The sequence below is a fragment of the Streptomyces sp. LaBMicrA B280 genome (assembly GCF_049222185.1).
Classification (GTDB): domain Bacteria; phylum Actinomycetota; class Actinomycetes; order Streptomycetales; family Streptomycetaceae; genus Streptomyces; species Streptomyces murinus.
In genome coordinates this window covers 1-114,499 of the sequence record NZ_JBMJCT010000018.1, presented here as the reverse complement: position 1 = coordinate 114,499, position 114,499 = coordinate 1, and the positions used below count along the sequence as shown (strand labels likewise).

Sequence of the window (114,499 nt, the reverse complement as noted above, 5' to 3'; positions counted from 1 at the left end):
TACTCACCCTCTCGGGCTTTCCTCCGGGCTTCCCTTCGGTGTTTCCGACTCTATCAGATCTTTTCTCGATCCGATTTCCTCGGTGCTTTCCAGGTTCTCGCTTTCGCGTTTCCCTTTCCGGCGGTTCCGACTCTATCAGATCCTTTCGGCGTCTGACCCCCAGTCAGCGGGGTTTGTCTTCCCGGCCGTTGGGCCGTTCCGACGTCTCAAACCTTAGCGGATCCCTTCGGCAATTCCCAATCGGGCCGCCGAATCCCTATTCGAATTGAATTCGGGCACGCCGAAATCAACCCGGAGGGAGATCGTGCTGATGGTGTGAGGGTTGCCGCTCGAAGCGGCCAAGGTGTCACCGCGGAGACAGTACGGCTCTGCGGCAACCCGAAGAACTATACGGACGGGGTCGAGGCGTGTCAACCGCGCCCTGTCAAGATCTTTTCTGCGGCTCAGTCGAGGTCGCTGAGCCGGCCACCGGCGTCCGGCTGGGCGTGCTCCACCCGGCGCAGGAGCGTGGTGAGGACCTCGCCGAGGACCGAGCGCTCCGCCGGGGTGAGGTCCTGGAGCAGGTCCTCCTCGAAGACGGTCGCGAGGCGCATCGCCTCCAGCCACTTCTCCCGGCCCTCGGGGGTCAGCTCGATGATGACCCGCACCCGGTTGGCCTCGTCGCGCTCCCGGGTGACCAGGCCCTCGGTGACCATGCGGTCGATCCGGTGGGTCATGGCGGCCGGGGTGAGGCCGAGGCGCTTGGCGAGCTCGCTGGGGCCCAGGCGGTACGGGGCGCCGGAGAGGACCAGCGCCTTGAGCACCTCCCACTCGGCGTTGCTGATGCCGAGGGCGGCGGTCTGGCGGCCGTACGCGACGTTCATCCGGCGGTTGAGCCGGGACAGGGCCGACACGATCTTCTCGACCTGCGGGTCGAGGTCCTGGAACTCGCGCTGGTAGGCGGCGATCTGTTCTTCGAGGGTCGGCTCAGCGACGCCGGCGGTGTCGGCCATGGGCCGAGTATGGCACGCGGCCGCTTTGCCTTGAAGTCCTTCACTGTGTACTCTTTAGCTTCGAACTTTAGCTTTGAAGTCTTCACTCCTAACTAGTGAGAGAGGTGAACGTGACCAGGGCGATGGGCGCAGCGATGCGCCGGATCCACGTGGGCAACGCACTCAGCGCATTCGGGCTCGGCTTCACAGTCCCCTACCTGTACGTCTATGTGGCGCAGGTGCGGGGTCTGGGAGCCATGACGGCGGGACTGGTGCTCGCCGTCTTCGCCGTGGCCGCGTTGATCGTGCTGCCGTTCGCCGGCCGGGCGATCGTGCGCCGCGGCCCGCTGCCGGTTCTGCTCGCCGCCCTGGTCACCGCCGCGCTCGGGGCACTGAGCCTGGGGCTCGCGGGCAGCGCGTGGTCCGTCCTGTTCGCCGCCTCGGCGCTCGGTGCCGGCCAGGCGGTGATGCAGCCGGCGCTGGCCACGATGATCGTGGACTGCTCCAGCGCCGACACCCGCTCCCGGGCGTTCGCGATGCAGTTCTTCCTCCAGAACCTGGGGCTCGGCATCGGCGGCCTCATCGGCGGTCACCTGGTCGACACCACGCGCGTCTCCTCGTTCACCCTGCTGTTCGCGATCGAGGCGGCGATGTTTCTGCTGCTGGTCGCGGTGATGGCGACCGTGCGGATGCCGCACTCCCCCCGTCTGGAGGACGCGCCCGCGTCCGCGAAGGGCAGCTGGAAGCGGCTGCTCGGCAACCGGGCGATGGTGCAGCTGTGCGTGCTGGGCTTCGTGCTGTTCTTCGCCTGCTACGGGCAGTTCGAGTCGGGGCTGAGCGCCTACGGCGTGGAGGCCGCCGGGATATCCACCTCCACGCTGGGTACGGCCCTGGCCGCGAACACGCTGATGATCGTGGTCGCCCAGTTCGCCGTGCTCAGGTTCGTGGAGCGCGCCCGGCGCACCCGGGTGATCGCCCTGGTGGGCCTCATCTGGGCGGTGGCCTGGGTGGCCGCGGGCTACGCGGGGCTCGGGCACGGCAGCCAGGAGATGGCGACGGCCGCGTTCGTGTCGACGTACGCGCTGTTCGGTCTCGGTGAGGCGATGCTGTCGCCGACGGTGGCCCCGCTGGTCGCCGATCTGGCGCCAGAGGGTCTCGCCGGTCAGTACAACTCGGCGTTCGCGCTGGTCAAGCAGCTGGCGCTGGCCGTAGGACCGGCGGTGGGCGGTCCCCTCGGGGCATCGCTGCACGCGCCGTACATCGTGACCTTCGTGCTGTTCTCGCTGGGCATCACCTATCTGGCGCTGCGGCTCGGGCGGCAGCTCACGGCGGTGCAGGACCAGCCGTGGTCGGTGCGGGCGAGCCGGGTGGTCAGCCGGGGCGGGGCGACCGCGGAGTCGGTGCCCGCGGAGGCGTGAGCCCTCGCTGTGTCACGACGGCCGTCACCTTCGGGTGGCGGCCGTCGCCGTATGGGCACGGCTCAGCGGATCCCCGTGACCAGCCGCACGGTGAAGGGGAGGACCGCCGTGCCGTCGGGCGCGGTGCGGGGTGCCAGCTCGTCGCGGACCAGCCGGGCGGCGCCCCGGACGGCCTCCTCCCCGCCCGCCGCCCTGAGCAGACCGCCCCACAGAGCCGCCAGATGGCCGTGGACGTACTCCTCCAGCGGCGGAAGCGCGATGTCGGACGTGATCTCGCGGTGGGTGAGGGCGCCGTAGCCCACCGCGCGCAGGGCGGTCGTGAGCTGGTCGGCCGTCCGGACGTAGGCGCGGGTGAAGTAGGGGAGCGCGTCGGGGGCGTACCGCCGTAGCGCGCGCTCATGGGCGAGGAAGTAGGGCTGGCGGTCGAGCGGGGCCCAGACGGTGGCGGCGAAGCGGCCGCCGGGGCGGGTGACCCGGGCCGCCTCGGTGAGGGTGGCCGTCAGATCGGGGAAGAACTGGGCGCCCTGCTGGCAGACGACCGCGTCGAAGGCGGCGTCCGGGTACGGGAGGCGATCGGCGGGGGCGGCGGTGAAGTCGATCTCCGGGCCGCGGGCCCGCGCGACCCGGATCATGCCCGCGTCGATGTCGGCGCCGCGGACCCGGCCGGTGGGGCCGACCAGGGCGGCCGCCGCGCGGGCGGCGAATCCGGTGCCGCAGGCGAGGTCGAGCACGCTCTCACCGGGGCCGGGGCGCACCGCGTCCAGCAGGGCGGCCACGAAGGGCGCCATGATCGGGGCGCTGTGGGTGTCGTACGCCTCGGGGCCCTCGGCGCTGCATGCGTCTGCCATAGGTGTGCTTGTAACACCGGGAGCGGCGTACGGGCCAACCCGTGGTCGCCGCTCAGGGTCTCGGTTTCGGCAGCAGGAACTCGCACCAGACCGCCTTTCCGCCGCCCGGGGTGCGGCGGCAGCCCCAGGTGGAGGCGATGGTGGCGACGATGGCGATGCCCCGGCCCGACTCGTCGGCCGGTTCGGCGCGGCGGCGCCGGGGGAGGTGGTCGTCGCCGTCGGTGACCTCCACGATGAGGCGGCGGTCGGTGCGGCGCAGCCGCAGGCGCATGGGCGGGGTGCCGTGCTGGAGGCTGTTGGCGACGAGTTCGCTGGTGGCGAGGACGCCGAGGTCATGCAGTTCGGTGGGGAAGCGCCAGCTGGTGAGGACGCCGGAGGCGAAGGCGCGGGCGCGCGGTGCGGCCTCGACGCCGCCGAGGAGTTCCAGGGCCGCGCCCCGGAACAGCTCGCCGTCGGGGCCGGTGCGGGCCGGGTGCTGGAGGACGAGGACGGCCACGTCGTCGTCGTGGTCGGCGGTGACGCCGGCCGAGCGGACCAGCCGGTCGCAGACGACCTGGGGGGAGCCGGTGGCCCCGGCCAGGGCGCGTTCCAGGGCGGCGATGCCCTCGTCCAGGTCTTCGTTCCTGCGCTCCACCAGGCCGTCGGTGTAGAGGACCGCGGTGGAGCCGGGGAGCAGCGGGATCGAGCCCGAGGAGTGCAGCCAGCCGCCGGTGCCGAGCGGCGGGCCCGTGGGTTCGTCGGCGCGGGAGACCGTGCCGTGTTCGTCGCGGACCAGGATGGGCAGATGCCCGGCGGAGGCGTACACCAGCCGGCCCTCGTTGGGGTCGTGGACGGCGTAGGCGCAGGTGGCGATCTGGTGGGGGTCGATCTCGGTGGCGAGGCCGTCGAGGAGTTGCAGCACCTCGTGCGGGGGCAGGTCGAGGCGGGCGTAGGCGCGTACGGCGGTGCGCAGCTGGCCCATGACCGCGGCGGCGCGCACGCCCCGGCCCATGACGTCGCCGATGACGAGCGCGGTGCGGCCGCCGCCGAGGGTGATCACGTCGTACCAGTCGCCGCCGACCGCGGCCTCGGTGCCGCCGGGCTGGTAGGTGGCGGCGACGCGCAGGTCGTCGGGTTCCTCCAGGTCCTGCGGGAGCAGGGAGCGCTGGAGGGTGACGGCGGTCTCGCGCTGGCGGCGTTCGCTGGCGCGCAGCCGTTCGGCGGCTTCCGCGTGGTCGGTGACGTCGGTGGCGAAGACGAGGACCGCGCCGTCCCCGTCGCCGCCGTCCGCGGCGACGGGGGTGCAGGTGAACGTGTACGAGCGGCCGTCCACCGCGCGGCGGGACTTCAGGGTGCGCGGGCGGCCGCTGCGCAGCACCTGGTCGAGCAGCGGGAGCAGGCCGAGGCCCGCGAGTTCGGGCAGGGCCTCGTGGGCGGGGGCGCCGGTGGGGCGGGGCCCGAAGGCCGTCGTATAGGCCTCGTTGACGTAGGCGAGGCGGTGCTCGGGGCCGTGCACGAGGGCGACGAGGGCCGGGACGCGGTCGAGGACGGCGCGGGCGGGCAGTTCGTCGACGGCGGGGACCGGGTCGGTCCCGTCGGCGGGGCCCCCGGCGCGGGCCGCGGGCACGGAGCCTTCCCCTCGCCGGTCCGTGGGTACCGCGGTCTCGGTCCGCGCGGCGGCGCGGCGCTGCGTTCCGGGGAGCCGGGCGCTCCAGCGCGTGAAGTTCACTGTGGGCAAGGCCTCGTGGGTGCTAGGGCGGGCGGGGGCCCGTCCGATGTCGTGGGGCAGTCTGGCAGGGAGCCGGCCGCGGCGGGCGACATCCGTCAGACGGTGGGGCGGGCCGTGGAGTTCCTGGATCCGGTCAGGACGACCCCTTCGGGTCGTGAGGATGCTTTCCCCTGGCCGCCAGTTCGAACTCCGCGCGCGGGTGTTCGAGTGAACCGAGCGAGACGATCTCCCGTTTGAAGAGCCCGGAGAGGATCCATTCGGCGAGCACGCGGGCCTTGCGGTTGACGGTGGGCACCCTGCTGAGGTGGTAGACGCGGTGCATGAACCAGGCAGGGTAGCCCTTCAGCCGCCGTCCGTAGACCTGGGCGACGCCCTTGTGCAGGCCGAGGGAGGCGACGGAGCCCGCGTAGGCGTGCCGGTAGGTGTCCAGGGGTTCGCCGCGCAGGGTGTGGACAAGGTTGTCACCGAGGACCCTGGCCTGGCGTACGGCGTGCTGGGCGTTGGGCGCGGTGCGGGCCCCGGGGTCGGCGGCGGTGACGTCCGGTACGGCGGCGGCGTCGCCCGCGCCCCAGGCGTGTTCGGCGCCCTCGACGGTCAGCTGGGCGGTGCACCGCAGCTTGCCGCGGTCGGTGAGCGGCAGATCGGTGGCGACGAGCAGCGGGTGCGGCCGGACTCCGGCGGTCCAGACGACCGTACGGGTCGGGAAGCGCTGGCCGTCGCTGAGCACGGCGACCCGGTCGGCGCAGGATTCCAGGCGGGTGCCGAGGAGCACCTGGATGTTGCGGCGGCGCAGCTGGGTGACGGTGTAGCGGCCCATGTCGGCGCCGACCTCGGGCAGGATGCGGTCGCTCGCCTCGACGAGGATCCATCTCATGTCCTCGGCGCGGACGTTGTGGTAGTAGCGGGCGGCGTAGCGGGCCATGTCCTCCAGTTCGCCGAGGGCTTCGACGCCCGCGTAGCCGCCGCCGACGAAGACGAAGGTGAGGGCGGCGTCGCGGATCGCGGGGTCGCGGGTGGAGGAGGCGATGTCCATCTGTTCGATGACGTGGTTGCGCAGCCCGATGGCCTCCTCGACGGTCTTGAAGCCGATGCCGTACTCGGCGAGGCCGGGGATGGGCAGGGTGCGGGCGACGGAGCCGGGGGCGAGCACCAGTTCGTCGTAGCCGAACAGTTCGGTGCGGCCCGCGTCGGCGGTGGCGAGGGTGGTGACGGTGGCGGTGCGCGCGGCGTGGTCGACGGCGGTCGCCTCGCCGACGACGACATGGCACTGGTCGAGGACGCGGCGCAGCGGCACGACGACATGGCGGGGTGAGATCGAGCCCGCGGCGGCCTCGGGCAGGAAGGGCTGGTACGTCATGTAGGGGTCGGGTGTGACGACGGTGATCTCGATCTCACCGCGCCTGAGCTCGGCCTTCAGCTTCCGCTGGAGGCGCAGGGCCGTGTACATCCCGACGTAGCCACCGCCGACAACCAGAATGCGCGCACGTTCCTTCACCATCCCATGACGCACCCGGCGCTGTTGTTTGTCCACAGGCCCGACAATTTGTGTGACCGGAGGTCCTGTGACGGGTGGTGCGGGCCCGTCGGCCGGGGTGGTGGAAAGGGGGCAGGTCAGCGGGGGCGGACGCGCGGGCGGACGCGCCGGGAATCGGGACGTATATGACTCGTACTCCGATCGAGGGGCGCAGTGTGCGGAACCTGCCCCTTCTGAATTGACTGCCTCTCAACTATGTTCGTGTCGACGGGGTGTAGGGGATGTGGTCGTACGGGCTCCGCGACGGGCCGGCCCGCGGCGATCGGTACCCCTTCGCACACTCCGGCATCAGTGACGGGGAGTGTCTCCGGGGGGAGACGTCATGCACCGGGGGAAACACATGCATATTCAGGACACGCACTGGTCGGCCGCCACCGCGGTGGCGGCCGGAGGATCGGCGATGCCGGCGGTGCCGGCGGTCGCGACGGCGAACGGGCGCGCGGACGGGGCGCGTACGACGCCGCTGCGGGTGGACGCACAGCGCAATCTGGAGCACGTGCTGCGTGCGGCGCGTGAGGTGTTCGGCGAGCTGGGCTACGGCGCGCCGATGGAGGACGTGGCGCGGCGCGCGCGGGTCGGGGTCGGGACCGTCTACCGGCGCTTTCCCAGCAAAGACGTACTGGTCCGGCGGATAGCCGAGGAGGAGACGGCGCGGCTCACCGAGCAGGCGCGGACGGCGCTCGGGCAGGAGGACGAGCCGTGGTCGGCGCTGTCCCGGTTCCTGCGCACGTCGGTGGCGTCGGGGGCGGGCAGGCTGCTGCCGCCGCAGGTGCTGCAGGTCGGTTCCGCGGAGGGTTCCGCGGAGGCGGCCGACGGCGTCCGCTCGGTGATCGAGGAGGTCCGGGTGCCGCAGCAGCGGCTTCAGCCGGGGCCGGGTGAACTGCGTCTCGTGGGGCAGGACTCCGGCTACTCGGAGGATTCCGGGGCCGGTGAACTGCTCGCGGTCGTGGGGCAGTTGGTGGAGCGGGCGCGGGCGGCCGGGGAGCTGCGGACCGATGTGTCCGTCTCCGACGTGCTGCTGGTGATCGCCACGGCGGCGCCTTCGCTGCCGGACGCCGCGCAGCAGGCGGCGGCCTCGGCGCGACTGCTGGACATCCTGTTGGAGGGGTTGCGATCCCGGCCCGCGATCGGCTGATCCCGTCCTCGGCGCCGTCCTCGGCGGGAGTTTCGTCCGGCCACCCGCGTCACCCGAGCGATCTTCACGCCCGGGTGACGCGGGTGGCTTTTTTCGCGCCTTTTTCGCGCCCTTTTCCGTGGCCCGTGCCGGCGGGTCCCCTCGGACGGGTGACAGGAGGCGGAGGGGGTCGTTGAAGAAATGACGATGTGGGACGCTGGGGGCGTGATGTCGGGCTGGGGCGGGGGCGTTCCGCGATGAGTGTTGACGGGGCGCGTGAGGACGAGGGCGCCGGGACCCAGGTGCCCAGCCAGGGGCGCCGGACGGGCAGCAGGAACGTCCCGGCACAGCGGGGCGCACCGACCGGTGACGCCGAGCTGATCGAACGGATGCGGGGCGGCGACGACTCCGCGTACGAGGAGCTGTACCGGCGGCACGCGGCCGCGGTGCGCCGGTACGCGCGCACCTGCTGCCGGGACGCGCACACCGCCGACGACCTGACCGCCGAGGTGTTCGCCCGGATGCTCCAGGCCGTGCGCGGCGGCTCCGGGCCCGAGCACGCCGTACGGGCCTATCTGCTGACCTCCGTGCGGCGCGTCGCCGCGCACTGGATCAACTCGGCCCGGCGCGAGCAGCTCGTCGACGACTTCGCCGCCTTCGCCCAGCAGGCCGCCCGCTCCTCGGCGGTGGCCGACGACGACACCCTTGAACTCGGCGCGGACGTACGGGCGTTGCACGAGGCCGAGCAGTCCATGGCCATGCGGGCGTTCCGTTCGCTGCCGGAGCGCTGGCAGGCCGTGCTGTGGCACACCGAGGTGGAGGACGAGTCCCCGAGCGAGGTCGCCGTCCTGTTCGGCCTGGACGCCAACGGCACCCGGGTGCTCGCCAGCCGCGCCCGGGAGGGCCTGAAGCAGGCGTATCTCCAGGCCCATGTCAGCACCACCCTCACCGACGACGCGGAGTGCGCGCGCTACGCCGACCAGCTGGGGGGCTACGCCCGCCGCAAGCTGCGCGTGCGCGCCGAACGGGGGCTGCGCAAGCATCTGGAGGAGTGCGCCAGGTGCCGGCTCGCGGCGGCGCAGATCGAGGAGGTCGCGGGGGGCATCCCCGCGGTCGTGCCGGTCGCGGTCATCGGCTGGTTCGGGGCCGCCGGGTACGCCAAGGCGCTCGGCCTGGTCGCGGGCGGCGCGGGGGCCGGGGCCGCGGGGGCGGCGGAGATCGGAAGAGCGTCCGCGAGCGGGTCCTCGGGCGGTGCCGGTTCCGCGGGCGGGGCCGCCTCGGAGGCGATCGGGGCGCCGGTCAAGGCGGGCATCGCCGCCGGTGTCGTCGCGGTCGCCGCCGCGGCGGTGGCCTTCGGCCTCGTGTACGACAGCCACCCGGCGAAGGAGGTCGCCAAGCCCTCCTCGCCTGCCCCACCGGTCGTCGTACAGACGCCCGCCCCGCCGAAGCCGACGCCCACCCCGAAGCCGAAGCCCGCGCCGGTGGTGCCCGCCGCGCCCGCGCCGAAGCCGGACCCGACACCCCCGCCGCGGCCGACGCCGACGCCGAAGCCCGCGCCCCCGAAGCCGAGCCCGAAGCCCACACCGACCCCGACCCCGACGCCCACCCCCACCCCCACGCCCACGCCCACCCCGACGCCCACACCGACACCTCCTCCCCCGGCGCCCCCCGCCGTCTACCAGCTCAGCGAGCTGAACTACGACGTGAGCGGCGACGGCACCCGGCCCGAGATCGCGCTCGGCGCGAGCAGCTGGGTGTGGCAGCGGTACGGCCTCGACATCGGCGGCACGCAGTTCGCGCACGGCGCCACCGTCCGCGGCGAGTCCTCCGTGACCATCGACCTCAACCGGCAGTGCACCGCGTACGACGCGATGGCCGGTGTGGACGACATGACCCTCGGCCTCGGCAAGGTGAGCTTCGCCGTCTACGGGGACGGGGTCCCGCTGTGGCACTCGGGAATGGTCAAGGGCCGCGACCGGGCCGTCCCCGTCCATGTGGATCTCACCGGGCGCAGGACCGTCCAGCTCGTCGTGCGCCCGCACCGCGACGCCTTCGACCGGACGGCGCTGGCGGACTGGGCGGAGTCCCGGTTCACCTGCCGGTAGCCCGGCGCAGCTCGCGCAGGACATCGGTCTCGTCGTAGCCCGCGCCCCGGGCCTGTTCGGCCGCGTACCGGTCGGCGGGCAGGGCCGCGCGGGCGTCGGCACGGATCCGGGCGGCCTCGGTGCGCTCGGGTTCGCTGCGCGGGCAGCCGTCGCGCCAGTGGTCGGCGGCCGCGTACAGCCGCACCGCGGCCGGCAGGTCGCCGAGCCGGGCGAACAGACCGGCCGCGGCGTCCACCATGCCGCCGGTGATCGACTCGGCGCAGCGCACGGCGACGGCCTCCGCCAGTGCCCCGGCCAGGATCGGCAGGCCCTGCTCGGGGCCCGACTCCGCGGCGACCAGCAGCGCCTCGACGGTGCGCATCCCGGCCACGAACTGCGGTGGGGACGTCTCGGGCCCCGCCACCTCGCGGATCGCCTCGAAGTGCGCCCGGGCCTCGGCGGACCGGCCGTCGTACAGGGCGATCCAGGCCCGCATCAGCAGCACGAAGGCACGGGACTCCGAGACCGCGTACCGGTCCGCGGCGGTGCCCGCCTCGTCCAGGGCGGCGAGCGCGGCGTCCCGGTCCCCGAAGCGGAAGGCGATGTCGGCGAGTCGGGCCAGCAGGAACGGCGACTCCGCGTACGCGCCCACCTCGTAGGCGAGCCGCAGCGCCTCCGCGTACTCGCCGCGCGCCTCGGTGAACCGGCCGCGCGCCATGTGCGCCTCACCGGCCGCGCTGCACACCTGCGCCCGCATCCAGCGGTCCCCGACCCGGCGGCCGATCACCCGCAGTTCGGCCAGGTCCTCGTCCACCCCGAGCAGATTGCCGGGGGAGTCGACCCGCACATGGGCGCGGAACATCAGCGCAGCGCCCAGCTCCCAGTCCCCGCCGTACACACGGCAGTTGTCGACCACCGGGGAGGTGTCCCGGGCGGCGTCCTCCGGGCCGCCCAGGTAGTAGGCGGTCATCGGCCAGATGACGCCGGGGAGGCGGGCGGCGACCGGGCCACCGGGCTCGTAGGCGGCCCGGACGAGAGTGAGGTAGCGCGGGGCCCGGTCGTCGGTGGCCATGTGGTCCATGCTGCCGCCCGCTGTCAGGAACAGCTCGAACAGCCTGAGGTCCATGCGGAGTTCGCGCAGCGGGTGGGTGGCCTCGGCGTCCGGGGCGGCGAGCAGGGCGGCCACATGGTCGGCCGACTCCGTCCGGGCCGCGAGGGTCGCCGGATCGTCCGCCGCACCGGCGTCGAGGGCGGTGCCGAGCCGGAGGACCTGGCGTACCCGGGTCGCCGCCTCCTGGCGGTAGTTGCGCAGCCACCAGAACCAGCACATGGCCCGCACGAGCGCGCCCGCCGCCTCCTCCTCACCGGTGCGCACCGCGCGGTCGAGGGCGGCGCGGATGTTGTCCAGGTCGCTCTCCAGGCGGGAGATCCAGCGGAGTTGGTCCGCCGAGCGCAGCAGCGGATCGGCCTGTTCGACCAGGGCGCGCGCCCAGGCGCGGTGGCGGCGCTCGGCGGCGGCGCGCTGCCCGGGGGCCTCGGCGGCACGCTCGGCGGCGTACTCGTGGATGGTCTCCAGCATGCGGTAGCGCATGCCGCCGGGGCCGCCGGGAGCCGCGACGACGAGGGACTTGTCGACCAGGGCCCCGATCAGGTCCGCCACCGGCCCGGTGCACACGGCCTCGGCCGCGGCGAGGTCCCAGCCGCCGGCGAAGACGGAGACCTCGCGCAGCACGGTGCGCTCCCGCTCGTCCATCAGGTCCCAGGACCAGTCGACCACCGCGCGCAGGGTCTGCTGGCGGGGCAGCACCGTGCGGCTGCCGGAGGTGAGCAGCCGGAAGCGGTCGTCGAGGCGGTCGGCGATCTGCCGGGGGGTCAGCAACCGCAGCCGGGCCGCGGCCAGTTCGATGGCGAGCGGCAGTCCGTCCAGGCGGCGGCAGATCTCCGCCACGGCGGCGGTGTCGCCGAGCACCGCGTCGGCGTCGGGGCGTACGGCCCTGGCGCGTTCGGCGAAGAGGCGGTGCGCCTGCTCCGGGGCCAGGGGTTCGACCGGTCGCACGGACTCGCCGGGCACGCCCAGGGGCTCGCGGCTGGTGGCGAGGACGGTGAGGTGCGGGCAGTGGGTGAGGAGGGTCTCGGCGAGGGCGGCGGCCGCGTCGATGACGTGCTCGCAGTTGTCGAGCACGACGAGTTCGGCGCGCGGGGCGCAGTACTCGATCAACAGGGCGGTGGGATCGCTCTGTTGGGGGGCCAGCTCGGGGCTCAGGAGCACGGTCTCGCGCAGCCCGAGGGCGCTGACCACGGCGCCCGGCACCGCGTCCGGCTGGTCCAGCGGGGCCAGTTCGACCAGCCAGGCCGGGTCGAGGGCGGCGGCCTCCTCGGCGAGCCGGGTCTTCCCGGAGCCACCGGGTCCGATGAGGGTGACGAGGCGGGAGCGTCTCAAGTCCGCGCGTACGGCTTCGAGTTCGCCCTCTCGGCCGACGAAGGAGGTGAGGCGGGGGCGGAGGTTGCCCCGGCGGGCCGGGGGCGGCGGGGTGGGCCGGTGGTCCCGTGCCAGCAACTCGGCGTGCAGGGCGCGCAGTTCGGGGCCGGGGTCGGTGCCGAGGGTGTCGGCGAGGGTGCGGCGGGCGGACTCGTAGGCCGCGAGGGCGTCGGCGGGGCGTCCGGTGTCGGCGAGGGCGCGGATGAGGAGGGCGTGCAGCGGTTCGTCGTACGGATGGGCCGCGGTCAGCTCCCGCAGCTCCGGTACGACGTCCCGGGCGCGGCCCAGGGCGAGGGCGGCGGCGGCACGGGCGCGGGTCGCCTCCAGGCGCAGCGCCTCGGGGCGGGTGGCGGCGGTGCGGTCGGGGAGGTCGGCGAGGGCGGGGCCGTACCAGAGGGCGAGGGCGGCGGTCAGGGTGCGGTGGGCGGTGGCGGGGTCGCCGTCGGCGAGGGCCTTGGTGCCGGTGCGGGTGAGCCGTTCGAAGACGTACAGGTCGATGTCGTCCTCGGTCGCTTCGAGGCGGTACCCGCCGGGGGTGGAGGTGACGGCGTCCTTGCCGAGGGCCCGGCGCAGGCGGCCGACGAGCGCCTGGAGGGCGGCGGGGGCGTCCTGGGGCGGGGCGTCGGTCCAGATCTCCTGGACGAGGGTGTCGGAGGTGGCGCCGCGGCCGGGGCGCAGGGCGAGGGCGGCGAGAAGGGTGCGGAGGCGGGGGGCGGTGAGGGGGTGGGGGGTGCCGTGGCCGTCCGTCGCCTGGGTGATGCCGAGAATTTTGTACCGCACCGGGTCATTGTCGCCGGTGGCCGGGATTCCGCACGAAGGGTTTGCGGGCGGGGGCCGAAGCGCCCCGGAGGGACGCGGGGAACCGCGCGATCAGCCCACCACCGGGCCGCAGACGTGACGCGACCGGAGTCCCGCTCACAGGCCGGAGGCCAACGCGTCCCGCCGCCGCAGGATCCCCGCGGGTACCGCCCTGGACCGCGCCGGCGTCCCCGTCCAGCACGTCCCCCGGCGGGACAGCAGCCGGTGCAGCCACAGCTCGAGGGAGACCAGGTCGGCCAGGCCCTCCACCGTGGACCCGGTGGCCGCCGAGCGCAGCGCCTCGCGGATCACGCCCCCGTCCACCAGCCCCGCGTCCGCGAGCAGCGGGCGGGAGAAGAGGTCGAGCAGCGGGTCGGCGGACAGCCGCAGGCCCGCCCGCGCGGCGGCGGCCGAGGACGCGTGCGAGGGGGTGCCCCAGCCGGGCGGCAGGTCGGTGATGCCGGTGCTCTTCAGGACCGTGCGCAGGATCTCGGCCCGCGCACCGGGCCGCACCCGCAGCGCCTCCGGCAGCTCACGGCACGCGCGGACCACCTGGTTGTCGAGGAAGGGCGCGTGCAGCCGCTGCGAACGGACCTCCGCGGACTGCTCCAGCACCCGCAGATCCGCGGCGTACCGGGCGAGCGCCGCCCGGGCCCGGTGCTCGCCGGGCCGCTGGACGCCCGTACCCGACCGGTCGCCCTCGACCCCGAGCAGAACCGATACTTCAGCCAGTGCCTCCCCCGTGAGCCACCGGGCGGCCGGACCCGGCGCGGCCCAGGTCAGCGCGGCGAGCGACGCCCCGACCGCGCCCTTCGGCTCCTCGAACCGCCGCCGCATCAGCCGCTCGGCCAGCTCCTCCAGGCCCGCCCGGTACGGCGTACGGGCGAGCCGCCGGGCCGCGCCGTACACCCGCGCCGGGACGAGCACCGAGCCGTCCGCCCGGGCGAGGGCGGCGACCGGCCCGACCAGATGCCGGCGTCTGCGGTCCATCAGCAGGTCGGCGAGCCGGGCCGGATGCGCGTCCAGGACCTGGCGCGCGCCGTGCCCGGTGAAGTGGTCGGCGCTGCCCGCGGCCAGCCGCGCCCGGTGGCGCCCCGCGGTGACCAGCGAGGGTCCGGGCTCGTCGGTGAGGGGGCCGTCGAGGTCGGCGTAGGGCAGGGCCTCCTCGCCGCCGGTCACCACCACGTGGTGCAGCCGCGGATCGGCCGCGAGCGCCCCCGCCCGCTGCACCTCGGCCTCCCGCCCGCCGACGGCGAGGTCGTTGAAGGTGACGGCGAGGAGGCGTTCGCCGGTGCCGTGGCCGAGCAGGGTGCCGGGCCGCCCGGGCAGCCCGGCGGCGAGCAGCGCGAGGGTGGCGGAGGCCGGGCCGCCGGACAGGTCGGCGCCGATCCCGGGCACCGGCATCCCGCGCCGGGCGCGCCGCTCGGCGGGACCCATCCCGGGCACCGGGCCGGGATCGAGGTCGGGTACGTGCCGGGGCGCCGAGAGCCGGGTGCGCACCGCCTCCACCAGGGCGTCGCGTACGGCGTCCACCGCGCGGTCGGGGTCGGCCGGGGGCGCGGACACGGCGAGCGAGGAGACCGGGTCGTACCCGGCGATCTCCCGCGCCCCCGCACGCAGCACCAGCGCGTGCCCCGGCGGAATGCGCCGTACCCCTTCGTAGGGCGTGGTGTCGCGCAGCGCGGCCGGGACGTCCGGGGCGGCGAGCAGGGCGGCCAGATGGCCGAAGTCGAGGTTGGCCTCGATGAGGTCGGCGAGCGGCAGCGCGGCGGTGGCGTACGCCGTGCCGCCCGCCCACGGGGTGTGGAAGACCGGGCGGGCGCCCGCGAGGTCGCCGCAGACGGTGACGCGGCGGCCGACCTGGACGACCGCGGTGTAGCTGCCGGGCCAGTTCGTCAGATGGCGCAGGGCGCCGCCGCGCGCGGTGAACAGGCCGCGCCGCAGCTCCTCGTCGGAGGCGCCGCAGATGCCGAGGACGGCGATGCGGTTCTGCTCGTCGGCCGTGATCACGCGCACCTCGTCCGGGCGCCAGTCGCCGACCGCCCACAGCGGGTCGGGGTCGCCCCACAGGAGCTGGGAGCCGACCGGGTGCAGGGTCTCGCCGTCGGCGCCCAGCGAGCCGGCGGAGCCGAGCCCGGCCGCGCCCGCGGCGGCGCTGCTCCACCCCACCAACCACCGCATCGTGCCTCCACAGCCTGTGGACAACCAGTGCACCGATCGAACCGGTCCCCATGCTGCCACGAAGGACGCCTGGAAGAGGTGTGGTGACACCGCACGAAACGGCGGGAGGAGGAGGGGGGTTCGCGACCGTGCGGCCACCGTGATCCAGGGTTCGGACGGGTGTCACCAGGCACGGCTCGACGCGAATGCGCCCCCGGTACGCTCCCCCAAAACGCCTTTCACGCCCCTAAGTTGCATGGTCGGAGCAGAAATCCCCCCGACGCCTGCGGGACGATTTTCAGCCAAATACCGGATCGGGCCCGGGAGATGAGCACGCTCCGTAGGGGCTCGCGGTGATCGCGGCGCCCCGGACGCACGCACGGTCCGGGAGACGGCATCCGCCTCCCGGACCGGTCCGCCACCCGCGGGGATGAAGGCGGCGGTGTCCCCCAGCCCACTGGATCCAGTACAGCGGGCCGACCCACGCAAGACCAGGAAACCGCCCGCGAGTTGGCCGGAGAAGAGCGCACGGCCGGGCGCACGGCCACACGCGCGGGGGCACGCGAGGACCGGTCCGTGCACGGTGCGTACTGGTCCGCACTCCCGTACGGACCACAATCCCGCCATCCGGAACAATGCCCCTTAACGCTTGGGATGCGGCGAACTACGCTGGGTTTACGAATGCCGCACGGTTATGCCCGCGCGGCGGCCGTCTGTGTCGAGGGGTGGCGCATGTCCAGGGAGCAACGCGGGCCGAACGAAAAACTCGGCGCCGTTCTCGCCCTCGCGGGAATCAGCAACGCAGGACTCGCGCGTCGCGTCAACGACCTTGGCGCCCAACGCGGGTTGACACTTCGCTACGACAAGACGTCCGTGGCGCGCTGGGTGTCGAAGGGCATGGTGCCGCAGGGCGCCGCGCCCCACCTCATCGCGGCCGCCATCGGACAGAAACTCGGCCGCCCGGTGCCGCTCCACGAGATCGGCCTGGCGGACGCGGACCCCGCGCCCGAGGTCGGCCTCGCCTTCCCGAGGGACGTGGCGCAGGCGGTGCGGTCGGCGACCGAGCTGTACCGCCTCGACCTCGCCGGGCGCCGGGCCGGCTCCGGCGGGATCTGGCAGTCGCTGGCCGGATCCTTCGCGGTGAGCGCCTACGCGACGCCCGCCTCGCGCTGGCTGATAACCCCCGCCGACAGCTCGGTCGCGCGGGAGGACGGCTCCGTCGAGGGCGCCGGCGCACCGGTCAGAGTCGGCCACAGCGATGTCCGCAAGCTGCGGGAGGCCGCCGAGGACGCCAGGCGCTGGGACTCCAAGTACGGGGGCGGCGACTGGCGTTCCTCGATGGTGCCGGAGTGCCTGCGCGTCGAGGCGGCGCCGCTGCTGCTCGGCGGGTACTCCGACGAGGTCGGCCGCGCGCTGTTCGGCGCCTCCGCCGAACTGACCCGGCTCGCCGGGTGGATGGCCTTCGACACCGGCCAGCAGGAGGCGGCGCAGCGGTACTACATCCAGGCGCTGCGGCTCGCCCGCGCGGCCGCCGACGTGCCGCTCGGCGGGTACGTCCTCGCCTCCATGTCGCTCCAGGCGACGTACCGGGGCTTCGGGGACGAAGGCGTCGACCTCGCGCAGGCCGCCCTCGAACGCAACCGGGGGCTGGCCACGGCCCGCACCATGAGCTTCTTCCGGCTGGTCGAGGCGCGCGCCCACGCGCGCGCCGGGGACGCGCAGGCGGCGGGCGCGGCGCTGAAGGCGGCGGAGAGCTGGCTGGAGCGCTCCCGCGAGGGGGACCCCGATCCCTCGTGGCTCGGGTTCTACGGCTACGACCGCTTCGCGGCGGACGCGGCCGAGTGCTACCGGGACCTGAAGCTGCCGCGCCAGGTGCGCAGGTTCACCGAGCAGGCGCTGTCGAAGCCGACGGAGGAGTTCGTGCGCTCGCACGGGCTGCGGCTGGTCGTCTCCGCGGTGGCCGAGCTGGAGTCCGGGAACCTCGACGCGGCCTGCGAGCAGGGGGTGCGGGCGGTGGAGGTGGCCGGCCGGATCTCCTCGGCGCGGACCACGGAGTACGTGCGGGACCTGCTGCACCGGCTGGAGGCGTACGGCGACGAGCCGCGGGTGGTCGAGCTGCGGGAGCGGGCCAGGCCCCTGCTGATGACCCCGGCGTAGCACCGCGCCCCGGCACCGGTGCGGTACTGATCACCCCGGCGTTTGAAGGCACTGTCAGTGGCGCAGTGCACTATCGACGTGGGAGGTGGTGCAGGTGCCGGTCGGGGCGTACGACTGTGATGTGCTCGTGGTCGGAGGGGGGATCGTCGGGCTGTCGACGGCGTACGCGGTCGGCAGGGCGGCGCCGGGGACCCGGGTGACCGTGCTGGAGAAGGAGCCGGGCCCCGCGCGCCACCAGACGGGGCGCAACAGCGGGGTGATCCACAGCGGGATCTACTACCGGCCGGGCTCCCTCAAGGCGCGGTACGCGGTGCGGGGCGCGGCCGAGATGGTCAAGTTCTGCGCCGAGTACGGCGTCGAGCACGCCGTCACCGGCAAGCTGATCGTGGCCACCGAGCGCGCCGAGCTGCCCCGGCTGCACGCGCTGGTCCAGCGCGGCCGGGAGAACGGAATCCCGGTGCGCGAGCTGGGCGCCGCCCAGATCGCCGAGTACGAACCCGAGGTGCGCGGACTGGCCGCGATACACGTGGGCAGCACCGGCGTGTGCGACTACACGGGCGTGGCCCGGCAGCTCGCCCTCGCCTCCGGCCCCGACATCCGCTACGGCGCGCGGGTCGTCCAGGTGGACCGGCGCCCGGAGCGGGGCGTGGCCGTGCGCACCGCGGCCGGGGACGTGGTGCGCGGGCGGGTCCTGGTGAACTGCGCCGGGCTGTACTGCGACGAACTGGCCCGGCTGACCGGGGACGAGCCCGGCGTGCGGATCGTGCCGTTCCGCGGGGAGTACTACGAGCTGGCCCGGCCCGAGCTGGTGCGCGGCCTGGTGTACCCGGTGCCGGACCCGGCCTTCCCGTTCCTCGGCGTGCATCTGACCCGGGGCGTCGACGGCGGCGTCCACATCGGCCCGAACGCGGTCCCGGCACTGGCCCGGGAGGGGTACGGCTGGGAGGTCGTACGGCCCCGGGAGCTGGCCGGCACCCTGGCCTGGCCCGGATCGTGGGCGCTGGCCCGGCGGCACTGGCGCTACGGCACCGGTGAGCTGCACCGCTCGCTGTCGAAGGGGGCGTTCCTGGAGGCGGTGCGCAGACTGCTGCCCGCGGCGCGGGCGGCGGACCTGGTGCCGGCGCCGGCCGGGGTGCGGGCGCAGGCGGTGCTGCGGGACGGCTCACTGGTGGACGACTTCCTGATCAAGGAGGGCGCCCGCGCGGTGCATGTGCTGAACGCGCCGTCCCCGGCGGCCACCGCCTCCCTGCCGATCGGCCGGGAGGTCGCGCGCCGGGCGCTGGGGATGCTGGCGGCGGCCGGTGGCGCGGGCATCTCCGCGCCGCGCCCGTAGACTCGTTCGTACTGTGTCTGATGCGCTGAACACCCCCGACGTCCTGTCCGAGCCGGCCCCGGACGCCCCCGGTGCCGCCCCCCGGCCCGCCCGGGCCAAGGGCGAGCCGCGCTTCCCGGACGGCCCGCAGGCCGATCCCGCCGGCTCGCACTTCGAACGGCGGATCCGCAGCTTCCAGCCGCGCCGCAGCCGGGTGACGACCGGGCAGGCCGACGCGCTCCAGCGGCTGTGGCCCGCCTGGGGGCTGGACATCGACGGACAGCGGGTGCTCGACCTGGCCGAGCTGTTCGGCAACGACCGTCCGGTGGTCCTGGAGATCGGCTTCGGCATGGGCGAGGCCACCGCGCAGATGGCCGCCGCCGACCCGGGCACCAGTGTGCTCGCGGTCGATGTGCACACCCCCGGCCAGGGCAATCTGCTGAACCTGGCCGAGCAGAACGCGCTGGACAACATCCGGGTGGGCAACGGGGACGCGATCATCCTGCTGCGCGAGATGCTCCGCCCCGACGCGCTCGCCGGGCTGCGGGTCTACTTCCCGGACCCCTGGCCCAAGAAGCGCCACCACAAGCGGCGGCTGATCCAGCCCGAGTTCCTCGATCTCGCCGCCACCCGGCTGCGGACCGGCGCGCTGGTGCACTGCGCGACCGACTGGGAGCCGTACGCGGAGCAGATGCTGGAGGTGCTCTCCGCCCACCCCGACTTCGAGAACACGCAGGCCGACGGCGGTTTCGCGCCCCGGCCCGGGTTCCGGCCGCTGACCCGTTTCGAGGGACAGGGACTGGACAAGGGCCATGTCGTGCACGACCTTCTCTTCCGCCGCCGGTAGACGCCGCGGTGAACGCCGCGGATAAACCGCTCAGCCCCTCGTCCCGCCACCGTTAGGGTCGATGCCGTGGCCACCAGTTCCGTGTACCCAACGTATCCCCCGCACCCCGGTGCCGAGGCGCTGCGCCACCCGCACTGGTGGCAGCTGCGCTGGGTGCGGTACGGCGCGCTGATCACGCTGCTGGCGATGTCCGCCCTCGTCATCCTGGCGCTGGTGCGCAAGGAGACCGGCACCGAGGGGTTCCTGGTGGGGCTCGGCCTCGCGGTGCTGCCGGTGCCCTGGCTGATCACCGCGTTCCGCTGGCTGGACCGGGTGGCGCCGTTCGCCTGGCGGAACCTGGTGTTCGCGTTCTGCTGGGGCGCGTTCGCGGCGGCGCTCATAGCCATCGTCGCCAACAGCTTCGCGACCAAGTGGATAGCCACCTCCACCGCGGACCCGGCGGGCGCCAACACCCTCGGCGCCACCGTGATAGCCCCGATCGTCGAGGAGTCCGCGAAGGCCGCGGCCGTCCTGCTCGTCTTCCTCTTCCGCAGACGCGAGTTCACCGGGGTCGTGGACGGGATGGTGATAGCCGGGATCACCGCCACCGGGTTCGCGTTCACCGAGAACATCCTCTATCTCGGCACGGCCTTCGGCACCGACCAGGTCACCGGCGGCCACGGCATCGTCTCCGTCACCGCCGCCACCTTCTTCGTGCGCATCGTGATGTCCCCGTTCGCGCACCCCCTGTTCACCACCTGCACCGGCATCGGCTTCGGCCTCGCCGCGGTGTACGGCTCCCGCGGGCGCGCCCGGCGGGTGCTGATCCCGCTCGGCGGACTGCTCCTCGCGATGTGCATGCACGCCCTGTGGAACGGCTCCGCCGGCTTCGGGCAGTACGGCTTCCTCGCGGTCTACGGCGCCTTCATGCTGCCTGTGTTCGGGCTGCTGACCTGGCTCGGGATCTGGACCCGGCAGCGGGAGCTGCGCACGGTGCGCGAGGAGCTGCCGACCTATGTGCTGGCCGGCTGGCTGGGCCCGGCCGAGCCCGGCGCGCTGGGCTCGATGCGGGCCCGCCGGATGGCCCGCGACTACGCCCGCCACCACGCCGGGCGCCCCACGGCGCGCACGACGCTCTTCCGATCTCTACGCCCGCCACCACGCCGGGCGCCCCACGGCGCGGGCGGTCGCGCAGTACGAGACGTACGCCACCGCCCTCGCGCTGCTGCGGGCGCGGGGCCGCCGGGGCCGGGCGGGCGCGGACTTCGCCGCCCGTGAGCGGGAGCTGCTCCAGGAGCTGTGGCAGCGCCGGGAGGCCGCCCGCCCCGCCCTGGAGTACGCGGCCCGCAGGGCGGCTCCCGCCCCCGTCCCGAGGGGCTGGGCACCGGCGCCGTACGGGCACGCGTATGTCCGGGGGCCGGGGCAGGGGCAGGGGTACGGCGGTCCCGGCTACGGGTATCCGCAGGGCCCCGGACACGGATACGCGCGGGGCCCGGGTCCCGGGTACGGCTACCCGGCGGCGCCGTACCCCTCGTACAACCCGTACCAGATGTGACCTACGCCGAGGCGTCCGTCAGCTTCTTCAGTTCGTCGTCCGTCAGCTTCAGGTCGCCGACGACCAGCAGCGGCGGGAGCTGCTCCAGGGTGCGGGCCGAGGCGATGGGCGCGGTGACGGTCGGCTGGGCGGCCAGCCAGGCGAGGGCGACGGTGGCGTGCGGGGCGTCGTGCGCGGCGGCGATCTCGTCGAGGGCGGCGAGCACCTTCTGGCCGCGCTCGCTCTGCGCGTAGTCGGCGACCCGGCCGGCGCGGGCGCTGTCCACCTTCGCGCCGGGCCGGTACTTGCCGGTCAGGAAGCCCGAGGCGAGCGCGAAGTACGGCACCGTGGACAGGCCCTCACGGGCGACGAGGTCCTGGAGCGGGCCCTCGTAGGTGTCCCGGGAGACCAGGTTGTAGTGCGGCTGGAGCGCCACATAGCGGGCCAGGTTCTCGCGGGTGGAGAAGTCCAGGGACTCCTTCAGCCGCTCGGCGCTGATGTTGGACGCGCCGATCTGCCGGACCTTGCCCGCCTTCACCAGCTCGTCCAGCGCGCCGATGATCTCCTCGACCGGCACCTCGGGCTGGTCGAAGTGGGTGTAGTAGAGGTCGATGTGGTCGGTGCCCAGACGGGCCAGGGAGGCGTCGGCGGCGGCCCTGATGTTGGCCGCGGACAGACCCTTGTACTGCGGGTGCTGGCTGACCTTGGTGGCGATGACGACGTCGGAGCGGTTGCCGCGGGCCTTGACCCACTTGCCGATGACGGTCTCGGACTCGCCGCCCTGGTGGCCCTCGATCCAGGCGCTGTAGGAGTCGGCGGTGTCGATGAAGTTGCCGCCCGCGGCCGTGTACGCGTCCAGGACGGCGAAGGAGGTCTGCTCGTCGGCGGTCCAGCCGAAGACATTGCCGCCCAGGCAGAGCGGGAAGACCTCGAGGTCGGAAGAGCCCAGTGTGCGCAGAGAAGTCATGCTTCACATCAACACCGGCGGCGGATGATCGCATTCCGCCGCCGGTGGGGAGATCCGCGCGGGTTCCGCGCGGGTTCCGTCAGGGGTTGAGGCCCTTGTCGCGCAGCCAGGGCGCGGGGTCGACGGCGGTGGCCTGCCCGTTCGGGTGGACCTCCAGGTGCAGATGGGGACCGGTGACATTGCCGGTGGCGCCGACGCGGCCGATGACCTCGCCGGTGCTGACCTTCTGGCCGACCGAGACATTGATCGAGGACTGGTGGCAGAACCACAGCTCGGTGCCGTCGTCCAGGGTGAGGACGGTGCGGTAGCCGTAGGCGCCGGCCCAGCCCGCCTGGGTGACGGTGCCGCCGTGGACGGCCTTGATCAGGGTGCCGGTGGGGGCGGCGAAGTCGAGGCCGGTGTGGTACCCGGAGGACCACATGGCGCCGGGCTGCCCGAAGGTGCCGGTGATCGTGTACGAGACGACGGGCAGCGTGTACTGCTTGGCCAGCTCGGCCAGCCGCTTGGCCTCGGCCGCCTTCTTGGCGTCGGCCTCCGCCTTCTCCTTGGCGGCGGCGGCCTTGTCGGCGGCCTCCTTCTCCGCCTTGGCGGCCGCGGCGTCGCTCTGCCGCTGGGCGGCGGCGACCATCGCGGCGGTGGCCTTGCTGTCGGCCTGGCCCTGCTGCTGCTCGGCCTGGGCCATGATCCGGTTGCGCAGGGCCTCGCCGGCGCCGCTGTCCTTCGCGCCCTCGGTGGTCTGCCCGAGGCCGGTGAGCGCGGTATCCGTCTTCGCCTCGGGCGCGTCGGTGGAGTCGTCGCCGAAGAAGTGCTCGACGGTGGACAGATGCGGCACCGAGACGTTCGGCATGTCCGGCATCGAGATGGAGACCGGCGGCTTGCCGGTGTTGGCGCTGGCGATGCCGCCCGCGCCGACGGCGGCGATCACACCGACGCCGAGGACGGTGGAGCTGCGGGCGAAGCCGCCGCGCTGCTTGACGACGCGGTGCCGGCCGCGGACCGGGGTGACGGTCTCCTCGGTGGGGTTCCACTCCTCCCAGGGTCCGTCGTCGTCGAGGGCGGGGCCGGGGCCGGGGCCGAACGACTCGGGTTCACGCTGGGCGGGCACGAACGGGGCTTCTGGGGCAGGCCGGTTGGACGCCACGGGGGCGTGCTCCTTTCCTTCCTCCGCCTACCGGGTTAGCTGACGGGTTCGGAGCAGGAAGGTCTCCTACGCGCGTAAACCGCTCGTGGACTCGGCCGAGTCCGCGACGGTGTCCGCGTGATTCACCCCAAGGTGGTGGTTCCCCGGTTCCCTTGCGGGATTCGGCGCGTGCGCACGGAGCCGTCGCGGGTGACGGCTGGGACGACCGCGCTGCGTTATCGAACGTTAATAGACCCGGGGGGAACTTTCCAAGCCGTTCGGCTTGATCATTAACGCTTCGAGCCATGGACGTACCCCCCAGCAGGCCGCCAAACCGGGCGAGTTGACCGACGTTCAGGAGCCATCAGGTTTTTGATGGTGACTCAGACGTTATGCGCAGGGCGGTCGAACGGTCACTACGGGTAACCCCCGTATCCGGGGTCCGGAAAACACTCAGGGCCGGAATCCATCAACTGGATTCCGGCCCTGAGATATCAGTAGCGGGGACAGGATTTGAACCTGCGACCTCTGGGTTATGAGCCCAGCGAGCTACCGAGCTGCTCCACCCCGCGGCGATGTCTCTACTGTACGCCATCACCAGGGTGGAAAGCACATCGGTCAGGACGGGGCCCCGGAGCGGCCCGGCAGATGCCGGTTCGGGGCCTTGGCCAGGTCCTCGTACTCGGGCAGTACGAGGACCTCGGCACCCGCGCCGGTCAGCACCCCCGTGCCGTCGGCCGCCACCACGAACGTGTCCGGCTCGCGCCAGGCGGTCACCACCCGGCGCACCCCCGCCCGCAGGATCAGCTCGGCGCAGGGCGCGGGGCGGGAGGCGCGGCGGGCACAGGGCTCCAGGCTGCTGTAGACGGTGGCGCCGGGCAGCCGGGGGTCGGCGGGGTCGGTCTTGGCGAGCGCCGCCTCCTCCGCGTGCGCCACCGGGTCCGTGCCCTCCCGGGAGTGGCCGCGGGCCAGCTCGGTGCCGTCGGCGGCGACCACGACCGCGCCGACGCTGAAGGCCGTCTCCGAAGGCGGGCACAGCGCGGCCAGCTCGCAGGCGGTGCGCAGCCAGTGCCGGTCGGCCGCGGTGGGCAGCGGGCCGGTGCCGGGCGCGGTGGGCTCGTAGCGCGTCAGCACGACGTCCTCGATCCGGCGGGACTCGACGAGCCGCAGCCGGCCCTCCTGGTAGCGGCCGGGGCCGAACAGCCGCGTGGCGGCCGGATCGCCCACGATCAGCGGGGCGAGCGCCAGCTGCAGCTCGTCGGCGAGGCCCTGCTGGAGGAGCTGGGTGTGCACGGCCGCGCCGCCCTCCACCATCAGCCGGCCGACCCCCCGCTCGGTGCGCAGATGGCCGAGCAGCGCCCGCCAGTCCAGCTCCGGGCCGAGCGCGACGACCTCGGCGGCGCCGCCGAGCAGCCGGGCGGCCTGCGCCGCGCCCCGGTCGGTCGTGTAGACGAGCTTGTCACCGCCGGTGTGCCAGAAGCGGGCCCCGGGGTCGAGGTCGCCGCTGCCCGTGACGGTGACCTTCAGCGGGTACTCCGGCCTGCCCCGCGCGAGCCGCGCCGCGCGCCGCTCGGCGGAGTTGACCAGCAGGCGCGGGTTGTCGGCCCGCAGGGTGCCCGCGCCGATCAGCAGGGCGTCGGCCGAGGCCCGTACCGCGTCGACCCGGTCGAAGTCGGCCGGTCCGGACAGCAGCAGCCGCTCCGGACCGGTGTCGTCCAGGCAGCCGTCGAGGGAGACGGCGGCGGACAGCAGCACGTACGGGTACGGCGCGGACTCGGGGTGGGCTCGCTCGGTGCTCATCGGCTCCAGTGTGCGGCCCCGCGTCAGCCGGTCCGCTCCCGGGGACGGCGCGCGTCGCCCGGTTCGTGCCCGGCGCAGGACAGGGCGACGATCAGCACGCCGCCGCAGGTGATCGCCCAGTCGGCGAGGTTCATGACGCCGCCCAGCAGCAGGCCGAGGGCGATCGCCCAGGGGGTGCTGGTCAGCCGCCGCGACACCCGCACGATGACGGCGGCCACGGCGAGCGCGATCAGGGTGAACACGATGGTCGTGGCGCCGCCCATGCCGAAGGCCGCGCCGGGATTGCGCTGCACCCGCAGCTCCAGCCAGGACCCGAGCACCGGCACGTCCCGCTCCCGCGCGACTCGCTCGACGTCACCCTCGTACTCCTCCCCGGTTCCCGCCCACCGTACGGGCCGCCCGGCGGGACGTCACCGCGTTCCCGGGCCCGCGGAAACGGCATTCGTATTTTCGCCAGTTGCTGTCATAGGACCGCCGGACCCCGCTTTCGAGCTACAGAAGCACCCGAATGCCCCACACCCCCATCTCCCGAGAGGCTCGTTAGCTGACCGTGGCACGCACTGAGAGACGCACAGCGCTGAATCTCCACTCGCCGGTCACATTCCGGCTGGAAAGCAGGGAAGGCGAGGTGTTCACCGACGGCTGTTCAGATCTTCTCGACGATTTCTTGAAGAGAATCCGCCAGCTGGAGAGTGAGTACCTGCGGGCGATGGTGAGGCTCTAGGAGTCAGCCCATGGACAGGATTCACGATGAAGACGTTTTGTGTGACTATGAGTTCAGCACGCTCGAGATGCAATGGGACCCGGTCGAAGAGCTGGCCCAGATGCTGTCCGGGGCGTCCGCCGCGAATCCCGACCCGGCCCCGCCGCACGGCAGGTCCAGCCACCGGAGAAACCGTCGGCGCATCCGTACCGAGCCCGGATTGCTGCGCGACAATCAGCGCGGTGCGCCCGTCACGCTGCTGATCGCCACCATCTCGGTGTGCGCGCTGTGCATGCTGGGCTGGTCCTTCTCCTATTCCTACGCACAACTCCGCGCCACCGCTTCCTCCGTACTGCCGATGCGCCTCGCGCAGTGGTGGCCGTTGACGGTGTACGGGCCCTGGCTCGTGGCGGCGCTGTCCATTCTGCGGGCGACGGTTCAAAGCCGAAGTGCCAGGAGATCGTGGGGAGTTCTGCTGGGCGCCTCCACGATGGCGGTCGCCCTGTGCGTCTGCCATGCGGCGCATTCCCCGCTTTCCCTGATCATCTTCGGAATTCCGCCGATCACCGCCCTGGTGTGTTTCTGGGAGATCGTCGGCCAGGTCTCCTCCAAGGTGGCCCGCCCCCGGCATGCCGCGCACAGCCGCCGCACTCCCAAGGCGCAGGGGTCGTACGACGTGAGGTGAGTACGCCGGCCCGCCGGGAACACCGGCGGGCGCGGTCACGTCACAGCAGGACGACGCAGCCCCGCCGCTCCAGCTCCGCCGTCAGGGGAGAGTCCCGGGGGCAGTCGTTCCAGCGCAGGTCCAGCTTCTCCAGGGCTGGCAGGTCCACGATCCAGTCGGGCAGCCGGGTGAGCCGGTTGCCGCGCACGTCCAGCTGCCGCAGCAGGGGCAAGGCGGCGAGACAGGGCGGCAGCTCGGGCAGCGCGTTCTCCCGCAGATCGAGGTGGCGCAGCTCCGTCAGCGCGCCCATGGACGCGGGCAGGCCCGCCAGCTCATTGCCCCGCAGCCAGAGCTCGCGAAGGCCGCCGAGGTCTCCGACGGCAGCGGGCAGCGCGGTCAACCGGTTGTGCTGCGCCCGCAGTTCGACGAGCCCGGACATCCGTCCGATGGTCCCGGGCAGGGCCGTGAGCGCGTTCTCCCCGACGTTCAGGTACCGCAGCCGCGTCAGGTTCCCCAGCTCCTCGGGAAGTTCGCCGAGCGCGTTGTCGTGCAGGTAGAGGAAGCCGTCGAGCCCGGTCAGCTCCCCGATCTCCGGGGGCACCGAGGTGAACCGGTTGTGCCCGAGGTCCAGGGTCCGCAGGGCCCGCAGCCGTCCGACGGCGCCCGGCAGCGCGGTGAGCCCGTTGTCCGCGAGGACGAGCACCTGGAGCCCGGCACGCTCCCAGACCCACTCGGGCACCTCCCCCAGCTGCCGCCGCCACAGATTCAGCACCCGCGCGGAATCCGGCGTCACGCCTCCCCCGCACCGGCCGCCACCAGCAGCCGCAGCGCGTCCCCGACCCGCCGGCGGATCTCCGGGTCGGCGACGACCCCGTCCTCCCCCACATCGCCGTGCCCCACCGGCACCCGCACACAGGCCGCCTCCACCACGGCCGCCCCGGTGTACCCGAGCACCGTCCGCAAGGTGGCCTCCGCGCCCTCTCCCCGGCCCGGCGCCGCCACATTGACCCAGGCGACCGGCTTGCCGCAGATCTCGGTGCCGCCGACCGTCCAGTCCAGCAGGTTCTTGAACGCGCCCGGCAGGGTCCCGGCGTACTCCGGCGTGCAGATCAGCACCGCGTCCGCCGCGTCGAGCGCGGCCCGCATCCCGGCCACGGCCGCCGGCAGCGGTTCCCGGTCGTCATCGGGGTTGAAGTGCGGAAGCCGTCCCAGCCCGTCGTACACGAGGGCCCGCGTCCCCGTCTCCACCGCGACCTCCCGCGCCGTCCGCAGCAGCGCCTCATTGGTGGAACCGGCCCGCAGGCTCCCGGACAGCAGCAGAATCATCACCGAACCCCCTGAAAACGGCTGACGCCCCCAGCTCGAACTACCTCTGAGCTGGGGGCGATTCCGTAGGCCCTGTGGGACTCGAACCCACAACCAATGGATTAAAAGTCCACTGCTCTGCCAATTGAGCTAAGGGCCCAGGCGATGTTGCCTGTCCGAGCATAGCCGGAGGAGGCCGGGTCTCCGATCGGGTAGGGGGACCCGGCCGCGTCGGGGGGTGGGATGGCTAGTTTTTGACGGGGGCGGAGGCGGGGGTGCGGGGGCGGGCGGGGTCGAGGAACCAGTGGCGGGCGGAGACGAGCCACCAGGTGGCGGCGAAGCCCAGGACGACCAGCACGGCGACCGGGGCGTAGTTGAAGGTCTTCCAGGTGACGGGGGAGACCTGGGGGAGCATGAAGAGGATCGTGATCGCCAGCACCCACAGGACCGAGATCACCCCGATCACGCCCGACCAGCGGCCCAGGTGCCAGGGACCCCGCTGGAACTCCGCGCCCTTGCGGACCCGCAGGAAGGTCGGGACGACGTAGGCGAGGTAGAGGCCGATCACCGCGATGGACGTCACCGCCGCGTACGCCGTCGAGTTGATCAGGTAGGGCAGGCCGAGCACCAGCGCCGCGAGCGCGGCCAGCCAGACCGCCGCGACAGGGGTGCGGGTGCGCGGGCTCACCGTGTGCCAGAGCCGGGAGAAGGGCAGCGCGCCGTCGCGCGAGAAGGCGTAGATCATGCGGCTGTTGGCGGTCACGGAGGCCATGCCGCAGAAGAGCTGGGCGCCGATCACCACCAGGAGCAGCAGCTTGCCGGAGGTGGCGCCGAGCGCGTCCAGGAGGATCTGGGCCGGCGGCGCGCCGGTCGGGGAGGCCAGCTCCTCGCCGTACGACTGGATGGCGTAGGTGAAGCCGAGCAGCAGGACGAACCCCGCGATCCAGGACGTCCAGATGGAGCGCACGATGCCCTTCGGGCCCGCCGTGGCCGCGTCATGCGTCTCCTCGGTCATATGGGCGGAGGCGTCGTAGCCGGTGAAGGTGTACTGGGCCATCAGGAGGCCGAGCAGCACGACGTAGACACCGCTGCCCCAGCCCGTCTGGTTGACGAAGTGGGTGAAGACGAAGGACGTCGAGCGGTGGTGGTCGGGTACGACGGCCAGCGCGCCGACGATGACCGCCACCCCGAGCACGTGCCACCACACGCTCACGCTGTTCAGGAAGGCGACGATCCGCACCCCGAAGGTGTTCAGCAGGCCGTGCAGCAGCAGGATCGCGGCGAAGAGCAGGACCGTGCGCACGCGCGTGACCTCGAAGCCGAACTGGAGGTTCAGATACGCGCCGAGGAAGGACGCCGCGCCGAAGTCGATGCCCGCGGTGACCGCGACCTGGCCCAGCACGTTGAACCAGCCCGTGAACCACGCCCACGCGGCCGCCGAGCGGGGCGGCGCCAGCCGGTGGGCCCAGAAGTACAGTCCGGCCGAGGTCGGGTAGGCCGAGCAGATCTCGGCCATCGACAGCCCCACGAGCAGCGTCATCAGGCCGACCGCGACCCAGCCCCAGGTGATCACGGCGGGGCCGCCCGTGGTCATGCCGAAGGAGTAGAGGGTCAGACAGCCCGACAGGACCGAGATGATCGTGAAGGACACCGCGTAGTTGGCGAACGCCGACATACGGCGGGCGAGGACCTGCGTGTAGCCGAGCTGGGCCAGCCGTTCCTCGTCCGACGGCACACCCGCTGTCGCGTCGCCTGTCGCGTCACCTGTCACGTCGTCTGTCGCGTCTTCTGTCATGCCCCCAGCAATTCCCCTGTCACGGGCGTGACATGCGTCACTCGGGGGCGGTACGCGGAAGGGCCCGCACGACGTAGGTCGTGCGGGCCCTTCGCGGTGCTACGGCGATCCGTCAGCCGTTGCGCTTCCAGCGCGGCTTGTCGTCGCGGCGGCCGAAGGAGGAACCGGTGGAGCCGCCGGTGCCGCGGTGGTCGTCACGACGGCCGTAGGGGCGCTCGTGGCCGCCGGAGCGGAAGCCCGGACGGTCGTCACGACGGTCGCGGTTGAACGGGCGGTCGCTGCCCCGGTGGCCACCGCGGTCGTCCCGGCGGAAGCCGCCGCGGTCGCCACCGCGGTCGTCGCGGCGCTCGAAGGAACGGCCACCGCGGTCGTCACGGCGCTCGCCGCGGTCGTCACGGCGGAAACCGCCACGGTCGTCACGACGCTCGAAGGAACGGCCACCACGGTCGTCACGACGGTCGTCGCGGCGGTCGTCACGGCGCTCGAAGGAGCGGCCGCCACGGTCGTCACGGCGGTCACGGTCGAACGGACGACGGTCGTCGCGGCGCTCGAAGGAACGGCCACCACGGTCGTCACGGCGGTCACCGCGGTCGTCACGGCGGAAACCGCCACGGTCGTCACGACGCTCGAAGGAACGGCCACCACGGTCGTCACGGCGCTCGAAGCCGCGGCCACCGCGGTCGTCACGGCGGTCACGGTCGAACGGACGACGGTCGTCGCGGCGCTCGGGCGCCGCCGAAGCCGCCGGACGCTCCTCGCGCTCGGTCTCCCGGGCGACGGGCTCCTCGGCCGCCAGCTCCTCGGCGGCGGAGGCCTGCGCCTCGGCCACCGCGGTCTCCGGGTCCTCACCGCGCTCGCGGGCGACCCGGGCCACCAGGCGGTCGGCCTCCTCGCGCAGCTCCGTGGCGCGGCGCTGGGCACGCTCCAGCTGCTTGGTCAGCTGGCCGACCTCGCGCTCGGCCTGCTGCGCGGCGTTGCCGGCGGACTCGGCCTGCACCTCGGTCATGGACCGGGCGCCGGTGATCTCGGCGACCTCCGGCTCGAAGGCGGCGCCGCCCTGGATGATGTGGCGGCCCGCGTCGACGCCGGCGTCCTCCATCAGACGGAAGATCTGGCGGCGCTGGTGCGGCAGCGACAGGGAGACGACGGTGCCGGTACGGCCCGCACGCGCGGTACGGCCCGCACGGTGCAGGTAGTCCTTGTGGTCGCCGGCCGGGTCCACGTTGAGGACCAGGTCGATGCCGTCGACGTGGATGCCGCGGGCGGCGACGTCGGTGGCGACCAGGACGTTGACGTAGCCGTCCTTGAAGTCCGCCAGGGTGCGGGTGCGCGCGCCCTGGGTCATGCCGCCGTGCAGCGCGTCGGCCTTCACGCCCGCGTCGCGCAGCTGCTCGGCGACGCGGTCGGCGCCCAGCTGGGTGCGGACGAAGATGATCGTGCGGCCCTTGCGGGAGGCGATCGCGGCGGTGACCGGCGCCTTGTCCTTGGGCTTCACGATGAGGATGTGGTGGGACATGGTCGTCACCGCGCCCTGGGCCGCGTCCACCTCGTGGGAGACGGGGTTCTTCAGGTAGCGGTCGACGAGGGTCTGGATCTCGTTCTCCATCGTGGCGGAGAAGAGCATGCGCTGACCGCCGGCCGGGACCTGGTCGAGCAGCTCGGTGACCTCGGGCAGGAAGCCCAGGTCGGACATCTGGTCGGCCTCGTCCAGGACGGTGATCTGGACGTCCTCGAGCGAGCAGGCGCCGCGGTTGATGATGTCGCGCAGCCGGCCCGGGGTGGCGACGAGGATGTCGACGCCGCGCTCCAGGGCGTAGATCTGGTTGCCCATGGACGTACCGCCGCAGACGACCTTCATCTTCAGGCCGACGACGTCGCCGTACGGCTGGAGGGCGTCCGCGACCTGCATGGCCAGCTCACGGGTGGGGGTGAGGATGACCGCGCGGGGGCGCTTCTTCTCGGTGCGGCCGCCGGCCAGCTGGGCCAGCGTCGGCAGACCGAAGGAGAGGGTCTTGCCGGAGCCGGTGCGGCCACGGCCGAGGATGTCCTTGCCCAGCAGGGCGTCCGGGATGGTCGCGGCCTGGATCGGGAAGGGGGACGTCACGCCGTTCTGCGCGAGCTTGCGCACGACGCCCTCGGGGAGGCCGAGGTCGGCAAAGGTGATCTGGGGGGTCTGGGGGGCCTCGGGGGCCTGGGTCTCAGTGGCCTCGGTCGTCTCGTCCACGAGTTCGTTCACGTTCTCGTTTTCGGGCACGACGATCTGGTCAAAACTGGACACGGACATGCGAATGCGAAACCTTCCGGAGTCTCTTCGGCACGCGCCCGTCAACTCCGTGATTCGCACACGACCGCCTCAATGCGGTCCGCCACGGCAAGGGAGAGTACGCGCCACACGGCGCGCTCTGCAGTGGCGCCGGGCAAATGGGATCAAACGATCTACCACCATACGCACCCCCCACCCCTGAAGGCAAACCGATGGGCCGCTTCGGAGGGTGCGTCCGGTCACATCGGGACACCCGCCGCGGGTGCCGGTTCGCGTTGCACCAGCTGGGGGCCGGGGTCCTCGTGCGCCGAGGAGGAGGGTTCGGCCGAAGGGGGCTCGGTGTCGGGCGGCGGCGGGGTGGTCGGCGGGGGCGGGGGCGGCGCGGTGGTCGGCCCGGGGGTCGGCTGCTGCGCGGGCGGGGGCGGGGTCCGGCGCCCGCCGCTCCGCCGCCGCCGTGCCGCCCCGCTGAGTGCGAGGGCGTGGCCCGGCCGGCGGCGTCACCCACGTTCACACAGCCGGTGGCGGCGGAGACGGCCAGTGCCGCGACGACCAGACGTACGGGTACGGGCAAGGGGCGCACGGCGGCCACCTCCGGGGACAGGGAACGGGGTCAACCTGTCCAACTCCCGTCGCCCGCAGGAGGACACGCGCCGCGTACGCATCAAGCCACCCGGCCCGTACGGCTCCTGCGGCCGCGCCCGCGTCCCCCGCGGCCGCCTTGACGCTCCGTCACCCGTAGCCGAGCGCGTGCAGCCGGGCGTCGTCGATGCCGAAGTGATGGGCGATCTCGTGCACCACGGTCACCTCGGTCTCCGCCACGACGTCCTCGCGCGAGTCGCACATGCGCAGCGTCGGCCCCCGGTAGACCGTGATCCGGTCCGGCAGCACACCGGCGTACCACTCGCCCCGCTCGGTCAGCGGGGTGCCCTCGTACAGGCCGAGCAGATCGGGATCGGCGGCGGGCGGTTCGTCCTCCACGAACACCGCCACGTTGTCCATGAGCCGCGTCAGCTCCGGCGGGATCCGGTCGAGCGCCTCGGCCACCAGTTCCTCGAACTCCTCGCGCGTCATCTCCAGCACAGGGCCATTGTCGGGCACGGCAGGGCCGTACGGGAGCGGCCGGCCGGCCCGCGCGGGAGCGGGCGAGCGCCGCATACCCCCGCCCGCGCATGGGCATACGGCACCAATGGTCCGCGCCCCCCTCGCCGCCCTGCACCGCATGCCGAACCTCGCCGCCGCCCTCTTCCGCCGCCCCCGTCCCGGTTCCCGTCCCCGGCCGCTCCCCGAACTGGAGCTCGCCGCCCGCCCCCGGCCGTGGCTCGGCGCGCTGGGCCTCACCGCGGTCGTGCTGGTCGGCGCCTGGCTGGGGCTGCTGGTCGTCGGCAATGTGCGCACACCGGTCGGCCCGATGAACACCACGATGGCGCTGCGCCCCTCGCTGACCGGCGGCACCAAGATCAATGTGTCCCCGCTGGGCGCGCTCACCCTGGACAGCCATGTCGCGCCGGTCCGCCTGGACGTCAACGTCGACCAGCTGGACCCGCTGCGCTCCCAGGAACTGGTGAACCACCCGGACCGGATCTCCGGCCTCCAGGACGAGGTGGTCCACGACGTGGAGCACGGCACCCTCGACCTCGCCGTGCGCTCCGGCGTCGCCGTGCTGGTCGGCGCGGGCGCCCTCGGCTTCGCGGTCTACCGGCGCCCGGGCCGCGCGCTCACGGCCGGCGGACTCGCCCTCGCGCTGCTGGCCGCCTCGGGCGTCTGCGCGTACGCCACCTGGAACCCCAAGTCGGTACTGGAGCCGAGGTTCTCCGGACTGCTGTCCTCCGCGCCCTCGGTGATCGGCAACGCGCGCAGCATCGTCAGCGACTTCGACGTCTACCAGCAGGAGCTGGCCCGCCTGGTGACGAACGTGACCAAGCTGTACGACGTCACGTCCACGCTGCCTGCCTACCAGCCGGACCCCTCCACCATCCGGGTCCTGCACGTCTCGGACATCCATCTGAACCCGGCGAGCTGGAAGATCATCGCCTCGCTGGTGAAGCAGTACAAGGTGAACGTGATCGTGGACTCAGGCGACACGATGGACCACGGCACGGCGGCGGAGAACAGCTTCCTGGACCCGATCGCCGGGCTGGGCGTGCCGTACGTCTGGGTGCGGGGCAACCACGACTCCCGGACCACCCAGCGCTATCTGGAGCACATGAAGAACGTCCGGGTGCTGGACGACGGGCGGGCGCGGACGGTGGGCGGGCTGCGCTTCGCGGGCATCGGCGATCCGCAGTTCACCCCGGACCGGGCGGTGGTGCCGGGCGGTGACGCCGCCGAGCGGCTGGCGGGCGACCGGCTGGACAGCGCGCTGCGCTCCCAGCGGGCGGCGGGGACACCGGTGGACGTGGCGATCGCGCACGAGCCGGTGGCGGCGCGGGAGACGGACGGGGAGGTGCCGCTGGTGCTGTGCGGGCATCTGCATCACGAGGGGGACGAGAAGCTGCCGTACGGGACGCGGCTGCGGATGGAGGGCTCCACCGGGGGCAGTGGGCTGCGCGCGGTGGAGGGGAAGTACCCCGCGCCGATCGAGGCGTCGGTGCTCTATTTCGACCGCGACAGCCATCGGCTCCAGGCGTGGGACGCGATCCAGCTGGGCGGCCTCGGACTGACGACGGCCGAGGTCAGCCGCCATCTGGCGGACGACAACCGGCCCGGCGCGACACCCCCGTCGACCGCTCCCTCACCCGCCGGGAACGGGGGCTCCGCCCGTCGCCCGTAAACCGTTTTGGCGATCCCCCTCGCCATCCCATATGCTTCTCACGTCCCCGACGCGCTGAGAAGCGCCCAGGCGGGCCGATAGCCCTCATCGTCTAGCGGCCTAGGACGCCGCCCTTTCAAGGCGGTAGCACGGGTTCGAATCCCGTTGGGGGCACGCAAGTCCGTGTGCGACACTGTTGCACACAAACAGCTTGGTCCTGTGGAGCAGTTTGGAGTGCTCGCCACCCTGTCAAGGTGGAGGCCGCGGGTTCAAATCCCGTCAGGACCGCTGAGGTTTCACGTGAAACCTCGTGGCTGGGTAGCTCAGTTGGTACGAGCGATCGCCTGAAAAGCGATAGGTCGCCGGTTCGACCCCGGCCCCAGCCACCACCCGAAGGCCCCGTTCGACGAACGGGGCCTTCGTCGTGTGAGGGCATCGCGCTCCAGCCGGGTCGGGGGGACCAATGAGCGGTACCGAGATCGAGCTCGAGAAGGACAAGGCGAAGTTCGGCCTGCTGGCGGTGACGGTCAGCAATGTCGCGATCGTCGCGGTGGCGGTCGTCGGGGTCTGGCGGCTGAAGGGCGACACCTCGGTGATCGTCGGCATCCTCACCGCCGCCTTCACCGCGGTCAGCAGCATGACCACCGCCTATCTGGGCATCAAGGCCGTCTCCAACACCGCGCGGTCCATGACCCTGGCCGGCGGACCGACCCAGCCGCAGCCGCCCGCGCCGGCTCCCGCGGCCCCCGCGGCCCCCTCCGGCACCGACGCGATACCCGCCCCCGCGACGCCCGCGCCGACCTCCTAGGCGCCGACCTCCTAGGCGCCGACTTCCTAGGCACCGGCCTTCTCGGTACCGGCCTTTCAGGCGCCGACCTCCTGGGCCGGGCCCGTCGAGCGGCCGCCCGGGTGGCGGTGGCGCCAGATCAGGAAGATCGCGCAGGCCAGGAGGGACCAGCCCGCCAGCACCAGGAACGGGAAGGCGTGCTGGTCGCCCCGGAAGTAGACCGCGGTGTGCTGGGCGTTCACCGAGGCGCCCGGCGGCAGCCAGCGGCCGACGGTGCCGAGCGCGGACGGCAGCAGGGGCCAGGAGACGGCGCCACCGGACGAGGGGTTGCCGAGCAGCACCATCAGGCCCCAGGTCGGCAGCATGGCCCAGCGCCCGAACATCGTGTTGAACATCGTGAAGACCATGCCGGACGTGAACATCGTCAGGGCGAGGATCAGCCAGGACTCCACGAACGGCAGCCGCAGCGCGCCCAGCCACCAGTCCACCACCGCCGCGATCGTGAACCCGCCGAGCAGGGCGTAGCCGACGGTGAAGGCGATGCGCTCCAGCGGGTTCAGCGCCTTCGCGTGCACGCTGAGCTGGATCGCGCCGATGAACCCGATCACCACGGCGGCGAGGGAGATGTAGAAGATCGCCAGTCCTCGCGGATCGCCCTTCTGGAGCGGCTTGAGATCGTGCAGCGCGACGGAGGTCCCGGTGGCCCGGCCCACGTCGGCCGCGGACTCCCCGAGGACCTGCGCGACGGTCGCCCCGGAGGCCGCGGACACGTCCATCCGGACCGGGCCGCTGCCCGCGGGCGCGCCGACCACCGCGAAGACGCGCTGCTGGTTCACGGCGCGTACGGCCGCGGCCCGGTCCGGGTACGGGTGCAGCTTCAGCGAGGCCGACAGGGCGTGCTCCATGCCCGCGATGAAGGCGCGGGCCGGTGGCCGGTCGTAGGGGCCGGTGACGGCGGCCGGGATGCTGTGCGGGGTCGGATTCGCCATGGCGTACGTGTAGGAGCCCGCGAAGAGACCTGCGGCGGCGGAGATGAGGAGGAGCAGGACGGTGGCGGGGAGGAAGGGGGACCGCTTGAACGTCGTCCAGCGCGAATCGGACATACGCGAATCGGACATAGGGGAACTTTGGCATCTCGCCGTGGGGGGTGCCTGTCGATCGCCGGGCGCGGCCCGGCACCGGCGGCAAATCAGTCGACCGGGTTTCGGCCGAGGTGAGATCCTGGATCGCGTATGTCTACGCATCCAGCCCCCGCCCTCGGCTCCCTCGCCGCCCGTCTGACCGAGTTGTCGCTGCGTGACGCGCACCGGCTCGGACGGCGGCTCGAGGGCGCGCGCAAGATCCGTAAGCCCGAAGCCCGTGACGCCGTGTTCGCCGAGATCGAGGGCGAGCTCGACAAGGCGGCGGGCCGGATGGCCGAGCGGCGCGCCCGCGTGCCGGCCGTCACCTATCCCGAACAGCTGCCCGTCAGCCAGAAGAAGGACGAGATCGCGGCGGCCATCCGCGATCACCAGGTCGTCATCGTCGCCGGTGAGACCGGTTCCGGTAAGACGACGCAGATCCCCAAGATCTGTCTCGAACTGGGCCGCGGTGTGCGCGGCATGATCGGGCACACCCAGCCCCGCCGGATCGCCGCCCGTACCGTCGCCGAGCGCGTCGCCGATGAGCTGCGCACCCCGCTCGGCGAGGCCGTCGGCTGGAAGGTGCGTTTCACCGACCAGGTGAACCCGGACGCCACCTTCGTGAAGCTGATGACGGACGGCATCCTGCTCGCCGAGATCCAGACCGACCGCGAGCTGCGCGCCTACGACACGATCATCATCGACGAGGCCCACGAGCGGTCCCTCAACATCGACTTCCTGCTCGGCTACCTCGCCCAGCTGCTGCCCAAGCGGCCGGACCTCAAGGTCGTCATCACCTCGGCGACCATCGACCCCGAGCGCTTCTCCCGGCACTTCGGGGACGCCCCGATCGTCGAGGTCAGCGGGCGGACGTACCCCGTGGAGGTGCGCTACCGGCCGCTCCTGGAAGCGGAGTCCGAGGACGCCGACCGCGACCAGATCACCGCGATCTGCGACGCGGTCGAGGAGCTCCAGGCCGAGGGCGAGGGCGACATCCTCGTCTTCCTCTCCGGTGAGCGGGAGATCCGCGACACGGCGGACGCGCTGGAGAAGAAGTACACCCGCGCCGGAGGCGCTGATGGGCAGCGTACCGAGGTGCTGCCCCTCTACGCCCGGCTGTCGCACGCCGAGCAGCACCGGGTCTTCCAGCAGCACACCGGACGCCGGATCGTGCTGGCCACGAACGTCGCCGAGACCTCGCTGACCGTCCCGGGCATCAAGTACGTCATCGACCCCGGCTTCGCCCGGATCAGCCGCTACAGCCACCGCACCAAGGTCCAGCGGCTGCCCATCGAGCCGGTCTCGCAGGCCAGCGCCAACCAGCGCAAGGGCCGCTGCGGCCGTACCTCCGACGGCATCTGCGTCCGGCTGTACAGCGAGGACGACTTCCTCGCCCGGCCGGAGTTCACCGACGCGGAGATCCTGCGCACCAACCTGGCCTCCGTCATCCTCCAGATGACCGCGGCCGGCCTCGGCGACATCGAGAAGTTCCCCTTCATCGACCCGCCGGACCACCGCAACATCCGCGACGGCGTGCAGCTGCTCCAGGAACTGGGCGCGATCGACCCCGCGGAGAAGGACCCCCGCAAGCGGCTCACCGACACCGGCCGCAAGCTGGCCCAGCTGCCGGTGGACCCGCGGCTCGCCCGGATGGTGCTGGAGGCCGACCGCAACGGCTGTGTCCGCGAGGTCATGGTCATCGCCTCCGCCCTGTCCATCCAGGATCCGCGCGAACGCCCCGCCGACAAGCAGGCGCAGGCCGACCAGCAGCACGCCCGCTTCAAGGACGAGACCAGCGACTTCCTCGCCTACCTCAATCTGTGGCGGTACGTCCGCGAGCAGCAGAAGGAGCGCGGCTCCAGCTCGTTCCGGCGGATGTGCAAGCAGGAGTACCTGAACTTCCTGCGCATCCGCGAGTGGCAGGACATCTACACCCAGCTGCGGACCGTGGCCAAGCAGATGGGCATCCACCTCGCCGAGGACGACGCTCCCGCCGACCGCGTCCATGTCTCCCTGCTCGCCGGACTCCTCTCCCACGTCGGGATGAAGGACGTACGGGAGGGCAACAAGAACGAGTATCTGGGCGCCCGCAACGCCAAGTTCGCGATCTTCCCGGGCTCGGCGCTGTTCAAGAAGCAGCCCAAGTTCGTGATGTCGGCCGAGCTGGTGGAGACCAGCCGGCTGTGGGCGCGGGTCAACGCGAAGATCGAGCCCGAGTGGGTCGAGCCGATCGCCGGGCACCTGCTGAAGCGCACGTACAGCGAACCGCACTGGGAGAAGGACCAGGCGGCCGTGATGGCGTACGAGAAGGTCACGCTGTACGGCGTGCCGATCGTCGCCCAGCGCAAGGTGAACTACGGCCGGATCGACCCCGAGGTCTCCCGCGAACTGTTCATCCGCAACGCGCTGGTGGAAGGCGACTGGCGCACCCACCACAAGTTCTACGCCGACAACCGCAAGCTCCTCAGCGAGGTCGAGGAGCTGGAGCACCGGGCGCGGCGCCGGGACATCGTGGTGGACGACGAGACGCTGTTCGACTTCTACGAGCAGCGGGTGCCCGAACACGTCGTCTCCGGCGCGCACTTCGACTCCTGGTGGAAGCGGAAGCGGCACGAGCAGCCGGACTTCCTGGACTTCGAGCGGGAGATGCTGATCCGCGAGTCCGCGGAGGCGGTCACCAAGGACGACTATCCGGACAGCTGGCGGCAGGGGGCCCTGAAGTTCCGGGTCACCTACCAGTTCGAGCCGGGCGCGGACGCGGACGGGGTGACCGTGCACATCCCGCTCCAGGTCCTCAACCAGGTCACCGACGAGGGCTTCGACTGGCAGATCCCGGGTCTGCGGGAAGAGGTCGTCACGGAGCTGATCCGGTCCCTGCCCAAGCCGATCCGGCGCAACTACGTGCCCGCGCCGAACTACGCCAAGGCGTTCCTGGAGCGGGCGGTGCCCCTCCAGGAGCCGCTGACCGTGACGATGGCGCGGGAGCTCAAGCGCATGGTCGGGGTGCCGTTCGAGGCGGAGGACTTCGACTGGGCCAAGGTCCCCGAGCATCTTCGGATCACGTTCCGGATCGTCGACGAGCGGCGCCGCAAGCTGGCCGAGGACAAGGACCTGGAGGCGCTCAAGCTCAGCCTGAAGCCGAAGGCGCGCAAGGCGCTCTCCCAGGCCGCGGCGGCGACCGCGTCCCGCGAGGGCGGCCCCGCGCTGGAGCGCGCGGGGCTGACCGACTGGACGATCGGCACGCTGAGCCGGGTCTTCGAGACGCGCCGGGCCGGACAGCCGGTGAAGGCGTACCCGGCGCTGGTGGACGACGGCGACACGGTCTCCGTACGGCTCTTCGACACGGAAGCCGAGCAGGCGGAGGCCATGTGGAAGGGCACCCGGCGGCTGATCCTGCGCAACATCCCGGTGAACCCGGCCAAGTTCGCGTCCGAGAAGCTCAGCAACCAGCAGAAGCTCGGGCTGTCCGCCAATCCGCACGGATCCATCCAGGCCCTGTTCGACGACTGCGCGATGGCCGCCGCGGACAAGCTGATCGCGGACTTCGGCGGGCCGGCGTGGGACGAGGAGTCGTACCGGAAGCTGTACGACAAGGTGCGCGCCGAGATCGTGGACACCACGGTGCGCACGGTCGGCCAGGTGCAGCAGGTGCTGGCCGCGTGGGGGGCCTGTGAGCGGCGTCTGAAGGCCGTACGCAGCCCCGCGCTGCTCGCGAACCTCACAGACGTCCGCAAGCAGCTGGACGCGCTGGTGAAGCCCGGGTTCGTCACCTGGGCGGGGATACGGCGGCTGCCGGATCTGATGCGGTACCTGGTGGCGGCGGACCGACGGCTCCAGCAGATGCCGGCGAACGTGCAGCGGGACACCACGCGCATGGAGAAGGTCCACGAGATGCGGGACGAGTACGCCTGGCTGCTGGAGCAGCTGCCGCAGGGGCGGCCCGTTCCGCGGCAGGTCCTGGACATCCGCTGGATGCTGGAGGAGCTGCGGGTCAGCTATTTCGCGCACGCGCTGGGCACGGCGTACCCGATCTCCGACAAGCGGATCGTGAAGGCGATCGACGCGGCCGCACCGTAACCGACCGCTCACAGGGGGTGAGTTCGACCTGGCGGGCTCACCTCCTGTACAGTCTCATCTCGCAGCACAAAGCAACACGCCAAGTGCCGCGAAACCTGGTCCTGTGGAGCAGCTTGGAGTGCTCGCCACCCTGTCAAGGTGGAGGCCGCGGGTTCAAATCCCGTCAGGACCGCAGTAAGAGTGAGGCCCGCATCCCTTGAGGATCGCGGGCCTCACTCATGTCCCCACCCCGCAGTGGAAGTCGTACCCGCACGGCGCCGCCTGACGGCCCCTGAGGGCAACGAAAGTCGGCAAACCCGATCAGAAGCCCACCCGGCTTCCTCTGGACGCTTACGGACGCTTCCATGCCGTCGCGCGGCCTTGACTGTGCCCGCTTCACTCGATACCCAGAGGGACATGGGGACAGGGACAGCCACCTCACCGCACCGGCATCCCACCCGGCACCGCCGACGGTCCCGCACCGCGTGACCGACGGAAGCCTCAACTCCCGTGCACACAGGGGACAGTGGAACCGATGATTCCACTAGCGCACGGACGCCCGGGGCAACAAGCGGCCCGGCGTGTGACGGGTGTCACTGCATGAGTTTTCAGAACCGTGCAACTTACACCCCTCCTACAACGGGTCAATTTAATATGTGCAATTGCACTCCATACCGAAGTGCACCCTCGACACCCTCACCGACCCCCCCGCGCCGCCCCCGACCAGCACACAAAACAGATCGCGCTGGACCCGGCGGAGTCCAGCGCGATCGACGACGCACCCTGTGTCGCTTGCCTACAACGTTCTTTTCGGCTTGGGCGTGGGGCCCGTTGGGGCAGGTCCCGCGTCGCTTGAAGCTAGGGTTTCGGGCGCCTCGGCAGGTTGGGGGGCCTGCCGTTTCGCCCTGTATTCAGTTGTTCCGCTGCTCGGTCAGGCCTCGCTGCGCTGCTGCGGGATGCCCGCGAGCAGAGCGCGAACCTCAGCCTCGCGGTAACGGCGGTGCCCGCCGAGCGTGCGGATCGACGTGAGCTTGCCGGCCTTCGCCCACCGCGTGACCGTCTTGGGGTCGACGCGGAACATGGTGGCGACCTCAGCCGGGGTCAGCAGCGGCTCGGCATCAGGGGTGCGAGCGGTCATGAGCGGCCTCCTCGGGAGAACCGAACCTTCTCGGTTCTTTCCTCTAAATTCTGCACCTTGACCCGCGTTGCCCGAAATGGCGGACGCGAGTCGAGTCGGTTATAGGACGAACGGCTTGTCCTCGGCACTACAACTACACCATCCGTCCAGCCCGGTCGGCCAAACCGATGGAATTGCCCTCCCAGGTGTTCATCAGCGACGGAAGCCGATGGACCATGCCATAGCGGACAGTCACGCCACAGTGACGATCAGTCACAGGGCGATCAGGAGGCACCAGACCCCCCAAAGCGTGCAATGCAGAGATTCCGCCCATAGTGCACCACACTTGGACGGAAGGAACCCTCCCCGGACTCCTTGTCCTATTTTGGCATGAGGAGGGGGAAGAGGCGCAAGGGCCCCGTACGTGCAGTCCATCACCTTTCGGGCGTCCTTGACGCAAACGCCCGGATCGGGGCCGACGCCCCGTCAGTTGGGTGAAACGCGCTTGACCGTACGCCGTTGGGCACCGTCTCAGCTGTGGCGCGGATCACGTTCTGGCGGATTCTGTTTGAACGTCAGTTCGCCGAACGCCGATCCCGCACCGCACGCCACCGCTCCACGAGCCGCGCGTACGCCTCCCCGGCCGCCGCCTCGTCCCCCCGGCGCAGCGCCTCGACGCCCTCGGCCACGTCCGCCGCCGAGTGGTCGTCCGCCAACTCCTCGGCCGGCAGCACATGCACCAGACCGCCGTAGTCCAGCTCCACCAGCGACCTCGGGTGGAACTCCTCCAGCCAGCGGCCGACGTCCAGCAGACCGTCGACCAGCGGCCCCTCCCCCACGGACTCCCGCAGGGTGCGCAGCGCCCTGGCCACCCGGCGCCGGGCCTGCACCATCGGCGTGCGGTAGCGCAGCACCGGGGGCGCCTGCGCGGTCCCCTTCTCGTACTGCCGCTCCTCGTCCCTGACCAGCACGAACCAGTTCACCGGCACCTGCCAGGTCGCCGTGCGGATCCACGGCCGCGCATCGGGATTGCGCCCGAGCCAGCGCTCGTAGTCCAGGGCCGCCTGCCGGCGCACCACCGGCGGCAGCACCGCGTCCAGCACCGGCGGGGGCAGCTCCGAGCCGAGCTCCTCCAGCGCCTGCCAGCCGCGCAGCCGGGTCCGCCAGGGGCACACGCAGACCACCCCGTCGACCTCCAGCACGAAGGCGTCGCCGCTCTCGCGCACCGGCACCGCGATGGGCGGGGTCGGCACCAAGTCGGCCAGCGAGCGCCGCAGTTCGTCCTGGTACGAGGGCCGGTCCGGGCGGCGGGCGTAGCGCGCCCAGTGGCCGCGCTCCGGCTCCGGGAAGGCGCCCAGCGGCTCGTACACGCGCAGGTAGGCGGCGTAGGGGACGATCACGGAGGACACCTTCGGCACGCCTGTTCCCTCCCCATCGGACCCGGCTGGAAACACTGCGCATCGTGCCATGGCCAGGGGGGTGCGGTGAGCCCGTGCGAGTGATCCTGAACACTGCGCGGACGGCGGTCGGACGCAGGCTCTACGCTCATGCCACCAGCACCCGCCACCCGTACGGGAGCTGACCCCACTCGCCGCTAGTACACAGGAGTCACCACAGTGACCGACGTAACCGGCGCGCCTGCTGATGTCCTGCACACCCTGTTCCACTCGGAGCAGGGCGGTCATGAGCAGGTCGTGCTCTGCCAGGACCGCGCCAGCGGCCTCAAGGCCGTCATCGCGCTCCACTCCACCGCTCTGGGCCCGGCCCTCGGCGGCACCCGCTTCTACCCGTACGCCACCGAGGCCGAGGCCGTCGCCGACGCGCTCAACCTCGCGCGCGGGATGTCGTACAAGAACGCCATGGCCGGCCTGGACCACGGCGGCGGCAAGGCCGTGATCATCGGCGACCCGGAGCGCGACAAGACCGAGGAACTCCTCCTCGCCTACGGCCGGATGGTCGCCTCCCTCGGCGGGCGCTACGTCACCGCCTGCGACGTCGGCACCTATGTGGCCGACATGGACGTGGTGGCCCGCGCGTGCCGCTGGACCACCGGCCGCTCCCCGGAGAACGGCGGGGCCGGCGACTCCTCGGTGCTGACCGCCTTCGGCGTCTACCAGAGCATGCGCGCCTGCGCCCAGCACCTGTGGGGCGACCCCTCGCTGCGCGACCGCACGGTCGGTGTCGCCGGGGTCGGCAAGGTCGGCCACCATCTGGTGCGCCACCTGCTGGACGAGGGCGCGAAGGTCGTCATCACGGATGTCCGCCCGGACGCCGTCCGGCGGATCCTCGACCAGCACGAAGGCGTGACGGCGGTCGCCGACACCGATGCGCTGATCCGCCTGGAGGGCCTGGACATCTACGCGCCCTGCGCGCTCGGCGGTGCCCTGAACGACGAGACCGTGCCGGTGCTCACCGCCCAGGTGGTGTGCGGCGCGGCCAACAACCAGCTCGCCCACCCGGGTGTGGAGAAGGACCTCGCCGACCGCGGGATCCTCTACGCGCCGGACTACGTGGTGAACGCGGGCGGGGTCATCCAGGTGGCCGACGAGCTGCACGGCTTCGACTTCGAGCGGTGCAGGGCGAAGGCGGCGCGGATCTTCGACACCACGCTGGCAATATTCGCACGTGCGAAGGAAGACGGGATCCCGCCGGCCGCGGCGGCCGACCGGATCGCCGAGCAGCGGATGGCCGAGGCGCGCGCGGGCCGCACCGGGCGCTGAACCGGTCGCCCGAAAGGCTTCGCGCACCCGAGTTCGTACACATGAGCGGTACCCGCCGAGGGCTGGTTAGAGAGAACTCTCACTTCCATCGGCGGGTCGTTCCCCGATAAGTGGTTAAAATCGCCACTGACCAGCGAGGACAGGGCGCCTCGAAGGTTCTGTGCACACGCGCGTGCTGCGGGCGACGTACCGTATGGGCGCGGGCTCAGGTACCGTGGAAGCCCTACGGACCGGCCTCTCCACGGAGAGTCCGATCCAGATCATGAACGCGTGTCAGACTCTGGGGCCGTCGAGCCCCGTCACCGAGGGGGTCGAGCCATGGGGCGCGGCCGGGCCAAGGCCAAGCAGACAAAGGTCGCCCGCCAGCTGAAGTACAACAGCGGTGGGACTGACCTGTCACGTCTGGCCAGTGAACTGGGCGCATCAACTTCGAACCAGCCGCCGAACGGCGAGCCTTTCGAGGACGATGACGAGGACGAGGACGACCTTTACTCCCGTTACGCCGACCTCTATGAGGACGACGATGACGAGGACGAGGGTCCCTCACAACACCGTCGCGGCGCTTGACCTTGCACTGAGCACCAGTCCGGTCGGTGGCACAGCCACCGACCGGCTTCTGTGCTACCCGCGAGCAGGTCTCGCGGGCACCACACCGGGGCGTCAGTTCGCGTAGTCCCCCACCAGCTCCGCGCCGCTGTCCTTGTCGCCACGCTCGGTGATCTCGCCGGCCACCCAGGCTTCGACGCCCCGGTCGGCCAGTGTCGCGAGGGCCACCTCGGTGGATTCCTCGGGGACGATCGCCATCATGCCGACGCCCATGTTCAGCGTCTTCTCCAGCTCCAGGCGCTGCACGTTCCCGGTCCTGCCGACCAGGTCGAAGATCGCGCCGGGGGTCCAGGTGGCGCGGTCGACCACGGCGTGCAGATCGTCCGGGATCACCCGGGCCAGGTTGGCCGCGAGCCCGCCGCCGGTGATGTGGCTGAAGGCGTGCACATCGGCCGTGCGGGTCAGCGCCAGGCAGTCCAGCGAGTAGATCTTGGTCGGCTCCAGCAGCTCCTCGCCGAGGGTGCGGCCGAGTTCGGCCACCTCCGACTCCAGCGCCAGGCCCGCCGTGTTCAGCAGGACGTGGCGGACCAGGGAGTACCCGTTCGAGTGAAGCCCGGAAGCCGCCATGGCGATCACGGTGTCGCCCTCGCGGATGCGATCCGAGCCGAGCAGCCGGTCGGCCTCCACGACGCCCGTACCGGCGCCCGCGACATCGAAGTCGTCCGCGCCGAGCAGGCCCGGGTGTTCGGCCGTCTCACCGCCGACCAGGGCGCAGCCGGCCAGTACACAGCCCTCCGCGATGCCCTTGACGATGGCGGCGACCCGCTCGGGGTGGACCTTGCCGACGCAGATGTAGTCGGTCATGAACAGCGGCTCGGCACCGCACACCACGATGTCGTCCATGACCATGGCGACCAGGTCGTGGCCGATGGTGTCGTAGACGCCCAGGCGGCGGGCGATGTCCACCTTGGTGCCCACGCCGTCCGTGGCGGAGGCGAGCAGGGGGCGCTCGTAGCGCTTGAGGGCGGAGGCGTCGAAGAGTCCGGCGAAGCCGCCGATGCCGCCGAGGACCTCGGGACGCCGGGTCTTCCTGACCCACTCCTTCATCAGCTCGACGGCGCGGTCGCCCGCCTCGATGTCGACGCCCGCCGCTGCGTAGCTGGCACCAGTTGTCTCAGACATGACTGTGAGAGCTTTCGTGTCGTACTGCGGGGTGTTACGGGCGGCGGATCGCGTCGGCCGCGGCCGTTTCGGCGGGACCGGCCGCCAGCTCGGTCTCCAGCAGCTGCTTGCCGAGCAGCTCCGGATCCGGCAGCTCCATCGGGTACTCGCCGTCGAAGCAGGCGCGGCACAGGTTCGGCTTCGCGATGGTGGTCGCGTCGATCATGCCGTCGATGGAGATGTAGGAGAGCGAGTCGGCGCCGAGGCTGGTGCCGATCTCGTCGATCGTCATGCCGTTGGCGATCAGCTCCGCGCGGGTGGCGAAGTCGATGCCGAAGAAGCAGGGCCACTTCACCGGCGGCGAGGAGATGCGAATGTGCACCTCGGCGGCGCCCGCCTCGCGGAGCATGCGCACCAGGGCCCGCTGGGTGTTGCCGCGCACGATCGAGTCGTCCACGACCACCAGGCGCTTGCCCTTGATGACTTCCTTGAGCGGGTTCAGCTTCAGCCGGATGCCCAGCTGGCGGATGGTCTGCGAGGGCTGGATGAACGTACGGCCCACATAGGCGTTCTTCACCAGTCCGGCGCCGAACGGGATGCCCGAGGCCTCGGCGTACCCGATGGCGGCCGGGGTGCCCGACTCCGGGGTCGCTATCACCAGGTCGGCCTCGACCGGGGCCTCCTTGGCGAGCCGACGGCCCATCTCCACCCGGGAGAGGTACACGTTCCGGCCGGCGATGTCGGTGTCCGGGCGGGCCAGGTACACGTACTCGAAGACACAGCCCTTGGGCTTTGCTTCCGCGAATCGCGAGCTGCGCAGGCCGTTCTCGTCGATGGCGACGAACTCGCCCGGCTCGATCTCGCGGACGAAGCTGGCGCCGCAGATGTCCAGGGCGGCGGACTCGGAGGCGACCACCCAGCCGCGCTCCAGGCGGCCGAGGACCAGCGGGCGGATGCCCTGGGGGTCACGGCCGGCGTAGAGGGTGTGCTCGTCCATGAAGACGAGCGAGAAGGCGCCCCGAACCTTCGGGAGGACCTGATGGGCGGCCTCCTCGACGGTCAGCGGCTTGCCGTCCTCGTCGACCTGGGCGGCGAGCAGCGCCGTCAGCAGGTCGGTGTCGTTGGTGGCCGCGACCCGGGTGGAGCGGCTGTTGTTCTCGTTCGGGAGTTCGGCGACCATCTCGGCGAGCTGCGCCGTGTTGACCAGGTTGCCGTTGTGGCCGAGCGCGATCGAGCCGTGCGCGGTGGCGCGGAACGTCGGCTGGGCGTTCTCCCACACGGAGGCGCCGGTGGTCGAGTAGCGGGCGTGTCCGACCGCGATATGACCCTGGAGCGAACCGAGAGAGGTCTCGTCGAAGACCTGGGAGACCAGGCCCATGTCCTTGAAGACGAGGATCTGGGAGCCATTGCTGACCGCGATTCCCGCGGATTCCTGACCCCGGTGCTGGAGGGCGTAGAGCCCGAAGTACGTGAGCTTTGCGACCTCTTCACCCGGAGCCCAGACACCGAAGACGCCACACGCGTCCTGGGGGCCTTTCTCACCGGGGAGCAGGTCGTGATTGAGTCGACCGTCACCACGTGGCACGGCACCGAGTGTAGGCGAGATCGACCACTGGTCCGAATTGGGGATACGCGGCTCTCACGGCCGAGCGGTTCCCGGATCACCTTGTCGCTTTCCACGTCTGCGCAGGTCAGTGCGGCGTGTCCGGCGTCACTCGGGGATTTCTCCGGCCGTCCGCGACTTCTTGCCGGGCGGTTTGGCCGTATGCGTGAGTGAGGTGTCGCACATCATTCTGGTGTGCTGCGGGTGAGGTTGACGTGGTCTCCGTGACTCGTGGTGAGCGTGAGCTTGCCGTGGCCGGGGGTGCCGGTCAGCGTCCGGCCGCCGAGCAGCCCGCCGAGCAGCCGCTCGAACGCCATCCGGGCGTCGTCACAGGCCATCTTCGTGGTGCGCAGCCGCCCGAAGGCGACGCGGTCGCCGTGCAGGGTGACGGGGGCGCTGAAGCTGTTGCAGCCGAGGTTGCCGGTGGCGCTTCCGTCGGCACGCACGAGCAGGCGGGCGGAGGCCGGCGCGGGGTGGGTGGCGCCCTCGGCGGTGACGCTCACGACGCGCCACTCGACGCCGGTCAGGGGTTCGTCGACGGTCACCGCTCCACTGTGCGCGGGCGCGGCGCCGGGGGCCACCGCCAGGGGGAGGAGAAGGGCGAGGACGGCGGGCGCTTTGGTCCGTTTCATACCGTTACGACGGCCAAGCGCTTCGCCCGGTTCCCTCGGTCCCCCTCAGGACATGACCGGCAGCAGCCAGCCGATGTCGGCCCGCTCCCCGCTCGCGCTGACCTTGGCGTCCTCCACGGCCGTCCGCCAGTCCGTCCGTCCGGTGGCGAGCCGTACCCAGGTCAGCGGATCGGTCTCCACCACATTGGGCGGGGTGCCGCGGGTGTGCCGGGGCCCCGCCACGCACTGCACCACGGCGTACGGCGGCACCCGCACCTCGGTGGAGCCGCCGGGCGCCTTCGCCGCGAGCGCGTCGGCGAGCAGCCGGGTGGTGGCGGCCAGCGCCTGCCGGTCGTACGGCACGTCGAGCCCCGGCACGGCGGCGTTCAGGTCGTCGGTGTGCACGACGAGTTCGACGGCCCGGGTGACCAGGTAGTCGTCCAGGGACAGGACACCGGCGTTGGTCGGCAGCAGCCGGCCGCCGGGGTGCTCGGCGAGCAGTCCGCGCAGGAGGCCGTCGATGTCCGTGAGGTAGGCGTCGAGATCGGGATGGGCGGCGGTCAGGTCCCGGGTGAACGCGTCGATGTCCGCGGAGTCGGCGGCGGTCGCGAACGGCCAGTCGAGCAGCACGGCGTCCGCCTTGACCGGCTCGGGCCGCGCGATCGCCCGCTGTACGGCCGTCACCGCCATCCCGATGTGCACGACCAACTCCCGCACGGACCAGCCCCCGAGCCGGGTCTCCCCCGCCAACTGCTCCTTGCTCAGCCCGCGTACGGCGTCCCGCACCGCCCCGAACTGACCGAGGACCGCGGCACGGGTCCGGACGGGATCGTAGGTACGGGCACGCTTCTTGGCCGGGGGCATGGGGGGAGCTTATGCGCACTCACCCGTGTGGGTGAGCACCGGCGGAAACCGCGCCGGGCCGCCGGGCGCGGGCAACACTGGCTTCCGCCTGGAAGGGGGTTCGGCATGACAGGGACGGCCGAGCGCACACCTCAGATGTCGGTGCGGGAGTTCGAGATGATCGCCGCCGCCGCTCCCGAGACGGTCATGTTGGAGTTCATCAGTGGGCGGCTCGAAGTGAAGAAGGGGGCGGACGGCGATCACCGCACCGTTCTGTCCCTGCTCCGCAGACATTGCCTCCAGGTCGCGCCGGAACTGGACCTGTACCAGGGGCAAGGGCTCCGGGTGGAGGAGCGGCGGGAGGGCAGGGCGAGGCCCGATGCCGTGCTCGTACCGAGAGGTCACTTCGCGGAACACGGCGAGTGGGCCGAGCCCGCGGGGGCGCTCATGGTCGTCGAGGTCACCGCGTACGACCCGGACACCGACCGGTTGATCCGGCACGGGAAGCCGATCGCGTACGGCCGGTCCGGAATCCCCGTGTACCTGCTGATCGACCGGGACGCCCGCACCGTGGCCGTGCACAGCAACCCGGACCGGCGGGTGCACGGCTACCGCGACGTCCACGCCGCGAAGTTCGGGGAGAAGGTCCTCGTCCCCGGCCCGATGGACATCGAGCTGGACACGGAGATCCTGAAGAACCACGTCCGCTGAACCGGCACGGGAATCCCCCGCCCGGAACCTGAATCCGGGCGGGGGAGGTCGGTCTCCGTGCCTACGCCAGCAGGGACGGGATCGTGTTCTCGTGGGCCTCGCGCAGATCGGCCAGGGGGAGGGTGAGCTCGCCCTGGATCTCCACCGAGTCGCCGTCCACGACACCGATGCGGGTGACCGGGAGGCCGCGCGCACCGCACATGTCGTTGAAGCGGAGCTCCTCCGAGCGGGGGACGGCCACGAGGGCGCGGCCGGCCGACTCGGAGAGGAGGAAGGTGAAGGCGTCCAGGCCGTCGGGGACGATCAGACGCGCGCCCTTGCCGCCCAGCAGGGCCGATTCGACCACGGCCTGGATCAGACCGCCGTCGGACAGGTCGTGCGCGGAGTCGATCATGCCGTCGCGGGAGGCGGAGATCAGGATCTCGGCCAGCAGCCGCTCCCGCTCCAGGTCGACCACCGGGGGCATACCGCCCAGGTGGTCGTGGATCACCTGGGACCAGGCCGAGCCGCCGAACTCCTCGCGGGTGTCGCCGAGGAGATAGAGCAGCTGCCCCTCCTCCTGGAAGGCGACCGGGGTACGGCGGGCGACATCGTCGATCACACCGAGGACCGCGACGACCGGCGTCGGATGGATCGCCGCCTCGCCCGTCTGGTTGTAGAGCGAGACATTGCCGCCGGTCACCGGGGTGCCGAGCTGCAGGCAGCCGTCCGCGAGGCCGCGTACCGCCTCCGCGAACTGCCACATCACCGCCGGGTCCTCGGGCGAGCCGAAGTTCAGGCAGTCCGAGACCGCGAGCGGCTTCGCGCCCGTCGTCGCCACGTTCCGGTACGCCTCCGCCAGCGCCAGCTGGGCGCCCGTGTACGGGTCCAGCTTGGCGTAACGGCCGTTGCCGTCCGTCGCGATGGCGACACCCAGGCCGGACTCCTCGTCCACCCGGATCATGCCCGAGTCCTCGGGCTGCGCCAGCACCGTGTTGCCCTGCACGAAGTGGTCGTACTGCTGGGTGATCCACTTCTTGGACGCCTGGTTCGGGGACGCCACCAGCTTCAGGACCTGCTCGCGCAGCTCCTGCGAAGTCGCCGGGCGCGGCAGCTTGTTCGCGTCGTCGGCCTGGAGCTCGTCCTGCCAGGAGGGGCGCGCGTACGGCCGCTCGTAGACCGGGCCGTCGTGCGCGACCGTGCGCGGGTCGACGTCCACGATCTTCTCGCCGTGCCAGAAGATCTCCAGCCGGTCGCCGTCGGTCACCTCACCGATGACGGTGGCGATGACGTCCCACTTCTCGCAGATCTCCAGGAAGCGCTCGACCTTCGCGGGCTCCACGACCGCGCACATGCGTTCCTGCGACTCGCTCATGAGGATCTCCTCGGGCGAGAGCGTCGAGTCGCGCAGCGGGACGTCGTCCAGGGTGACGCGCATGCCGCCGGAGCCGTTGGAGGCCAGCTCGCTGGTCGCGCAGGAGAGTCCGGCCGCGCCCAGGTCCTGGATGCCGACGACCAGCTTCTCCCGGAACGCCTCCAGGGTGCACTCGATGAGCAGCTTCTCCTGGAAGGGGTCGCCGACCTGCACGGCGGGACGCTTCGAGGGCTTCGCGTCGTCGAAGGTCTCGGACGCGAGGATCGAGGCGCCGCCGATGCCGTCGCCGCCGGTCCTGGCGCCGTACAGGATGACCTGGTTGCCCGCGCCGGAGGCCTTGGCGAGGTGGATGTCCTCGTGCCGCATCACACCGATGGCACCGGCGTTGACCAGCGGATTTCCCTGGTAGCAGGCGTCGAAGACGACCTCGCCGCCGATGTTGGGCAGGCCCAGGCAGTTGCCGTAGCCGCCGATGCCCGCGACCACGCCCGGCAGGACGCGCTTGGTGTCGGGGTGGTCGGCCGCGCCGAAGCGCAGCGGGTCGACCACCGCGACCGGGCGGGCGCCCATCGCGATGATGTCGCGGACGATGCCGCCGACGCCCGTGGCCGCGCCCTGGTAGGGCTCCACGTAGGAGGGGTGGTTGTGCGACTCGACCTTGAAGGTGACCGCGTAGCCCTGGCCGACGTCCACCACACCGGCGTTCTCGCCGATGCCGACAAGGAGCGCGTCCGACTCGGGCGCCTTCTCGCCGAACTGGCGCAGATGGACCTTGGAGGACTTGTACGAGCAGTGCTCGGACCACATGACCGAGTACATGGCGAGTTCCGCGCCGGTCGGGCGGCGGCCGAGGATCTCCACCACCCGCTCGTACTCGTCCTTCTTCAGGCCGAGTTCGGCCCAGGGCAGCTCGACGTCGGGAGTCGCGGCCGCGTGCTCGACCGAGTCCAGAGGCGTGCGGCTCATGCGTTGACCAGCTTCTTGAGGATCGAGGTGAAGAAGGGGAGGCCGTCGGTGCGGCCGGAACCGATCAGCGGTTCGACGGCGTGCTCGGGGTGCGGCATCAGGCCGACGACATTGCCCGCCTCGTTGGTGACGCCGGCGATGTCGTTGAGCGAGCCGTTCGGGTTGAAGCCCACGTAGCGGAAGACGACGCGGCCCTCCGCCTCCAGCTTGTCGAGCGTGTACGGGTCGGCGACGTACCGGCCGTCCATGTTCTTCAGCGGGATGTGGATCTCCTGGCCCTGGCGGTAGTCGCCGGTCCAGGCCGTCTCCGCGTTCTCCACCCGCAGCTTCTGGTCGCGGCAGATGAAGTGGAGGTGGTCGTTGCCGAGCATCGCGCCGGGCAGCAGGTGGGCCTCGGTGAGGACCTGGAAGCCGTTGCAGATACCGAGGACCGGGAGGCCGGCCTTCGCCTGCTCGATGATCGTGTCCATGACCGGCGAGAAACGGGAGATGGCACCGGCGCGCAGATAGTCGCCGTAGGAGAAACCACCGGGCAGGACCACGGCGTCGACCTGCTTGAGGTCCTTGTCCTTGTGCCAGAGGGCGACCGGTTCGGCGCCCGCGAGACGGATCGCGCGCTGGGTGTCCCGGTCGTCCAGGCTCCCCGGGAAAGTGACGACGCCAATACGAGCGGTCACTTCGCCGCCTCCGCGACTTCCGCGCCCTCTTCCACCTTGACGGTGAAGTCCTCGATCACCGTGTTGGCGAGGAAGGATTCTGCGAGATCACGGATGCGGGCGAGCGCGGCCTCGTCGACCGGGCCGTCAACTTCCAGTTCGAAACGCTTTCCCTGACGGACGTCCGAGATCCCTTCGAATCCCAGGCGCGGCAGCGCACGCTGGACCGCCTGGCCCTGGGGGTCGAGGATCTCCGGCTTGAGCATGACGTCGACTACGACGCGTGCCACTGGCACTCCCGATGTGTGGTGCTGAGCAGGTTCCTTCAGACTACCCGCACAAAATTTCTACGCGAGTAGAGTTGGAGGAAACTACGTGAGGCGCATCACGATCGGGTGTCGGAGCCCGGTGGTCGTGAAAAGTTCTGGGAAAGTTCGACGGGCCGCCCGCAACCCCTATTGCGTTCGGACACGCGGACGGTTTTAGTCGGGCTTCACTTTGCATTGCCGGGCACTGTACAAATGAATTGGCAATAGCCGATACTCGGCACGTCAACGCCGGTGAGCTGTATCGACGTGCCGCACGAAGGGACCGATATTCGTGGCGCAAAAAGTCGTGGTCACTCTCTTTGACGACATCGACGGCTCGGAAGCGGCGGAAACGATCGCCTTCGGACTCGACGGCAAGTCGTACGAGATCGACCTGAACGAAACCAACGCCAAGAAACTGCGCAAGGCGCTCGCGCCGTTCGTCGAGGCCGGCCGCAAGCGGTCGCGCTCCGGCAAGGCGTACAAGCAGACCGAGGTGGCTCCCGACCCGGCGGCCGTGCGCGCCTGGGCCCAGGCCAACAAGATGGACGTGCCCGCGCGCGGGCGCATTCCCAAGAAGGTCTACGAGGCGTTCAGCAGCGCGCGGTGAGGCGTGCCAGGCCCGCGAAGGGGCGGCGTCCAGGGTCCGTCAGCGGGCCCTGGGGGCCGTGCACTTGGGGCGCCGGGGCGGCCGCCCGGGGAGCCGACTTGCGCTACCCCCCTGCTGATCAGCTAATGTCTGAGACACGCCGAGGGGCAAGGTCGAAAAGCCGAAACCCCGAGGATCGTGCGGGTGTAGTTCAGTAGTAGAACATCCCCCTTCCAGGGGGAAGGCGCAGTGTGCGATTCCTGTCACCCGCTCTGGCATCGGCCGTCCGGACCACTCTTGTGGATCAGGTAGGCTGGTGCTCGCACCGATCGGTGGGAGCCGGTCGGGGGCAGTGCGGACGTAGCTCAGTTGGTAGAGCGCAACCTTGCCAAGGTTGAGGTCGCGAGTTCGAGCCTCGTCGTCCGCTCCAAGGAAAAACCCCGGTCTTCGCGACCGGGGTTTTTTCGTGCTCACCTCGAAGTGGCTTTCGAACCGCTGACATTTGTCATGCCGGCCGATGACACCGCGCACTGCCGACCGCCCCCGGACGCCGGGACGCTGAGGGCATGGACATCGACGGGCACGAACGGGTGATCGAGGTCACCGGCCTCACACGTGTCTACGGCGGCGGATCCGAAGGATTCGAGGCCGTACGCGCGATCAGCTTCTCCGTGGCGCGCGGGGAGATCTTCGCGCTGCTCGGCACCAATGGCGCGGGCAAGACCTCCACCATGGAACTCCTGGAGGGACTCGCCGCGCCGACCCGCGGCCAGATCAGGATCCTCGGCCACGATCCCTACCGCGAACGGACCGCCGTACGCCCCCGCATGGGCGTGATGCTCCAGGAGGGCGGCTTCCCCGCGGAGCTGACCGTCGCCGAGACCGCCCGGATGTGGGCGGGCTGCACCAGCGGCGCCCGGCCCGCGGCGGAGGTGCTGGCGCGGGTGGGGCTCGGGGACCGGCTCGGGGTACGGGTCAAACAGCTGTCCGGCGGCGAACGGCGCCGGCTCGACCTCGCGCTCGCCCTGCTCGGCGACCCCGAGGTGCTCTTCCTGGACGAGCCGACGACCGGCCTGGACGCCGAAGGCCGCCGGGACACCTGGGAGTTGGTGCGCGCGCTGCGGGACGCCGGGACGACCGTGCTGCTCACCACGCACTATCTGGAGGAGGCCGAGGGCCTGGCCGACCGGCTCGCCATCCTGCACGCGGGCCGCATCGCCGCGGCGGGTACCCCGGCCGAGGTCACCGCGGGCCGCCCCGGCCGGATGTCCTTCCGGCTGCCCGAGGGCTACCACCTCGGCGATCTGCCCCCGCTGGCCGCCCTCGGCGTCTGCGGCCATGAGCACGAGGGCCGGACCGTACGGCTGCACACCACCGACCCCCAGCGCACCGCCGCCGGCGTCCTCGCCTGGGCCGACCGCACGGGCCTGCGCCTGCCCGCCCTCGATGTGCGCTCGGCCTCCCTGGAGGAGGCGTTCCTGGGGATCGCGGGGCACGACAGCGGGCTCGGCCAGGGGGTGGCGGCATGAGCGGAGCGGCACCTGAGCGTACGAACGTGAGCGAGGGAGGGGACGGCATGAGCGTGGTCGTACGGACGGCGGCGGGAGGGCGGTCGAGGACGTCCGCGGGGCGGCGGTTGGGGGCGCTCGGGCGGGCCGAGCTCGCGCTGCTCGGGCGGAACCGGGGGGCCGTGGTCACCGCGCTGCTGGTGCCGCTCGCGCTGCCGTTCACCGTGCGCGGGGCCTACACGCGGCCCGGTCTGAAGGCGCACGGGGTGAACGTCGGCACCGCGATGCTGACGGCCGCCATCGGCTTCTCCTTCCTCTTCGCCGTCTACACCGCGCTGGTCGGCGCGTTCGTCGCCCGCCGCGAGGAACTCGTCCTCAAGCGGCTGCGCACCGGCGAGCTCTCCGACGCCGAGATCCTCACCGGCACCGCCCTGCCCGCCGTCGGACTCGGCCTCGCCCAGGCCTTGGTGCTGTCCGTCGGCTGCACCCTGCTGCTGCACACCGGCCCGCCGAAGGCGCCCTGGCTGATCCTGCCGGGGCTGCTGTCCGGCCTCGTGGTGAGCGCCGCGCTCGCCGCCGTCACCGCGTCCTTCACCAGGACCACGGAGAGCGCCCAGGTGACCGCGCTGCCCCTGCTCCTCGTGTCCATGCTCGGCTCCGGGATCACGATCCCCGCCACGGCCCTGCCCGACCGGATCGCGTCCCTCTGCGCGCTGCTCCCGCTGTCCCCGGCGATCCGGCTGGTCGGCGCGGGCTGGACCGGGCGGCTGAGCGGCCCGGGGACACTGACCGCCCTGGCCGCCGCGCTGGCCTGGACCGTGGTGGCGGTGTTTGCTGTACGACGGTGGTTCCGCTGGGAACCGCGGCGCTGAGGACGGGGGTACGGCGCGTGCTGAGGCGGATGCGGGGCTGGCAGCGGCGGTACTGGGGCGAGCGGAGCAAGGCGGAGCGGGTCGAGCTGCACAGCGTGGTCACCTGGAAGGCCACCCTCTGGGTGTTCCCGCTGAGCTGGATGCTGCCCCCGGTCACGGTCGGCCTCCAGCGGCACCCCGGAGCCCTCGCGCTCGGCGCCCTGCTGATCGCCGTCGGTCTGCTCCAGTGCCTGGTCGCCTCTCGGCTCACCCGCCCGGCGCTCGACCACTACCTGGGCCGGTCCGAACTGCCCCCGCGGGCCCACCGCGGCGCGGCCCTGCTGCTCGCCCTGGCCCTCGCCCTGCTCGTGACGCTCGTCGCGCTCGGCAGGCTCAACGGGCCCACCAGCCGGATGGTGCTCGGCGCGGTGCTGGTGTCCTTCGGCATGACCTACGCGCTCACCGTCCCCGTGACGGTGTTCCTGCGCCGGTCCGCCGCCCTGTCGGCGCTGCTCGCGGTCGTCCTGCTGCTCGCCCACCCCAGCGGCCTCGGTGCGGTGGCGACCGCACTGTCCGCCGCCTTCGCCACCGCCTTCACCCTGCTCGCCGCCCGCTGCGGGGCCTGGACCCTCGCGGTGCTCTGGGAGGCCGAGCGTGGCCGGGAGATCCAGGCCCGGCTCGCGGTGGCCGAGGAGCGGCTGCGGTTCGGGCGCGATCTGCACGACGTCCTCGGACGGAACCTCTCCGTGATCTCCCTCAAGAGCGAACTGGCCGTCCAACTGGCCCGGCGGGGGCGGCCGGAGGCGGTGGAGCAGATGATCGAGGTGCAGCGGATCGCGCAGGAGTCCCAGCGGGAGGTGCGGGCCGTCGTACGCGGCTACCGCGAGGCCGACCTGGGCGCCGAACTCGCGGGAGCGCAGGGCGTGTTGGAGGCGGCCGGGATCGACTGCGAGGTGCGCGCGGAACCGGCCGGGCTGCCCGCCGAGGTGCAGTCGGCGCTCGGCTGGGTGGTGCGGGAGGCGACCACCAATGTGCTGCGGCACGGGGACGCGCGGCGATGTGCGGTGGGGCTGGCGGTACGGGAGGGAGTGGTGGTGCTGACGGTGGAGAACGACGGGGCACGGGCCGCCGCGACGAGGACGAGCGGCGGCTCGGGGCTCGCCGGGCTGCGGGAGCGGCTCGCGGCCGTGGGCGGGACGCTGGCGGCCGCTGCCGCGGATGAGGACCGGTTCCGGCTGGTGGCCGAGGTGCCGCTGCCGGACGGGACGGCGCGAACGACGCGGGAAGTGAGTGACGTCACAGCATGAGTGATCCGGTACGGCTGCTGCTCGCCGACGATGAGCATCTGATCCGGGGCGCGCTGGCCGCCCTGCTCTCCCTCGAAGACGATCTGCTGGTGGTCGCGGAGGCGGCCACCGGGCCCGAGGCGCTGGCGATGGCGGTGGCGCACGCCCCCGATGTGGCGGTGCTGGATCTCCAGATGCCGGGCGCGGACGGTGTGAAGGTCGCCACATCGCTGCGCGCCGAACTGCCCGGCTGCCAGGTGCTGATCGTCACCGGCCACGGGCGGCCCGGGCATCTGAAACGGGCGCTCGCGGCGGGGGTGCGGGGGTTCGTGCCGAAGACCGTCAGCGCCCGCCGGCTCGCCGAGATCATCCGGACCGTGCATGCCGGAAACCGTTATGTGGACCCGGAATTGGCGGCCGACGCGATCTCCGCGGGGGACTCCCCGCTGACCGCTCGGGAGGCGGAGGTGCTGGAGCTGGCCGCCGACGGGGCGCCGGTCGCGGAGATCGCCGAGCGGGCCGCGCTGTCCCCCGGGACCGTGCGCAACTACCTCTCCTCGGCCGTCACCAAGCTGGGCGCCGAGAACCGGCACACGGCAGTGCGTCTCGCCCGCGAGCGAGGTTGGGTATAGTAGCTGTCGCGCCACGGCGCACTGCGGACGTAGCTCAGTTGGTAGAGCGCAACCTTGCCAAGGTTGAGGTCGCGAGTTCGAGCCTCGTCGTCCGCTCCACAGAAAGACCCCGGTCCCTCGGACCGGGGTCTTCTTCGTGCGCCTAGGACCAGCTGGTGCCGGTCAGACGCTCGTACGCCTCCAGGTACTTGGCGCGGGTGGCGTCCACGACCCGCTGCGGCAGCGGCGGCGGGGGCTGCTCGCTGCGGCGGTCCCAGCCGGACTCCGCGGAGGTCAGCCAGTCGCGCACGAACTGCTTGTCGTACGACGGCTGCGCGCGCCCCGGCTGCCACTGGTCGGCCGGCCAGAAGCGGGAGGAGTCCGGGGTGAGCACCTCGTCGGCGAGGACGAGCGTGTCCCCGTCGAAGCCGAACTCGAACTTGGTGTCCGCGAGGATGATGCCCCGCTCGCGGGCGATGTCCCGGGCCCGGGAGTAGACGGCGAGGGTGGCCTGGCGCAGCTGGGCGGCGGTCTCGGCGCCGACCTGGCGGGCGACCTCCTCGTACGAGACGTTCTCGTCGTGCTCGCCGACCTCGGCCTTGGTGGCCGGGGTGAAGATCGGGGCGGGCAGCTCGGAGCCGTCGACGAGGCCCTCGGGGAGGGCGAGGCCGCACACGGTCCGGGACTTCTCGTACTCCACCAGGCCCGAGCCGGTGAGGTAGCCGCGGGCCACGCACTCGACCGGGACCATCTTCAGCGAGGTGCAGATCAGGGTCCGGCCCGCCCAGTCGGCGGGGGCACCGGCGGGCAGTTCCTCGGAGATCACATGGTTCGGGGCCAGGTCGCGCAGCTGGTCGAACCACCACAGGGAGAGCCGGGTGAGGACACGGCCCTTGTCGGGGATCTCCGTGGGGAGCACCCAGTCGTAGGCGGACATGCGGTCGCTGGCGACCATCACGAGGTCACCCGCCTCGTTCCGGTACAGGTCCCGCACCTTTCCGGTGTGCAGGTGCACCAGGCCCGGAACCTGGATCGGCTCGGGCTTTTCTACGAATCCGGACACGGTTCCTCCCCGTGGTTCTGTCCAACTGCCTCGATTCTCCCTTATGGGGGCGGTCGGTTTCGGCCAGGGGTCCTCCGGGGCCGGGGGCGGCTCAGTCGCGTTTGCAGATGCGGTCCAGGAGGTTGGCCGTGGCCCGCTGGATACGGGGGTCCACATGGCCGGGGCGGTCCAGGGCCGGGGACCAGGCGAAGGTGCCGGAGGCGAACACCCAGGCGCCGGACGGGGCCCGGTACAGGGAGGTCTCCTGGTGGCGCAGGGTGCCGCCGGTGTCGGTGTAGGGGGAGTGGGCGAGCAGGATGCGCTCGTCGTGCGCGGGCAGCGCGGTGCGCGGGAAGTACCGGTCGGCCTCGCCCGCGACCAGGCCCGGGATCTCGTCGTCCTCATGCGCGCCGGTGGCCTCCCACAGCCAGTGCCGGGCGTTGCGCACGATCAGCGGGCGCGGTTCGGGGACCCGGCCCGCGTACTGGATGCCGATCAGCTCCTGTTCGGGGCGGTCGACCTCCCGCCACAGCACCGGCTTGCCGGGGCCCTTGCGCTTGCGGCAGGTCAGCAGCCGGTCCGGCGTCCCGGACGGTGAGGCCCCCAACTCGACCTGCCAGTACATGGTGTTGGCGGAGAGGAAGACCAGCGAGGTGCCGTGGTCGCGGGCCCGCTCGGCGGCGCGGCGCATGGGCCCCGTCCAGTACTCGTCGTGGCCGGGGAAGATCAGGCCCCGGTAGCGGGTGGGGTCCACCCGGCCGGCGTGCAGATCGCGGGCGTCGGCGTAGGCGAGGTCGTAGCCGTAGCGCTCGGCCCAGCGGATGACGTCGTAGGCGTGTCCGACGTGCAGCGGCAGGCCCGCGCCCGCGTACGGCCGGTCGAAGGAGACCGTGGTCGCCGCGTCCGCCTCGCCGAGCAGCGCGCCCTGTTCGTCCCAGGCGTGATAGAGGCTGGCGCCGGTGTGCCCGTCCTCGGGGTACAGGTTGTACGCCTGCCAGGTCACGTCGGGCAGCAGCAGGAGCAGATCGGCCGGGCGGTCGTCGCGGACCGTGAACGGCACATGGGAGCGGTAGCCGTCGGCGGTGGTGAGCACGGCCACATAGGCGCCGACGCTCCAGTGCGAGGGCACCTGGAGGCGCCAGGACTGCCACCAGTGGTGGCAGGAGACCGTGCGGTCGGCGGTCAGCGGCGGGGACTGGGCGATGCCGGAGAGCCGGGGGCTGGTGGTGATCTTGGCGGCGCCGTCGCCCGCGTAGTGGCCGATCCGGTAGATGTCGACGGCGAACTCCTGCGGCGGGTCGACCGTGATGTGGAAGTCGATCGCCTCGCCGGGCGCGACCGCGCCGGTGGCGGTGAATCCCTTGATCTGGCGGTGCACGTCGTCGGCCGAGCGGGGGCCGCCGGGGGAGGTGCGCGGCGCGGGGATGCGGGCGTCGCCCCGGGTGTGCTGCTGGGGGACGGCGTCGACGTACCAGGGCACGACATGGCCGGTGTCGTCGAAGTAAGTCTCGCTGCCGCGCAGCCAGGGCACCGGGCCCAGGCCGAAGGGATCCGTGACGGCGTGCGCGATCGCTCCGGACTCCCAGCGGCGGATGTGGTCCGAGGCCATGGTCACTCCCCTCCCCGAGCCCCCCGGTTCCTGTGGGCGGGCGGTACTCGCGGTGCTCGGCCGTGCTGTCGTATGTCGCATGCCTTTGCCAGGTGCGTGATGGTTCCAGCACATCACATAACGCACGGGCTCGGTCACTATTCGTTGCGAATTGACCTGAAGTGGAAGCTGAGGCTCCCGTTGGGCGAGGCGTCTCGGCTGTCAGACGAGGCGTATCGGCTTCTCGGGGCGTATCCCCGCGGCGGCCAGCCAGTCGCGCAGCGGGCCCGGGTCGCCCTCCTCGATCAGGCTCAGCACCCGGGGGGTCAGGTCGGCCGCCCGCTCTCCGTGCAGCAGCAGGGACGGGCCGTCCAGCCAGTCCAGCGCCGGGACCGCGCCCGCGGTGTCGACGGCGGCGCAGCACACCATCGCGGTGACGTGGTCGGTCAGCAGTTCGCGGGCGGTACGCGGGGGCTGGAGGGGGACGAGGGGCAGCGCGCCGCCGTCCCAGAGGGTGCAGGGCGGGCTCTGGCCCGCGGCGGTGGCGCCGCGCGGCACGGCGTTCTCCTCCCGGGCCACCTCGGCGCTGAGGCCGGCGGCGAGGAGGATGCTGCGTTCGGTGCCCGGGTCGTCGTCCTCATCGTCCTCGGCGGCCTCGTCGGCCGCCGCCAGGAGACCGGTGTCCGCGCCGGTGTGGGCGTCGGCGTGGGCGGTGGTACGGGCGGTCGTGTGGTCGTCGGTGCGGGCGGGGACGAGGGCGGCGCCGGGGGCGGTCGCCGCCGGTCCGTCCGGGTCGGCGGCCGGGTGCGCGGCTGGGTCCGCGGGTCCGGTGGCGGGCTCCGGGTCCGTGGGCTCGGTGAGGTGGTCCAGGATCCGGGCCAGGGTGGGGGCCGCGGTGTGCCGGGCGGGGCGGGGTCCGAGGGAGTCCAGGACGCGGTGCAGCCGGGCCGCGTCGGCGCGCCAGGTGCGGTCCACGACCTCCTCCGGGTACGACTGCCAGTCCACCGGCGCCCAGTCGGCGCGGGGTCCGGCGGGGCCGCCGTGGAAGAGGCGCGCGGCGAGCAGCGAGGTGGCCTCGTCCACGCTGCCGGGCTCCTCCAGCAGATCGCAGGCGGGCCGCTCGCCGAGGCGGGACGTGAAGCCCTCGGCCAGCCGGTCGCGCCGGGACAGCTCGGTGAGCGCGGCGACCACGCCCGCGTCCAGCCGGGAGGGCCAGCGGCCCATCCGCCAGGCGGGCAGCGCCACCCGGGTCAGCAGCCGGTCCCAGCCCGCGTACGCGAGCCCGACCTGCTCCTGGGCGACGATCCGCAGTCCGTAGTCCACCGTCCGCGCCCGCTCGGCGGCGGCCGCGGCGACCCCGCGCTCCATCTGCGCGGCGTGCTCACGGCAGGCGCCCAGCAGCAGCCGGGCCACCCGGCCGAGGAGCGCGCAGTTCCCTCCACGACGCTCTTCCGATCTCGGCCGAGGAGCGCGCAGGCCCCGCGGGCCAGCGGACCCCGCCGGGGCGTGGCGGCTATGGCCAGGGTGGCGTCGAGGCCGCGCACGAAGCGCCGGGCGGCGGCTATGTCGGGCTGTGCCGAGGGGCCCGTACCGGCGACGACGGGGGCGATGACGGCGCGCAGCTCACCGACCCGCATCCACCACAGGAAGGGGGAGCCGATGACGAGGACCGGCGCGGCGGGGGCCCGGCGGGGGCGGCGCCCCTCACCCGGTATGTCCGCCGCACCGGGACCGGTCCGGGCGGGCAGGCCGTGCGCCGGGTGGGTGCGGTCCTCCAGCCAGCTGTCGCAGTCCGGGGTGAGGGCTATGGCGGAGGGCGCCGGGACCTCCAGCCGCTCGGCGAGGTCGCGCACCATCCGGTACAGGTCGGGGGCGGACTCCTCCGCGACAGGCACGGTCGGCGTCATGGCGGGACGGGCCCGCGCGACGACCAGGGCGATGCCGGCGGTGGCCAGCAGGACGAGGACCGCGAGGACGCCCACGGCCCAGCGGGCGGCGTCCCAGCCGGGGCCGACCAGATGGCCCGTGGCCGCGCCGGCCAGCAGGATCACCTCGGCGGCCGCGGGCAGCACGGCCACGCCCAGGGCCCGGCCGCGGACCCGCAACACCGCGAGGGCCCGGGAACGCGCGGCCTGCGCGCCCGCTTCCACACCGTTTCCGGTCACGTGCCGACCTCACCCCCTCCCCTGTCGATGCCGTGCTGTCCTGGTGCTGCTCACTCCCCCACTGTGGCATCCGTCACTGACAACGCAATGCCGGTGGGCCAAGTGCGCAGTGCCGATGGCCGAGAGCGCACTGCCCGTGTGCCAAGTGCCGGAACGCTTGCGCGGCACCCTAGTTGCGGCCTCGGCCCACGTCAGCCGGATGGGCGATTGCTCACTCGATGGAATGGCTTTGGTCAGAGCTGGGTGACAGACAGCAAAGATCAGGCCCCGGATTGCGGATCCGGGGCCTGTCGGGGTGAAACGGGAGCTGGGAGGCGTCGAGAGAACGCTCAGAGCGCCTCGGCGGCCGCCTTCGCCGCGATGTCCGTGCGGTACTGCCCGCCGTCGAGCCGGATCCGGCCCACCGCCCGGTACGCCCGCTCGCGCGCCTCGTCCAGGTCCTTGCCGGACGCGGTGACGGACAGCACCCGGCCGCCCGCGCTGACGACCGCGTCGCCGTCCTGCCGGGTGCCCGCGTGCAGCACATAGGCGTCCGGGGCGTCCTCGGCGGCCACCTCGGCGAGACCGGTGATCGGGTCGCCGGTGCGCGGGGTGCCGGGGTAGTTGTGGGAGGCGACGACGACGGTGACGGCCGCGTCCTCGCTCCAGCGCAGCGGCGGCAGGTCGGCGAGGTTGCCGGTGGCGGCGGCCATCAGCAGCCCGGCCAGCGGGGTCCGCAGCCGGGCCAGCACGACCTGGGTCTCGGGGTCGCCGAAGCGGGCGTTGAACTCGATGACCCGCACGCCCCGGCCGGTGATCGCCAGACCGGCGTAGAGCAGCCCGGAGAACGGGGTGCCGCGGCGGCGCAGTTCGTCCACCGTCGGCTGGAGGACGGTGTGCAGCACCTCCTCGACCAGCTTCGGGTCGGCCCACGGCAGCGGCGAATAGGCGCCCATGCCGCCGGTGTTGGGGCCCTCGTCGCCGTCCAGGGCGCGCTTGAAGTCCTGGGCGGGCTGGAGCGGTACGACGGTCTCGCCGTCGGTGACCGCGAACAGGGACACCTCGGGGCCGTCGAGGAACTCCTCGATCACCACGCGCTCGCAGGCGGCGGCGTGCGCCTCGGCGGCGGCCAGGTCGGAGGTGACGACGACGCCCTTGCCGGCGGCGAGTCCGTCGTCCTTGACGACGTAGGGGGCACCGAAGGCGTCGAGGGCCTCGGCGACCTCGTCGGCGGTGGCGCAGACGTACGACCGGGCGGTCGGCACCCCGGCCGAGGCCATGACGTCCTTGGCGAACGCCTTGGACCCCTCCAGCCGGGCGGCCTCGCCGGACGGGCCGAACACCGGGATGCCGGCGGCGCGCACGGCGTCGGCGACACCGGCGACCAGGGGGGCCTCCGGGCCGACGACGACCAGCTCGGCACCGAGTTGCCGCGCCAGCGCGGTCACCGCGGCACCGTCGAGCGCGTCGACCTGGTGCAGCTCGGCGACCTCGGCGATGCCGGCGTTGCCGGGGGCGCAGTGCAGCGCGGTGACGTCGGGATCGAGGGACAGGGAGCGGCACAGGGCGTGTTCGCGGGCGCCGCTGCCGATGACGAGGACGTTCACGGGGTCAGCCTAATGGCAAGGTCGCCGAAGTCCGGGGGGTGGGGAAGCCGTACGTTCCTACAAGGGGGGTGGGGGTGCGGAGGGGGTGGGGGTGTGGAGAGGGGGTGGGGGCAGGCCGTCCGTCGTCGGGTGCGGGGCCGTCGTGGCCGATCGCGCAGTTCCCCGCGCCCCTGAGGGGGTGGCGGGGGCCGTCGACCTCAAAGGGCTACGGGATTGCGGCTGGGGCAGGCGGTCCATCGTCAGGTGCGGGAGCGTCGTGGCTGAGCGCGCAGTTCCCCGCGCCCCTGAGGGGGTGGCGGGGGGGCGTCGGCCTCCAGGGGGCTCACTCGTTGGTGAATTCCTCCACCACCGTGGCGCCCAGTTCGCGCATGATCAGGTCGTGGCCGGAGAGGGCGGATTCGTCCAGGTCGGGGTCGTCGTCCTCGGGGATGTCGTCCTCGATGGAGACGGGGGGCGGCTCGGGGGCGGCGGGGCGAGGGGATGCCGGGCCGGATGCCGGTGGGGTGGAGCCGCCCGACGCGGGGGCGGAGGGCTGCGGGGCGGGCTGGGAAGGGGCGCTGGGGCGGGGCGCGGGCGAGGATCCGTAGCCGCCGCCGACGGGCGCGCCGCCACCGCCGTAGCCGCCGCCGGGGGCAGGGGGTGCGGAGCCGCCGCCGGACGGGTCGATCAGCGATTCGATCTTCCACTGCACGTTGAACTGCTCGGCCAGCGCGGCCCGCAGCACGTCCTCGCTGCCGCTGCTCGCGAAGTTGTCACGGGCCCCCGCGTTCACGAAGCCCAGCTGGAGCGTGGTGCCGTCGAAGCCGGTGACCTGCGCGTTCTGGCTGAGCAGGATCCAGGTGAAGCGTCGGCGGTTCTTCACGGCCTCCAGGATGTTCGGCCAGAGCATCCGGGGGTCGAGACCACCGGCGGGGGCGGCCGCGGGGGGCTGGGGAGCCGAGGGCGCGGGGGCGGCGGGAGCCGACTGGGCCGGTGGCCGGGGGGCGGCCGATCGGAAGAGCACACGGGGGCGCCGCCGGGCGGGACCGTCGCGGCCGGAGCGCCGCCGTGGGCCTCCGGGCCGGGGACGTAGCCCATGGCGGGGGCGCCGGTGCCCGCGCTGAAGTTGACGCCGCGCTCGACGCGGTCGAGGCGGGCCATGAGGGAGCGCTCGTCGCCGTAAGCGGCGGGGAGCAGGACGCGGGCGCAGATGAGTTCGAGCTGGAGGCGGGGCGAGGTGGCGCCGCGCATCTCGGTGAGGCCCTGGTTGACCAGGTCGGCGGCGCGGCTCAGCTCGGCCGCGCCGAAGGTGGACGCCTGGGCCTGCATGCGCTCCAGGACGTCGGCGGGGGCGTCGATGAGCCCCTTGTCGACGGCGTCCGGCACGGCGGCGAGGATCACCAGGTCGCGGAGGCGTTCGAGCAGGTCGGCGACGAAGCGGCGGGGGTCGTTGCCGCCCTCGATGATGCGGTCGACGACCTCGAAGGCGGCCGCGCCGTCACCGGTGGCGAAGGCCTCGACGACGGAGTCGAGGAGGGAGCCGTCGGTGTAGCCGAGGAGGGCAGTGGCCATGGTGTACGTCACACCGTCCGCGCCCGCGCCGGCGAGGAGTTGGTCCATGACGGACATGGAGTCACGGACGGATCCGGCACCCGCGCGCACCACCAGGGGGAGCACGCCGTCCTCGACGGGGATGGCCTCCTTCTGGCACACCTCGCCGAGGTAGTCCCGTAGGGTGCCGGGCGGTACCAGCCGGAACGGGTAGTGGTGGGTCCGCGAGCGGATGGTGCCGATGACCTTCTCGGGCTCGGTCGTGGCGAAGATGAACTTGAGGTGCTCGGGCGGCTCCTCGACGACCTTCAGCAGGGCGTTGAAGCCGGCCGACGTGACCATGTGGGCCTCGTCGATGATGTAGATCTTGTACCGGCTGCCCGCGGGGCCGAAGAAGGCCTTCTCGCGCAGCTCGCGGGCGTCGTCCACGCCACCGTGGGAGGCGGCGTCGATCTCGATGACGTCGATCGAACCCGGTCCGTTGCGCGCGAGGTCCTGGCAGGACTGGCACTCGCCGCACGGAGTGGGGGTCGGGCCCTGCTCGCAGTTGAGGCAGCGGGCGAGGATGCGCGCGCTGGTGGTCTTCCCGCAGCCACGCGGCCCGCTGAACAGGTACGCGTGATTGACCCGGTTGTTGCGCAGCGCCTGCTGCAGCGGGTCGGTGACATGCTCCTGCCCGATGACCTCGGCAAAGGTCTCGGGACGGTAGCGGCGGTACAGCGCGAGAGACGACACGCTTACGAGGTTATAGGCGCGCACTGACAACCGGGCCCGCCGAAGCCCGGCAACGCAGACGCCCCCCACGCACCCGCCAGAGCCGACCTACCCTTGCTGCCTTCCGGCCCTGGGGGAGTTCAGTCAGATAGCGCCGCGTGAGGGGCTACGCAGAGAGTACCCGATCCGGGCCTGCGGGAACGAGTTCGCGAGCACCCTCCTCGGTCATGTAATGTTCCGACCGGAGGATTCGCCTAGAGGCCTAGGGCGCACGCTTGGAAAGCGTGTTGGGGGCAACCCCTCACGAGTTCGAATCTCGTATCCTCCGCCAGTGCCTCACCGGGCACGATGTCGAAGGGCCCCACTGCTTGCAGTGGGGCCCTTCGACGTTGTGCGCTCCCCGCCCGTGCCCGATCACAAGAAGGTCACAAGGCGGAACAGGCGGGCGCCCCGGTCGCCGATCGACCGGAGAATCGCGCTCTGCGCATTTCACTGGGGGGTGGGAATGAGCGCTTATCGCTTCAATCCGCCGCCGGGCTGGCCCGTGCCGCCCGCGGGATGGACGCCGCCGACGGACTGGCGGCCCGATCCGTCGTGGCCGGCCGCCCCGGAGGACTGGCAGCTGTGGATCCCGGAGGGCGGCCCCGCGACCGGCATCCCTGCCGTCGGCCCCACGACCGGCACCCTTGCCGTCGGCCCCACGACCGGCACCCTTGCCGTCGGCCCCACGACCGGCACCCTTGTCGGCAGTCCCCTGACCGGCACCCCTGGCGTCGGCCCCGCGACCGGTACCCTTGTCGGCAGTCCCCTGACCGGCACCCCTGGCGTCGGCCCCACGACCGGTACCCCTCTCGGCGGCGGCCTGCCCGCGGTGCCCGCGCCGCGCAGGGGCCGGTTGTTCGGGCGGCGCAGGGCGGATGCCGTCTCCGAGGCGGAGGAGCTGCGGGCCTGGATCGCGCGGACGCAGGGGCTGGACGCCGGGCGCGTCGCCGATCTCGTACGGCAGGCCGGGGCTCTGCGGGCGCGGGCGGTCGCCGAAGCCGGGGACGAGGCCCGGGAGATCGTCGAGGACGCGCGGGCGACGGCGAAGGAGATCCTCGCCGACGCGCGCGAGGCGGCCAGGGTGACGGACCGGCTGCGCGAGGACGTCTCCGCCGCCGAAGAACGGCTCGCCGGGCTCCAGGCGCGGATCGTCAACGCCGACGAGACCGCCTTGCTCCAGGAGGCGGGGATCTACGCCTACCGGCATGTCCTCCAGGACGCGATCGCCTACCGCAGCCGCCTCGACACGCTCCGGGACGAGATCAAGTCGCTCACCCGCGCGGGCCGGGCCGTGCACGCCACAACGGACTGGACGGTCAACGGCTCCAAGCGCGAGGGCCAGAAGATGGTCCGCGACTTCTCCAAACTCATGCTGCGCGCCTACAACGCCGAGGCCGACTACGCGGTGCGGTCCATGCGGCCGTACCGGCTCGCCTCTCTCGTCGACCGGCTCTACAAGAGCCGCGAGACGATCGCCAAGCTGGGCGCCACCATGCACATCCGGATCAGCGACGAGTTCCACAACGCGCGGGTGCGCGAGCTGGAGCTCACCGCCGACTACCTCCAGCGGAAGGACGAGGAGAAGGAGGCCCAGCGCGAGGCGCGCGCCCGGGAGCGGGAGGAGGCGGCCGTGCAGCGGGAGCTGGACCGGCAGCGCGAGAAGCTGAGCAAGGAACTCGGCCACTACCAGGTGGCGCTGGAGCGGCTGCGCGAGCGCGGGGACGCGGGCGGCGCCGCGGAGCTGGAGGCCAAGCTGGCCGAGATCGAGAACTCGCTCCAGGACGTCGAGTCCCGTGCGGCCAACATCCGCACCGGCTATGTGTACGTCATCTCGAACATCGGCGCCTTCGGCGATCGCATCGTGAAGATCGGCATGACCCGTCGGCTCGAACCCCTTGAACGGGTGCACGAGTTGAGCGGTGCGGCCGTCCCCTTCCGCTTCGATGTGCACGCGCTGATCTTCAGCAAGGACGCGGTCGGCCTGGAGGCGGAACTGCACCGGCACTTCGCGTCCCAGCGGGTCAACCAGGTGAACAGCCGCAAGGAGTTCTTCTACGCCACGCCGGTGGAGGTGCGCGACGCGCTGCACCGGTTCGCCGGGCAGCACCTGATCGAGTTCACCGAGGAGCCCCAGGCCCTGGAGTGGCGCGCGAGCGGGAACGGCGACGCGGGCGGAGCGCTCACCAGGTAGGCCGCGCCGACACACCCCCGTCCACCACCAGGTCGTGCCCGGTGATCCAGGAGGCGAGCGGCGAGGCGAGGAAGACGCAGGCGTCGGCGACGTCCTCGGGGCGGCCCAGGCGGCCGGTGGGAGCGGCGGTGAGCCAGCGCCGGACGCCGTCCGGCCAGGCGGCGGCGAGGTCCGGGCGGTCGATCAGGCCCGGGGAGACCGTGTTGACGCGGATGCCGTCCGGGCCGTACTCCAGGGCGGCCGCTCGGGCGTGCGTCACGACCGCCGCCTTGGCCGCGCCGTAGTGGGCGTGCCCGGGGGCGGGGTGTCCGGCCTCGATGGAGGCGATGTGGGTGACGGTGCCGCCGCCGTGCCCGCGCATATGGGCCGCGGCGGCCTGGGTGCAGGAGAAGACGCTGGTCAGGTCGGTGTCGACCACCGCGCGCCACTCGGCGGCGGTCATCTGGGGCAGCGGCTGGACCGGCTGCGCGGCCGCGTTGTTGACCAGCGCGGTGAGCCGCCCGCCTGACCACTCCAGGGTGTCGCGGACCAGGCGGTGGCAGGCGTCCTCGTCGGTCAGGTCCGCGCGCAGCACGACCGCCCGGCCGCCCGCCGACCGGATCCGGTCGGCGGTCTCCCCGGCCGCGCCGGTCGCCGTACGGCAGTGCAGGGCGACCGCCGCGCCCTGTTCGGCGAAGCGCAGCGCGAGGGCGCGGCCGATGCCGCCGCCCGCGCCGGTCACCAGGGCGGTCTGTCCGTCGAGGAGGCTCATGGGCGGCACAGTTCCCTGATCCGGGCGGCCTCGGCGGGGTAACGCGCCGTGAGGTCCGCGGCGTCCCCGTGTTCGTAGTCCGCGTAGGTGAAGCCGGGGGCCGTCGTGCAGCCGAAGAACGTCCAGGAGCCGCCCGGGGCCACCCGCGCCCCCATCCAGGTGCGGGCCGGGACGGTCAGCTGGACCTGCTGTCCGGCGCGCAGATCGGGGCCGAGGACGGCCGTACGGGTGGTGCCGTCGGGGGCGAGGAACAGCAGGCGCAGCGGGTCGCCGAGGTAGAAGTGCCAGATCTCGGCGTAGGGGAGGCGGTGCAGGGCGGAGTAGTCGTCCGCCGTGAGCAGGGCCACGATGGCGGCGCCCGCGGGGCGGCCGTCCGCCCGCTCGGGCCCCTCCCAGGTACGCCGGAACAGGCCGCCCTCGCGGGGGATCGGTTCGAGTCCGTAGTGCGCGATCAGCTCGTGCGGAGTCGTCACCCCCGGAAGGCTACCCCCGCTCTAGCCGCGTTCCAGGAACGCGAGTTGGGCGTGCTTCTCGGGCAGGTACACATCGGGGAGGTCCACCTCGGGCAGCACGACGGCGGGTCCGCGCACGAAGCCCTGGCGGACGAAGCGGGCGATCGCCTTGGCGTTGCGGACGTCCGGGTCGACCACCAGCCGCTGCCGGCCGAGGCCGGTCAGCGCGTACGTCGTCAGGACCGTGAGCAGCGCGGCGGACCAGCCGGGGCGGGCTCCGGCGGTGTCGGCGGGGGCGAGGAGCACATGCACGCCGAGGTCGCCGGGCCGCACGTCGTAGCACTCGCCGACGCGGTCCGCGGCGGGCTCGTACGTCTGGAACAGGGCGGCCGGGGCGCCGTCCTTGGTGACCAGGTGGGCGTGGTGGGTGTCCAGGGTGGCCATATGGGCGTAGATCTCGGCGACCTGGTCGCGGCTGAGGCCGGTCATGCCCCAGAAGGCGGCGCGTTCCTCGCTCACCCAGGCGTGAATCACGTCCGCGTCGGCGGCGGGGTCCAGGGGGCGGATGCGGACGGTGCCGAAGCCGTCGACGTGCTGTTCGTACGACCGGGACGGGTCAGTGGTCATCGGGGTGCTCCAGGGTGCGGTCGGGGGTGAGCCGGTTCCAGTCGGTGACGACGGGGGCGAGTTCTCCCCCGAGCCACAGCGGGAGTTGGTCGTGGTGGTGCGGGCTCCCGGGGACGCCGTCGGCGCCGAAGGGGACCACCCAGCGGCTGGCGTCCCGGTCGGCGAGGTCCCAGACCCAGCGGGCGGCGGGGCCGCGGGCGGCGCGGTCGGTGAGGCCGGGCACGGCGGAGGTGCACAGCACGCAGTCGTGGTCACCGGCGAGGCCGGGGGTGGCCAGGCCGTCCGGCAGGGCCGCCCAGGGGGCGAGGCGGTGGGTGTCCGACCAGGTGCCGGTGGGGGGTTCGGCGGCCACGCCCTCAAGTGCCGTACGCACGAGGGCCGGTCGGTCGATGCCGTACAACTCCTCGGCGCGCAGCAGGTGTTCGAGGGCGAATCCGATGCGCGGCACGAGGGCCAGCCAGGGGCGCAGCGCCTCCGGGTACGCCGGGGGTTCGGTGAGCGGCGCGAACGCCGGTTGGGCCGCCAGGAGTTGTACGACGGCGCCGCGCAGCGCCGCGTAGCGGGCCGCGTCGGTGCTGTCGGCGTCCATGCGGCGGTCCCACGCGAGCAGGTTCTCGCGCAGCCGGGTCGCGGCCGGGGTGAGGCCGTCGAGCGCGGCGAGGTGGTCGAGGAGGGGCGCGGCGGAGGCGAGATGGGTGTCGGTGTGGATCGCGGCCATGTCCCCGGCGCTCCAGCGGCCGCCGGTGTCGAGCAGGTCGCGGATGCGGTCGGCGCGGTGCGGCGGGGCGAACTCCACGCCGAGGGGGGCGGCCGGGCCGCGCTGGTTGGCCATCACGGCGATGCCGTCCGGGACGGGGGCGTACGGCATCTCGTGCCAGCCCTGCCAGTCGTGGCCGGGGCGCCAGGCGGGCACGGGGTGGAGGCGGTTGGCGCGGGCGCGCAGCGGGACGCGCCCGGCGACCCGGTGCAGGGTGCCGCCGCCGGTGTCGGCCGCCTGGACGACGTTCACCGGCTCGGCCCAGGCGTCCAGGGCCCGGTCGACGTCGGTGACGTTCCGCGCGCGCAGGAGCGGGAGCAGGGCGCTGAAACCGAGGTCCTCCGTGACGCGGGGCGGGTACCGCAGGGCGAGCGCCCCGCCGTCGGCGCCCTCCGGGTCGTACGGCGTCTCCGGGCCCCCCGCGATCACCGGTCCGCGCTCGGTCTCGATCACCTCGACCTCGACCGGCGCCTCCCCCGCGACCTCCAGCGTCTCGGTGTGCGCGTGCGCCGGGTGCCAGCGTCCGTCCGGGCCCAGCGCCTCGACGGAGGAGCCCGCGCGGCGCAGGCGTTCGCGGTAGAGGTCCTGGTAGTCGGCCATGGCGTTGGTGATGCCCCAGGCGACCGTGCCCGCGTGGCCGAAGTGGGGCAGGCCGGGGATGCCGGGGACGGCGAGGCCGAGGGCGTCGAACTCGGGGCAGGCCAGGCGGATCTGCTGGTAGACGCCGGGGTCCTCGATGAAGCGGTGGGGGTCACCGGCGAGCAGCGGGCGGCCGGTGGCGGTGCGGGCGCCGGAGAGCAGCCAGCCGTTGCTGCCCGCTGTGCCGGGGCCGTCGGTGGCGAACAGGCCCACGGCGTCCGGGCCCAGGTGCCTGATCGCCTGCTCGCGCCAGAGCTTGGCCGGGAAGCCCGCGAAGAGGAGGTGGGTGGAGAGCCAGACGGCGAGCGGGGTCCAGGGCTCCCAGCGGCCCGGGGTGAGCGCGGTGCGGGCGAACTCCGGGGCGCGGCGGGCGCCGGCCGGGAGCCCCTCGTTGACGCCGTCGGCGTACGACCGTACCCAGTGGGCCGTCTCCGGGTCCCGGCGTTCCAGCGCGGCGAAGCAGCGGCGGGCGGTGTCGGCCAGGCGCGACCGGCGGGCGAGGACGTCCCAGGGGACCTCCCCGGGGCCGAGGAAGGACGCCGAGGTTCCCTGGGCGCGGTGCCGTTCGACCTCCAGCTGCCAGGCCCGGTCGAGTGCGGTGACCCGGCCCTGGGCGCGGGCCAGCGCATGGACGTCCGCCGCGCGCAGATGGGGGATGCCGAAGGCGTCGCGGTAGGTCTCGCTGGTCACCCCGAACCCTCCAAATCTTAGGTTAGCCTTGCCTAATTTCCAACGGGGGGAATCGTACGCGACGCGCGATCGACCGCGACGCGGGATCATCGGCTCATGGACGTCACCCTGCACCTCGCCCAGGACCCGGCGGCCGACGCGCTGCTCGGGCGCTCGCCCCTCGCCGCGCTCACCGGGATGCTGCTGGACCAGCAGGTCCCGATGGAATGGGCGTTCAAGGGGCCCCGGACCATCGCCGACCGGCTCGGCGCCGAGGACCTGGACGCGCACGAGATCGCCGCGCGGGACCCGGAGGCGTTCGCCGCGCTGCTCGCCGAGAAGCCCGCCGTGCACCGCTACCCGGGCTCCATGGCCAAGCGCGTCCAGCAGCTGTGCCAGTACCTGGTCGAGCACTACGACGGGGACGCCGAGGCCGTCTGGCGGGGCGTCGGCAGCGGGGCCGAGCTGCTGAAACGCCTGGAGGACCTGCCGGGGTTCGGGCGGCAGAAGGCGCAGATCTTCCTCGCGCTGCTGGGCAAGCAGCTCGGGGTCACGCCCACGGGCTGGCGCGAGGCGGCCGGCGCCTACGGCGAACCGGAGTCCTACCGGTCCGTCGCCGACATCACCGGACCGGACTCGCTCACCAGGGTGCGCGCCCACAAACAGGAGATGAAGGCCGCGGCCAAGGCGGCGAAAGCGGCCCGTAAGTAGACCCGGGAACAGACCCCGCGGCGGCCCGCGGGTACGCCTGGTGGCCCACCCGGGTGGCGGAACTCGCGGAGCCGTTCCGAGCATGGAGCATGACCGAGGCATCGCAGCACGGACCGGAACGGGGCCGTGAGTACGACGACCAGCGCGTCCACGGCGGACACCCGCCGGGCGCCCCGCACGAACCGCAGGCGCGCCATGAGCGCCATGAGGCCGAACCGCCGGTCGAGGGACCGCTGCACGCCCTGGCCAAGGCCGCCTGGCAGGTGGTCCTGGTCACCGGGATCGCCTCGCTGATCCTGGGCATCCTGGTCCTGGTGTGGCCGGGCCACTCCCTGGTCGTGGCCGGCGTCCTCTTCGGGCTCTATCTGCTGGTCAGCGGTGTGTTCCAGCTGATCGCGGCGTTCGGCACGCACCAGGCGACCTCGCTGCGGGTGCTCGCGTTCATCAGCGGCGCGCTGTCGATCCTGCTGGGCCTGCTCTGCTTCCGCGGGCCGATGCAGTCGATCCTGCTGCTCGCCCTGTGGATCGGCATCGGCTGGCTGATCCGGGGGGTCACCCACACCATGGCCGCGATCTCCGACCCCCGGATGCCCGCGCGCGGCTGGCAGATCGTGCTCGGCGTCCTGACCTTCGTCGCCGGGATCGTGCTGATCGACTCGCCCTTCCGGTCGGTGGCCGTGCTGACCCTCGTCGGCGGCATCTGGCTGGTCGTGGTGGGCGTCACCGAGATCATCACCGCGTTCCGCATCCGCCACCGGGCGAAGCAGGTGCCGCAGACCGTCTGATCCTGGCCGAACCGCCGTACTGGACGCGCCCACCGCCTCCGGCGGCGGCCGGTCGTTCACCGTCCGCGGCGCACGGTCCCGGGCGATCATCGTCCGCGGCGCGCGGTCCCGAACAGGGAGCGGGTGATCTCGCGGCCCAGCTGGGTGCCGACCGAGCGGGCCAGGGACTTGAACATCCCGCTGCCGACGACCTGTTCGACCAGCGTGGGTTCCTCCTTCGCCGGGCGCTCCTTCGGGGCGGCGGACGCCGGTGCCGCCACCGGCGCTGCGGTCAGCCGCTCGTACGCCGACTCGCGGTCCACAGCCTGTGCATAACGGCCGTACAGCGGCGATTTCCGTACCGCGTCGGCCAGCTCGGCCGGATCCAGCGGGCCCATCAGGGACTCGGGGGCGCGCAGCCGGGTGGCGGCGACGGGGGTGGGGGCGCCGTTCTCGCCGAGCACGGTCACCACCGCCTCGCCGGTGCCCAGGCCGGTGAGCAGCTCCTCCAGGTCGTACGGCGATCTCGGGAAGGTCCGCACGGTCGCCCGCAGCGCCTTCTGGTCGTCCGGTGTGAAGGCCCGCAGCGCGTGCTGGACGCGGTTGCCGAGCTGGCCGAGGACGTCGGCGGGCACGTCCTTCGGGGTCTGGGTGACGAAGAAGACGCCGACGCCCTTGGAGCGGATCAGCCGCACGGTCTGGGTGATCGAGTCCAGGAACGCCTTGGACGCGCCGTTGAACAGCAGATGCGCCTCGTCGAAGAAGAACACCAGCTTCGGCCTGTCGGCGTCGCCGATCTCGGGCAGGTCGTGGAAGAGGTCGGCCAGCAGCCACATCAGGAAGGTGGAGAACAGCCGCGGTCGGTCCTGCACGGCGGGGAGTTCGAGGACGGAGACGATGCCCCGCCCGTCGTCCGCCGTCCGCAGGAAACCGGCCGTGTCGAACTCCGGCTCCCCGAAGAAGTCCGCCATGCCCTGCGCCTCGAAGGCGGTGAGCGAGCGCAGGATCACCCCGGCGGTGGCCGTGGAGAGCCCGCCGATCCCCCTCAACTCGGGTTTGCCCTCGTCGGAGGTGAGAAAGGCGACGACCGCCCTGAGGTCCTTGAGATCGATCAGCTCCAGGCCCTTGGTGTCGGCGTAGTGGAAGATCAGGCCGAGGGACTGCTCCTGGGTCTGGTTGAGCCCGAGCACCTTGGACAGCAGCACCGGTCCGAAACTCGTGACCGTGGCGCGCACCGGGATGCCGTGGCCGAGACCGCCGAGCGCGTAGAACTCCGCCGGGAACCCGGCCGGGGTCCAGCTCCGGCCGACCTCGGCGGACCGCTGCCGTACCCGCTCGCTCTCCTGGCCGGGGCGCGCGATGCCGGACAGGTCGCCCTTGACGTCCGCGAGGAACACCGGCACCCCCTGCACCGACAGCTGTTCGGCGATCAGCTGGAGGGTCTTGGTCTTGCCGGTGCCGGTGGCGCCCGCGACCAGGCCGTGCCGGTTGAGCATGGGCAGCGGGACACGGACCGGGGCGTCCGCGTGGCAGCCGCCGTCCCACAGCAGGGCGCCGAGGTCGAGGGCGGGGCCCGAGAAGGCGTACCCGGCGGCGATCCGCCGGGCCGGGTCGGGGAGCCCGGCGGGGCCCGCGTCGGGCGGTGCGTCGCGGTCGCTCATCCGGTCCCCTGCTCCTTCGTCACGCCCCCTGTTGCCGATAGACGGCATTTGTCCTGTTTGTGGAACCTTTTCAAGGGTCGCACTCCGGCGCCATGGCTGCGCCCGGAACGTCTGGGCCGGTAGGCTTTCCGTGTGATCTTCAAGCGCATCGGAAACGGCCGGCCGTACCCCGATCACGGCCGGGAAAGCACCCGGCAGTGGGCGGACGTCGCGCCGCGCCCGGTCCGCCTCGATCAGCTCGTGACGACCAAGCAGCAGCTGGACCTGGAAACCCTGCTCGCGGAGGACTCGACGTTCTACGGCGATCTCTTCGCGCATGTCGTGAAGTGGCAGGGCGATCTCTACCTGGAGGACGGCCTGCACCGCGCGGTGCGCGCGGCGCTCCAGCAGCGCCAGGTGCTGCACGCGCGAGTGCTCGAACTCGGCTGACCCGACCGGTCGGCCGAGCCTCGCCGACTGCGCCGAATGGCCCGGTGACGCCCGCCGATTGACCCTTTCGGGTTTCACTGAGCGCCCTCGACTGATCATCTAATAGGCATCCCCGCCCCGGCGCACTACGCTGCGTTCATGAGCATGCTGACTCCCCCCGGCATGGGCGGCAAATACCGGATCACGGGGACGAAGTACCCCCGGATGCGCCGGCCCCGGCGGCGAGGCCGGCTGGTCGCGGCCGTACTGGCCTCCGTGTGCACCCTCGGTCTGCTCGGCTGGGGCACGCTGGAACTCATCGACGTCTTCAGCGGGGGCGGATCGAGCGCCGACGCCGCGAAGCGGTGCCCGGCCAAGGGCAGGACCGACGCGGCGCGGGCCGCGACCGCGCACGGCGGGAAGGTGCTGCCCCCGCCCGGCCGCATCACCGTGAACGTCTTCAACGCCACCGCCCGCACCGGGCTCGCCAAGGACACCGCGGACCAGCTGAAGAAGCGCGGGTTCAAGATCGGTGACGTCGGCAACGCCGGTGCGGACTACGACAAGAAAGTGAAGGGCGCGGGAGTGGTCCTCGGGCCGACGTCCGCGGTCGACACGTCCCTGCCGGTGCTCGGCGCGCAGCTCGCGGGCGCGGAGCAGCGCCCCGACGGGCGCAGGGGGGCCACCCTCGACCTCATCCTCGGGGACGGGTTCAAGGGGCTGGTGAAGGCGGCGGACGCGGACAAGGCGGTCACCGCCCTGACCGCGCCCGCGACTGCCGTCGGCTCGCCGAAGAAGAAGGGCTGCTGAGACCCCGTCGCCGGGTGCGGGTCCACCGTGGCTGACCGCGCCCACCCGGCGGAGCCGCGGATCGACAGGGCCCCGCGCCCCTTCGGGCGCGGCCCCCTGTGTGGCTGAAGGCTCCTGCTACTCCGCCGCGCCGTACAGCCGGTCGCCCGCGTCGCCCAGGCCCGGGATGATGTAGCCGTGCTCGTTGAGGTGGTCGTCGACCGCGGCCGTCACCACCGTCACCGGCGTGCCCGCCAGTTCGCGCTCCATCAGCTCGACGCCCTCGGGCGCGGCCAGCAGGACCACGGCCGTGACGTCGTCCGCGCCGCGCCGGATCAGCTCGCGGATGGCGGCGACCAGGGTGCCGCCCGTGGCCAGCATCGGGTCGAGGACGTAGACCTGGCGGCCCGAGAGGTCCTCCGGCATCCGGGTGGCGTACGTGGAGGCTTCGAGCGTCTCCTCGTTGCGGATCATGCCCAGGAAGCCCACCTCGGCGGTCGGCAGCAGCCGGACCATGCCGTCGAGCATGCCGAGACCGGCGCGCAGGATCGGCACGACGAGCGGGCGGGGGCGGGCGAGCTTGACGCCGGTGGTGCGGGCGACCGGCGTGTCGACGTCGACGATCTCGGTGCGCACGTCCCGCGTGGCCTCGTAGGCGAGCAGGGTGACCAGTTCGTCGGCGAGCCGACGGAAGGTCGCGGAGTCGGTGCGCTGGTCGCGCAGCGTGGTGAGCTTGTGAGCGACCAGGGGGTGGTCGACGACGTGGAGGCGCATGCCCATAACGGTACCTGCGCCCCGGACCGGTACGCGCTGGCGTCAAACCGGCCGTCCGGGGGAAGGTGACAGGGACGGACTGGGGTGGTGTGACGTGTCTGACCTGCCTGATACTCCCGAAGGCGCGTACGGGGCCAGGGCCACGGGTCCCGAGACCGAGGCCGAACGGCGCCGTCGCAGAGCCCGGTTCCTGCGCGAGCTGGCCGAGGCCCGCGCCCTGCGCGAGCGGGTCCAGCCGCGACGCGCCAAGGCGGCCCGGCTGCGCCACGCGATGCGGATGCGGACCTTCCGTTGGTGAGGCCGGGGCCATGAGCTGGGACCCCTGGGCAAGAAGCGGGTGAGGAAGATCGCCGGCCGGGCCGGAGTTTCCGAGGTGGGCGTGCGTGAGCGTCTCGCAAAGCCGCGTACGATCCGCAGGTGGCCGCAATGAGAGCGCTGGTGACTCTGTGACGATTCACGCTCGAAACCGCCAGACACAGGGAGCCGAAGACGTCCCCTGAACGCCTTGTTTCTGCCACGATTCCGAGTGGGTGGGGCTCGGAGCCCAGCTCTCCCCGCCCAGAACCTCCGCCGGGGGGACCCCCAACCGGCACGCCTATGACCAGTGGGAGAGTCACGGTGTACTTCGCCGCACTGCTCGCGCGCACCGAAGACGGGTGGAAAGCGAGCGACACAGAGCTCGACGATGTGGAGACCCTGTCGGATCTGGCCGACCTGGCCCGTGAATCCTCTCCCGAGGAGGACACGGTGCTCGTCCTGATCGAGCAGGAGGACGCGTGGTTCGGCGTCGTCCGCGTGGACGGGGAGGAAGACCCCCGCATCTACGTCTCGGACGCGGCCGCCGCCGCCCGCAGCGCCTACGGGGAGCTGCTGCTCACCGATGAGCTGCTGGGCCGGGAGCCCGGCGCCGCCGACGGCCCCGATTTGGACGAACTCGACCTCGACGGCACCGAGGACGGCGAGTCCGAGGCCGACGACGACGGGGACGAGGAAGGCGGCACCGGCGACGCGGTGCCGCACAGCCCGGTCGGCGACAGCGAGATCCTCGACGACCTCGGCATCGGCGAGAAGGAACTGCGCACCCTGGACGCCGAGGACGCGCTCGGTTCCATCGCCGAGGCCCTGGGCGCCTCGGAGGTGCTGGAGACCGTCCGCTGACCGCGGGGCGACCGGTGGGTGACACCCGTACGGCACCGGACCCGGTGCGCGACCCCTGGCGGGACGCGATGCGGCTCGCCCTGGCCGAGGCCGGGGCCGCCGCCCGGGGCGGGGACGTCCCCGTAGGCGCCGTCGTCCTGTCCCCGGACGGTACGACGGTGCTCGCCACCGGGCACAACGAGCGCGAGGCCACCGGCGATCCCACGGCCCACGCCGAGGTCGTGGCGATCCGGCGGGCCGCCGCGCGCGTCGGCGAGTGGCGGCTGACCGGCTGCACGCTCGTGGTCACCCTGGAGCCCTGCACCATGTGCGCGGGCGCGCTGGTGCAGTCCCGGGTGGACCGGGTGGTCTACGGCGCCCGGGACGACAAGGCGGGCGCCGCGGGCTCGCTGTGGGACGTGCTGCGCGACCGGCGGCTCAATCACCGCCCGGAGGTCGTCGAAGGCGTCCTCGCGGGGGAGTGCGCCGCGCTGCTCACGGAGTTTTTCCGGGATCGCTGAACACCGATTTCGAACCACACCCCACCGTGCTGTAGGGTCTCCCTCGGTAGCGTGTCCGAGCGGCCGAAGGAGCTCGCCTCGAAAGCGAGTGTGGCGTAACCCGTCACCGAGGGTTCAAATCCCTCCGCTACCGCTTCCGAAAGGGCCTCGTCGCAAGACGGGGCCCTTTCCGCATCCGCCCAAATCGCCTTGCGCGGCGGGCCGTTGGCCCCCGATAAAGGGGTGAACGTTACACTCACCGCCGGCAGGCAGGGGCCCATCGGGCCATGGACACACGGGAGGGCCGCGGTGGCGGTGAACGCCAAGAAGATCGTTCTGTACGCGCTCGTGGTCTTCGTGCTGTACGTGATCATCACGGACCCGGCCAAGGCGGCCAGCTATGTCCAGATAGGCTTCGAGGGCATATCGGACGCGGCCAGGGCCATCGGGGACTTCATGACCTGGGCCGCCAACGGAGGAAAGAACTGAGGTACTCCGCATGATCCGCCACCTGGTCCTGTTCAAGCTCAACGAGGGCGTCGAGCGCGACGATCCGCGGGTCGCGGCGGGCGTGGCGGCCTTCCGAGCGCTGCCGGAGCGGATCGAGGAACTGCGTTCCTGGGAGTGCGCCTGGAACATCACCGACCGGCCGATCGCCTACGACTTCGCGATCAACTCGGCGGTCGAGGACACCGGTGCCCTCCAGCGCTATCTGGAGCACCCGGCCCATCAGGCGGGCGTCGCCCTGTGGCGCGAGTTCGCCACGTGGGTGATCGCGGACTACGAGTTCTAGGCCCCCTTCCCGCCGAGCCTTCCCAAAGCCTCCCGCCGTGCAGGCGGGGGGCTTTCGTGCGTTCCGCGCCCCAACTTGTCAACGTTTGAACACAACACGGCGTTATCCGGTGCTTGCACACAGTGCACATGTCTTGTGATGCTATGACCGCTTTTGACGGATGATTGACCGAAGGGGTGGCGTTGACCGTGCCGGCCAGTACTGCGCCGCCCCAGGAGGAGGCCCCCGTCCCCGCCTCTGTGCCCCCAGGGAAGCGCCGCGGCGCGGACACCCGGGCCCTCACCCAGGTGCTCTTCGCCGAGCTGAAGGAGCTCGCCCCCGGCACTCCGGAGCACAACCGCGTGCGGGGCGCGCTGATCGAGGCGAACCTCCCGCTCGTGCGCTACGCCGCCGCCCGCTTCCGCTCCCGCAACGAGCCCATGGAGGACGTGATCCAGGTCGGCACCATCGGCCTGATCAACGCCATCGACCGCTTCGACCCGGACCGGGGCGTGCAGTTCCCGACCTTCGCCATGCCGACCGTCGTGGGCGAGATCAAGCGGTACTTCCGGGACAACGTCCGCACCGTGCACGTACCGCGCCGGCTGCACGAGCTGTGGGTGCAGGTCAACAGCGCCACCGAGGACCTGACCACGCTGCACGGCCGCTCCCCCTCCACCGCCGAGATCGCCGAGCGGCTGCGGATCAGCGAGGAGGAGGTGCTCAGTTGCATCGAGGCGGGCCGCTCGTACCACGCCACCTCCCTGGAGGCCGCGCAGGAGGGCGACGGGCTGCCCGGGCTGCTGGACCGCATCGGCTACGAGGACCCGGCCCTGGACGGCGTGGAGCACCGCGACCTGGTCCGCCACCTCCTGGTCCAACTCCCCGAGCGCGAACAGCGGATCCTGCTGCTGCGCTACTACAGCAACCTCACCCAGTCGCAGATCAGCGCGGAACTCGGCGTCTCCCAGATGCATGTCTCGCGGCTGCTCGCCCGCAGCTTCCAGCGGCTGCGCTCGGCGAACCGCATCGACGCGTAACGGGTGACAACGGCCGCCCCACAAGAGGCCCGACGTATAACAGAGCCCCGGGCGCATACCGGGCAAGTCGGTGGTCGCACGGTGGGCGCACCGAAGCACACACCCGAACAGCTCTGCATCGCAAACCCGATCGAGCACTCACCGCCGCGAGCGATTCGCTCACCAGGGCCGTTGCCGGAGTTGTGGACCCGAAAGCCCGTCAGACCCCTTTTATCCAGCGGCGATTCGGATCTTCCGTGTCGACATGTCTCTACAGCGCGTTGCCGACATGTGACATTCTGCGGAAGACGCGTTTGCCGGGGCCTCGGCACCGGTATTCAGGTGAAGGCTGCGTTGCTCGACCGACGGCGCGGCCGCGACCGTCCCGCGACCCGAAGGGGGTGGCATGTCCGCAGAACAGGGCAGCTCGAAAGTGCTGACGCCCGCGAAGAGCGAGGCGGCGCCCAAGGAGCTCGACGCACTCGACGTCCTCGACGGCATCGAGGGCGTCACGTCCCTCGACGCCGTGCCGGCCCCGGCCACCCCGTCCACGGGCGAGGCCATCGACACCCGCACCCTGTCCCGCTCCCTGTTCCTGCGCCTGGCCGCGCTGGACGAGAACAGCCCCGAGCGCGCCTACGTCCGGGACACCCTGATCGAGCTGAACCTGCCGCTGGTCCGCTACGCGGCGGCGCGCTTCCGCTCGCGCAACGAGCCGATGGAGGACATCGTCCAGGTCGGCACCATCGGCCTGATCAAGGCGATCGACCGCTTCGACTGCGAACGGGGCGTGGAGTTCCCGACGTTCGCGATGCCGACGGTGGTCGGCGAGATCAAGCGCTTCTTCCGTGACACCTCCTGGTCGGTGCGCGTGCCGCGCCGCCTCCAGGAGCTGCGCCTGGCCCTCACCAAGGCCAGCGACGAGCTGTCGCAGAAGCTGGACCGCTCCCCCACGGTGACCGAACTGGCCGCTGTCCTCGGCGTCTCCGAGGAGGACGTGGTCGACGGCCTCGCGGTCGGCAACGCGTACACCGCCTCCTCGCTGGACTCCCCGGCCCCGGAGGACGACGGCGGCGAGGGCTCCCTGGCCGACCGGCTGGGTTACGAGGACACCGCCCTCGAAGGCGTGGAGTACCGCGAGTCCCTCAAGCCGCTGCTGGCCAAACTCCCGCCCAGGGAGCGGCGGATCATCATGCTGCGCTTCTTCGCCAACATGACGCAGTCGCAGATCGGCGAGGAGGTCGGCATCTCCCAGATGCATGTCTCCCGGCTGCTCACCCGGACCCTGTCCCAGCTGCGCGAGGGTCTGATCTCGGACTGAGGGTTCCCATCTGACGGAGCGTCAGCCACCATGGCCGGATGCTTCGTCACGGGACGCTTCGTACGACGACATGGTCACCCGGCCGCCGGCGCGCCCTCGCGGGAGCCTCGGCGGCCGTCGTGTGCCTGGGCGCGGCCCTGGGGGCGTGCGCCGGCGCGGGCGGCGGGGGCGCCTGGGGGCGTGCGCCGGCGCGGGCGGCGGGGGCGGCGGCTATGTGGCGGTGGGCGGCGCGGGGCGCACGGGCCCGGTCGACGCGAGCCCCACGGGATCGGTGACGATGGTCCCGCTGGACGGGCCGAAGGGCGGTCGGACGACTGCCCCGGGCACCACCGGCTCCCCGCCGGGCGGCACCGGCTCCGGACCGGGCCCCGCGCGGGCCGACGAGGCCCCCGTACCGAGCGCGCCGGACCGGCCCTCCCCGACCGGCACGGGCACGACTGCGAGCACCGGTGCGGGTGCCGGACGTACGGCCCCCGCTCCCGTCCCACCGGACCCGGCCCCCACGCCCACCGCGCCTCCCGCGTCCGCCGCCCTCTCCTGGGGAGAGCCGGTGACGGCGGACGGGGATCAGCGGTGGTGCCAGAAGGTGACCGTGGGCTTCTGGAACGCCGGGGGCACGGTGGTGCGTTCGGGGTCGGTGACGTTCGGGACGCACGTCATCGGGGCGCTCGGCATCGACTGGTCGACCGTGCGGACGTCCGAGGCGCTGCCGGTGCCGATCGGTGCCGGGGCGCGCGCGGACCACACCTGGACGGTGTGCCTCGACGCCTGGCGCGTGCCACTCGGCATGCACATCGAGACGCGGGACCTGTCCGTCCAGTGGAAGTGAGCACCGGAGAAGGGGTGTGCCTCCTCCGGGTGCGCGGGTTACTTCAGCGCGAGCCAGGCGACGCCGGCCACGACCACGAGGGCCACGATGACGCCGATGATCACGCCGACGCGCGGACCGGAGGACGTGGGGGCGGCCGCCTGCTGCTGACGCCCCTGCGGAGCCTCGTCGACGAACGCGCGGAACATCTGAGTGCTGCCGGCAGGGTCGTAATTGCCCTGGGGGCCCTGGGTGTTAGCCATGAGCCGAGACCTTAGCGAAGACGGGCCGGGGCACCCAAGTGGGGGGCCACCGGGACAGACGGGGACACCCTTCGCGCACCTGCCCGCATATTCACATCCGCAACGCCATGCCTTTGCCAGAGTTTTACACAGGGGACCCCTCACTTATTTGCCTGTAGCAACCAATGGCCCTTATGGTTGCCCTAAGCAACGAATACGGGAGGTGTGATGGCCGAGCATGCGCAGTTTGACGAGCTTGCGCGTCAGCTCAGCGCCGTCGGCGCCGTCAAACGGGACCTCGTACGGGTACTGCCCCCGGAGTGTCCCGGTGGCTCGGCCGCCGTGCTGACGCTGCTCGGCCGACACGGCGACATGCGCATGAGCAAGCTCGCGGAGCTGCTGGCCGTCGATCTGTCGGTGACCAGTCGGCACGTCGCGCATGTGGCCGCACGCGGCTGGATCGAACGGCACCCGGACCCGGCGGACAAGCGCTCGCGCATCCTGCGCCTGACGCCCGCGGGCCAGGCGCAGCTGGACGAGCTGTCCCGGCGGACCTCTCAGCTGCTCGCCGAGCGCCTCGGTGACTGGACCGACGACGAGGTCGGCCAGCTCATCCGGCTGATGACCCGCCTGCGCTCGTCGTTCGGCGACTGCCGGTCCCCCGCGGCCCGGCCGCCCACCCCCGTAGTCGAAGAGACCACCCGTACACCCGCAAGCACGTAAGAAAAGGAAGCCCATGGCAACGACCACACCAGCCGGTGTGCGGGCTCACGCCAAGCACGGGGGAGGCTCCTCGGCGGGCGACGCCCCGATGACCCACCGCCAGATCATGGAGGCGCTCTCCGGCCTGCTGCTGGGCCTGTTCGCCGCCATCCTGTCCTCCACGATCGTCACCAACGCCCTGCCGACGATCATCAAGGACCTCGGCGGCGGCCAGTCCGCGTACACCTGGGTCGTCACCGCGGCCCTGCTGGCGATGACCGCCTCCGTGCCCCTGTGGGGCAAGCTGTCCGACCTGATGAGCAAGAAGGCGCTCGTCCAGATATCCCTGGTCATCTACGTGGCCGGCTCGATCATCGCCGGTCTCGCGCAGAACCCGGCGATGCTGATCACCGCCCGGGTGGTCCAGGGCCTCGGCGCCGGCGGTCTGTCCGCCCTGGTGCAGGTCATCCTGGCCGCGATGATCGCCCCGCGCGAGCGCGGCCGGTACTCCGGCTACACCGGCGCCACCTTCGCCGTCGCCACCGTCGGCGGCCCGCTGCTCGGCGGTGTCATCACCGACACCAGCTGGCTCGGCTGGCGCTACTGCCTGTTCGTCGGCATCCCCTTCGCGCTGATCGCGCTGATCGTCCTGCAGAAGACCCTGCACCTGCCGCTCACCAAGCGCGAGGTCAAGGTCGACTGGCTCGGCGCCTTCTTCATCACCGCGGCCGCCTCGCTGCTGCTGATCTGGGTGACCTTCGCCAACGACAAGTACGACTGGCTGTCCTGGCAGACGTACGTGATGGTGGGCGGCACGCTCCTGCTCGCGCTGGCCTTCGTCTTCACCGAGACCAAGGCGGCGGAGCCGATCATCCCGCTGCGCCTGTTCCGCAACCGCACGATCTCGCTGGCCTCGGTGGCCTCCCTGTTCGTCGGTGTCGGCATGTACTCGGGCACCGTCTTCTTCTCGCAGTACTTCCAGCTGGCACGGGACAAGTCCCCGACCATGTCCGGTGTGATGACCATCCCGATGATCGGTGGTCTGTTCATCTCCTCCATGGTCTCCGGGCGGATCATCTCCAACACCGGACGCTGGAAGAACTGGCTGGTCGCCGGTGGCCTGTTCCTCACCGCGGGGCTGTCCCTGCTCAGCCTGATGCGCTACGACACCCCCTACTGGCAGCTGTCCATCTACATGGCGCTCCTGGGCATCGGCGTCGGCATGATGATGCAGAACCTGGTGCTCTCCACGCAGAACCAGGTCGCCCCGAAGGACCTGGGCGCCGCCTCCTCCACGGTGAGCTTCTTCCGCTCCCTCGGTGGTGCGGTCGGCGTCGGCGTGCTCGGCTCGGTCATGTCGGACCGGATCAGCCACTACGCCGCGAACAGCATCGGCGAGCTGAGCCCGAAGGCCCGGATGGCCGCGGCCCAGGCCGTGGGCGGCGGCGAGCTGCCCGACATGAACAGCCTGCCCCTGCCGATCCGTCATTGGCTGGAAAGCGCCTACGGGCACGGCATCGCCGACGTCTTCCTCTACGCGGCACCCTGCGCCCTGGTCGCCTTCATCGTGGTGATGTTCATCAAGGAGGTCCCGCTGCGGACGACCGGCGCGCTGACCCAGGCCGCGCAGGAGAAGGCGGGGACCGTGGAGAACACCCTGGAGAGCACTGTGGAGAACACCATGCGGAACGTGCCGGACGAGCCCGTCCAGGAGAAGGTGCCCAGCCTGACCGCGCCCGCTCCGGTGCTCGGCGCCACCGAGGCGCTGGCCACCGCCACCGCGAGCGCGGCCCCGATGACGGCCGTGGCGACCATCGCCGAGCCCGGTTCGGGCGGCGACGGCACCCCGGTGCACGGCTTCGTCCGCGGCGCCGAGAGCGCCCCGGTCCCGGGGGCCGCGGTCACTCTGATCTCGCTGGCCGGCCGCCAGCTGGGCCGCTCCGTCGCCCAGGGCGACGGCTCCTACGCGCTGGCCGCCCCCGGCACCGGCAGCTACGTCCTGATCGCCGCCGCCGACGGCTACCAGCCGCAGGCCTCCACCGTCGTGGTGGGCGAGGAACCGCTGTCGTACGACATCCTGCTCAGCGGCACCAGCGGGCTGACCGGTGTGGTGCGGGCGAGCGGGAGCGCGCTGCCGGTCAAGGACGCCATGGTGATCGTCACCGATGTGCGCGGTGACCTGCTGGCCACCGCCGCGACCGGGGAGCAGGGCGAGTTCGCCTTCACCGACCTGGTGCCCGGACCGGTGACCGTCGCCGTCAACGCGGGCGGTTTCCGGCCGCGCGCCCTGCCCGTCGAGGTGGCCGCCACCGGTGTCACCCGGGTCGGCGTCGACCTGGACGCCGGTGCCCGTCTCCAGGGCGTCGTCAAGGCCCCGCACGGACCGCTGGCCGACGCCCGGGTGACCCTGGTCGACCAGGCCGGGAACGTGGTCGGCAGCGCCACCACGGGTACGGACGGCGCGTACGCCTTCACCGACCTGGACAGCGGTGAGTACACCGTCATCGCGACCGGCTACCCGCCGGTGGCGACCGCGCTGACCGTCACCGGCACCGGTGCCGACGGTCACGACATCGAACTCGCCCACCCCGGCGAGTAGTTCCACCCGGCCCGTGGCAGGGCACGCTCCGAGCGGAGCCGTCCGCCGCCACGGGCCGGATTCTTATGACCGATTTGCATGGCCTCGCAGGGAGAAAACGGGATGGGACTGACCGCGAAGATCCGTACGCGGGACGGGTGGGCCGTGTCGCACGCGGTCGTCACGGTGACCGACATGACCGGTACGCAGGTGCTGCGGGCCGAGGCGGACGCCGAGGGGGCCGTACGGGATGCCACCGAGCTGGCCCCGGGGGCGTACACCGTGATCGTGACCGCCGTCGGGTACGCGCCGGCCGCGTCCAGCGCGATCGTCACCGCGAGCGGCCGCGCCGAGATCGGCGCCGTGACCCTGGCCCGGCAGGGCGGCACCGAGCTGCCCCCGCCCGGCCCCTGGACCATCGACCCGGCGCACTCCTCGGTCGCCGCGGTCGCCCAGCACCTGGGCATCTCCAGCGTGCACGGCCGGTTCACGGAGTTCGGCGGCACCATCGAGATCGCGCCGGACGACATCGCCAAGTCCCGGGTGGAGGCGGTGATCAGGGCCGGGTCCATCGACACCGGCAACGGCATGCGCGACACGCATCTGCGCTCCGGTGACTTCCTCGACATCGAGAACCACCCGGAGATCACCTACCGCTCCACCGGGCTGACCCAGGCCGGTCCGGACCGCTGGACCGTGCGCGGCGAGCTGGCCCTGCACGGCGTGGTCCGCGAGGTGGACCTGGACCTCGCCTACCTCGGCACCGGCGCCGACCCGTGGGGCGGCACCCGCGCCGCCTTCCGGGCCACGGCGGAGCTGCACCGCGAGGACTTCGCGATGAACTACAACCAGGTCCTCCAGGCCGGTATCGCCGCCATCGGCACCACGCTGAAGGTCCAGCTGGACATCCAGGCGGTGCAGGGGGACAGCCTGCCGACCGCCTGATCCACGGCACCGGAAGAGCCCGCCGACCGGCATCCGGTCGGCGGGCTCTTCCCGTTGCCCGGGCCGCTCTAGTTGTCCGTCGCGCCCACGATGCGCCGGGCCAGATCGCGGAGCTTGACGTTCTCCCGCTGGGAGGCGCGCACCAGGCTCTCGAAGGCGGCCTGGGCGTCGATGTCCAGGCGTTCCATCAGGATGCCGGTGGCCTGTCCGATCAGGTCCCGGGTGTGCATGGCCGCGGTCAGCTGCTCGCGTACGGTCACGGAGTTCAGGGCGAGGCTCACATGCGCGGTGAACAGCCGGCCGAGCCGGGCCGCCGCCTCGTCGAAGGCGCCGGGCTCCCGGGAGTAGGCGGTGAGCACCGTCAGCCGGCGCCGGTCGGCGCGCAGCCGCATCGACAGCACCGAGCGCAGCTCCTGCGGTGCGCCGTCCGCGCCGCCGCTGTCCGCCACCCGCACCACCGGCGCGTCCCACAGGCGCTCCCAGTGCGGCAGGTCGGGGGTGCCGGCGGCGCGCACGATGTCATGGCTCCAGGCGACCGTGCGCAGGCTCTCCCCCCGCTCGATCTCGCAGACCCCGGCGTGTTCGGCGCCGGGCAGCAGATGCACCGCGAGCCGGACCGCGGTGTCGAGGGTGGCGCCGGGGGAGGCGCTCTCGTGCAGCTCACGGGCGGCCGCCGTCAGGGCCTCGGCCAGGTCGAGGGCACCGGGGGAACGGGTCGCCTCGGCGACGTCGTACGCGGCGAAGTCGTACGAGGGGGAGTCAGGCACGGAAAAGTCGGACGCGGCCACCACGAACCTCTCGGATGACATGACCGTACGGCCATGCGCAGGAGAGCTCCGCAGCACATTCCCGACTGCGAGCACAGGACAGAAGAACTTTAGCTGCTCCATTGCGGTGAAGTGACCTTCCTCCGGTGCCGCTCGCGGCGGCCGGGAGCGTTCTAGGCTGCGGTCATGGCACCCAACATCGCGACGAACACCCGTGTCTCCCTGGACGAGCTGCTGGACTTCGTACGACCCCGCCACCGGGCGCTGCTGATCACCCGCCGCGCCGACGGCTCCCCGCAGGCCTCCCCGCTGACCTGCGGGGTGGACGACTCGGGCCGCATCGTGGTCTCGACCTACCCGGAGCGGGCCAAGACCCGCAACGCCAAGCGGGATCCGCGGGTGAGCCTGCTCGTGCTCAGCGACGACTGGAACGGCCCCTGGGTGCAGGTCGACGGCACCGCCGAGGTCGTCGACACCCCCGACTCGGTGGAGCCGCTGGTCGAGTACTACCGGAACATCGCCGGTGAGCACCCCGACTGGGACGAGTACCGGGCGGCGATGCGGGAGCAGGGCAAGTCGATCATCCGGGTGACGCCGGAGCGCTGGGGGCCGGTGGCGACCGGGGGGTTCCCGGCGCGGCTGGTCGGCGGGGAGTGAGGGACCGGAGGGGCTTCCCGGGCCCTGCGGCCGGGCGGGGGCTCAGCCCCGTTCGACCATCGCCTCGATGCCCGCGATCAGCAGATCCAGGGCGAAGGCGAAGTCACGGCCCATCAGCTCGGCGACCGTGCCCCCGCCGCGGGCCTCCAGGATCTGCCGGGACTCCTGGACGAAGTCCGCGGTGTGCGGGTCCTGCCGGACCGAGTTCCTGGCCTGCTGGTAGTAGTCGTCCGGGGTCAGCCCGGAGTCCGCGATCCGGCCCATGAACTGGGCCTCCTTCGTGCCGAAGCCGTAGACGAACTGGAAGACGGCCGAGATCGCGCCCATCACCCGGTGCGCGGGCAGCCCGGAGCGGCCGAGGGTGCGCTGCACGCTGCGGGAGAAGTCCAGCGAGTGGGGCCCGATGTTCAGGTACTGGCCGGCCAGCCGGGACAGCCAGGGGTGGCGCACCAGCAGGCCCCGGTACTCGGCGGCCAGCGCCCGCAGCCGCTCCCGCCAGTCGGCCGCGTCGTCCTCGACGGGCAGGCGCAGTTCGCCGTAGGCCGCGTCCAGGGCGAGTTCGAGCAGGTCGTCCTTGGTGTCGACGTACCAGTACAGGGACATCGCGCTGACGTTCAGCTCACCGGCGAGGCGGCGCATGGAGAACTTCGCGAGGCCCTCGGCGTCCAGGAGGCGCACGGACGCGGCGGTGATCCGCTCCCGGTCGAGGCCGGAGGGCTGCCCGCCGCGTCCGCCGCGCCGGGGCTCCTCCTGGAGCCACACACTGTCCCGCGCCGTCCGCCCCGCCGTCTTCGTCACCGGCGCACCTCCCTCTGTTTCCGGCCAGTCGGAGCCCGTGGAGGTCACTGCCCGGGAGGCCAGGGGTCGGCCGGCGCGGGGGCGCGGGCCCGCATCCCTGAGCCGTTACCCATATCCCCCGGCTCTTAGGCGCGGCCCGCTCCGCCGTTTCCTCTCAGTTTCCTGTGCGCCGGGTGAGGTCGTAGAAGGTGGCCGAGCCCACGGTCACCTTCTTGAAGTTGCTCCGGACCCAGGAGCTGATCTCCGAGCCGGTGCCGCTGTCGTCCCCGCGCCCGGCGCCCTCTCCGCCCCGGCCCATGCCACCGCCCATGCCGCCGCCGTCGATGAAGTAGTGGATCCGGCCGTCGGCCACGTACTTCTTGAACTGGGCGAGGGTCGGGGACGGGTCGGTGCCGTTGAAGCCGCCGATCGCCATCACCGGGTCACCGGTGGCGAGTTGGTAGCTCGCCGCGTTCTGCGAGCCGATGGACGCGGCGGCCCAGGTGTACCGGGAGGCGTCCTTCTTCAGCAGCGCCTTGGCCGCCGAGCCGACGTCCGCGCCGTCCAGCAGGCCGCCCATGCCTCCTGCCCCGCCCGCGCCCTCGCGGGCGCCGCCCGGGAAGCCCCCGGCGAAGTCGCCGCCGAGGCCCGGGAATCCGTTCCCGTTCTGCCCGCCCGGCATGCCCTGACCGCCACCGGGCGCACCTTGCTTGGCGTGCGGCGAGCGCCTCCTCGACATGGTGCACCCGGCTCGCGCCGACGATGGGATCGATCCCCTGCCGCATCAGCCAGGCGAGGACGACCTGGTTGCGGCCGCCCCGGGCGCCGCCGGTCCGGCCGGCACCCGGGCCCCGGCCGCCGCCGAAGCCCATCATGCTCGCGCCCGCCGGGCCCGCCGTCGGGATGGAGCCCTCGTGCGCGGAGTCCACCGTGCTCAGGGTGTAGGCGGTCGGCCCGGCCAGCGCGGCGACCAGGGCGAGGGCCGCGGCCCCGAGGGCGAGGGGCCGGACGAGGCGCCCGGCGAAGATCAGGCCGAGGGCCGCCACCAGGCCGCCGATCAGCACCAGCCACTTCAGCCAGGGCAGATAGTCCGGGGTGCGGTGCAGCAGCACATAGCCCCAGGCCGCGGCCGCCACCACGGAGGCGGCGAGCGCGAGCGCCGCCCACACCTCGCGGCGCCGCTCCCACAGCAGCCCGGCGCCCATGCCGATGACGGCGGCCAGATAGGGGGCGAGGGCCACGGTGTAGTACTGGTGGAAGATGCCCGCCATGTAGCTGAACACCGCCATGGTCGTCAGCAGGGAGCCGCCCCAGACCAGGAGCGCACCGCGGGTGACCGAGGTGCGCCGGTACCGCCGGGTCGCCACCAGCCCCGCGACCAGCAGGATCAGCGCGGCGGGCAGCAGCCAGGAGATCTGGCCGCCGGACTCGGAGTCGAACATCCGGCTCCAGCCGGTCTCCCCCCACATCCCGCCGCCCGCACCGCCGCCGGGGCCACCGCCCCCGCCGACGCTGCCGGTCTCCTCGCCGCTCAGCCGTCCGAACCCGTTGTAGCCGAAGGTCAGTTCCAGGAAGCTGTTGTGCTGCGAGCCGCCGATGTACGGGCGGGACGCGGCCGGCCACAGCTCGACGATCGCCACCCACCAACCCCCGGACACCACCAACGCGAGGGTGGCGGCGGCCAGTTGGCCGAGGCGCTTCTTCAGCGGGACCGGCGCGCACACCGCGTACACCACGGCGAGCGGCGGCAGGATCAGGAACGCCTGGAGCGTCTTGGCGAGGAAGGCGAGGCCGATCGCGGCCCCGGCCCACACCAGCCACCCGGTCCGGCCGTCCTCCAGCGCCCGTACGACGAGATAGCAGGCCAGCGACATCAGCAGGGCCAGCAGGGCGTCCGGGTTGTCGAACCGGAACATCAGCGCCGCGACCGGGGTGAGCGCGAGCACCGCGCCCGCGAGCAGACCGGCCGCGGGACCGCTGCGGCGGCGCACGGCGGCGTACACGACGGCCACGGTCGCCACGCCCATCAGCACCTCGGGCACGAGGATCGCCCAGGAGTTCAGGCCGAAGATCCGCACCGACAGCTCCATCGGCCACAGCGAGGCCGGGGGCTTGTCGACGGTGATGGCGTTGCCCGCGTCCAGCGAGCCGAAGAACAGCGCCTTCCAGGATGTGCTGCCCGCCTGGACGGCCGCCGCGTAGAAGGAGTTGGCGTAGCCGGAGGCGCTCAGGTCGTACAGGTACAGCAGCAGGGTCGCGGCGAGCAGCCCGAGGAGGGCGGGGCGCGCCCAGCGGGGGTCCTCGGGGCGGCCGCGCCAGAGCCGGTGCGGGAGCCGGTGCCAGAGGGGGTGCCGGTGCCAGAGCGGGTGCCGGTGCCGCAGGGGCGGCCGGGGCGCGGTGGCCGGGGATGGTCCCGCCGCGGTCGTGCCGTCCGGCCCCTCGTTCGCGTCGAGCGGGCGGTCGTAGGAGGTGCTCATCGGGACCCTTCGGGGGTGTCGGTGTCGTACGGCTGCCGCTGGTCCGGGAACACCCAGGCGCGGAAGAGCAGGAACCGCAGTACGGTCGCGGCGAGATTGGCGGTGACGAGGACCGCCAGTTCGGTGGAGTGCGCAGGACGGCCCCCGGCCGCGTCGAGGGCGGCCAGGGAACCGCTGGTCAGGGCGAGTCCGATGACGAAGACCACCAGGCCCTGCGCCTGCTGGCGGACCGCGCCGCCCCGGCCGCGCACCCCGAAGGTGAGCCGGCGGTTGGCGGCCGTGTTGGCGACGGCCGAGACCAGCAGCGCGAGGCCGTTGGCGGGCTGCGGCCCGCAGAACTGCCGGAAGCCGCTGTAGAGCAGCAGATAGCAGAGGGTCGACAGGACGCCGATCGCGCAGAAGCCGATCAGCTGGCGGGCCAGGCCCTTCGGCACTCCGGTCAGCTCGCGGTCGCGGGGGTCGTCGCCGAACGGCCGGGCGAGCAGGTCAAGCGGCAGCGAACCGGTGGCGAGCGCCCGGCCGATCCGCCAGACGCCCTTGAGGTCGTCGGTCGCGGTGCGCACGAGGTGCACGGTGGAGTCGGGGTCGTCCACCCAGTCGACCGGCACCTCGTGGATCCGCAGCCCGGCCCGCTCGGCGAGCACCAGCAGCTCGGTGTCGAAGAACCAGCCGCTGTCCTCCACCAGCGGCAGCAGCACCCGCGCCACATCGCCTCTGATCGCCTTGAACCCGCACTGCGCGTCCGAGAAGCGGGCCTGGAGCGAGCCGCGCAGGATCAGGTTGTACGCCCGGCTGATCAGCTCGCGCTTGGGGCCGCGCACCACCCGGGAGGAGCGGGTGAGCCGGGAGCCGATCGCGAGGTCCGAGTGACCGGAGATCAGCGGCGCGACCAGCGGCAGCAGGGCGTTGAGGTCGGTGGACAGATCGACGTCCATATAGGCGAGGACCGGCGCCTTCGACGCGGACCACACGGTGCGCAGCGCCCGGCCGCGGCCCTTCTGCTCCAGCCGTACGACGCCCACCCCGGGCAGCTCGGCCGCCAGCCGCGCCGCGATGAGCGGGGTGCCGTCGGTGGAGGCGTTGTCCGCGATCGTGACGCGGAAGGCGTAGGGGAAGGTGCGGGTCAGATGCTCGTGCAGCCGCCGGACGCACGGCTGGAGGTCCTGTTCCTCGTTGTAGACGGGGATCACCACGTCCAGGACGGCCCTGCCGGCGGCCGAGACCGGCAGGTGCTCCCGGGCCGGCAGGGTGCCGGGGGGCGAGTCGGGAGAAGAGTCGGTTCGCATGGAACCGACTCTTGTCAGGCGCCCTGTCGCGTCGATGTGGTGGTGCTGTGGTACGGCTGTGAGTGCGAACCGGCTTGCTCGGCAAGCGAGTTGGTGCTCTCGGGAGCCATGAAGGACCGGGTGCCGAGCGCGGGCAGGCGCAGGGTGAACACGGTCCTGCCCGGCGCGCTCTCCACGCTCACCGCGCCGTCGTGCGCCGTCGCGACGGCCTGCACGATGGCGAGCCCGAGCCCGGTGGAGCCGGTGGCCCGCGTCCGCGCAAAGTCCCCGCGCGCGAACCGCTCGAAGACATGCGGCAGCAGCTCGGCCGGGATCCCCGGCCCGTCGTCCTCGACGTCCACGCACACCCAGGGCCCCTGCCGACGCACCCGGGCGGTGACGGTCGTACCGGGCGGGGTGTGGCGCTGGGCGTTGGCCAGCAGGTTGACCAGGACCTGCTGGAGCCGGGCGGAGTCCGCGCGGACCGGCGCGGGCTCGTCGGGCAGCGCGAGCCGCCAGTTGTGCTCCGGACCGGCCGCGCGGGCGTCGCTGACGGTGTCCACGACGAGCGGCACCAGATCGGTCCGCCCGAACTCCAGGGGGCGGCCGGCGTCCAGTCGGGCGAGCAGCAGCAGGTCCTCCACCAGCAGGGTCATCCGCCCGGCCTCGGACTCGATCCGCCCGAGGGCGTGCCGGGTGTCGGGGCCGACCTGTTCATGGCCGCGCCGGGTCAGTTCGGCGTAGCCGCGGATGGAGGAGAGGGGGGTGCGCAGTTCATGACTGGCGTCGGCGACGAACTGACGTACCCGCGTCTCGCTCTGCTGCCGGGCCTGAAGGGCGCCGTGCACATGGTCGAGCATCCGGTTCAGCGCGGCGCCGACCTGCCCGACCTCGGTGTGCGGATCGCACTCGGCGTCCGGGACGCGCTCGCTGAGGTTCACCTCGCCGGTGTGCAGCGTCAGTTCGGAGACGCGGGTGGCGGTGGCGGCGACCCTGCGCAGCGGGCGGGTGGCCACGCCGACGATGACGGTCCCGGCGAGACAGGCCGCGAGCAGCCCGGCGGCGGTGACACAGACCTCGACGAGGATCAGGGTGTTGATGATGCCGTCGGTGTCGTCGGTCGGAATGGCCACGTAGAAGGAGCCGTTGGGCCCGGTGGCGTACTCGGCGCGGTAGCTGCCGAGGCCGGGGAGGTCGACGGTGTGCGCGCGGAGGTCCGCGGACACCCCGCCGAGGGCCGCGAGCTGGGCCGCGTCGAGGTCATGGGCGCTCATGTACGGCGCGGACCTCGATTTTCGGCCCACCTTGCCCTCGGTCGCGGTGCCGTCGTTCACCACGGCCACGACCGTGTACTGCGGCTGCGGGCCCAGGGCGACGAACTGGCCCAGCTCGATGCCCGTGGGCGCCTGTCCGCCGCCGGGTCCGCCGGGCCCCTTGTCCTGCCCCGGCGGGGCGAAGGCACCGGAGGCCCGCTTGCCGACCTCGTCCAGCCGGCCGTCCAGCTGGGCGTACAGGTGCGAGCGCAGGGCCAGGGTGGTCACGGTGCCGATCACCGCGCAGACGACGGCGATCAGAACGACGGAGGCGACGACGAGACGGGTGCGCAGGGTGCGGGGGGAGGGGGTCCTCGGGGAGCGGATCCGGGAGGACGGGGCCTTCGGGGAGCCGATCCGGGAGGGGCGGGGCGGGCGCGGGGCGGACCGGCGTGCCGGGCTCGACCGGGGTGCGGGTCGGGGGCCGGGCGGTCCGCTCATCACACGGCGGGCTTGATCAGGTAACCGGCGCCACGCCGGGTGTGGATCATCGGCTCGCGCCCGGCGTCGAGCTTCCGGCGCAGGTACGAGATGTACAGCTCGACCACGTTGGCCTGGCCGCCGAAGTCGTACGACCAGACGCGGTCCAGGATCTGCGCCTTGCTGAGCACGCGCCGCGGGTTGCGCATGAGGAAGCGCAGCAGCTCGAACTCGGTGGCGGTGAGATGGATGGAGTCGCCGCCCCGGGTCACCTCGTGGCTGTCCTCGTCCAGGGTGAGGTCGCCGACGACGAGCACGGACTCGGAGCGCCGGTCGGTCGCCCCGGACCTGCGGATCAGTCCGCGCAGCCGGGCGACGACCTCCTCCAGGCTGAACGGCTTGGTCACATAGTCGTCGCCACCGGCGGTGAGCCCGGCGATCCGGTCCTCCACCGCGTCCTTGGCGGTCAGGAACAGCACGGGCACGTCCGGCAGTTCACGGCGCAGCCGGCCGAGGACGGCCAGTCCGTCCATGTCCGGCAGCATCATGTCGAGGACGACGGCGTCGGGGCGGAACTCGCGGGCCGTCTGGAGGGCCCCCTGACCGTCCGTCGCGCTTCTGATCTGCCAGCCCTCGTAGCGAAGGGCCATGCTCAGCAGTTCGGTGATCGACGTCTCGTCGTCGACCACCAGCACGCGGACGGGGCTCCCGTCCGGCCTCAGCAGTTCGGTGCGCCCCTGGGGCGAGGTCGTGGTCATGGCGGCCACACTGTCGGGGCCCTCTGAGAGGAGTGTTTCACCAGTCTTGGTTTTTCCTGAGAAACACACAGCCACCACTCAGACAACGCCTGGGTGGCCCCTCAGAACAGCCCATCCTGCTCCTGGGGGAACTCACGTACCGGCAGGGCGAGTTCATCGCCTTCCCGCAGCATGGGCACGAGTCCCCACCCCCGTATCAGCCGGGTGTCGAGCACGACGACCCCGCGGCCGCGCACCGCCAGATGAAGATCGGGCCCGGCGGCCGCGACCAGTTCCCCGCCGACGGCACCACCGGCGACGAGCTCGGTCACCTCGCCGAAGGCGGCGGGCACGCCGTCGAGCCCGAAGGCCCGCACATGATCGACCACCTCGCACGGCTCGGCCCGCAGCGACTCCGGCCACCGGTCGAGCGCGACGGCCCGCCGGTGCAGCGCGCGCACCTCCGCCGCCCGCTCCTCCGCCGCCTCCGGCAGCCTCGCCCGCACCGCCCGCTTCTCGGCGTACGCGATCCGGTCCGGCACGCCGAGCGCGGCCCGCAGCATCTCCTCGGTACGCCGCGCCGCCATCAGGGGCCCGGTCCCGAGCCAGCTGAAACAGACCGCGCCCTGCTCCAGCAACCGCGCAGGCCCCCGCTCGACGGCCGTGATGCCGACCTTGACCAGGCCGGGACCGAACCAGGCGAGATACACCCGGTACGGCCGGGGGTCGTCGGCGATGGTGTCGGCGGCCACGGAGTGCGCCCGGTCGAGCCGCGCGCACTCCTCGCACCGGGCCCCGGTGCCGCGCCCCGGCACGGGCGCCCGCACCGGACACGCGTGTCCCCGCGCCCCCACGCAGATACGCCCGCCCCCTTCCGGCACGGCGAACCCGACGCGCTTCCCCCACGCCAGCGCGCTGCCCCGCCCGCCCTCCCAGGCGAGCACGAGCCCGTCGCCGGACCAGCGAAGCCCGGAACATCTCCACATCTGTGCCATCACTCGTGAGGGTAGGGGGTGGGTCTGACAGTGCCCGGGGGGAGGCGGGGGCGGGATACCACCGCACGGGCCCGCGCACCAGCGCCGGGGCGAGGTACGCCGCCACGGTGTGCACATCGTCGGTGACGACGAGATTCCTCGCCCGCCAAGTGGCCGGGAGCCGCTGGGGCGTCATCGCCTCCGGTGCCTCGGCGACGGCGGCGGGCCGGAGCCGGTCGGCGATCAGATCGAGGGAGCCGGCGATCCGCCCGAGCAGATCGTCGGTGCGGCGCGTCTCCTCGATCCGCTCGCGCACTCAGGCTTGGTACACCCGTTCACTCGATAGATGACAGATGTATCGATTCCGCACGCGCGGGCTCCGCCGAGGGGCCGCCGGAAAATCCGAGCGGTGTCTGCGGAGCGCGGGTTAGCCTCCCCTCGCGTCTCTCCGGCTGTCGGTTCCGCGAGCGTGGGAGGTACCAGCGTTGTCAGGCCGTTCCACCGCCCGTCCGGCCGGGCTCGTCGGGCTTCTTCTCGCCCTGGCTGCCTCGGAGTTCGGGGACAAGCTGGTGCAGGTGGCGTACGCGCTGATCGCGGTGCGCGCGGGCTCGACGACCTTCCTCGCCGCCGTTCTGGCCGCTCAGACGATCCCGGTCCTGGCGCTGACGCCGCTCGTCAGTTCCCGGGGGTGGATCCGCTCGCGGACGGCGTGGCGGGCCGGGCTGATCGGGCAGGTGGCGGCGTTCGCCGTCGCGGCCGCGGTGGCGGAGCACCGGATCGCCGTCCTGGCCTGCATTCTCGTCGCCGCGTCCGGCGAGGCCCTGACGATGCCGTTCTCCCGCTCGCTCCTGCACGCCCTCAGCGACGGGCGGCAGGCCGAGCTGGCCAAGTGGTGGAGCGTCTCGAAGGCGGGGGCCGGCGCCGCGGGCATGGTGCTGGCCGGTGTGGTGGTGGCCCTGTCCGGCGCGGAGTCGGCCTTCGCCCTGAACGCCCTCACCTTTCTGCTGGTGCTGGCCGTGGCCTGGTCGCCGCGGATCCCGGAGGACGGTACGACCGGCAGCCGTGGCGCCACCGCGGGGTTCGGCCGGCTGCTGGCCCCCGGCGCGTTCGGTGCCCTCGGCCTCCTCTGCGTGACCGTCATGCTGATCACCACCAGCCTGGAGGGCGTGTCGGGCCCCTTCATGCTGGCCCGGACGCCGGGTTACGACGCCCACGGGCTCGGCGTGGTGATGGCCTGCTGGGCCGTGGCCTCCATGATCGCGGCCGCGGTGACGCCACGCCGTCTCACCGGCATGCGCGCCCTTCTCCCCCTGTCCAACCTGCTGGTGGCCCTCGCGATCGGCCTCCCGAGCCTGGGCCTCCCCTTCTGGTCCGCCACCGTCGCCTTCGCCCTGGGCGGCATCGGGAACGGCGTCTTCAACCTCCTCCTCACCCGGGTCATCTGGTCGGGCGTCCCGGCGGCGGGCCAGCCCCACGCCTGGGCCGCGTTCAACTGGCTCCTGAACGCCTCCCTGTTCCTGAGCTTCGCGGTGGGTCTCTTCCTCCACCCCCGGCACACCCCGGCCCTTCTGGCGGCGGCAGCGGCCCTCTGCCTCATCACGGGCTGCGCCTACCTGTCGGCCCTGGCGCGGACTCCCAGGGCGGCCCGCGCGATCGCCTGAGCGGCGGCACTCGGCGGAGAGGGTGACGCTCGCGGCAACACAGATTACTTATGCATGGTGCGGCCTGCCGAATGTGCCACTTTGACTGTGACGCAGCTCCGCACGATATTCGAGCACCCCGGCTCGGAACCCGAGGGGAAAGAACCTTGCGCAGAATCCAGCGAATTCTGATCGCCGCCATCGCGGTGGGAAGCTTCACCGCTGCGGGCATGGGAGTTGCCTACGCGGGCGACTCGAACAGCCACAACTCGAACAGCTACAACGGCCCGACGTATACGCTCCTCGGACTCAACCTCCTGGGCGGCCAGACGCCTCAGACCCCGCAGACCCCTCAAACGCCGCAGACTCCCCAGACTCCGCAGACTCCGCAGCGCGTCGACTCCGCGAAGACGACGGACGGCGAGTCCGGGCTGTCGACCGAGGGAAGGGGCGGCCAGGGGACCGCGCAGGCCCCGAACACCCCCAACACCCCGAATACTCCGAACACTCCGGGTGGTGGAGGCAACACTCCGAATACGCCGAACACCCCCAACACCCCCAACACTCCGAACACCCCGAATACGCCCAACACTCCGAACACGCCCAACACCCCCAACACGCCCAACACCCCCAACACTCCGAACACCCCCAATACCCCGAACACTCCGAACACTCCGAACACTCTGGGTCTCCTAAGCCTTCTCACTGCTTTGCTGTAGTCGGCGGGTGGGGCTTTGAATTGGCCCCTGGACAGCTATTTCGTCAGCTGTCGGGGCATGCAGACGTGATGGAGCCGCGCAAACGTTGCTGCGCGGCTCCATCACGCTGTTGAGCGCTGTCAGCCTGGTGTGTTCGGGGTGTTGGGTGTGTTGGGCGTGTTCGGGGTGTTCCCGCCGCCACCCGGGGTGTTCGGGGTATTGGGTGTGTTCGGGGTGTTGGGAGTGTTCCCGCCACCGCCCCCGGTGTTCGGGGTATTGGGCGTGTTCGGAGTGTTCGGGGTGTTCCCGCCACCGCCCCCGGTGTTCGGGGTATTAGGCGTGTTCGGAGTGTTGGGAGTATTCCCGCCGCCACCAGGGGTGTTCGGTGTGTTGGGCGTATTGGGCGTGTTCGGCGTGTGGCCGCCACGGCCGGGGGTGTTGGGGGTGTTCGGCGTGTTCGGAGTGTTCGGGGTGTTGCCTCCACCGCCCGGGGTGTTCGGTGTGTTGGGGGTGTTGGGTGTGTTCGGGGTGTTGTGCCGGTGGTGGGGGCGCGGTGGGGGCGGCTTGCTGACGGAGTGCGTCACCGCGCCGTTGTGTGTTGTCGCGGGCGCTGCCTCGGCTCCGGCGACGCCGACTGTTCCGGCGAGCAGCGCGGCGGCACAGGAAGCTCCTGCTATGCGGGCGACTCGATTTCGAGCGGTAAACATGGGAACCTCGCTCTCAGTCGTTGAGGGGTACGAGACCTACGGCGTTCGAAATCCCGGGGATGAGATATTCAGAGCGAACCTTCGGTTTTCGGCATAATGGTCAGGAAGGTCACCTGTCCACCTTGCTCGGGTGAATATCGTCGAGACTGTCCACGACCATCACAGGCGGCGGGTCGGCCGGCACGGGCACCTGGATGAGAATGGGAACGAAGACGACGTCACCGTGCCTGAATTCGGCCTTCTTCGAGAATCGGTAGCAGACGACCGCACCGGGGTTCCTGCGCGTCTCGTAACACCGGAGCGCCGACTTCACTTTCGCGTTCCCCTGTGCGCCCTTCGGCAGTGCGCTCGCTTCACTCGCATAGGGACCCAATATGCCGCCTGCCAAGAGTGAGAACACGGCCGCTGCGAGCCAGACGCCACACAACGTCGCCTTTCGCATCCTCACCAACCTGGAAATCGCCAGCACAGGGTCCACCTATCAGCGCACAGAGATACACGGGCATCCAGCGCACGACATGTTCCAAGGCTTAGCGACCGGGGCTCGGCCGGACAAGAGGCAGAACTGCCGACACTGTGGGCGGAATCGCCCACAGCCGGGGGCGGGTCATCCGGGAGGTTCGGCCACCCCGTCGCGCAGGAGGGCCAGGCGTACCAGGTCGGCCCGGCGGTGGCAGCCGGTCTTGCCGCGCAGCCGGTCGAGGTGCGTGTGAACGGTGTGCTCACTAATATTCAACTTGGCGGCGATTTCACGGTCGGTGGCACCGCTCGCGATGAGTTGCAGGATCTGCCGCTCCCGGTGCGTGATGTGAGTGCGCTGCTCACGGAGGGATTGATCCCTCAATCTCGTGGAGAAATAAATATCGCCGGAGGCGACGGCACGGACCGCCGCCAGCAATTCAGCTTCTCCGCTGCGGCGGCTCAGATACCCACTGGCGCCCGCTTCGATGAAGAAGAAAAGCTCGGTCTGCGTCTCGGAGGCCGAGAGAATGATCGCGGCCTGCCCCCGCTGCCGCAATCGAGCGATAAGGCGGGCCATTTCCTCGACGGGCGACTGAAGGTTCACGAGGACGACGTCGGCGGCGCCCGTCTCGTAGTCCCACTCCTCGCTCCCCTTGCCGGAGGCGACCCTCCGCATGTCGGGCGCGGTGTCGATCACCTGCTCAAGCCCTCGCCGCAGCAAGGGGCAGTCGGAGACGACTGCAACGGCTACACGCACCGGATGTGGGCTCATCGAGGTTCCTGGTCGGCTGGGTGCCACGCTCGCATCACTCTCAGAATCCCCGCTCCACGCGTCCTCGGCATGCCGAGCAGGACCATCGGGGGCGAGGGCCTCAGCTTTCCCTCAAATAAATGGTGTTCACCTGCCGGGCCGGATCGACAGGGGCGAGCGTTCTGGCACACGCCGTCCCTCAGGGGGGCGGCGCATGGATGATCCGGGGGCCGAACACTCGATGGCGATCACAAGACGCTCCGTCCGCCTGGCCTTTTCCGTGTGGGCCGCCGCGCTGGCGACGGCCGGTTGCGGCGGCTCCGGCCATCACGGCACAGCTTCGCCACCCCTGGCCCACCCCGCCCGGGCCGCCGCGACCCCGGTTCCCGCCGAGCCCGCCACCGACCCGACGCCCGGCCCGCACGCCCCGTCCGTCCACCGGGCACCGCTGACCGGCTCGGACGGCATCGAGGTCCTGGCCAGTGGCACCGCGGTCAGGGGCGACGCCACCTATCCGATCCCGGGCGGGATCAAGGCGGGCAGGACCCTGGCCATCGCGATCAACTGCGAGGGCCCGGGCCGGCTCACCGTCCAGGTGCGGTCCGGCGGCGTCTCCTTCCCGGTGCGGTGCGAGAAGGGCAAGGTGCTGCCCGTGATGAACGAGATCCAGATGCCCCGGACTCAACTCACCGGTTCCCTGCGCTTCACCTCGGACCCGGACGTGACCTGGTCCTTCGCGCTCGGCTGGGACCCGAGCCCGCCCGAGCGGCGGTGACCCGGAGTCGTGGCCGTCCGGTCGTCGCTGTTGCAGCCGGTGGCTGACGGGATGTCACGGCACCGCTGGTCCTGGTGTGACTGCGTCGCGGCACCGCCCAAGACGATGACGCAGGTCAGAGTGGCCATCACGACCTGGGTGACGACCGTGACGACAGCCCCGGCCCGCGCGGCGATCGCAGCCGCCACGACGGCGAGGACTCCGACCCCTCCGGCGGCGGCCAGGTAGCCCCACAGCGAGTCGGACGTGACGGTTCTGCCCGGGTCGAGGTTGAACCCGGACAGGAACCACAGCCAGAAGATCACCACCAGGGCGATCAGCTCCAGGAACACCAGGCCGCACCCGGCTCCGATGTCGGCGCCCAGGTCGGCACGGCTGCGCTGCCTCGGGCCGGTGGTCGCGTCGAAGGCCGGCGGGGCGACGGGTAGGTCCATGCCCGTCACCTTGCTCGTGCGGGCGAGGCGGGCGCATGAGTAGGAGTACTCAGCTTCGCCCGGACGATTCCCGTGCTGGCCGCAGGTTCGCATCCTGCCCCCACCGGCTGAGGCAACGCCGTTCGATCGACGTTCCGTCCGAGCAAGCCGGGTCGGCGGAATCGCGGTGACAAGACCGTGCGCGCGGCGGCTTCCGTGGATGCAGGCGCTGCGCGACCCGCTGTCCGCATTGCCGGCGTTCCCGTGGGTCCTCCGCACGATCGTGCGGATCGGGTCTGTTCGCCCGCCGCCCGACCCTCGACAATGAGGGGACTTACACGCCGTGGAGGGGGACCCGATTCAATCGGTACTGGAGAACATCGCCATAGGCCTGGTGACCAGCCTGCTCGGCGGTGGGTTTGTGTGGTTGTGGGAGCGGGCCAAGCGGACCCGGGAGGTGAACAAGAGGGCGGATTTCTTTGGTGTCAGGCCCGGGCAGACGTGCCTCGTGGTGCTGGGCAACAAGTACAACGCGCCGGGGACCGCGAGCTATCGAGACGTACGCGCCGTCGTCGAGCTGGCTCTGCTTGCGGGCGAGCTGGGCTGTGACGTCCTCGTCGAGTCAGGAGAATTCCGCGGCAGCAACGGGGATCGTACCGAGTTCTGCGTGGGGGGTCCGGCGGGAGGCGCCAACATTCGTACCGGGGGACACCTGGCCGCTCACCTCCCCGGTGTCACCCTTCACCCCTACGACACCACGAGCCGGGACTCGGTAGCCATCGAAGTCGGTGGTGACAAGTTTCTGTTCGACCGGGGAAACCAGGAGTACGTACTCGTCGCGAAGTTCACCCCCGCGGAGTCGGACAAGCCGGTGTTCATCGTCTGCGGGCAGAGTTCCACGGCGAACCTGGCCGCCATCCACTTCCTACGGCGTGAGTTCACGAAGGTGGCTGAGCGGATTTCCTCCGTCGACCGGTTCTGCGTTCTGATCAGGGTCTCCGCCATCGGCACCTACGAACATCATGGTGCGGCACTGGAAAAGGATGTGTCCGCGACCGCGTTCATGCGGTGAGGCGGCTCATTTCCGCGGAATCTCGCCGAGGATCACGGCGGCGGCCTGATCCCAGCGCACCCGCCGGGCCAGATCGTCGCGCAGGGCAGCGGCCTGCTGGAACGCACCGACCCGGTCGCGAAGCTTGCGCTCGATGTCGCGGGCCCAGGTCTCCGCGTCCGTCTCGGCGTCGCCCGACACCTCGACGACGAACGAGCTGGCCTGCTCGTCCCCCAACTTCTCGCGCAGCAGTTCGCCCAGTCCGCTCGTCGAGCTGACCAGGACCGGAATTCCACGGATGATCGCTTCGAGACCGGTCAGACCGAATCCCTCTTTGCGGGACGGCATGATCACCAGCCATGCGGTGCTCAGATCGTCCTCGATGCGGTCCTGCTCCGACGTGTAGACGCGTACCACGACGTCCAGTCGCGGATTCGCGGCTTGCCTCACTATCTCGTCGCGTGCCGCATCCACGTCGGTCACCGGCGCACCGCGCACCAGTAGCCGTACTCCGCGCCGGATGCCGGCGTCACGCAGCCGCGTCTCGACCTTGCCGCAGGCCGCGGCGGCGAGGTCGACGCCCTTGAGCTGTGCGTCTTCAATCCGGCCCAGCAGCAGCACCCGAGCAGGGCCGCCCTCAGGCGGAACGCGGTCGGCATCGGGGACCGTGCTGTCGAACCCGGGATCCAGCCGGAGGGGTTGCACCCCGTCCGCGGTCCTGAAATCGCTGAGGAACTCCTGATGCAGCCGAGGGCCCACCGCCACCACTCGATGAGCGGTCCTCCCCAGGGCCCGCTCGATCCCGGTGCGATTCTCGGCCCGGAGCCCGGCGTCATGAGAGCGATCGGGCTTGTACCACTCGATCTCGTCCGGAGCCATGTGGAGTACGTGGAGGCGTCGGGCTCCGGGGAAGAAGTCATCGGCCAGCTTCTGCGCCGCGGGACCGGTGATCCGGCCGTGTCCCAGGACCAGATCGGGCGCCGTACCATCGGGCAGGGCGGGCCGACTGGTCAGTCGCATGTCCTCGGTCGCTCCAGGCCGGACAGGGGCGGGAAGCAGCGAAATGCCCGCCTCCCTGGCCGTGTCCATCTCCTCGGCGCTCGCGTCCAGGACGACACAGAAGACCCGGGCACCGGCTGCGGCCAGCGCTCGGCACAGGTCACGGTTGAAGGTACTCAGACCGCCCTGGGAGGACGCCCATTCGGTGGCCACGGAGAGGACAACCGGGCCTTGCCCGAGGGGCGCCGCATCACCATCGGCGAGTCCGTGTACGGCCTCCTTTTCCGGCTCGCTGTCCCACTGGTCAGACACGCCGGTCTCAGCCTCCGGCGGGCCGAACGACACCTTGTCGGTGACGCGGAGTACAGCGCTTGCCCGCTCCACCGCGTCGGCCAGGTCGACCTGGGTCTCCTCGTGCAGGATCGGTGCACCCTCGGGGTCCGGAAGCAGCAAGAAGTCGATCAGGTGATTCTGCAAGGAGATGAGAGCCAACTCTGCCGCAGCCACGGAGATTTCCTTGGCGGCCCTGTCCGGGTCACCACCGATGAAGTAAGCCATGGCAGCGTTGTAGTGGCACAGCACGCGGCCATACGCGTTGTCGGTGAGCTTGAGCGCCCGTCGGGACCATTCGAGCGCCTCGTCCTCGTGGCCCGTGGACAGGTTCAGGTACATGAGGCAATTGGCCGCTGACCAGTCCGGGTCCAGGTCGAAGGATGATTGGAAGCGGGCACGCGCGCGGTCCATGTCGCCGGCCTCGTATGCGGCGAACGCGGTCGTTCGATGGTTGACGGCCAGTTCGTCGCGTAGCCGCCCGGTGGCCCTCAGGAACCAGTCATCGGCCGGCCAGGTCCGCAGTGGTACGCGCACTCGCTCGGCGGTCAGGCGGCCGCCGAGGGCCGCGATGCGCTCGGCGGCCGCCCTGAAGTCGGCGCTGCCGGACAGGCACACGTCGTCCGTGTCCGCCGCGAACAGCCAGCGCTCGACCTTGTGATCCTGGTATGCGCAGGTGACAGTGGTGATATCGAGCGCCTCGGGTTCACCGGACCTCAGAACCGCGTAGTGCAGGTAATCAACATGCGGAGCCGCGTCCGGACCGGCGTCGGGCAACTTCTCCAAGGCGTCGAAACTGGACGCCAAGTGCTTCGCATTCATGTGGTAACAGCACGTCGGGTAGATCCGCAGGGGCCCACCCGTGAATTCATGCAGCACGCAATAGAGCCGGTTGATCAGCATGGACCGCACAGTGGTCCGGCTTATGGCCTGAGTGTGCGGCATGGACCCGAGGGTGCGGGCCGACCACAGACGGCAGTAGACCTCGTCGAAGAGTTCGGTGTCGGCCACTAAACGCACAGGGGCGTCCGAGGCGAGGATGCCGTCCCTGACCAGCGACTTCCGGCAGTGGTCGTACTGCTCCCGCGTGATCTCCGGCTGTCCGCCCATGCAGTAGGCGAACCAGGCCTCTTCCTGTGTCGCGTGGTCCAGTGCCGACGTCAGGACATTGAAGGCGACGAGCTCGCTCCGGCTCATCGCGCGGACCGCACGGATCAGCGGCCGGTCGAGTACGTTGCGGTCGCCCTTCTCCATCCGTGATCTGATGCCTTCGAGCACCTCGGGGCTGAGCTGCATGTAGGGCGCGAGGCCGCTCTTCACGCGGGCGAACATCTCGTGGCAGTACAGCTGGATCGCGTAGGGGTTGCCGTCAGTGATCCGCTTCAGGGAGGACACCAGGGACTCGGGGATCAAACTGCCGTAGATTCCGGCGCTGCGCAGTGGACGCACCACGCAGTCCTCGACGTCGACCTGCTCGACGAAACCCTTGACCTCGATCTCCCTGAACTGCCGGAGAATCGGCGACTGTACGTCTTTGATCCGCTCGATCAGCTCGGACGTACCGGCGAGCACCAGGACGAGTCCTTCGACGCGCGTGGTGAGGAAACGCAGGATCGACAGTGCGCGCTCGTCGTCAGCGATCAACTGCGCCTCGTCGACGAGCAGGGCGATCGGATGCCCGAGGAGATGCACGAAGAACGACAGATCATGGCGTAGGGCGGCTTCCGGCACCCGGGGCTCGGCTCCGGTGAGGGCAAGCGCCTCCGGGAATTGCAGCGGGGCCACGGTCGATGCCTCGGCGGCTCCCGCTGTCACGCGGCGCACGGCCGCCGCGTCGAAGGCGACGCCCTTGCCGTGCTGAGCGGCCGCTTCCAGCACCGCCGGTACCAACTCGTCGTAGACCTTGCGAAAGAAGGCGATCGGCTCGCCGTCGCCCTCGATCAGCTCCACGCGCACCGCTGTCAGCCCGCGTTCGCCGGCCATCCGCTCGGTGGCGTAGAGCAGGCTCGTCTTCCCGCTGGCCCGCTGACCGTGCAGCACGACGCAGACCGATGGTTCGTCGACGGCCACCTGATCCAGCTCGCCCGCGATGACCGTCGCTTCCCCGCTACGTCCGGCGAAGAGCGCGGCATCGCGCACCGGATGCCGGTAGTTGTAGGGATTGCGTACCTTCGAGATGTCCACGGGCCCCCTCACCTCGCGACCAGCGTACGATCTCCGGCGCCCGCCGGGGCCTGTCTGTCACCATTTCCGGGCGCCACGCCCAGGGCTGTCGAGGCGGCCCGCGCCCGCCGTACGCGAATGCCGTGTGTGCCGTGTGTGCCCCGTGTGCCGTGAACGCAAGATCGGTGGAGCGGCTTGGGGAGGGGCGCTGCTCGTGATCCCGCTCCGGAACAGCCGGCGCACCTGCGGCTCAGCTGCTGTACGACCCTGAAACGCCGAAGGCCCCGGATCTCTCCGGGGCCTTCGATCTATGTGCACTCGGCAGGATTCGAACCTGCAACCTTCTGATCCGTAGCTCTACAGAGATCGGTCAGCAGGGGTCATACAGGGCACCATGCGGCCCCTGGAAATGGCTGTCGGTCATGGGCGGTTGCTGGGGTTGCTGTACTTCGTTGCTGTACCGCTGGCTGCGAGGAACAGTGCGAGGAAGGCCGTAGCGTCCGCGTAAGCACCCACCATCCTGGCCCAAGTCGGCGACACGGCCAGGACCACTACGAGGATCGTTACAACGCACAGTTGCCGTCGTGGGTTTGACACGCAGTGCTCTGCAAGGGACAAACTCATGGCTGAGCCTCCGGGTTCAGTCGCCCACCTGCCGCTCGGCCTGCCAGCATGCGCGGTCAGGTGGGCTCTTCATCTACCGGCAGGAGGCTAGCGAGGATCGGCCATGACACCGACTCGACCCGGTTACTCTCGGATATGCCACCCAGCACGGAAATTACGATGAGTCACCTTGATCGCGCCGGGACGTCGCGTTGCGGACAGCAGGATGACTCCCACGTCATGTACCGGAAAGTAACGTAGCGCCTCGTGTTGGCTCGATCTAATTGGTACAGGCTCGCCTGTACCCCAGCCAACGACAGTCAGCCCCAATGACGGGTCCCTTGGGCGTACTGCTTGGTTCGATCGATGGCGGGAACATGGCGCAGGCATCCTCTAACTCAGCCAACCCTCGGCTGTTGCATTGAGGGCCTGATGGAGGCTAACGTCCTCGCGTGCCTCCCCGAATCTCCCGGGGCACCGGTAACGAGCTAAGCCGCTTTGACGGTCGGGAGAACGCAGACGAGCGACTGCGTAGGGCATCAGAGATTGGCTATAGCCGTCTCCTGGTGCACCTGCGCACCGAGACGGCCACCTGAAGGTTAGGACCGTTCGAAGTGACTGCTCGTGACTGCAAGTCGCATTACGTCGCAATCATTCTTCTCATTTCTGTTGTCTGCGCGCTCCTCGCTGGGCAAGCGGCAATGCTGTGCGGCGAGGTGCCATGGACATCATTGCGATGGGCTGCCGCCGCGTTCGCCGGCGCCTTTGGGGTCACAGCACAGGTCGCTAAGTTCCTGGGCTGGTTCAGGTCTCAGGACGAGAGTTGCTGAGATGGTAGAGAGGCCCCAACCTCAGCCGCCGAAAGTCAGCCACGATGACGGGTGCGTCGACGGACCAGGTGCGCGTATGCCTCGCAGCACCCTCACCGGCCTCCACCACACTGTCATCGCCGTCAATCAGAGAAAGTGAGACGGCTGGCACGTACTAACGGTGCTTGCGCATTCAACTTGGGAGGCGGTGCACTCCGAAGTCCGGATGCAGGCGGTCACCTGAGTGAATGGTCAGTTGGCGTTTTCCGTGGGCCCAGCTGCTGTGGCAGCTCGCTGTTCCCCGCTTGACATGGTGCGCTTGGTGGTGGGGTCACGCTCAGCATGGGGCTCCCCGAACTGGCGCGTCTGCAAGCGTTTCAGAGGCTGCGAAGGTAGGCAACCTGGGGCATCCTGCGCGCTATGAAGCTGAGGACGAGGCGCATCCTCCGCACCATGGCCTTGCTGGTGCTCGGTGTGACGTATGGGCTGCTGTTATGGCGAGGTCCCTGGTGGATTGATGGGACGCACTTACGCGAAAGAAACCTCCAGCACCACACTCGGCACCCCGCTCGACCCGGACACCTACGACTACGAGGCGGCCGTGCTCTGGAACGCCCACGCCGGACAGCTCTGGCGCCGCTTCTCCATCTACCTCCGCCGCGAGGTCGCCAAGCGCGCGGGCCTGTCACAGCGCCGGTTCCGCGACCACGCCCGCGTCTCCTTCGCCAAGGTCGCCGAGTACCAGAAGCGCGGAGCCGTCCACTTCCACGCGGTCATCCGCCTCGACGGCCCCGGCGGCGCCGACACCCCGCCCCCGCCCTGGGCCACCGCCGACCTCCTGACCGACGCCATCCAGGCGGCAGCGACCAAGGCACGGGTCAACGGCCCGGTCATCGACGGCCGCGCCCACACCTTCACCTTCGGCCGCCAGCTCGACGTACGCGCCATCCGCTACGCCGACTTCAACGACGGCCAGGAGCTGACCAAGCGGGCCGTGGCGGCGTACATCGCCAAGTACGCCACCAAGGGCGCCGAGACCGCGCCAGGCACCCTCGACCGGCCGCTCAAGTTCGCCGCCGAACTCGCCCAGCTCGACATCAGCGACCACGCCCGCCGACTCATCCGAACCGCCTGGACCCTCGGCGCCCGCAAGGACCTCGAACACCTCCGCCTACGCGCCTGGGCCCACATGCTCGGCTTCCGCGGCCACTTCTCCACCAAGTCCCGCCGCTACTCCACCACCCTCGGCGCCCTCCGCGACGCCCGCGCCGCATGGCGCCGCGCCCAGGCAACAACTGGCGAACGCCCGGCAGACACGACGTACGTCCTCGCCCACTGGGTCTTCGCCGGCACCGGCCTGTCCGACACCGAAGCCTGGCTCGCCGCATCCCTCGAACCCGCTACCGGAACGGAAGGAGCGCCCACCGCATGACCACGGTGACCATCACCCGTAAATGGCACACCACGGCCGAAGTCGCCGAGATGCTCGGCTTCGGTCTCTCCAAGACCAAGGCGCTCATCCTGAGCGGTGAGATCCGGTCCGTGAAGATCGGCCGCAACCGCCGGACCCTCCCGGCCTGGGTGGACGAGTACGTGGCCCGCTGCACCTCCGAGACCGAGGAGTGGGCGGCATGAGCGGAAAGCGCGCGAACGGCGAGGGCTCCATCTACCCGTACAAGAATGGCTTCGCGGCCTACGTCTGGGTCACGACCCCGGAGGGTGACCGCAAGCGGAAGTACGTGTACGGCAAGACGCGCGAGGAGACCCACGAGAAGTGGATCAGGCTCCACAGCGAAGCCAGCAAGGGCTCTGTCCAGACTCGGCACCGCACGGTGCAGGCGTTCCTCGCCTACTGGCTTGAGTCGATCGTGAAGCCCAACCTGGCCCCGCTGTCGTACGTGTCCTACGAGGGCTCGGTGCGGCTCTACATCAACCCGCACCTGGGCACGAAGCGACTCGACAAGCTGACCGTCCGGGACGTACAGGAGTGGCTGACCAAGCTGGCCGGCATCTGCCAGCGCTGCGCCCAGGGCAAGGACGCCAAGCGGGCCAAGGCACGGCAACGGTGTTGCGCCGTCGGAGAGTGCTGCGAAGCGTTCCCGTCCCGGCGCGTCATCCAGGCCGCCCGTGACGCCCTCCGTGCTGCCCTCACCCACGCCGTGGCCGAAGAGGAGATCGGCAAGAACGTCGCCTCGCTGGTGAAGGTCCCCAAAACGCGCCGCCGCCGGATCAAGCCCTGGTCGGTCGCCGAGGCGGGCCGGTTCCTCGCCGATTGTGTCGCGCGGGATGATCACCTCTTCGCGGCCTGGATGCTTGTGCTCTGCCTCGGTCTGCGCCGAGGTGAGGTCTTGGGGCTCACCTGGAAGTCGGTGGACTTCGACGCGGGTGAAATCTACGTGGATCACCAGATCCAGCGGGCCGGTCGGCAGATCCTCCACCGGGAAACCAAGACCGAGGAGTCGGACGACTTCCTTCCCTTCCCGGTGCTGTGCCTCAAGGCCCTCCGCATGCGGCGGGCTCAGCAGATCGGTGATCGAAGGCAACCGGTGAGCTGTGGCAGGACACGCGCGGGCTGGTCTTCACCACGAAGTACGGCACTCCGATCGAGCCGGGGAACCTCACCCGGATGTTCGCGCTGCGGGCTCGCCGCGCCGGCGTCCGCGTCATCCCGCTCCGGAACACCCGGCACACGTGCAGCTCGCTCCTCGTCGCCCTGAAGGTGCACCCGAAGGTCGCCCAGCGGATCCTGCGGCACTCCCAGATCGCCATGACAATGGAGGTCTACGCCGAAGCCAGCGAGGAAGAGGTGCGGGCCGCGCTCGGCAAGCTGTCCGCCGCCATGGGCGGTACCGGGACCGAGACCGGCTGATCCAGACCCCGTTGCTGTACTTCGCTGCTGTACGCCCCTGAAACGCAAGAGGCCCCGGAGTGATCCGGGGCCTCTAACCTGTGTGCACTCGGCAGGATTCGAACCTGCAACCTTCTGATCCGTAGTCAGATGCTCTATCCGTTAAGCTACGAGTGCTTGTTCTTTTGTTCTTGTCTCCGTTTCCGTTCCTTTCGGCCCGTCCCGGCGACAGGAAGAACATTACATGACTGCCGCCGTCATGTGAAATCCGATCCGCACACCCCTTCTGACCTGCGGAAACGTCCAGGAGAGGGAACGACGAAGCCCCGGTCCAGTGGACCGGGGCTTCGGTTGGGGCGGAGGCGGAGGGATTTGAACCCTCGATGGGCTTTAAAACCCAAACCGCATTAGCAGTGCGGCGCCATAGACCGGACTAGGCGACGCCTCCAGCACAACCGCTCACGCGAGCGCGCGAGTGGTGCGTGCAGATGATGACACAGCCACAGGGCCCGTCACCAATCGATCCCTACGGTACTAGGCAGTCCGGCCACAGGGCAAAGGGCTTCTTCGACGGGGTGGCGTTTTCCGGGGGAACGTGGCGCAACGTCCGTCGAGGTCGGGCGTTGAGAAGGGCATGGATTCTCTTCTGCCGGGTGCCGAAGGGCGCGTCCGTCGCGGCGGCCTCGCCGTCCTGGCCACCGCCGCCGCCGTCATCGCCGCCGCCTCCGCCGTCGTACCGCTGATCGCCGTGCCCGCCGCCGCCCTCGGTCAGGGGCGCGGCGGGGATCACCTCACCGTCGTCGTACGGCATGCCGGGGCCGGGCGGGACGGGACGTACGAGCTGTTCTGTCATCCCGACGGCGGGCATCACCCGGATGTGCGGGGTGCCTGTCAGAAGCTTGACGAGCAGACGCAGTGGGGGCGGGACCTCTTCGCGCCGGTGCCGCCCGGGACCGTCTGCTCCATGATCTCCGGCGGGCCGGCCACCGCGCGGGTCACCGGCACCTGGGCGGGACGGCCCGTCGACGCCTCGTACGACCGGAACAACGGGTGCGAGATCGACCGCTGGAACCGGATGGTGCCGCTGCTGCCGAAGATCGGGTAGGGCCGGTCCAAAGGTCCGGTCGTCACCGCATCGGCGTCACTTCCTCGTGGGACCTCCCTCTCATCCGGCACCCCCCGCACAACACGTGCGCATAGACTCCCTCGCGTGACACGTCGCGGGCCGGTTGGCAAGATGGCCCGAGCGGTCGGCAAGGTGCGGTAACAGGGAGGAAGCGTCTCGTGAGCAGCAGGCCATCCCGAGGCGCTGCTCGCCTCGCAGCCATACTCGACGCTCTGCCGGACGCGTTGGTCCTGGTCAACGCCAACGGAACCGTCGTCAACGCCAACACCATCGCGCTGGAAGCCTTCGAGGCGCCCGGCACCGCGCTCGTCGGGCGCGGGCTGCTCGATCTGCTGCCCGAGTTCGACTCGCGGCTCATCCCGGGCTCCATGCGGCGCCCCGGCCGACGGGACCCGCAGGGCAGGACCAAGCCGGCCCGGATGGTCGCCCGGCGCACCGACGGGCACGAGTTCCCGGTCGAGGTCACCAGCGCGAACCTGGAGAACGGGCAGCAGGCGTACGACGGTTCCGGCTACACGGGCGACGAGCTGCTGATGATCGTCGTCCGGGATCTGTCCGGGACGGTCGACACCGAGGCGGAGCTGGCCCGCTCGCAGCGGCAGACCGAGATGATCCTGCGGGCCGCGTCCGAGGGCGTCGTCGGCACCGACACCGACGGGCGGATCGTGCTCGTCAACCCGGCGGCCGCGCAGATCCTCGGCTACCGGGCGGGCGAGCTGGGCGGCAAGGAGCTGCACAACCTCGTCCTGCACTCGCGGGCCGACGGCTCCCCCTTCCCGTACGCCGAGTCGCCGCTCGCCGACACCCTGCGCTCCGGGCGCAAGCACCGGGTGCGCGGGCAGGTGCTGTGGGCCAAGGGCGACCACCAGGTGCCGGTCGACCTGACCACCGCGCCGGTGCGCGACGGGGACCAGCTGGTCGGCGCCGTGATGACCTTCACCGACCGGCGGCCCTTCGACTCCCTGGTGGACGAGAAGACCACGCTGGAGCAGGCGCACGCCGAGCGGCTGGAGAAGCTCTCCGAGGAACACGCCGCCGAGCTCACCGCGCTGCGCCAGGAGCACGCCACCGAGGTGGCGGAGCTGCGCGAGAAGTACGGCACCGAGCTGACCGAGCTGCGGGAGCAGCACGCGGAGGAGCTGGCAGCGGGCGAGGAGCGGTACGCCGCGCTCGGCGAGCGCGAGAAGGACCGGTACGAGGCGCTGGCCGGACGGCACGAGCAGCTGCTCACCCTGCTCGCCCGGTCGCTGCGCGGCCCCCTGGACGAACTGCGGCGCGAACTGGCCGCCCTGGCCGCCGACGACGCCGGGCAGCTGTGGCCCGAGGCCAACCAGGTGCTGCACCACCTCTCCGCCGGGTACTCGCGGATCACCACCCTCATCGACAACGTCCTCGCCTATCAGCGGATCGACACGGGCACCGAGGACATCACCCGGACGAAGGTGATGCTGGACGCCGTCGTCGCCGCCGGTGTCGACGGCGCGGTGGAGCTGATCGGCCCCGGCCGGGTGCAGTTCGCCGTGCACGCGCCGCCCATCGAGGCCGAGGTCGACCCGCAGCGGCTCGCCACCGCGCTCGCGCATCTGGTGGCGGACGTCGCGGGCGTCGACGCCACCGGCAACGCGCCCGTCTCCACGGGCGGTTACCTCGACAACACCGTGGTCGTCGCGGCCGCGCAGCGCGGTTCGGTCGCCCGGATCGAGGTGCGCGGGCCGTACGCGGGCGGGGACCCGGTGCACGAGCCGATCGTGCGCGGGATCGTGCGCGCCCACGGCGGTGTGCTCCAGACGCACGAGGTGCCGGGCATGAGCGGCACCTCCTACGTCCTGGAGGTGCCCCTCGGGGGCGGCGCGGGCGCGGTCGTGGCGCCGCCCGCGCAGCCGGAACTCACCGAGGCGGCGCAGGAGACCTTCGACGGCGGTCGGCGGCGGGCCCGGCGGGGCTCCACGGACGCCTTCCTGGACGCCGACCTGGCCGGTTCGGGCACGCCGGCCGGTGAGGCGCCCACCGGACGCCGCCGCAGGCGCGCGGCCGGGGCCGCCGACGAGACGACCGAGGTTCCGGCCGAGGCCACGCAGGGCGCGTCCGGCGGTACCGGGCGGCGCCGCGGGCGGCCCGCCGAGCTCGATAGATCGGAAG

The 114,499-nt window shown here is 71.7% G+C and carries 86 protein-coding genes, 13 tRNA genes, 1 other RNA gene, 7 pseudogenes and 1 riboswitch; of the genes and pseudogenes, 53 read left to right on the top strand and 54 right to left on the bottom strand.

What is annotated here, in order from left to right:
* Nucleotides 1-443: 443 nt before the first annotated feature.
* On the bottom strand, nt 444-992 hold the full coding sequence (locus ACLF5H_RS17965) for a MarR family winged helix-turn-helix transcriptional regulator (protein ID WP_421677014.1): 549 nt from the start codon (nt 990-992) through the stop codon (nt 444-446).
* Between the two features lie 134 nt (nt 993-1,126).
* Here ACLF5H_RS17965 and ACLF5H_RS17960 point away from each other — a divergent pair, with 134 nt between their 5' ends.
* The gene (locus tag ACLF5H_RS17960) at nt 1,127-2,389 is read left to right on the top strand and encodes an MDR family MFS transporter (RefSeq protein WP_421677022.1); all 1,263 of its coding nucleotides are present in this window, start codon (nt 1,127-1,129) and stop codon (nt 2,387-2,389) included.
* A gap of 62 nt (nt 2,390-2,451) precedes the next feature.
* Here the strand turns inward: ACLF5H_RS17960 and ACLF5H_RS17955 are convergent, their stop codons facing one another.
* The 3 genes from ACLF5H_RS17955 to ACLF5H_RS17945 all read right to left on the bottom strand — a co-directional run bounded on the left by ACLF5H_RS17955 (nt 2,452) and on the right by ACLF5H_RS17945 (nt 6,443).
* Nucleotides 2,452-3,237 carry a class I SAM-dependent methyltransferase gene (locus tag ACLF5H_RS17955; protein WP_421677013.1) on the bottom strand — a complete coding sequence of 262 codons (786 nt, stop codon included), beginning with the start codon at nt 3,235-3,237 and terminating at the stop codon, nt 2,452-2,454.
* A 52-nt stretch (nt 3,238-3,289) separates the two neighbouring features.
* On the bottom strand, nt 3,290-4,945 hold the full coding sequence (locus ACLF5H_RS17950; protein ID WP_421677021.1) for an ATP-binding SpoIIE family protein phosphatase: 1,656 nt from the start codon (nt 4,943-4,945) through the stop codon (nt 3,290-3,292).
* A gap of 133 nt (nt 4,946-5,078) precedes the next feature.
* Nucleotides 5,079-6,443 carry an NAD(P)/FAD-dependent oxidoreductase gene (locus tag ACLF5H_RS17945; protein WP_421677012.1) on the bottom strand — a complete coding sequence of 455 codons (1,365 nt, stop codon included), beginning with the start codon at nt 6,441-6,443 and terminating at the stop codon, nt 5,079-5,081.
* A 376-nt stretch (nt 6,444-6,819) separates the two neighbouring features.
* Here ACLF5H_RS17945 and ACLF5H_RS17940 point away from each other — a divergent pair, with 376 nt between their 5' ends.
* Both ACLF5H_RS17940 and ACLF5H_RS17935 read left to right on the top strand, forming a co-directional pair.
* Nucleotides 6,820-7,614, top strand: coding sequence for a TetR/AcrR family transcriptional regulator (locus ACLF5H_RS17940; RefSeq protein WP_421677011.1), 795 nt, complete (start codon nt 6,820-6,822; stop codon nt 7,612-7,614).
* A gap of 236 nt (nt 7,615-7,850) precedes the next feature.
* On the top strand, nt 7,851-9,698 hold the full coding sequence (locus tag ACLF5H_RS17935) for a sigma-70 family RNA polymerase sigma factor (protein WP_421677010.1): 1,848 nt from the start codon (nt 7,851-7,853) through the stop codon (nt 9,696-9,698).
* Here the strand turns inward: ACLF5H_RS17935 and ACLF5H_RS17930 are convergent.
* Both ACLF5H_RS17930 and ACLF5H_RS17925 read right to left on the bottom strand, forming a co-directional pair.
* Nucleotides 9,685-12,936 carry an ATP-binding protein gene (locus tag ACLF5H_RS17930; RefSeq protein WP_421677009.1) on the bottom strand — a complete coding sequence of 1,084 codons (3,252 nt, stop codon included), beginning with the start codon at nt 12,934-12,936 and terminating at the stop codon, nt 9,685-9,687. The two genes, ACLF5H_RS17935 and ACLF5H_RS17930, sit on opposite strands and share 14 nt — an antisense overlap.
* A 135-nt stretch (nt 12,937-13,071) precedes the next feature.
* Nucleotides 13,072-15,135, bottom strand: a complete 2,064-nt coding sequence (locus tag ACLF5H_RS17925; RefSeq protein ID WP_421677008.1) for an asparagine synthase-related protein — start codon at nt 15,133-15,135, stop codon at nt 13,072-13,074.
* Between the two features lie 711 nt (nt 15,136-15,846).
* Between ACLF5H_RS17925 and ACLF5H_RS17920 the strand changes: the two genes are divergently transcribed.
* The 4 genes and pseudogenes from ACLF5H_RS17920 (at nt 15,847) to ACLF5H_RS17905 (ending at nt 20,964) form a co-directional block, all read left to right on the top strand.
* Nucleotides 15,847-17,271 carry an MFS transporter gene (locus ACLF5H_RS17920; protein ID WP_421677007.1) on the top strand — a complete coding sequence of 475 codons (1,425 nt, stop codon included), beginning with the start codon at nt 15,847-15,849 and terminating at the stop codon, nt 17,269-17,271.
* Nucleotides 17,272-17,356: 85 nt separating this feature from the next.
* Nucleotides 17,357-18,604, top strand: a complete 1,248-nt coding sequence (gene lhgO, locus ACLF5H_RS17915) for an L-2-hydroxyglutarate oxidase (RefSeq protein WP_421677006.1) — start codon at nt 17,357-17,359, stop codon at nt 18,602-18,604.
* A 13-nt stretch (nt 18,605-18,617) separates the two neighbouring features.
* A complete protein-coding gene (gene trmB / locus ACLF5H_RS17910; RefSeq protein ID WP_421677005.1) occupies nt 18,618-19,430 on the top strand; it encodes a tRNA (guanosine(46)-N7)-methyltransferase TrmB in 813 nt (270 codons plus the stop codon).
* Between the two features lie 66 nt (nt 19,431-19,496).
* Nucleotides 19,497-20,964, top strand: a pseudogene (locus ACLF5H_RS17905) (PrsW family intramembrane metalloprotease).
* A 1-nt stretch (nt 20,965) separates the two neighbouring features.
* Here the strand turns inward: ACLF5H_RS17905 and ACLF5H_RS17900 are convergent.
* From ACLF5H_RS17900 to ACLF5H_RS17880, 5 genes and pseudogenes are all read right to left on the bottom strand, one after another.
* Nucleotides 20,966-21,910, bottom strand: a complete 945-nt coding sequence (locus tag ACLF5H_RS17900) for an aldo/keto reductase (protein WP_421677004.1) — start codon at nt 21,908-21,910, stop codon at nt 20,966-20,968.
* 79 nt (nt 21,911-21,989) lie between these two features.
* On the bottom strand, nt 21,990-23,051 hold the full coding sequence (locus tag ACLF5H_RS17895) for a M23 family metallopeptidase (protein ID WP_421677003.1): 1,062 nt from the start codon (nt 23,049-23,051) through the stop codon (nt 21,990-21,992).
* Nucleotides 23,052-23,060: 9 nt separating this feature from the next.
* Nucleotides 23,061-23,228: riboswitch (cyclic di-AMP (ydaO/yuaA leader) on the bottom strand.
* A gap of 300 nt (nt 23,229-23,528) precedes the next feature.
* A tRNA-Met gene (locus ACLF5H_RS17890) sits at nt 23,529-23,602 on the bottom strand.
* A 46-nt stretch (nt 23,603-23,648) separates the two neighbouring features.
* Nucleotides 23,649-24,830: a dihydrofolate reductase family protein gene (locus ACLF5H_RS17885; RefSeq protein WP_421677002.1), complete on the bottom strand. Its 1,182-nt coding sequence runs from the start codon at nt 24,828-24,830 to the stop codon at nt 23,649-23,651.
* Between the two features lie 23 nt (nt 24,831-24,853).
* Nucleotides 24,854-25,183: pseudogene (locus ACLF5H_RS17880) on the bottom strand (signal peptidase II); the annotation flags it as partial.
* 381 nt (nt 25,184-25,564) lie between these two features.
* Here ACLF5H_RS17880 and ACLF5H_RS17875 point away from each other — a divergent pair.
* Nucleotides 25,565-26,218 carry a DUF2637 domain-containing protein gene (locus ACLF5H_RS17875; protein ID WP_421677001.1) on the top strand — a complete coding sequence of 218 codons (654 nt, stop codon included), beginning with the start codon at nt 25,565-25,567 and terminating at the stop codon, nt 26,216-26,218.
* A gap of 40 nt (nt 26,219-26,258) precedes the next feature.
* On the opposite strand, the gene ACLF5H_RS17870 is transcribed toward ACLF5H_RS17875, so the two are convergent.
* The 6 genes from ACLF5H_RS17870 to ACLF5H_RS17845 all read right to left on the bottom strand — a co-directional run bounded on the left by ACLF5H_RS17870 (nt 26,259) and on the right by ACLF5H_RS17845 (nt 32,640).
* Nucleotides 26,259-26,990 (bottom strand): leucine-rich repeat domain-containing protein, encoded by a 732-nt coding sequence (locus ACLF5H_RS17870; protein ID WP_421677000.1) that lies wholly within the window; start codon nt 26,988-26,990, stop codon nt 26,259-26,261.
* Nucleotides 26,987-27,523 (bottom strand): NADPH-dependent FMN reductase, encoded by a 537-nt coding sequence (locus ACLF5H_RS17865; protein WP_421676999.1) that lies wholly within the window; start codon nt 27,521-27,523, stop codon nt 26,987-26,989. The genes ACLF5H_RS17870 and ACLF5H_RS17865 overlap by 4 nt, the downstream gene beginning before the upstream one ends.
* A 66-nt stretch (nt 27,524-27,589) precedes the next feature.
* A tRNA-Lys gene (locus ACLF5H_RS17860) sits at nt 27,590-27,662 on the bottom strand.
* Between the two features lie 87 nt (nt 27,663-27,749).
* Nucleotides 27,750-29,297, bottom strand: coding sequence for an amino acid permease (locus tag ACLF5H_RS17855; protein WP_421676998.1), 1,548 nt, complete (start codon nt 29,295-29,297; stop codon nt 27,750-27,752).
* Nucleotides 29,298-29,409: 112 nt separating this feature from the next.
* Complete coding sequence (locus ACLF5H_RS17850; RefSeq protein WP_421676997.1) at nt 29,410-31,581, bottom strand: DEAD/DEAH box helicase; 2,172 nt, start codon at nt 31,579-31,581, stop codon at nt 29,410-29,412.
* A 708-nt stretch (nt 31,582-32,289) separates the two neighbouring features.
* Nucleotides 32,290-32,640: a metallopeptidase family protein gene (locus ACLF5H_RS17845; RefSeq protein WP_421676996.1), complete on the bottom strand. Its 351-nt coding sequence runs from the start codon at nt 32,638-32,640 to the stop codon at nt 32,290-32,292.
* Between the two features lie 106 nt (nt 32,641-32,746).
* On the opposite strand from ACLF5H_RS17845, the gene ACLF5H_RS17840 reads away from it, so the two are divergent.
* The 5 genes from ACLF5H_RS17840 to ACLF5H_RS17820 all read left to right on the top strand — a co-directional run bounded on the left by ACLF5H_RS17840 (nt 32,747) and on the right by ACLF5H_RS17820 (nt 35,117).
* Entirely contained in the window at nt 32,747-34,330 is a 1,584-nt protein-coding gene (locus ACLF5H_RS17840; protein ID WP_421676995.1) for a metallophosphoesterase family protein, read from the top strand.
* Nucleotides 34,331-34,410: 80 nt separating this feature from the next.
* Nucleotides 34,411-34,483: transfer RNA gene (locus tag ACLF5H_RS17835), tRNA-Glu, on the top strand.
* Nucleotides 34,484-34,522: 39 nt separating this feature from the next.
* Nucleotides 34,523-34,597, top strand: a tRNA-Asp gene (locus ACLF5H_RS17830).
* Between the two features lie 24 nt (nt 34,598-34,621).
* Nucleotides 34,622-34,698: transfer RNA gene (locus tag ACLF5H_RS17825), tRNA-Phe, on the top strand.
* Nucleotides 34,699-34,772: 74 nt separating this feature from the next.
* The gene (locus ACLF5H_RS17820) at nt 34,773-35,117 is read left to right on the top strand and encodes a hypothetical protein (protein ID WP_421676994.1); all 345 of its coding nucleotides are present in this window, start codon (nt 34,773-34,775) and stop codon (nt 35,115-35,117) included.
* A gap of 56 nt (nt 35,118-35,173) precedes the next feature.
* On the opposite strand, the gene ACLF5H_RS17815 is transcribed toward ACLF5H_RS17820, so the two are convergent.
* Nucleotides 35,174-36,199 carry an ABC transporter permease gene (locus tag ACLF5H_RS17815; RefSeq protein WP_421676993.1) on the bottom strand — a complete coding sequence of 342 codons (1,026 nt, stop codon included), beginning with the start codon at nt 36,197-36,199 and terminating at the stop codon, nt 35,174-35,176.
* A 129-nt stretch (nt 36,200-36,328) separates the two neighbouring features.
* On the opposite strand from ACLF5H_RS17815, the gene hrpA reads away from it, so the two are divergent.
* Nucleotides 36,329-40,294 (top strand): ATP-dependent RNA helicase HrpA, encoded by a 3,966-nt coding sequence (gene hrpA, locus ACLF5H_RS17810; protein ID WP_421676992.1) that lies wholly within the window; start codon nt 36,329-36,331, stop codon nt 40,292-40,294.
* Between the two features lie 97 nt (nt 40,295-40,391).
* Nucleotides 40,392-40,466: transfer RNA gene (locus ACLF5H_RS17805), tRNA-Asp, on the top strand.
* A 738-nt stretch (nt 40,467-41,204) separates the two neighbouring features.
* Here the strand turns inward: ACLF5H_RS17805 and bldC are convergent.
* Together bldC and ACLF5H_RS17795 are read right to left on the bottom strand one after the other, a co-directional pair.
* Nucleotides 41,205-41,411 (bottom strand): developmental transcriptional regulator BldC, encoded by a 207-nt coding sequence (bldC, locus tag ACLF5H_RS17800; RefSeq protein WP_003949541.1) that lies wholly within the window; start codon nt 41,409-41,411, stop codon nt 41,205-41,207.
* A gap of 554 nt (nt 41,412-41,965) precedes the next feature.
* Nucleotides 41,966-42,808, bottom strand: coding sequence for a hypothetical protein (locus ACLF5H_RS17795; RefSeq protein ID WP_421676991.1), 843 nt, complete (start codon nt 42,806-42,808; stop codon nt 41,966-41,968).
* 198 nt (nt 42,809-43,006) lie between these two features.
* Here ACLF5H_RS17795 and ACLF5H_RS17790 point away from each other — a divergent pair, with 198 nt between their 5' ends.
* Together ACLF5H_RS17790 and ACLF5H_RS17785 are read left to right on the top strand one after the other, a co-directional pair.
* Nucleotides 43,007-44,110 carry a Leu/Phe/Val dehydrogenase gene (locus ACLF5H_RS17790; protein ID WP_421676990.1) on the top strand — a complete coding sequence of 368 codons (1,104 nt, stop codon included), beginning with the start codon at nt 43,007-43,009 and terminating at the stop codon, nt 44,108-44,110.
* Between the two features lie 318 nt (nt 44,111-44,428).
* On the top strand, nt 44,429-44,677 hold the full coding sequence (locus ACLF5H_RS17785) for a DUF3073 domain-containing protein (RefSeq protein ID WP_421676989.1): 249 nt from the start codon (nt 44,429-44,431) through the stop codon (nt 44,675-44,677).
* A 93-nt stretch (nt 44,678-44,770) separates the two neighbouring features.
* Here ACLF5H_RS17785 and purM read toward each other — a convergent pair whose 3' ends face one another.
* The 4 genes from purM to ACLF5H_RS17765 all read right to left on the bottom strand — a co-directional run bounded on the left by purM (nt 44,771) and on the right by ACLF5H_RS17765 (nt 48,895).
* Complete coding sequence (gene purM / locus ACLF5H_RS17780; RefSeq protein ID WP_421676988.1) at nt 44,771-45,838, bottom strand: phosphoribosylformylglycinamidine cyclo-ligase; 1,068 nt, start codon at nt 45,836-45,838, stop codon at nt 44,771-44,773.
* A 34-nt stretch (nt 45,839-45,872) separates the two neighbouring features.
* Nucleotides 45,873-47,402: an amidophosphoribosyltransferase gene (gene purF / locus ACLF5H_RS17775; RefSeq protein ID WP_037650693.1), complete on the bottom strand. Its 1,530-nt coding sequence runs from the start codon at nt 47,400-47,402 to the stop codon at nt 45,873-45,875.
* Between the two features lie 203 nt (nt 47,403-47,605).
* On the bottom strand, nt 47,606-48,052 hold the full coding sequence (locus ACLF5H_RS17770) for an META domain-containing protein (RefSeq protein ID WP_421676987.1): 447 nt from the start codon (nt 48,050-48,052) through the stop codon (nt 47,606-47,608).
* A gap of 45 nt (nt 48,053-48,097) precedes the next feature.
* Entirely contained in the window at nt 48,098-48,895 is a 798-nt protein-coding gene (locus ACLF5H_RS17765; RefSeq protein WP_421676986.1) for a sterol carrier family protein, read from the bottom strand.
* Between the two features lie 105 nt (nt 48,896-49,000).
* Here ACLF5H_RS17765 and ACLF5H_RS17760 point away from each other — a divergent pair, with 105 nt between their 5' ends.
* Entirely contained in the window at nt 49,001-49,585 is a 585-nt protein-coding gene (locus ACLF5H_RS17760) for a Uma2 family endonuclease (RefSeq protein WP_421676985.1), read from the top strand.
* A gap of 61 nt (nt 49,586-49,646) precedes the next feature.
* Here the strand turns inward: ACLF5H_RS17760 and purL are convergent, their stop codons facing one another.
* Genes purL through purS form a run of 3 tightly spaced genes read right to left on the bottom strand, consistent with a single transcriptional unit; the run spans nt 49,647 to nt 52,851 of the window.
* Nucleotides 49,647-51,905, bottom strand: a complete 2,259-nt coding sequence (gene purL / locus ACLF5H_RS17755; protein ID WP_421676984.1) for a phosphoribosylformylglycinamidine synthase subunit PurL — start codon at nt 51,903-51,905, stop codon at nt 49,647-49,649.
* Entirely contained in the window at nt 51,902-52,582 is a 681-nt protein-coding gene (purQ, locus tag ACLF5H_RS17750; RefSeq protein WP_421676983.1) for a phosphoribosylformylglycinamidine synthase subunit PurQ, read from the bottom strand. The genes purL and purQ overlap by 4 nt, the downstream gene beginning before the upstream one ends.
* Complete coding sequence (purS, locus tag ACLF5H_RS17745; RefSeq protein WP_037650676.1) at nt 52,579-52,851, bottom strand: phosphoribosylformylglycinamidine synthase subunit PurS; 273 nt, start codon at nt 52,849-52,851, stop codon at nt 52,579-52,581. Before purS ends, purQ begins: the two co-directional genes overlap by 4 nt.
* Nucleotides 52,852-53,161: 310 nt before the next feature.
* On the opposite strand from purS, the gene ACLF5H_RS17740 reads away from it, so the two are divergent.
* From ACLF5H_RS17740 to ACLF5H_RS17705, 8 genes are all read left to right on the top strand, one after another.
* Complete coding sequence (locus tag ACLF5H_RS17740) at nt 53,162-53,479, top strand: histone-like nucleoid-structuring protein Lsr2 (RefSeq protein ID WP_046423035.1); 318 nt, start codon at nt 53,162-53,164, stop codon at nt 53,477-53,479.
* 179 nt (nt 53,480-53,658) lie between these two features.
* Nucleotides 53,659-53,730, top strand: a tRNA-Gly gene (locus ACLF5H_RS17735).
* Between the two features lie 82 nt (nt 53,731-53,812).
* A tRNA-Gly gene (locus ACLF5H_RS17730) sits at nt 53,813-53,888 on the top strand.
* Nucleotides 53,889-54,024: 136 nt separating this feature from the next.
* Complete coding sequence (locus tag ACLF5H_RS17725) at nt 54,025-54,987, top strand: ABC transporter ATP-binding protein (protein ID WP_421676982.1); 963 nt, start codon at nt 54,025-54,027, stop codon at nt 54,985-54,987.
* Between the two features lie 47 nt (nt 54,988-55,034).
* A complete protein-coding gene (locus ACLF5H_RS17720; protein WP_421677020.1) occupies nt 55,035-55,838 on the top strand; it encodes an ABC transporter permease in 804 nt (267 codons plus the stop codon).
* Between the two features lie 17 nt (nt 55,839-55,855).
* The gene (locus tag ACLF5H_RS17715; protein ID WP_421676981.1) at nt 55,856-57,124 is read left to right on the top strand and encodes a sensor histidine kinase; all 1,269 of its coding nucleotides are present in this window, start codon (nt 55,856-55,858) and stop codon (nt 57,122-57,124) included.
* Nucleotides 57,121-57,735, top strand: a complete 615-nt coding sequence (locus tag ACLF5H_RS17710; protein WP_421676980.1) for a response regulator — start codon at nt 57,121-57,123, stop codon at nt 57,733-57,735. The genes ACLF5H_RS17715 and ACLF5H_RS17710 overlap by 4 nt, the downstream gene beginning before the upstream one ends.
* A 23-nt stretch (nt 57,736-57,758) precedes the next feature.
* Nucleotides 57,759-57,834: transfer RNA gene (locus ACLF5H_RS17705), tRNA-Gly, on the top strand.
* A gap of 43 nt (nt 57,835-57,877) precedes the next feature.
* On the opposite strand, the gene ACLF5H_RS17700 is transcribed toward ACLF5H_RS17705, so the two are convergent.
* From ACLF5H_RS17700 to ffs, 6 genes and pseudogenes are all read right to left on the bottom strand, one after another.
* The gene (locus ACLF5H_RS17700) at nt 57,878-58,777 is read right to left on the bottom strand and encodes a phosphoribosylaminoimidazolesuccinocarboxamide synthase (RefSeq protein WP_421676979.1); all 900 of its coding nucleotides are present in this window, start codon (nt 58,775-58,777) and stop codon (nt 57,878-57,880) included.
* A 91-nt stretch (nt 58,778-58,868) separates the two neighbouring features.
* Nucleotides 58,869-60,365, bottom strand: a complete 1,497-nt coding sequence (locus tag ACLF5H_RS17695) for a N,N-dimethylformamidase beta subunit family domain-containing protein (RefSeq protein WP_421676978.1) — start codon at nt 60,363-60,365, stop codon at nt 58,869-58,871.
* Nucleotides 60,366-60,566: 201 nt separating this feature from the next.
* Nucleotides 60,567-62,509: pseudogene (locus ACLF5H_RS17690) on the bottom strand (hypothetical protein).
* A gap of 329 nt (nt 62,510-62,838) precedes the next feature.
* Nucleotides 62,839-64,095, bottom strand: coding sequence for a phosphoribosylamine--glycine ligase (gene purD / locus ACLF5H_RS17685; protein WP_421676977.1), 1,257 nt, complete (start codon nt 64,093-64,095; stop codon nt 62,839-62,841).
* 322 nt (nt 64,096-64,417) lie between these two features.
* A pseudogene (locus tag ACLF5H_RS17680) lies at nt 64,418-66,360 on the bottom strand (DNA polymerase III subunit gamma and tau).
* A gap of 54 nt (nt 66,361-66,414) precedes the next feature.
* Nucleotides 66,415-66,509: signal recognition particle sRNA small type (gene ffs / locus ACLF5H_RS17675), an RNA gene on the bottom strand.
* A gap of 73 nt (nt 66,510-66,582) precedes the next feature.
* Here ffs and ACLF5H_RS17670 point away from each other — a divergent pair.
* A tRNA-Ser gene (locus ACLF5H_RS17670) sits at nt 66,583-66,670 on the top strand.
* 174 nt (nt 66,671-66,844) lie between these two features.
* Entirely contained in the window at nt 66,845-68,572 is a 1,728-nt protein-coding gene (locus tag ACLF5H_RS17665) for a DUF4041 domain-containing protein (RefSeq protein ID WP_421676976.1), read from the top strand.
* On the opposite strand, the gene ACLF5H_RS17660 is transcribed toward ACLF5H_RS17665, so the two are convergent.
* Genes ACLF5H_RS17660 through ACLF5H_RS17645 form a run of 4 tightly spaced genes read right to left on the bottom strand, consistent with a single transcriptional unit; the run spans nt 68,562 to nt 72,488 of the window.
* A complete protein-coding gene (locus ACLF5H_RS17660; RefSeq protein WP_421676975.1) occupies nt 68,562-69,323 on the bottom strand; it encodes an SDR family NAD(P)-dependent oxidoreductase in 762 nt (253 codons plus the stop codon). The two genes, ACLF5H_RS17665 and ACLF5H_RS17660, sit on opposite strands and share 11 nt — an antisense overlap.
* Nucleotides 69,320-69,796: a cupin domain-containing protein gene (locus ACLF5H_RS17655; RefSeq protein ID WP_421676974.1), complete on the bottom strand. Its 477-nt coding sequence runs from the start codon at nt 69,794-69,796 to the stop codon at nt 69,320-69,322. Before ACLF5H_RS17655 ends, ACLF5H_RS17660 begins: the two co-directional genes overlap by 4 nt.
* 21 nt (nt 69,797-69,817) lie before the next feature.
* Nucleotides 69,818-70,402 carry a GNAT family N-acetyltransferase gene (locus tag ACLF5H_RS17650; RefSeq protein ID WP_421676973.1) on the bottom strand — a complete coding sequence of 195 codons (585 nt, stop codon included), beginning with the start codon at nt 70,400-70,402 and terminating at the stop codon, nt 69,818-69,820.
* Nucleotides 70,392-72,488, bottom strand: coding sequence for a penicillin acylase family protein (locus ACLF5H_RS17645; RefSeq protein WP_421676972.1), 2,097 nt, complete (start codon nt 72,486-72,488; stop codon nt 70,392-70,394). Before ACLF5H_RS17645 ends, ACLF5H_RS17650 begins: the two co-directional genes overlap by 11 nt.
* A 96-nt stretch (nt 72,489-72,584) precedes the next feature.
* Between ACLF5H_RS17645 and ACLF5H_RS17640 the strand changes: the two genes are divergently transcribed.
* A complete protein-coding gene (locus ACLF5H_RS17640) occupies nt 72,585-73,178 on the top strand; it encodes an HhH-GPD-type base excision DNA repair protein (protein WP_421676971.1) in 594 nt (197 codons plus the stop codon).
* Between the two features lie 89 nt (nt 73,179-73,267).
* On the top strand, nt 73,268-73,963 hold the full coding sequence (locus tag ACLF5H_RS17635; protein WP_421676970.1) for an HdeD family acid-resistance protein: 696 nt from the start codon (nt 73,268-73,270) through the stop codon (nt 73,961-73,963).
* A gap of 86 nt (nt 73,964-74,049) precedes the next feature.
* On the opposite strand, the gene ACLF5H_RS17630 is transcribed toward ACLF5H_RS17635, so the two are convergent.
* Complete coding sequence (locus ACLF5H_RS17630) at nt 74,050-75,603, bottom strand: helicase HerA-like domain-containing protein (RefSeq protein ID WP_421676969.1); 1,554 nt, start codon at nt 75,601-75,603, stop codon at nt 74,050-74,052.
* A 132-nt stretch (nt 75,604-75,735) separates the two neighbouring features.
* Here ACLF5H_RS17630 and ACLF5H_RS17625 point away from each other — a divergent pair, with 132 nt between their 5' ends.
* Together ACLF5H_RS17625 and ACLF5H_RS17620 are read left to right on the top strand one after the other, a co-directional pair.
* Nucleotides 75,736-76,032, top strand: a complete 297-nt coding sequence (locus ACLF5H_RS17625; RefSeq protein WP_003986294.1) for a type II toxin-antitoxin system VapB family antitoxin — start codon at nt 75,736-75,738, stop codon at nt 76,030-76,032.
* A 144-nt stretch (nt 76,033-76,176) separates the two neighbouring features.
* A complete protein-coding gene (locus ACLF5H_RS17620; protein ID WP_421677019.1) occupies nt 76,177-76,821 on the top strand; it encodes a LytR C-terminal domain-containing protein in 645 nt (214 codons plus the stop codon).
* Between the two features lie 117 nt (nt 76,822-76,938).
* Here ACLF5H_RS17620 and upp read toward each other — a convergent pair whose 3' ends face one another.
* Nucleotides 76,939-77,574 (bottom strand): uracil phosphoribosyltransferase, encoded by a 636-nt coding sequence (upp, locus tag ACLF5H_RS17615; protein ID WP_085568627.1) that lies wholly within the window; start codon nt 77,572-77,574, stop codon nt 76,939-76,941.
* A gap of 94 nt (nt 77,575-77,668) precedes the next feature.
* On the opposite strand from upp, the gene ACLF5H_RS17610 reads away from it, so the two are divergent.
* The 9 genes from ACLF5H_RS17610 (at nt 77,669) to ACLF5H_RS17570 (ending at nt 83,152) form a co-directional block, all read left to right on the top strand.
* Complete coding sequence (locus tag ACLF5H_RS17610; RefSeq protein ID WP_421676968.1) at nt 77,669-77,872, top strand: hypothetical protein; 204 nt, start codon at nt 77,669-77,671, stop codon at nt 77,870-77,872.
* Nucleotides 77,873-78,192: 320 nt separating this feature from the next.
* Nucleotides 78,193-78,732: a hypothetical protein gene (locus ACLF5H_RS17605; protein ID WP_421677018.1), complete on the top strand. Its 540-nt coding sequence runs from the start codon at nt 78,193-78,195 to the stop codon at nt 78,730-78,732.
* 68 nt (nt 78,733-78,800) lie between these two features.
* The gene (gene tadA, locus ACLF5H_RS17600) at nt 78,801-79,232 is read left to right on the top strand and encodes a tRNA adenosine(34) deaminase TadA (RefSeq protein WP_421677017.1); all 432 of its coding nucleotides are present in this window, start codon (nt 78,801-78,803) and stop codon (nt 79,230-79,232) included.
* A gap of 45 nt (nt 79,233-79,277) precedes the next feature.
* Nucleotides 79,278-79,365 (top strand) — tRNA-Ser (locus ACLF5H_RS17595).
* Nucleotides 79,366-79,520: 155 nt separating this feature from the next.
* Nucleotides 79,521-79,700, top strand: a complete 180-nt coding sequence (locus ACLF5H_RS17590; RefSeq protein WP_037650636.1) for a hypothetical protein — start codon at nt 79,521-79,523, stop codon at nt 79,698-79,700.
* Nucleotides 79,701-79,710: 10 nt separating this feature from the next.
* Entirely contained in the window at nt 79,711-80,004 is a 294-nt protein-coding gene (locus ACLF5H_RS17585; protein ID WP_361671787.1) for a Dabb family protein, read from the top strand.
* A gap of 182 nt (nt 80,005-80,186) precedes the next feature.
* Nucleotides 80,187-81,023, top strand: a complete 837-nt coding sequence (locus ACLF5H_RS17580) for an RNA polymerase sigma factor SigF (protein WP_421677016.1) — start codon at nt 80,187-80,189, stop codon at nt 81,021-81,023.
* 385 nt (nt 81,024-81,408) lie between these two features.
* The gene (locus ACLF5H_RS17575) at nt 81,409-82,323 is read left to right on the top strand and encodes an RNA polymerase sigma factor SigF (protein WP_145488497.1); all 915 of its coding nucleotides are present in this window, start codon (nt 81,409-81,411) and stop codon (nt 82,321-82,323) included.
* A gap of 145 nt (nt 82,324-82,468) precedes the next feature.
* Nucleotides 82,469-83,152, top strand: coding sequence for a hypothetical protein (locus ACLF5H_RS17570; protein ID WP_421676967.1), 684 nt, complete (start codon nt 82,469-82,471; stop codon nt 83,150-83,152).
* A 38-nt stretch (nt 83,153-83,190) separates the two neighbouring features.
* Here ACLF5H_RS17570 and ACLF5H_RS17565 read toward each other — a convergent pair whose 3' ends face one another.
* Nucleotides 83,191-83,394, bottom strand: coding sequence for a hypothetical protein (locus ACLF5H_RS17565; protein WP_086810986.1), 204 nt, complete (start codon nt 83,392-83,394; stop codon nt 83,191-83,193).
* Between the two features lie 207 nt (nt 83,395-83,601).
* On the opposite strand from ACLF5H_RS17565, the gene ACLF5H_RS17560 reads away from it, so the two are divergent.
* The 3 genes from ACLF5H_RS17560 (at nt 83,602) to ACLF5H_RS17550 (ending at nt 87,598) form a co-directional block, all read left to right on the top strand.
* The gene (locus tag ACLF5H_RS17560; protein ID WP_085565537.1) at nt 83,602-84,096 is read left to right on the top strand and encodes a MarR family winged helix-turn-helix transcriptional regulator; all 495 of its coding nucleotides are present in this window, start codon (nt 83,602-83,604) and stop codon (nt 84,094-84,096) included.
* A 13-nt stretch (nt 84,097-84,109) separates the two neighbouring features.
* Nucleotides 84,110-86,674, top strand: coding sequence for an MFS transporter (locus ACLF5H_RS17555; protein WP_421676966.1), 2,565 nt, complete (start codon nt 84,110-84,112; stop codon nt 86,672-86,674).
* 102 nt (nt 86,675-86,776) lie between these two features.
* Complete coding sequence (locus ACLF5H_RS17550; protein WP_421676965.1) at nt 86,777-87,598, top strand: YceI family protein; 822 nt, start codon at nt 86,777-86,779, stop codon at nt 87,596-87,598.
* A 68-nt stretch (nt 87,599-87,666) separates the two neighbouring features.
* Here ACLF5H_RS17550 and ACLF5H_RS17545 read toward each other — a convergent pair whose 3' ends face one another.
* Nucleotides 87,667-88,407, bottom strand: coding sequence for a GAF and ANTAR domain-containing protein (locus tag ACLF5H_RS17545; RefSeq protein WP_421676964.1), 741 nt, complete (start codon nt 88,405-88,407; stop codon nt 87,667-87,669).
* Between the two features lie 144 nt (nt 88,408-88,551).
* Here ACLF5H_RS17545 and ACLF5H_RS17540 point away from each other — a divergent pair, with 144 nt between their 5' ends.
* Complete coding sequence (locus ACLF5H_RS17540) at nt 88,552-89,022, top strand: PPOX class F420-dependent oxidoreductase (protein ID WP_421676963.1); 471 nt, start codon at nt 88,552-88,554, stop codon at nt 89,020-89,022.
* Between the two features lie 42 nt (nt 89,023-89,064).
* Here the strand turns inward: ACLF5H_RS17540 and ACLF5H_RS17535 are convergent, their stop codons facing one another.
* The 6 genes and pseudogenes from ACLF5H_RS17535 to ACLF5H_RS17510 form a co-directional block, all read right to left on the bottom strand.
* Entirely contained in the window at nt 89,065-89,820 is a 756-nt protein-coding gene (locus ACLF5H_RS17535) for a TetR/AcrR family transcriptional regulator (protein WP_421676962.1), read from the bottom strand.
* Nucleotides 89,821-89,977: 157 nt separating this feature from the next.
* Nucleotides 89,978-92,142 (bottom strand): annotated as a pseudogene (locus ACLF5H_RS17530) (ArnT family glycosyltransferase); the annotation flags it as partial.
* Between the two features lie 130 nt (nt 92,143-92,272).
* Complete coding sequence (locus tag ACLF5H_RS17525; RefSeq protein WP_421676961.1) at nt 92,273-93,562, bottom strand: glycosyltransferase; 1,290 nt, start codon at nt 93,560-93,562, stop codon at nt 92,273-92,275.
* A gap of 14 nt (nt 93,563-93,576) precedes the next feature.
* Nucleotides 93,577-95,181, bottom strand: coding sequence for a HAMP domain-containing sensor histidine kinase (locus ACLF5H_RS17520; protein WP_421677015.1), 1,605 nt, complete (start codon nt 95,179-95,181; stop codon nt 93,577-93,579).
* Nucleotides 95,182-95,294: 113 nt separating this feature from the next.
* A complete protein-coding gene (locus ACLF5H_RS17515; protein WP_037650620.1) occupies nt 95,295-96,032 on the bottom strand; it encodes a response regulator transcription factor in 738 nt (245 codons plus the stop codon).
* A 101-nt stretch (nt 96,033-96,133) separates the two neighbouring features.
* Nucleotides 96,134-97,006, bottom strand: coding sequence for a DUF2797 domain-containing protein (locus ACLF5H_RS17510; protein WP_421676960.1), 873 nt, complete (start codon nt 97,004-97,006; stop codon nt 96,134-96,136).
* A 464-nt stretch (nt 97,007-97,470) separates the two neighbouring features.
* On the opposite strand from ACLF5H_RS17510, the gene ACLF5H_RS17505 reads away from it, so the two are divergent.
* Nucleotides 97,471-98,646 (top strand): hypothetical protein, encoded by a 1,176-nt coding sequence (locus ACLF5H_RS17505; protein ID WP_421676959.1) that lies wholly within the window; start codon nt 97,471-97,473, stop codon nt 98,644-98,646.
* Between the two features lie 331 nt (nt 98,647-98,977).
* Here the strand turns inward: ACLF5H_RS17505 and ACLF5H_RS17500 are convergent, their stop codons facing one another.
* The 3 genes from ACLF5H_RS17500 to ACLF5H_RS17490 form a co-directional block, all read right to left on the bottom strand.
* Nucleotides 98,978-99,307, bottom strand: coding sequence for a hypothetical protein (locus ACLF5H_RS17500; RefSeq protein ID WP_421676958.1), 330 nt, complete (start codon nt 99,305-99,307; stop codon nt 98,978-98,980).
* An 832-nt stretch (nt 99,308-100,139) separates the two neighbouring features.
* Complete coding sequence (locus ACLF5H_RS17495) at nt 100,140-100,499, bottom strand: hypothetical protein (RefSeq protein WP_421676957.1); 360 nt, start codon at nt 100,497-100,499, stop codon at nt 100,140-100,142.
* A gap of 138 nt (nt 100,500-100,637) precedes the next feature.
* On the bottom strand, nt 100,638-101,264 hold the full coding sequence (locus ACLF5H_RS17490; protein ID WP_421676956.1) for a LuxR C-terminal-related transcriptional regulator: 627 nt from the start codon (nt 101,262-101,264) through the stop codon (nt 100,638-100,640).
* Between the two features lie 220 nt (nt 101,265-101,484).
* Here ACLF5H_RS17490 and ACLF5H_RS17485 point away from each other — a divergent pair, with 220 nt between their 5' ends.
* Nucleotides 101,485-102,018 (top strand): hypothetical protein, encoded by a 534-nt coding sequence (locus tag ACLF5H_RS17485; RefSeq protein WP_421676955.1) that lies wholly within the window; start codon nt 101,485-101,487, stop codon nt 102,016-102,018.
* Here ACLF5H_RS17485 and ACLF5H_RS17480 read toward each other — a convergent pair.
* A complete protein-coding gene (locus ACLF5H_RS17480; RefSeq protein ID WP_421676954.1) occupies nt 101,925-102,452 on the bottom strand; it encodes a DUF6234 family protein in 528 nt (175 codons plus the stop codon). The genes ACLF5H_RS17485 and ACLF5H_RS17480 overlap by 94 nt on opposite strands.
* Nucleotides 102,453-102,825: 373 nt before the next feature.
* Between ACLF5H_RS17480 and ACLF5H_RS17475 the strand changes: the two genes are divergently transcribed.
* Nucleotides 102,826-103,503 carry a hypothetical protein gene (locus tag ACLF5H_RS17475; protein WP_421676953.1) on the top strand — a complete coding sequence of 226 codons (678 nt, stop codon included), beginning with the start codon at nt 102,826-102,828 and terminating at the stop codon, nt 103,501-103,503.
* A gap of 6 nt (nt 103,504-103,509) precedes the next feature.
* Here the strand turns inward: ACLF5H_RS17475 and ACLF5H_RS17470 are convergent, their stop codons facing one another.
* Nucleotides 103,510-106,995 (bottom strand): glycosyltransferase, encoded by a 3,486-nt coding sequence (locus ACLF5H_RS17470; protein WP_421676952.1) that lies wholly within the window; start codon nt 106,993-106,995, stop codon nt 103,510-103,512.
* 1,947 nt (nt 106,996-108,942) lie between these two features.
* Here ACLF5H_RS17470 and ACLF5H_RS17465 point away from each other — a divergent pair.
* From ACLF5H_RS17465 to ACLF5H_RS17455, 3 genes and pseudogenes are all read left to right on the top strand, one after another.
* Nucleotides 108,943-109,818: pseudogene (locus ACLF5H_RS17465) on the top strand (replication initiator); the annotation flags it as partial.
* The gene (locus ACLF5H_RS17460; protein ID WP_421676951.1) at nt 109,815-110,021 is read left to right on the top strand and encodes an excisionase family DNA-binding protein; all 207 of its coding nucleotides are present in this window, start codon (nt 109,815-109,817) and stop codon (nt 110,019-110,021) included. The pseudogene ACLF5H_RS17465 and the gene ACLF5H_RS17460, both read left to right, overlap by 4 nt.
* Nucleotides 110,009-111,255: pseudogene (locus ACLF5H_RS17455) on the top strand (site-specific integrase). Before ACLF5H_RS17460 ends, ACLF5H_RS17455 begins: the two are co-directional and overlap by 13 nt.
* An 83-nt stretch (nt 111,256-111,338) precedes the next feature.
* On the opposite strand, the gene ACLF5H_RS17450 reads toward ACLF5H_RS17455, so the two are convergent.
* Both ACLF5H_RS17450 and ACLF5H_RS17445 read right to left on the bottom strand, forming a co-directional pair.
* Nucleotides 111,339-111,411, bottom strand: a tRNA-Arg gene (locus ACLF5H_RS17450).
* Nucleotides 111,412-111,591: 180 nt separating this feature from the next.
* Nucleotides 111,592-111,682 (bottom strand) — tRNA-Ser (locus tag ACLF5H_RS17445).
* A 186-nt stretch (nt 111,683-111,868) separates the two neighbouring features.
* Here ACLF5H_RS17445 and ACLF5H_RS17440 point away from each other — a divergent pair.
* Together ACLF5H_RS17440 and ACLF5H_RS17435 are read left to right on the top strand one after the other, a co-directional pair.
* A complete protein-coding gene (locus ACLF5H_RS17440) occupies nt 111,869-112,339 on the top strand; it encodes an SSI family serine proteinase inhibitor (protein WP_421676950.1) in 471 nt (156 codons plus the stop codon).
* A gap of 179 nt (nt 112,340-112,518) precedes the next feature.
* On the top strand, nt 112,519-114,499 hold a 1,981-nt coding region (locus ACLF5H_RS17435; RefSeq protein WP_421676949.1), incomplete at its 3' end, for a PAS domain-containing protein.

Bases quoted from the DNA above. Each gene is read 5' to 3' on its own strand.
- ACLF5H_RS17965 (WP_421677014.1), bottom strand. From the start codon at position 992: ATGGCCGACACCGCCGGCGTCGCTGAGCCGACCCTCGAAGAACAGATC.
- ACLF5H_RS17960 (WP_421677022.1), top strand. From the start codon at position 1,127: ATGCGCCGGATCCACGTGGGCAACGCACTCAGCGCATTCGGGCTCGGC.
- ACLF5H_RS17955 (WP_421677013.1), bottom strand. From the start codon at position 3,237: ATGGCAGACGCATGCAGCGCCGAGGGCCCCGAGGCGTACGACACCCAC.
- ACLF5H_RS17945 (WP_421677012.1), bottom strand. From the start codon at position 6,443: ATGGTGAAGGAACGTGCGCGCATTCTGGTTGTCGGCGGTGGCTACGTC.
- ACLF5H_RS17940 (WP_421677011.1), top strand. From the start codon at position 6,820: ATGCATATTCAGGACACGCACTGGTCGGCCGCCACCGCGGTGGCGGCC.
- ACLF5H_RS17935 (WP_421677010.1), top strand. From the start codon at position 7,851: ATGAGTGTTGACGGGGCGCGTGAGGACGAGGGCGCCGGGACCCAGGTG.
- ACLF5H_RS17925 (WP_421677008.1), bottom strand. From the start codon at position 15,135: ATGCGGTGGTTGGTGGGGTGGAGCAGCGCCGCCGCGGGCGCGGCCGGG.
- ACLF5H_RS17920 (WP_421677007.1), top strand. From the start codon at position 15,847: ATGTCCAGGGAGCAACGCGGGCCGAACGAAAAACTCGGCGCCGTTCTC.
- ACLF5H_RS17900 (WP_421677004.1), bottom strand. From the start codon at position 21,910: ATGACTTCTCTGCGCACACTGGGCTCTTCCGACCTCGAGGTCTTCCCG.
- ACLF5H_RS17885 (WP_421677002.1), bottom strand. From the start codon at position 24,830: ATGAGCACCGAGCGAGCCCACCCCGAGTCCGCGCCGTACCCGTACGTG.
- ACLF5H_RS17875 (WP_421677001.1), top strand. From the start codon at position 25,565: ATGGACAGGATTCACGATGAAGACGTTTTGTGTGACTATGAGTTCAGC.
- ACLF5H_RS17865 (WP_421676999.1), bottom strand. From the start codon at position 27,523: ATGATTCTGCTGCTGTCCGGGAGCCTGCGGGCCGGTTCCACCAATGAG.
- ACLF5H_RS17855 (WP_421676998.1), bottom strand. From the start codon at position 29,297: ATGACAGAAGACGCGACAGACGACGTGACAGGTGACGCGACAGGCGAC.
- ACLF5H_RS17850 (WP_421676997.1), bottom strand. From the start codon at position 31,581: ATGTCCGTGTCCAGTTTTGACCAGATCGTCGTGCCCGAAAACGAGAAC.
- ACLF5H_RS17840 (WP_421676995.1), top strand. From the start codon at position 32,747: ATGGTCCGCGCCCCCCTCGCCGCCCTGCACCGCATGCCGAACCTCGCC.
- ACLF5H_RS17820 (WP_421676994.1), top strand. From the start codon at position 34,773: ATGAGCGGTACCGAGATCGAGCTCGAGAAGGACAAGGCGAAGTTCGGC.
- ACLF5H_RS17815 (WP_421676993.1), bottom strand. From the start codon at position 36,199: ATGTCCGATTCGCGCTGGACGACGTTCAAGCGGTCCCCCTTCCTCCCC.
- hrpA (WP_421676992.1), top strand. From the start codon at position 36,329: ATGTCTACGCATCCAGCCCCCGCCCTCGGCTCCCTCGCCGCCCGTCTG.
- bldC (WP_003949541.1), bottom strand. From the start codon at position 41,411: ATGACCGCTCGCACCCCTGATGCCGAGCCGCTGCTGACCCCGGCTGAG.
- ACLF5H_RS17785 (WP_421676989.1), top strand. From the start codon at position 44,429: ATGGGGCGCGGCCGGGCCAAGGCCAAGCAGACAAAGGTCGCCCGCCAG.
- purM (WP_421676988.1), bottom strand. From the start codon at position 45,838: ATGTCTGAGACAACTGGTGCCAGCTACGCAGCGGCGGGCGTCGACATC.
- ACLF5H_RS17770 (WP_421676987.1), bottom strand. From the start codon at position 48,052: ATGAAACGGACCAAAGCGCCCGCCGTCCTCGCCCTTCTCCTCCCCCTG.
- ACLF5H_RS17765 (WP_421676986.1), bottom strand. From the start codon at position 48,895: ATGCCCCCGGCCAAGAAGCGTGCCCGTACCTACGATCCCGTCCGGACC.
- ACLF5H_RS17760 (WP_421676985.1), top strand. From the start codon at position 49,001: ATGACAGGGACGGCCGAGCGCACACCTCAGATGTCGGTGCGGGAGTTC.
- purL (WP_421676984.1), bottom strand. From the start codon at position 51,905: ATGAGCCGCACGCCTCTGGACTCGGTCGAGCACGCGGCCGCGACTCCC.
- ACLF5H_RS17725 (WP_421676982.1), top strand. From the start codon at position 54,025: ATGGACATCGACGGGCACGAACGGGTGATCGAGGTCACCGGCCTCACA.
- ACLF5H_RS17720 (WP_421677020.1), top strand. From the start codon at position 55,035: ATGAGCGTGGTCGTACGGACGGCGGCGGGAGGGCGGTCGAGGACGTCC.
- ACLF5H_RS17710 (WP_421676980.1), top strand. From the start codon at position 57,121: ATGAGTGATCCGGTACGGCTGCTGCTCGCCGACGATGAGCATCTGATC.
- ACLF5H_RS17695 (WP_421676978.1), bottom strand. From the start codon at position 60,365: ATGGCCTCGGACCACATCCGCCGCTGGGAGTCCGGAGCGATCGCGCAC.
- ACLF5H_RS17665 (WP_421676976.1), top strand. From the start codon at position 66,845: ATGAGCGCTTATCGCTTCAATCCGCCGCCGGGCTGGCCCGTGCCGCCC.
- ACLF5H_RS17660 (WP_421676975.1), bottom strand. From the start codon at position 69,323: ATGAGCCTCCTCGACGGACAGACCGCCCTGGTGACCGGCGCGGGCGGC.
- ACLF5H_RS17650 (WP_421676973.1), bottom strand. From the start codon at position 70,402: ATGACCACTGACCCGTCCCGGTCGTACGAACAGCACGTCGACGGCTTC.
- ACLF5H_RS17640 (WP_421676971.1), top strand. From the start codon at position 72,585: ATGGACGTCACCCTGCACCTCGCCCAGGACCCGGCGGCCGACGCGCTG.
- ACLF5H_RS17635 (WP_421676970.1), top strand. From the start codon at position 73,268: ATGACCGAGGCATCGCAGCACGGACCGGAACGGGGCCGTGAGTACGAC.
- ACLF5H_RS17630 (WP_421676969.1), bottom strand. From the start codon at position 75,603: ATGAGCGACCGCGACGCACCGCCCGACGCGGGCCCCGCCGGGCTCCCC.
- ACLF5H_RS17620 (WP_421677019.1), top strand. From the start codon at position 76,177: ATGCTGACTCCCCCCGGCATGGGCGGCAAATACCGGATCACGGGGACG.
- upp (WP_085568627.1), bottom strand. From the start codon at position 77,574: ATGCGCCTCCACGTCGTCGACCACCCCCTGGTCGCTCACAAGCTCACC.
- tadA (WP_421677017.1), top strand. From the start codon at position 78,801: ATGCGGCTCGCCCTGGCCGAGGCCGGGGCCGCCGCCCGGGGCGGGGAC.
- ACLF5H_RS17585 (WP_361671787.1), top strand. From the start codon at position 79,711: ATGATCCGCCACCTGGTCCTGTTCAAGCTCAACGAGGGCGTCGAGCGC.
- ACLF5H_RS17575 (WP_145488497.1), top strand. From the start codon at position 81,409: ATGTCCGCAGAACAGGGCAGCTCGAAAGTGCTGACGCCCGCGAAGAGC.
- ACLF5H_RS17565 (WP_086810986.1), bottom strand. From the start codon at position 83,394: ATGGCTAACACCCAGGGCCCCCAGGGCAATTACGACCCTGCCGGCAGC.
- ACLF5H_RS17560 (WP_085565537.1), top strand. From the start codon at position 83,602: ATGGCCGAGCATGCGCAGTTTGACGAGCTTGCGCGTCAGCTCAGCGCC.
- ACLF5H_RS17555 (WP_421676966.1), top strand. From the start codon at position 84,110: ATGGCAACGACCACACCAGCCGGTGTGCGGGCTCACGCCAAGCACGGG.
- ACLF5H_RS17550 (WP_421676965.1), top strand. From the start codon at position 86,777: ATGGGACTGACCGCGAAGATCCGTACGCGGGACGGGTGGGCCGTGTCG.
- ACLF5H_RS17545 (WP_421676964.1), bottom strand. From the start codon at position 88,407: ATGTCATCCGAGAGGTTCGTGGTGGCCGCGTCCGACTTTTCCGTGCCT.
- ACLF5H_RS17540 (WP_421676963.1), top strand. From the start codon at position 88,552: ATGGCACCCAACATCGCGACGAACACCCGTGTCTCCCTGGACGAGCTG.
- ACLF5H_RS17525 (WP_421676961.1), bottom strand. From the start codon at position 93,562: ATGCGAACCGACTCTTCTCCCGACTCGCCCCCCGGCACCCTGCCGGCC.
- ACLF5H_RS17515 (WP_037650620.1), bottom strand. From the start codon at position 96,032: ATGACCACGACCTCGCCCCAGGGGCGCACCGAACTGCTGAGGCCGGAC.
- ACLF5H_RS17510 (WP_421676960.1), bottom strand. From the start codon at position 97,006: ATGGCACAGATGTGGAGATGTTCCGGGCTTCGCTGGTCCGGCGACGGG.
- ACLF5H_RS17490 (WP_421676956.1), bottom strand. From the start codon at position 101,264: ATGAGCCCACATCCGGTGCGTGTAGCCGTTGCAGTCGTCTCCGACTGC.
- ACLF5H_RS17485 (WP_421676955.1), top strand. From the start codon at position 101,485: ATGGCGATCACAAGACGCTCCGTCCGCCTGGCCTTTTCCGTGTGGGCC.
- ACLF5H_RS17480 (WP_421676954.1), bottom strand. From the start codon at position 102,452: ATGGACCTACCCGTCGCCCCGCCGGCCTTCGACGCGACCACCGGCCCG.
- ACLF5H_RS17460 (WP_421676951.1), top strand. From the start codon at position 109,815: ATGACCACGGTGACCATCACCCGTAAATGGCACACCACGGCCGAAGTC.
- ACLF5H_RS17440 (WP_421676950.1), top strand. From the start codon at position 111,869: ATGGATTCTCTTCTGCCGGGTGCCGAAGGGCGCGTCCGTCGCGGCGGC.